The sequence below is a fragment of the Dactylosporangium sp. NPDC005555 genome (genome assembly GCF_040605635.1).
Taxonomy (GTDB): domain Bacteria; phylum Actinomycetota; class Actinomycetes; order Mycobacteriales; family Micromonosporaceae; genus Dactylosporangium.
The window spans coordinates 57,672-146,026 of record NZ_JBEXDG010000024.1 but is presented as its reverse complement, the minus strand read 5'-3'; the positions used below and the strand labels follow the sequence as shown (position 1 = coordinate 146,026).

Below are 88,355 nucleotides of genomic sequence, written 5' to 3'. Positions count from 1 at the left end.
AATTGTGTGCCGCGGTAGGTGATGGTGCGGCGGGGGATGGTTTCGAGGCCGGCGAGCATGGCTTCGGTGAAGGGCCGGTTGTGGGTTTCGACGAATCCGACGACGACGTCGGTGCCGCGTTGCAGGCGGCGGCGGGCCTCTTCGAGCATCTTGTAGGTCTTACCGACGCCGGGCGCAGCGCCGAGATACACCCGCAACTCTCCCCGCGCCATCGTTGCACCGTATTTCTGTAGGTGGGCGGCCCGCCGCCGGATGGGCGGCGGGCCGGAAGGGGTCAGCCGCGGACCGGGTGGGCGGCGTCGAGGGCGAGGTTCAGTTGCAGGACGTTGACGCCGGGTTCGCCGGCGAACCCGAGGACCCGCCCGGTGGTGTACTCGTCGATGAGCTTCCGCACGTCCGCGGGCGTCGCGCCGCGGGCGGCCGCGACCCGGTTCACCTGCAGCCGGGCGTAGGCGACACTGATGTGCGGGTCGAGTCCGCTGCCGCTGGCGGTGACCGCGTCGGCCGGGACGGCGGGCCGGTCCGGTGCGCCGCCGCGGACCGGGGTGATGACGCCCTTGCCGTAGTCCTCGCCGGGCGTGGCGGGCTCGACCTTGACGCCCTCGTAGGTGGCGAGGAACGGCGCGGTGCCGCCGGTCTCGTTGAGGCTCACCACGCGGGTCACCGGACCGGTCGCGCCGTCGCGGTGGAACACGGCGAGGACCGCGCCGACCCCGCCGGCGGTGCAGTAGGGCCGGCTGCCGTCGACGCCCTCGAGGTCGCCGACCGCCTTGCTGCGGGCGCAGACCTGCGTGAGCAGGCTCTGCTTGCCGTTCTCACCGAGGGTGTCGACGACGTTCTCCGGGCCGAGGTTGCTCGCCGACGTCGACGTCGGGTCGTAGCCGTGGCCCGCGGCCGACGGCCGGGACTGGAAGTACTGCTTGAGCGGGGTACCGCGGGCGTCGGTGAACGACTGCCCGATGAGGCGGCTGCCCACGGTCCTGCCGTCCCGGGCGACGAGAGAGCCGTCGGCCCGGACCGAGAGACCCGGCAGCCGGCCGACGCCGACCATGAGCAGCGGGTAGACGAGCCCGAGCAGGACGGTCAGGAGGAGCAGGGCGCGGAGCGCGGCGAGGTGCCGGCTGAGCCAGGCTGGGAGGCGCATCAGGAGATCCCGATTCTTCACAGGACGAACTGGATGACGAGGTCGATGGCTTTGATGCCGATGAACGGGACGACGACGCCGCCGGCACCGTAGACGAGCAGGTTGCGGCGCAGCATCGACGCGGCGGGGCCGGGCCGGTAGCGCACCCCGCGCAGCGCGAGGGGAATGAGGGCGACGATGACGACGGCGTTGAAGATGACCGCGGACAGGATCGCCGAGGTCGGCGAGTGCAGCCGCATGATGTTCAGCTGGTCCAGGCCGGGGTAGATCGCGGCGAACATGGCCGGGATGATGGCGAAGTACTTGGCGATGTCGTTGGCGATGGAGAACGTGGTCAGGGCGCCGCGGGTGATGAGGAGCTGTTTGCCGATCTCGACGATCTCGATGAGTTTCGTCGGGTCGGAGTCGAGGTCGACCATGTTGCCGGCCTCTTTGGCGGCGCTGGTGCCGGTGTTCATGGCGACGCCGACGTCGGCCTGGGCGAGCGCGGGTGCGTCGTTGGTGCCGTCGCCGGTCATCGCGACGAGCTTGCCGCCCTCCTGCTCCCGTTTGATGAGGGCCATCTTGTCCTCGGGGGTGGCCTCGGCGAGGAAGTCGTCGACGCCGGCCTCCTTGGCGATGGCGGCCGCGGTGAGCGGGTTGTCGCCGGTGATCATGACGGTGCGGATGCCCATGCGGCGCATCTCGTCGAAGCGTTCCCGCATGCCTTGTTTGACGACGTCCTTGAGGTGGATGACGCCGAGGGCGCGGGCCGGCTCCTCCCCGACGCGTTCGGCGACGACGAGCGGGGTGCCGCCCGCCCCGGAGATCGCGTCGACGATGTGCCCGACGTCGCCGGTGGGGTGCCCGCCGTTGTCGCGGACCCACTGCATGACGGCGGTGGCGGCGCCCTTGCGGATCTGCCGTCCCTCGACGTCGACCCCGGACATGCGGGTCTGCGCGGTGAACGGCACCCAGGTGGCGCCGGCCAGCTCACCGGGGCTGCGCTCCCGCAGGCCGTGCGCGGTCTTGGCGTGCACCACGACGCTGCGGCCCTCGGGGGTCTCGTCCGCCAGGCTCGACAGTTGCGCGGCGTCGGCCATCTCCGGGGCCGTCACGCCGGCGACGGTGAGGAACTCGCCGGCCTGCCGGTTGCCCAGGGTGATGGTGCCGGTCTTGTCCAGCAGCAGGGTGTTGACGTCGCCCGCCGCCTCGACGGCGCGGCCGGACATGGCCAGGACGTTGCGTTGCACGAGGCGGTCCATGCCGGCGATGCCGATCGCGGACAGCAGCGCCCCGATCGTCGTCGGGATGAGGCAGACCAGCAGCGACACGAGGACGATGCCGGTGACGCCGTCGCCGTTCAGGGCGAGGCTGTCGGGCGCGAACGCCTGCACGCCCTTGGAGTAGATGGCCAGGGGCTGCAAGGTCGCGACCGCGAGCAGGAAGATGATGGTCAGCGACGCGAGGAGGATGTTGAGGGCGATCTCGTTGGGGGTCTTCTGCCGGTTGGCGCCCTCGACGAGGGCGATCATCCGGTCGATGAAGCTCTCACCGGGCCGCTGGGTGATCCGCACGACGATCCGGTCGGAGAGCACCTTGGTGCCGCCGGTGACGGCGCTGCGGTCGCCGCCGGACTCGCGGATGACGGGTGCGGACTCGCCGGTGATGGCGGACTCGTCGACGGAGGCGATGCCCTCGATGACGTCACCGTCGCCGGGGATGACCTGACCGGCCTCGACCACGACGATGTCGCCGAGCTGCAGCGCCGCGGCCGGCACCGGCTCCTCGACCCGGTCCGCGCCCACGAGACGCCGTGCCATGGTGTCGGTCTTGGCCCGGCGGAGTGTCTCGGCCTGGGCCTTGCCGCGGCCTTCGGCGACGGCCTCGGCGAGGTTGGCGAACACGACGGTCAGCCACAGCCAGACGGTGATCAGCCAGGCGAACACGCTGGGGTGCGCGACGGCGAGGACGGTGGTGAAGACCGAGCCGATCTCGACGATGAACATGACCGGGTTGCGCCACAGCGTGGCCGGGTTGAGTTTGCGCAGCGCGTCCGGGGTGGACTTCCACAGCTGCCGGGGGTCCAGGAGCCCGCCGGCGATGCGGCGTGGGGCAGGGACGGTCATGTCGTTTCCTTGAGGGGCGGTCAGGGTGCTCATCGGACGCCTTCCGCGAGCGGGCCGAGGGCGAGCGCCGGGAGGTAGGTGAGGGCGACCACGATCACGGTGACCGCGACGACCATGCCGATGAAGAGGGGTTGGTACGTCCGGAGCGTTCCGGCCGACTGCGGCACGGGGGTCTGCCGGGCGAGTGACCCGGCGAGGCCGAGGACCAGGATGATCGGCAGGAACCGGCCGAGCAGCATGCACAGCCCGAGGGCCGTGTTGTAGAACGTGGTGTTGACCGAGATGCCGGCGAACGCGGAGCCGTTGTTGTTCGACGCCGACGTGAACGCGTACAGCACCTCCGACAGCCCGTGCGCGCCCGGGTTCGCCATCGAGGACCGCGCCGTCGCCGAGCCCATCGCGACCGCGGTGCCGACGAGCACGAGGGCCGGGGTCGTCAGCAGGTACAGCGACGCGAACTTGATCTCCCGGGCGCCGATCTTCTTGCCCAGGTACTCCGGGGTGCGCCCGACCATGAGCCCGGCGACGAACACGGTGATGACGGCGAGGATGAGCATGCCGTACAGGCCGGATCCGACGCCGCCGGGCGCGACCTCGCCGAGCATCATGTTGAGCATGGTGACCATGCCGCCGAGCGACGTGTAGGAGTCGTGGAACGAGTTGACCGCACCGGTCGACGTCAGGGTGGTGATCGCGGCGAACGTCGCGGACTGGGAGACGCCGAAGCGTGTCTCGGTGCCTTCCGTCGCGGCGCCGACGGCGGTGGGGACCGTCCCGCCGTGCGCGAGCTGCAGGGCGTTGATCGCGATGACGCTGCCGATCGCGAGGATCGCCATGATGCCCGCGATGGCGAGGCCCTGCCGTTTGTCGCCGACCATCCGGCCGAAGACGCGGGGCAGGCTGAACGGGATGAGCAGGATCAGGAACAGCTGCAGCCAGTTGGTCCAGCCGGTCGGGTTCTCGAACGGGTGGGCGCTGTTGGCGTTGTAGAACCCGCCGCCGTTGGTGCCGAGCTCCTTGATGACCTCCTGGCTGGCGACCGGCCCGCCGGTGATGGTCTGGCCGGCACCGGTCAGGGTGGTGACGTCGGTGCCGCCGCTGAGGTTCTGCACCACGCCGCCGGCGATCAGGAGGGTCGCCCCGATCACCGCCACCGGCAGCAGGATCCGCACGCAGATCCGCATGAGATCGACCCAGAAGTTGCCGAGCTGCTCGGTCTTCGAGCGGGCGAAACCTCGCACCAGCGCGACCGCGACGGCGATGCCGACGGCCGCTGAGGTGAAGTTCTGCACCGCGAGGCCGGCCATCTGGACCAGGTGACCCATCGTCGACTCGCCGGAGTACGACTGCCAGTTGGTGTTCGTGACGAAACTGACCGCCGTGTTCCACGCCTGGTCCGGCGCGACCGGGTCGAAGCCGAGGCTGAGCCACAGGTGCTGCTGCACCCGCTGGAACAGGTACAGCGCGAGGATCGAGATCGCGGAGAACGCCAGGACGCTGCGGGCGTACACGCCCCACGACTGCTCGCCGTCCGGGTTCACTCCGGCGGCCCGGTAGGCGAGGCGCTCGGCGCGGGTGTGCCGCGCCGACGTCACCGCCCGGTACATGTAGTCGCCGAAGGGTCTGTAGACCAGCACCAGGGCGAGGATCAGCGAGGCGACGAAGACCACGCCCGCCGCTGTGGGACTCATCAGAACTTCTCCGGGAAGAGCAGGGCCGTCACCAGAAATGCCGTGAGGGCGATGGCGAGGATGAGACCGACGAGGTTCTCGGCGTTCACAGCCGCTCCACCGCCCGCACCGCAAGGCCGAGGACCGCGAACGCCGCGATCGTCAGCAGCACGAACCACAGGTCAGCCACGAGGGGATCTCCTTGTCGTTTCCGGCGGCCGAGGTCCGGTCGCAAACGAAGTGAAGCCCCACGGGTCCGCCCTGCCCAGGTGCGTTGATGAAATCCATACGCCGGTCACCCGGCCCTTGACGGTTTCTTAACGCCGCGGGCCCGACCCGCGAGCGCGGGCACACCCGCCGACGGCGGCGGCCGATCGGCTCACCGGTCCGGGGTGAGCCGGACCCGCCGCAGGAGTTGCGCGTTGAGCGCGACGACGATCGTGGACGCGGACATCAGCACCGCCCCGACGGCCGGGCTGAGGGCGATCCCGGCCCAGGCGAGGACACCGGCGGCGAGCGGGATCGCGACGATGTTGTATCCGGCCGCCCAGGCGAGGTTCTGGATCATCTTGCGGTAGCTGGCCCTGGACAGCCGGATGACGCCGGTCACGCCGCGCGGGTCGGACGAGGCCAGCACGACACCGGCGGACTCGATCGCGACGTCGGTGCCGGCGCCGATGGCGATGCCGACGTCGGCGCGGGCCAGGGCCGGGGCGTCGTTGACACCGTCGCCGACCATCGCCACCCGCAGCCCGCGGTGCTGCAGGTCGGCGACGGTGCGGTCCTTGTCGGCCGGGAGGACCTCGGCGAACACCTCGTCGACGCCCGGCCGCAGCCCGAGGTCGGCGGCGACGGCGTCGGCGACCTGCCGGGCATCGCCGGTGATCATGACGATCTTGCCGACGCCCAGCCGCCGCAGCTGCGCGATCGCCTCCTTCGCCTCGGGCCGGACCTCGTCCTCGAGGGCGAGCGCGCCGACGGCGTGCGCGGCAGCGCGCGTCGCGTCCCCGTCGAGGCGGACGAGGTGCAGCACGGCGGCGCCGCGCCCGGTCCAGGCCGCGGCCGCGGCGGCGACGTCGTCGGGCGGCGTGACGTGCAGCTCCCGCAGCAGGGCCGGGCCGCCGACGGCGTAGCGGACCCCTCCGACGGTGGCCTGCACGCCGCGGCCGGTCAGCGACTGGAAACCCTCGGCGCGCAGGTCGGTCCCGCCGTCCCGCCGGGCGGCGGCGACGATGGCGCGGGCCAGGGGATGTTCGCTGTCGGCCTCCACGGCGGCCGCGGTGTGCAGCACCTGCTGCCCGGTGAGCCCGGCCGCGGCGGTGACGCCGGTGACGGTGTGGGCGCCCTTGGTCAGGGTGCCCGTCTTGTCGAACAGCACCGCGTCGACGGTCCGCATCCGCTCCAGCGCGAGGCGGTCCTTCACCAGGATCCCGGCGCGGGCGGCGACGGCGGTCGACAGCGAGATCACCAGCGGGATGGCCAGGCCGAGCGCGTGAGGGCAGGCGATGACCAGCACCGTCACGGTCCGCACCACGGACTCGTCCAGGTCGCCGAATGCCCACCAGACGGCGAAGGTGACCAGCCCGGCGCCGGCGGCGATGTAGAACAGCCAGGCGGCGAAGCGGTCGGCGAGGACCTGTGCCCGGCCGCGGGACCGCTGCGCCTGCCCGACGAGGCGCTGGATGCCGGCGAGGGCGGTGTCGTCGCCGACGGCGCCGACCTCGACGCGCAGCGCGGAGTCGGTGGCGACGGTGCCGGCCACGACCCGGTCGCCGGCGGTGCGGGGCACCGGCCGGGACTCGCCGGTCACCATCGACTCGTCGAGCTCGGCGCTGCCGTCGACGATGCGGCCGTCGGCGGGGACGCGGCCACCGGAGCGGACCAGGACCGTGTCACCGACGCGCAGGTCGCCGACCCGCACGGACTGCGGCCGGCCGTCGGCGTCGAGACGCTCGGCGTCGTCGGGCAGCAGCGCGGCGAGGGCGGCGAGGGCGCCGCTCGCCTGTCCGATGGCCTTCATCTCCTGCCAGTGCCCGAGCAGCATGATCGTGACCAGCGCGGCCAGCTCCCACCAGAACTCCAGGCCGAACCATCCTGCGCTGGTGGCCAGGGACGCCGTGTAGGCGACGGTGATCGCCATCGAGATGAGCAGCATCATGCCCGGGGCGCGGTCGCGGACCTCGGCCACGGCACCGGCGAGGAACGGCCGGCCGCCGTAGAGGAACACCGTCGTGCCCAGCACCGGCCCGACGAGACCCATGCCGGGGAAGTCGAGCCGGTAGCCCAGCCAGCCCATCACCATGTGGCTGGTCGCGACGATCGGGACGGTCAGCGCGAGGCTGAGCCAGAACCTGCGCCGGAACACCTCGGGGTCGTGCCCGGCGTGCTTGTCGTGCCCCGCGTCGCTGTCGTCGGCGTGACCGGAGGGGTGACCGAGGGGATGACCACGGGCCTGCTGATGGTCGTGCCCTGAGACGGCTGTGCGGTGCGGTTGCGACATGGTCAGCTCCTTCTCGTCCTCTCGAACATACCCCCGGGGGGTATACCTGGCAAGCGATGGTGGTGCGGGACGGGGTCTACGATGTCGCGTAGGAGGTGGTCCGGGCGTGGTGCTGATCCGCCGCATGCGGCCGTCCACCTGGTTGCTGACCGTGGTGCTGCTCGTGCTCGGTGTCGCGTGGATGCACACCGTCGCCGCCGCCCCGCTCCCACCGGTGGTGCACGCGGGCACGGCGACGGCCGTCGAGGCGGTGCCGCGGTGCGCCCCGGACGGGCACCACGATCCCTGCCCTGGCTCGCCGCACGGCGGCGGTCACGCCACGGCCATGTGCCAGTCCGCCCTGCCGCCCGCCATCGGCGCCCCGGCTCCCACCCTCACCGCGTCGCACGCGTCGCTGCCCGCCTCGGTGGTCCGGGTGTCGGCCGTCACCGTCGCGGCCGAAGCCGCCGGCGGCACCGGGTGCGGTCCGCCGCCGCGCAGCATGCTGTCGATCTGGCGGACGTAGGCCGGCTCCGGAGTCGAATGATGCCGCCCGCCCCCGGCCCGCAGTGTGTGCGGAGGGTGCCCGCGGCGACGTCCTGACGCGTCCGCGTCACCGTTTCGAATCTTCAGGAGCTCGATTCACCATGCGTACGAACAACCTTCGCCGGGCCGCCGTGGTCACCGGCGTGCTCAGCCTCGCCCTGCTCGCCGGCGGCTGCGGCGGCAGCGGGATGGACCACGGCACGATGGGCAACGGCAGCCCCACGTCCGCCGCGGCACCGAGATCGGGTGCGACCTTCAACGCCACCGACGTCAAGTTCGCCAACGACATGATCCCGCACCACCGTCAGGCCCTCGACATGGCCGGGACCGCCCGGTCGAAGGCCGCCACGCCCGAGGTCAAGGCCCTCGCCGACAGGATCGCCGAGGCGCAGGAGCCGGAGATCGCCACCATGTCCGGATGGCTGACCGCCTGGGGTGAGCCGGTCCCCAGCCCCGGCGGTATGCACCATGGCGACATGGGCGGCATGGGTGAGATGCCCGGCATGATGACCGACCAGGAGATGCGGGAGCTGTCCGAGGCCACCGGCAAGGCCTTCGACACGATGTTCCTGCGGATGATGATCAAGCATCATCAGGGCGCGGTCGAGATGGCCGGGATCGAACAGGCCCAGGGCCAGGACGCGGCGGTCAAGCAGCTCGCCGCCAGGATCGCCGCGGACCAGACCGCGGAGATCACCGAGATGCAGGGGTTGCTGGCCAAGCTGTAGGCGCCCGGCGTCATCCCAGCGGTGCGGCACCGGTACGCAACGGTGCCGCACCGCTGGCCCCTGCCGGTGCCGGTGCCCGTTGATCAGTACCTCCATCGGGTCGCCTCGACGATCTCCTGCGGGGTCGCGCCGGCGAACCGGTCGGCCTCGGCGAGCCGGACCGCGCAGTACGCCTCCAGCAGCGCCGGTCCGAGCAGACCGGCCAGCAGGTCGTCGGCCCGCAGCGCGGCGACGGCGGCGACGGCCGTCTCCGGCAGCCGTTCGGGGCGGCGGTCCTCGGGCAGCAGCGCCGGGTCGCCCGGCACCTCGGCCGGCAGCCGCAGGTCGTGCCCGCACGAGGCGGCGACGATCTCGGTCACGGCGGCGACGACGAGGTACGGGTTGGCGGCGCCGTCGCAGCACTTGACCTCGACGTTGGCGGCCCGGTCGCGTTCGCCGGGGCTGCCGGTGACCAGCCGCAGGGCGGCCTCGCGGTTCTCGTGGCCCCAGCAGCGGTACGGCGCGGCCCAGCGCTGCGGCTCCAGCCGGAGCCGGCTGGCGACGCCGGGGGAGGCGAGCGCGGCGAGCGCCGGCAGCCGCCGCAGGAGCCCGGCCATGGCGGCCTCGCCCGCCGGGCGCAGTCCGTGCGGCCGGTCGCCCCCGCTGAACAGCGCCTGCCCGTCGCGGCGGGCCGAGACGTGCAGGTGGTGGCCGTTGCCGACCTGGCCGGCGCTGACGACGGGGGCGAAGGACACCCGCAGGCCGTGCCGCTGGGACACGGCCCGGACGGTCTGGCGGACCAGCACGGTCCGGTCCGCGGCGAGCACCGGGTCGGCGGCGGCGACGGACACCTCGAACTGGCCTGGCGAGTACTCGGGGTGGATCTGCTCGACGGGCACGTCCTGCGCGGCGAGGGCCTGGAACAGGTCGTCGAGGTAGGCCGCCACCTCGACGACACGGGTCATCCCGTAGGCGGGGCCGGTCGCGGCCGGGCCGCCGTCGGCGGTGGCGAGGTACCACTCCACCTCGAACGCCATCCGCAGCTCGAGGCCGAGCGCGGCGGCGCGGGCGGCGGCGGTGCGGGCCAGCGTCCGCTGGCAGCACGGCCATGGCTCGCCGTCCTGGGTCCGCCGGTCGGCCGGCGCCCAGGCCCAGTGGGGCTGCGCGGCCAGGACGGTGACGCGGTCCAGGTCGGGGAACAGCCGCAGGTCCCCGGCCGGCCCGCCGACGTGTTCGCTGGTGGTGACCGAGTCGTCGACGAGGAACACGTCGAAGACCGGCGACATGCCGACACCCCAGCCGGCCGCGTGGGCGAGCCGGTGGACCGGCACCGTCTTCACCCGGGTGACGCCGGCGTTGTCGACCCAGGTGAGGGCGACCGCGTGGACGTCGCGGGAAGTCAGCTCGGCGGCGGCGATCCGGCCGGCCCGTGCGGCGTCGTCCATCGACGCGTCGTTTCCGGAAGCGGTCGCCACCAGGCGCACCTACCCGCGCGGGACCCGCTGAACCGGGGAGGCGCGGCCGGCACCCTCGCCGGCTACCGGGCCTGGCCCTGGGGCACCAGGTCGAGCGCGGCCTCGACGGCGACCTGCTCCATCCCGCGCAGGAACGCCTCCGCGTCGCCGGGCGAGACGAAGTGGGTGTCCATGAACACGGTGATCTGCAGCGTGTCCGGCACGTCGTCGATGTGGACGAACAACCGCTCGAAGGAGTCGTCCTGCTGGACCGTCCAGCGGAACGTGGTGTGGCCGCCGTGGAGCGCCTCGCGGATCTGGTCCGGCGTCGGTGCCGGGCCGGTGGAACCCGCCCGGGTGGTGATACGCCGGTCGTTGTAGAAGCAGCCGAGGTCGAGGTCCGGGTCCCGCTCCGCGGCCACCCTCGCGATCAGGTCCTGCAGCTGCACCGGATGGAAGTAGGCGTGCTTGTACGCCGTCATCGCCGCCCGCTGGGTCCGCGCCAGCGCCTCGGAGAACGGTACCCCCGCGACATCCAGCGCACAGAGACCGCTTTCGGCGACGGTGCACACCACCTCGGCGAGGGCGGGGCGGAACCGGTTGTTCACCGTGGGCCGGAACACCACCGGATTGATCCCGGTCATCCGGTGCAGCGCCACCCCGTACACGGCCATCAGCACCGGTGAGGCGTCCATGCCGGCCCGGGCGGCGATCGCCCGCGTCGCCAGGTGCAGCGCCTGAGATCTGAACTCGCCCCGCCAGTGGCGTGGCTGACGCGGGTCGTCGGACCCGGCGAACCGGCGGGCCGGGATGCTCCGCAGCAGCCGTTCCCAATACCGCAGCGCCGCCTCGTTCTGCCGGACACCGGCCGGCGAACGCTGCCAGCGGGCCTGCTCCAGCGGCTGCATCCCCTTGACCGGCGTGGCCACCCGCGCGCCGGACTCGGTGATCATCACCGCGGCGCCCGAACCGTCGGTGACCAGGTGACACATGATGGCGACCAGGTGCGTCGGCAGCCCGTCCCGGACCACCACACCCATCCGCAGCGGCCACTGCGTCACGAAGTCGTAGTCGGTCTCCTCGTATCGCCGCCGCAGCGCGTCGGCGAGCTCCGCCGGGTCGTCGTCGTCGCCCGCGTCGATGACGTCCAGCGCGATCTCACCCGAGCTGGAGACCACCTGGGACGGCCGGTCGCCGGCGTCGAAGCGCAGCCGGGTCCGCATCGGCTGATAGCGGCTCATCAGGTAGCGGAGGTTCTCCACGACGTCGGCGAGGCTGGTGCCGCCGGGCAACGGCGTCGCGCCGCCCATGGGCAGCCACGAATTCTGGCGCCGCATCGCCATCCACAGGTCCAGCTGGCCCCAGGACAGGTCGTCGACGCCGGAACCCTCACCCTCGAAGGCAACAATGATCTGCTCTGCCATGCCACCGGTCCTTCCGTGTCACCGCGGCGTCCATCGATAACCCGGCAGTATCGTACAGTTTCTTAACAGATAATCCTGGGCGTCACCGCGACGAGTTTTCCGGGCGGATCCGCGGGCCGGACCGCTGTCGCGGGACAGCCGGCGCGGCCCCGCCCGACCTGGCCGGAGAACGCTCCGGATGGCCGCTGAAGTGCGGCGATGCGCCGGGATGGTTTTGCGGGTGATCCGCCGGTCCGTACACTCGGCGGCACGTTGCCGGGCTCAGGGCGTCCTTCGGGTCCCTGTGTGGCTCCCGGTGGCGAGGGTGGCCGACCGCACGTGCCCGCAGTTCCCGGGGCGCACCGCCGCCCGCTTCCTTGCCCGCACCAACCCCGCCACGTGCGCGCCTGCCTCGTGGCGTGGAGTCGCCCGTACCGTTCCCGGTCGGCGACCGACGCCTAGGGAGATCATGAGAAAGCCAGCCATTATCGTGGGAGCGGTGTGCGCCGCACTCATCGCGTTCATGTTCGCCGCCGAGCACCCGTCCCGATCGTCGCAGCCGCTGCGGACCGGGACCGGCCTGCACGTCAGCGGCAGGAACATCGTCGAGGCCAACGGCAACAACTTCGTCATGCGCGGCGTCAGTCACCCGTACGCCTGGCACAAGGACCAGAAGCAGTCGTTCGCCGACATCAAGCGGCTGGGTGCCAACTCCCTGCGTGTCGTGCTGACGAACGACGTCGGCGCCGGCGAGGTGTCCGAGATCATCGCGAGGTGCAAAGAGCACCGGCTCATCTGTGTCCTGGAGTATCACGACACCACCGGGCACGGCGAGAAGGACGACGCCGTCGCCCTGGACGCGGCCGCCGCGTACTGGACCGGGCTGAAGAGCGTCCTGGCCGGCCAGGAGGACTTCGTCGTCGTCAACCTCGGCAACGAGCCGTACGGCAACACCGACACCGCGGGCTGGGCCGGCGCGACGAGCGGAGCGGTCAGGAAGCTGCGCGACGCCGGCCTGCGGCACCTGATCATGGTCGACGCGCCGAACTGGGGACAGGACTGGGAAGGCGTCATGCGCGGCAACGCCTCGTCGGTGCTCGACAGCGACCCGCGGCGCAACATCGTGTTCTCGGTCCACATGTACGGCGTGTACGGCACCGCCTCGAAGGTCGCCGAGTACTACGACGCCTTCCAGAGCGCCGGGCTGCCGCTGGTGGTCGGTGAGTTCGGGTGGAAGCACACCGACGGTGAGGTGGACGAGGACACCATCATGGCCGAGGCGCAGTCCCGCGGGATCGGCTACCTGGCCTGGTCGTGGAGCGGCAACAGCGGCGGCGTCGAGTACCTCGACCTGGCCACCGGCTTCGACCCCGGCCGGTTGACCTCGTGGGGCCGGCAGGTCTTCGACAGCGTCAACGGCATCCGGGCGACCTCGAAGGAGGCCACCGTCTTCGGCGACCGGCGAGCGGCCGGGTAGCGCGAGGGCCCGCTACGCCGGTACTACTCCGAAAGTAGGGCCGACTTCCGCACCGTCACCCAGGCCGACCCTGAGCCCTCCACGGGTAGTAGCGCATCGCCCAGCGACAACGAACACGCAGGGGGAGGCGAACGTGAGAGCGTCGAAGACCGCGCCTCCGGACCGGGACGCCTGGCTTCACCGGGACGCCCGGCTCGCGGCCCGGGAAGCGCCGGCCGTGGGGCAGTTCGGGGTGACGCAGACCTTGCCCGGCCCGCGCCAGGCCCAGGAACAGCACCGCGGCCTCGCCCGTTGGAGGCCGGGGTACTGGCCGCTGATCCTGTCCTATCTGCTCGTCGTGGGGAGTGACTTCTGGTTCGTCAACCCGTTCGCCACCGGTGTGCTCAGCTGGCCGCTGACCGTGCTGTGGACGTGGCCCATCATCACCACGATCACCGGCATCGTCGGCATACGACGGACTCGCCGGGCACTGCGCGAGTCGGAGGCCCGCTGGTCCGGCCGCGGGCCGACGAGAAGCGAGGGCTTCCTGATCGTTGTCGTTCCGACCATCGGGCGGAACGACACCTACCCCGCGCTCAAGCGCTCGGTCCTGTCCTACCTCACCTATCTCCCCACGTGCTTCCCGCGGCTCAGGATCGACATCGTCATCGACGAGGGCTGCGAGGCGGCCGACAGGATCGCCGGGCTGGCCGCGCGAAGCGAGCTGATACGGCTCGTCGTCGTTCCACGGCAGTACCGCACCGCCAACGGGACACGGTTCAAGGCGCGGGTCACCAACTACTCGCACGAGCTGCGGATCCACGAGCACGAGCACCGCGACGACGTGTGGGTGCTGCACATGGACGACGACACCGGTGTCGGCCCCGACACCGCCCTGACCATGGCCCGGTTCATCGAGGAGCAGTCCCGGGCCGGCCGCGACGCCAAGCACCTGGCCCAGGGCGTCCTGACATATCCACGCGAGTACGCGGTGAACACGCTCACCTGGCTCGCGGACTCGGTCCGGCCCGCCGAGGACGTGGGGCGATTCTCGGCCTGGACCGGCAGTGGCACCCCGCGCGCCGGCGTGCACGGTGAGCTCCTGCTGGTGCGGGCCTCGATCGAGGCGACGATAGGCTGGGACTTCGGCCCCCGCAGCATCGTCGAGGACGCCCAGTTCGCCCTGATCTTCTGTGCCCGCTACAAGGGCCGCAGCGCCTGGTTCGGCGGGCGGTGCTACGGCGCGTCGCCCGCCGGCCTCCGCGACTTCGTCCGCCAGCGCGAACGCTGGTCGTGGGGGCTGACGGCCCTGGTGTTCAACCGGTCGCTGCAACTGCGCAACCGGCTGCTGCTCGCCTACTCGGTGGTGTCGTGGGTCGTCGGCCCGATCACGAACGTCGCGGTGGTCATGTTCCTCAGCCTCCTTGTCGCCGAACGCAACACGTCACCGGTGGCGCTCTTCGTCATTCCGCTCTGGGCGCTGAACATGGCCTACACGATCTGGATGTACTGGGAGGGCCTGCGGCTCAACGCCGTGGTGTCCGGTGACGGCAGGCGCAAGTGGTGGGAGCCTCCGGTCGTCATCCTGCTCATCCCGGTCTTCGGGATGATGGAGAGCATCCCTGGACTGCGCGGATTCGTGAAGTTCGCCCGGGGCACCGAGAACCGGTTCGCGGTCATCCGGAAGCCCTCATGACCGCGGGATCATCGCCCGGGGGCTGCTCCTCGAAACGGTCGGACCGCCGCGCGGGAAGGGCACGCCGTGCGCGAGATGCCCGGTCTCGTGCCGGCCGGTGCCGAGGCCGAGCTCCACCCCTGCCGTCCGGCATGTCGTCGGCCCGGGCCGACGTCCTCACCACTGCAACGTCTGGACCTCGGTGTACTCCAGGACCCCTTCGGGGCCGAACTCGCGGCCGATGCCGGAACGGCCGAACCCGCCGAACGGCAGCCGGACGTCGGCGACGGCACCGTCGTTGACGCTGACCCGCCCCGCGCGGAGCCGTTCGGCGACCGCGACGGCCGCGACCCGGTCGGCGGACACGACCGCGCCGGCGAGGCCGTACGGGGAGTCGTTGGCGAGGGCGACCGCCTCGTCGTCGGAGCCGAACGGGATGACCACGGCGACCGGGCCGAAGATCTCGTGCCGGGCGACCGGGTCGTCGTTGCCGATGCCGGTCAGCACGACCGGCTCGTGGAAGAACCCTTTGCCGTCGACCGTGGCGGGGCCGCCGTCGACGGCCGCCTTCGCGCCCCGGCGTCGCGCGTCACGGACCAGGGCAGCCACCCGGTCCCGGTGGGCGGCCGAGATGAGCGGGCCCAGGGTCGTGCGCGCGTCGGCGGGGTCGCCGGGCACGGCGGCGGCCAGACGCTCCGTGAGCACCGCCACGTAGTCGGCGAACACGTCGCGGTGCACCAGGTGGCGGGTCAGCAGCGCACAGCCCTGCCCGGCGAGGGTGGTCGTGTTCGCGGCGCCGATCCGGCCGGCCAGGGCGAGGTCGGCGTCGGCGCGCACGACGAGCGCCGACTTGCCGCCGAGCTCCAGCACGACGCGGGTGACGTTGCCCGCCGCCTGCGCCATCACCTTCGCCCCGACGGTGTCGGAGCCGGTGAACGTGACCAGGCCGACCCTGGGGTCACCGACGAGTGCCGCGCCGACGTCGGCGCCGCCGGTGACGACGTTCAGGACCCCGGGCGGGATGCCCGCCTCGTCGGCGGCCTCGGCGAGGGCGAGGATCTCCAGCGGCGTGTACGGCGACGGTTTCACCACGACGGTGTTGCCCATCGCGAGGGCCGCCGCGACCTTCGGCAGGGTCAGCAGCAGCGGCGCGTTGAACGGTGTGACGGCCACGACGACCCCGGCCGGGACCCGCCGGACCAGGCTCGAACCGACCCTCGGTGGCGCGCCCGCGGCGCGGGGCGGCGCGGGGAGCATCCGGTCGTGGTCGGCGGTGGCGGCGCCGATCGCGTACTCCAGGTGCGCCAGCCCGGACGCGACGAACGCCGCCGACTGCCCGCGCGGCGCACCCGACTCCGCGATCGACAGGGCGACGTGGTCCTCCACCCGGTCGGACAGGGTGCGGTGCAGGCGGCGCAGGGCGGCGGCGCGTCCAGCCGGGGTGAGCCCGGACCAGCGCCCGTCGTGGAACGCCCGATGCGCCGCGCGGACCGCGCCGGTCGCGTCGGCGGCGGCACCGTCGGCGGCGCTGCCGATCACCGCCTCCGTCGCCGGGTTCACCACGTCGGCGGTCGCACCACCAAAGGCGGCCCGCCATTGCCCGTCCACGTACAGTCCGCGTTCCATCAGCCGACGATAGGTGTGGCGCGGCGGCCGCGGCGACGGTGCGGCGATTGGCTGTGCCTATCGACAGATGCACGGTTCGTCTTTGTGCACACCACCCCTGACCGGCTGGGATGGCGGTATGGAGCACACCGCGGTGATCGTCGACGCCGTCCGAACCCCGATCGGCAGGCGCAACGGCGCCCTCGCCGCCTGGCATCCGGTGGACCTGGCCGCCGAGGTGCTCAAGACCCTCGTCGCGCGGACCGGGATCGACCCGGCCGACGTCGACGACGTCATGTTCGGCTGCGTCAACCAGCTCGGCGACCAGTCCACCAACGTCGGCCGGATGGCGGCCCTCGCCGCCGGCTGGCCGGAGACGGTGCCGGGTGTGACGATCGACCGGGCCTGCGGGTCCAGCCAGCAGGCGCTGCACTTCGCGGTCGCGAGCGTCCTTTCCGGCATGGCCGGCACGGTCGTCGCCGGCGGGGTCGAGATGATGTCGCGGGTGCCGCTCGGCGCCGCCCGCGCGACCGGCATGCCGTACGGGCCGAAGGTCCGCGCCCGGTACGCCCGGGACGCGTTCAGCCAGGGTGAGGGTGCGGAGATCCTGGCCGAGCGGTACAGGCTGTCCAGGACGGCACTGGACGAGTTCTCGGTCCGCTCGCACACCCTCGCCGCCGCCGCGACCGACGCCGGGGCGTTCGCGGGTCAGCTCGTCACGCTGCCGGACACGCCGCTGACCGCCGACGAGGGCATCCGCCGGGCGTCCACAGTGCAGACCCTGGCGAATCTCAGACCGGCGTTCCGTGAGGACGGTGTCATCCACGCCGGCAACGCCTCGCAGATCTCCGACGGTGCCGCCGCGCTGCTCGTGACGACCGGGGACCGGGCCCGCGCGCTCGGCCTGACCCCCCTCGCCACGTTCCGTGCCGGCACGATCGTCGGCGACGACCCGGTCGTCATGCTCAGCGCCCCCTGGCCGGCGACGCACAAGGTCCTCGCCCGCGCCGGTCTCGGCATCGACGACATCGGCGCGTTCGAGATCAACGAGGCGTTCGCGTCCGTGCCGCTCGGCTGGCTCGCCGAGACCGGGGCGGATCCGGAACGGCTGAACCCGCTGGGCGGAGCGATCGCCGTCGGGCACCCCCTGGGAGCCTCCGGTGCGATCCTCATGACGCGGCTGCTGCACCACATGCGCGACAACGACATCAGGTTCGGGTTGCAGTCGATGTGCGAGGCGGGCGGCATGGCCAACGCCACGATCGTCGAGCTGGCCGGATGACCCTCCTGGACGGCCGCCGGATCCTGGTGACCGGCGGGTCGCGGGGGATCGGCCGGGCGATCGTCGAGGGCGCCGCGGCGGCCGGGGCCCGCTGCGCCGTCGTCTGCCGCGACCCGGCCGGCGCCGGCGGGCTGCTGCGGGCGTGCGCCGATGCCGGGCTGCCGGTCCCGTCCGTCCACGCCGGAGACATCACCGACGCCGCCGGCTGCGAACGGGCCGTCGTCGCCGCCGCGCAGACGCTCGGTGGGGTCGACGTCGTCGTCAACAACGCCGCCCGGGTGTCCGGCGGTGCCCCGGACGGGCTGTTCACGACGACGGACGCGTTGCTGCGGGCCGACTTCGACGAGAAGGTCGTCGGATATCTGCGGGTCGTGCGGGCCGCCGTGCCGTACCTGCGCGACAGCGCCCACGGCAGGGTGGTGAACATCGGCGGGGAGGCGGCGCGGATCGCCCGGCACAACGTCAGCTCCGGGGTGCGCAACGCCGCCCTAGTGCACCTGACCCATTCGATGGCCCGCGAGCTCGGCCCGGACGGGATCACCGCGAACGTCGTCCAGCCCGGGATCGTGCTCACCACGGACGTGCGGGCGATGCTCGTCGCCGGTGCGCCGGATCCGGACGCGCACCTGCGCAGGCTGGCCGCCAGGCAGTCGCTGCGGAGGTTCGTCGAGCCGGCCGAGGTCGCCGCCGTCGTGGTGTTCCTCGCGTCGGTGGCCTCGTCGGGGCTGACCGGACAGGTGCTGACGGTGTCCGGCGGTACGTCAGCGGCGGTGCACTACTGAGATCCGCTTCGCGGCGAACACCAGGCCGCCGTGCGCGGCGCGGACGACGTGGTCGTGGTAGCGGCCCCAGGTCTGCACGACATGCCCGTCGGCGCCCTGTGACACCGCGTGGAACAGCGCCCGGACCTCGATCGGGTCCCCGTCGCCGGTGACCTCCACATTGGACACCAGGTGCAGGCCGGGTGCGGCGGTGCCCGCCCAGTACCGTTCGAACAGCCCGACGAACTCGTCTGCTCCCTCACGACGCACGCCGTCGGCGCCGAGGGTCTCCACGTCGTCGGCGACGAGCGATCGCAGCAGGTCCGCGTCGCGGTCGTCGACGCCGCGGCAGTACGCCGCCTGCAGCGCCGACACCTCCAGGAGCAGGTCGGTCATCGTGCGGCCCTCCAGGGTCCGGGGACGGGGCAGCCGTCCCGGTCGGTGAACGTGCCCCGCGATGCGAGCGCGGGATGGTGCGGTGCCTCGCCGGGGGTGAGGACGGGGGTGACGCAGGCATCGACCTCCGCGAACACGAGCTCCCAGTCCGCGCGGGTCCGGGTGGCGAAGATCCGGGCCAGTTCGTCCCGCTGGCCGGGCCACCGGTCGCGGTCGTGCTGGGGCCAGCCCGCCGGGTCGATCCCCAGGGCGGCCAGGAGTGCCGAGTGGAACGCTGGTTCGATCGCGCCGACGGCCATGAAGCCGCCGTCGGCGGTGCGGTAGGTGCGGTAGAACGGGGCGCCGCCGTCGAAGATGTTCGACTCCCGTCCGTGCGTCCACAGCCCCGCGGCGCGCATGTCGTGCAGCAGCGTGGTCAGCGAGGCGACGGCGTCGGTCATCGCCACGTCAAGGACGGTGCCGCGGCCGGTGCGGGTGCGTTCCAGCAGTGCCGCCAGGACCCCCATGACGAGGTACGTGCCGCCGGCGCCGAAGTCGGCGAGGAGGTTCAGCGGCGGCAGCGGCGGCCGGTCCGCCGGTCCGGTCGGATACAGCGCCCCGGCGACGGCGAGGTAGTTGATGTCGTGCCCGGCGCGCTGCGCCCAGGCGCCGTCGTGACCCCAACCGGTCATGTGGACGTAGACGAGCGGCGGGTGCCCGGCGCACAGGACCGCCGGGCCGAGCCCGAGCCGTTCCACGACGCCCGGCCGGTACGGGTCGACGAACACGTCGGCGGTGGACGCCAGCTGGCGGACCGTGTCGCGGCCCTCGTCCGTCTTCAGGTCGGCGACGACGCTGCGCACGCCCCGGGACCGGGAGTCCAGGTGCGACGGCAGCCCGGACACCCCGGCGCCGCTGCCCGGCCGGTCGACCCGGACGATCTCGGCGCCCAGGTCGCGCAGCAGCATCCCGGCGAACGGGGCCGGGCCGGCCCCGGCGAGCAGGACGACACGGACCCCGGTCAGCGGGTTCACGGCAGGCGCAGCGCGAGCAGCGGCACGAACTGGGCCGCGCTGTCCAGGTCGGTGTCGTCGGGGCCGCCGGCGACGGTCCGGCGGGGCATCGTCACCTTGATGGCGTTCGCCGCCGGGTAGTCGATGATCTGCACGGTCGCCGGGTCGACGTGCAGCAGGGCGGCGACGGCCTCGGCGGTGATGACGCCGGAGTCGCGCCACCGCAGGTACGCCTCCTCGGTCGTGAACACCATGTCGGAGGAGACGAGGAACGCGCCCGCGTTGCGGGTCCGGAAGGTGCTGCACTCGGACCGGATGTCAGTCATGACCGAACCATCTCCTGCCGTACGGCGCCGCTGTCGGTGACTTCGAGGGTGAACGGCTCCATCGGGTGGTCGAGTGCGGCGGCGTGCCACACGCTCCAGTTGAAGACCGGCCCGACGTCGACGACGGACGGGGCGTAGGCGAGCGCGCCGTTGGCGGAGTTCGCCACGCCGGGGACGCGGACACCGTGCATGAAGAACGGCATCGCCCCGGAGACGATCTCGTGCGCGATCTCCTGGTCGGCGGCGACGGCCTCGGCGACGAGGCCGATCTCGTAGCAGCCGGCGTAGCCGTTCGCGGCGTTGGGTTCGGCGTCGCCGAGGACGGCGTCGTAGCCGTAGCGGCGGAACCCGAACGTGTATTCGGAGCGGTCCAGGCCGTAGCGGTCCTGGGCGGTGCGGTGCACAAGGTCGGTGATGGCGGCCGTGTAGTCGCCGACGTTGCGCACCACGGCGGGGTCGCGGACCCCGAACAGGCACATGCTGCGGTGGCCGAGCTGCTCGACCCCCTCGAGGCGGACGCTGTACGGCTCCGGGGTGAACGTCGCCCCGACCACGCGGACGGTCTGCTCGTCCACCTGGATGTACCGCGCCGCCGACGTGTCCAGGGTTCCGGGTGGTTCGCGCAGCAGGTACGGGGTGGCGTTCTCGTACAGCATCTGCGCGGCGACGGACCGTACCGTGCACCGGGAGCGGCCGCCGACGGGCCGGACGGTGAACCCCTCGTCGTCGATCTCCCCGACGATGCACTCGCCGGCGCCGATCGGCTCCTCGATCGCGTACCCGCACTCGACGGTCTTGCCCATGTGCCATGCCGGTCCGGGGGCGATGCCGCGCAGCAGCGGCACGGCGGCGTAGATCGCGGCGTCGGACGACCGGCCGGCGAGGACGATCTGGGCACCCGCGTCGAGGGCCTCGGCGTAGGGTTCCGGACCCATCATCGCGACGATCCGGGCGGCCCTGTCGACGTCGGCCTCGGTCAGGTCCGGGCGGCCGTCGAGGCCCCACGTCTGTCCACTGCGGACCTTGCCGAGGACCCAGTCCTTCGGCTGTTCGGTGCGGATCGTGGCGATGCGGGCGGTCCGGCCGTGCGTGGCGAGGATGTCCTCGACGACGCCCCGGAACCAGGTGAGCCCGGCGTCGCTGCCGGTGAACCCGGCCGAGCCGATCAGCAGCGGCACCCCGATGTCGAGGGCGCCGACGACCATGCGCTCCAGGTCGCGGCGGGTCTGCCGGTAGCCGGCCCACGTGGTCGCGGCGCCGAGGTAGTAGGGGCCCCAGTCGGTGCTGCCGGCGTCGCAGGCGATGAAGTCCGGCTTCGTCAGCAGCGCGGCCCGGAACGACTTCGTGGAGAAGCCGCCGCCCATGACCGCGGCTGGGGCGACGAACCGCACCCGGTTCTCAGTGCTCATCGTTCACCTCTCGTCGAGCAGCGCGAACAGTGCGCGCCGGTGCTGGTCCGGGGTCCCGGCGAGCGCCGCGGCGGCGTGCGCGCGGCGGAGCAGGACATGGGCCGGGTATTCCCAGGTGAAGCCGATCCCGCCGTGCAGCTGGACGGCTTCGGTCGTGATCGTCACGGCGGCCTCGGACGCCTTGACGGCAAGGGTGTGCGCGCTGCGTTCGTCGCCGCCGCACCGCACGACGTAGTCGGCGGCGGACCGGGCCACCTCCAGGGTCACGGTCAGGTCGGCGAGTTTGTGCTGCACCGCCTGGAACGCGCCGATCGGCCGGCCGAACTGGCGGCGGGTCTTCGCGTGCTCGACGGTCAGCTCGAGGGCGTGCCCGGCGACGCCGACGCATTCGGCGCCCAGCGCGATCCAGGTGGCGACCTCGGCCCGCCGGACCGCCCCGGCCGCCCGGTCGCCGCCGGCGAGGACCCGCGCGGGGGTGCCGTCGAACACGACCCGCCACGCGGGCCGGCTGAGATCGAGGGACGGCAGTTCGGTCAGCTCGGCGCCGCCCTCGACGAGGACGAGCACCGGGGTCCCCCCCAGGTCCGCGGCGACCAGCAGCGGCGCCGGCGGCGGGGCGGCGAGGACCGGCCCGACCGAACCGGTCAGCGTCACCGAGCCGTCCACTGTGGACTCCGCCGTCACCCGGCGGGCGGCGGCGAGGGGCATGTGCACGAACACGGGGGACCGCCTCCCGCCGGCGATGCGGGCCAGGAGCTCGCCGGCGCAATCACCGTCCAGGGTGGACAGTGCGGAGGCGGCCGCGACTGCACCCGGGACGAACGGGCCGCCGACGACCGCCCGGCCCAGTTCCGCGGCGACCGCGACCAGTTCCGCCGGGCCGAACCCGAGACCGCCGTGCGACTCGGGGACGAGCAGACCGGCCAGGCCGAGTTCGCCGCAGAGCCGCGACCAGACCTGCCCGCCGTCCCCGGCCGGGACGACCGGCTCGGCGTGGGCGCCGAGGAAGTCCCGCAGCGCGGATGCCAGCTCAGATGCCAGCTCAGTGGCCAGCTCTGAGGCCGGCTCTGAGGCCACCCCCGGCGGTGCGGTCACGACCCGGCTCCCTCGATGCCGCAGATCCTGCGGGCCAGATCCTTGGCGTGCGTCATGTCGTAGTGCTTCTCGACGATGAGCCGCTGGGCGTGCAGGCCGCCGCCGCCCTGCAGGATCGTCACGCTCTGCCAGCCGCCGAACGTGTCGGCGGTGAAGTCGCGGATGCCGTGGAACAGCCGCATCCGGTACTCGGCGTCGACCCCGTCCATCGTGCGCATGTACTTGGCGACGAGCTCACCGGTCTCCGGGTTGCGCAGGTCGTCGAGCATCGGCGCGGTCAGCACGCTGCCACCGGCGATGTCGTGCAGGTTGCGGACCATCTCGGCGTAGTTCGCCGCGGCGAAGTACTTGGCGGCGTTGGTCATCAGCTCGTCCGGCGACGCCCACCCCTCGGCGGTGAACCGGGCGTTGTTGACGGCGGCCTCGAGACCGGCCCGGATCATCGTCGCGTAGTTGATCAGCTCGGCGATCTTCTGCCGGATGTGCGGGATGCGCTGCAGCCCGTTGGCCTCGGCGATGAGCTGGGCCATCCCGACGATCGTGTCGGCCATCTCGACGTAGTGCGCGACGCTGCCGATCCGCTCCCACAGCCCGAGCGAGTGGGCGAACGTCGCGGAGTGCTCGACCTCGCCGTCGAGGAAGACCCGCTCGTTCGGCACGTACACGTCGTCGAAGATGACGAACCCCTCGGCCATGTTGCGCCGGCCGCTGTACGGGAAGTAGTCGCTCGGCAGGTCGGGCCGCGGTGCGTACGTCGTCGCGACGATCTTCACCCCGGGCGCGCCGACCGGCACCGCGCAGGCGATCGACCAGTCCTCCTCGCCGGGCTTCATCCGCTTCGTCGGCATCACGATGAGGTCGTGGTCGATCGGGGCGCCGGTGATGTGCAGCTTCGCGCCGCGGATCACGACCCCGCCGGAGTCGCGGCTGACCACCCGCACGTACAGGTCGGGGTCGTCCTGCTTCATCGGCGACAGCGCCCGGTTGCCCTTCGCGTCGGTGATGGTCTGCACGCAGCGCAGGTCGGCCCGTTTGGCGTGCTCGAAGTAGTCCATCACCCGGTCGGCGTACACCGGCAGCTGCGAGCGGATCCGGCTGGCGGCGGTCATCAGCATGAGCAGGCTCACCGACGTCGTACGGGTCGGGTTCGCCCACTTCAGCTGCTCCACCTCCTGATACTTCAGGTCCTCGACGCTGCGCGGGATGAAGAACAGCGGCCCGAACGTGTCGTCGCCGGGCCGGTAGAACTCGTCGTAGTTCGCCGCGGTCATCGCGATGCTCTGCCGCAGCAGCGGTTCCTCGGTGACGTCCTCGATCCGCCGCCCGGCGATGTAGACCTGGCGGCCGTCGCGGAGGCTCTGCCGGTACTGTTCCCCGGTCATCATGGGTGCTGCGGTCCTCTCATGTCAGGTGCGCCGGTCGCGGGGCAGGCCGAGCACCCGCTCGGCGACGATGCCGCGCTGGATCTGGTCGGTGCCCCCGGCGATGCGCTGCGCCGGGGAGCTGAGCAGGAAGTCCGACCAGAACGCGCCGGGGGTGCCCGCACCGGCGACGAGGTCCGGGCCGAGCAGGCGGGCGGCGGTGCGGCCGTAGAAGAGCAGGTCGTCGACGAGGGCGAGCTTGCCGACCGACGGCGACAGCCCGGCGGTGGCGACCCGGTCGGCGGTCACCCCGGCGAGCTGTTCCCGCATCCACGCCTCCGCGAGGAGCTGCTGGTCGGTGTCGCCGACGGCACCGGCGGCCAGCGCCCGCAGCCGCCGGTACGGGTGGCTGAGATACGCCTTGTCCCGGCCGCCCATCGCGGTGCGTTCACTGGTGAGCGTGGACATCGCGACCGTCCAGCCGTCGTCGACGGCACCGAGCCGGGCGCTGTCGGGGATCCGTACGTCGTCGAAGAACACCTCGTTGAAGTGGCTCTCGCCGTTGATCTGGCGGATCGGCCGGACCGTGATGCCGGGCAGGTGCATCTCGACGAGGAAGGCGGTGATGCCGCGGTGGCGATCGGCCGGGGCCCCGGTGCGGGCGAGGAGTTCGCCGACATCGCTGAGGTGGGCCCACGACGACCAGACCTTCTGCCCGTTGACGACCCACGCGTCGCCGTCGCGGACGGCGGTGCAGCGCAGGGCGGCGAGGTCGGAGCCGGCCTCCGGCTCGGAGAACAGCTGGCAGGCGAGGGCGTCGGCCCGCCACAGCATCCTGATCCAGCGGGCCTGCTGCTGCGGGGTGCCGTGCGCCAGGATCGTCGGGGCGACGATACGGCGGCTGACGGTGAAGTAGGTCTGGTCGGGCAGCACGTATTCCCGCAGCACGTCGCGCAGTGCGGCGGAGGTGGCCGGGTCGAGGCCGCGGCCGCCGTGCTCGACCGGCCCGTCGAACCAGGCGAGTCCGGCGTCGAACAGCCGGCGCTGGAACGCCACGGACCGGGCCAGCCCGCCGTCGCCGCCGCCCGGCTCGTCGGTGACGGCGTCCGGATCGCGGCGGGGGAGTCCTTCGGCGGCGGCGAACGCGTGGATGCTCGCCGCGAGGTCCTCGAAGCCGGTCATCGTCCCGCCCAGACGGGGACGCGCCGTTCGGCGAACGCGCGGGAGCCCTCGGCGGCGTCGGCGGAGGCGAACACCGGGTCGAACCACTCGTCCTGCCGGGTGAACGCCTCGTCGTCGGCCCAGTCGGCGCTGCGCCGCAGCACCTGGACGCTGGCGGCGACGGCGAGGGGAGCGTTCGCGGCGACGGCCTGTGCCAGCCGGACCGCGGCCTCCAGGGCCCCACCGGGTGGGGTGAGCCGGTTGACGAGGCCGCACCCGGCGGCCCGGGCCGCGTCGATGGGTTCGCCGGTGAGGACGAGCTCCGTCGCGAGGGCGTGCGGCAGGCGACGCGGCAACCGGAACGCGCCACCGCCCCTGGCGGCCAGCCCGCGGGTGACCTCCGGCAGCCCGAACCGGGCGTCGTCGGCGGCCACGACGAGGTCGCAGGCGAGGACCATCTCGAACCCGCCACCGAGGGCCCAGCCTTCGACGGCGGCGACGACCGGGACCCGCGGCGGGGCCTGCACGAAGCCGGCGAACCCGCGGCCGGGGACGCTCGGGCGGCCCTGCACGGGGAAGTCCCGCAGGTCCATGCCGGCGCTGAAGGTGCCGCCGGCGCCGGTGAGGACGATCGCCCGGACGCTCGGGTCGGCGTCGAGGACGGTGAACGTCTCGGCGAGTGCCTCCGCGGTGGTCCGGTTGATCGCGTTGCGCCGGTGCGGCCGGTTGACCGTGACGACCGCGACGTGACCGTGCCGTTCCAGCAGAACAGCGGGTGCGTGCTGGAGGCCGGCCATCAGCGTGGCGCCATCCGGATCGCCCCGTCGAGGCGGACCGTCTCGCCGTTGAGGTATCCGTTGGACAGCATGTGCACGGCCAGGGCGGCGTACTCGTCCGGCGTGCCGAGGCGTTTCGGGTTGGGCACGCTCGCGGCGAGCCCGGCGCGCAGGTCGTCGCGGAGCCGCCCGAGCATCGGGGTGTCGAACACTCCCGGCGCGATCGTGTTGACCCGGATCTGCCGGCTCGCCAGGTCCCGGGCGGTGACGAGGGTGATCGCGTGCACACCGGCCTTCGCGGCGGTGTAGGACGCCTGGCCGATCTGTCCCTCGAACGCGGCGACCGACGCGGTGAGCACACAGGCGCCCCGTTCGCCGTCGACCGGTGGCGCCTCGGCGATCGCGGCGGCGACGAGGCCCAGCACGTTGTAGGTCCCGACGAGGTTGACCCGCACGACCTCGGCGAACCCTTCGATCGGTGCGGGGGTGCCCTCCTTGTCGAGGATGCGCATGCGGTCGCTGCCCCGCCCGGCGCAGTGCACCAGCCCGCGGACCGTGCCCCGGTCCCGGGCGACGTCGACGGCCGCGGTCATCTCCTCGGTGGAGGTGATGTCGGCGGCGACGAACGTCGCGGCCGGGCCGAGCCCCTTCGCCTCGGCGGTGCCGGCTCCGGTCGCGGCGGGCAGGTCGACCATCACCACGGTCGCGCCCTCGGCGACGAGCCGGCGTGCGGTGGCCAGACCGAGGCCGGAAGCTCCGCCGGTCACCACGACGGTGGCCTTGTCCAGTTTCACGTTTCAGTTCTCCTGCCGCCATTGCGCCATCGACACCATCGACGATTGCGGCAATCGGTGGGAAAGTCCAATACACCTGTGCGCCGAATTGATAGGGGACGCCTATCGGATGGCGCCGCGCTTTCGTCTTGACACCGGTTGGGTGCTGACTACCGTCGGATTCAGAGATTCTTGTTTCCAGGAATGTGGCGGGAGTGTGGCAGTGAGTTTGTTGTCCTCGGTCGGACCGGGCGACTGGCCCACGATGGGTGCGCACGCCTACCCGGACATGCCCGCGCTGCGGACGCCGGACGGGGTCGCGCTGACCTATGCCGGCCTCGAAGAGCGCGCGTCGCGACTGGCGGTCGCGCTGCGTCGCGCAGGGGTCGCGAAGGGTGAGCGGATCGCGCTGCTCGGCACCGACAGCGTCGGCTACGCGGTGACGCTGTTCGCCTCGCTGAAGCTGGGCACGATCGCGGCGCCGCTGAACTTCCGGCTCGCCGGGCCGGAGCTCGCCGCGCTGACGTCCCTCGCCGACCCGGCGGTGCTGGTCCTGGAAGCGCGCTACGCCGATCTGCTGCCCCTGCTGCGGGCCGCGGCGCCGGGGCTGCGGCTGGTGCTGACCTTCGACGGCCCGCTGCCCGGGGCCGCCTCCGTCGAGGAGCTCACCGCCCGGGACGGCCCGGTCACCATGCCGGCGGAGGCCGGTGACGACGACGTGCTGCTGTGGATGCTGACCAGCGGGACGACCGGCACCCCGCGGGTCGTCGCGCAGACCCAGCGGATGCTCAAGGCCAACACCGCCAAGGGCGTCCTCGAGCAGGGCTTCCAGCCGGGGGAGTGCCTGTATGCGGGCACGCCGCTGTTCCACGTCTCCGGGATGGGCTGGCTCTACTACGCGATCTCCAGGGGCGCGGCGCTGATGCTGTTGCCGCAGTTCGACGCCGATGCCGTCCTGGGCTGCCTGCGCGGCGGCGCCGTCACGCGCTGCCTGCTGGTGCCGAGCATGATCGTCGCGTTGCTCGGCCGGCCCGGGGTCGGCCCGGTGCCGCAGCTGCGCAGCATCGCCTACGGTGGTGCGGCGATGCCGCCCGAGCTGGTCCATCGGCTGCATGCGACGTTCGGCTGCGACCTGTACAACACCTTCGGCGCCGGCACCGAGGGCGGCGGGCAGACGATCCTGCGCCCCGCCGACCACCGGGCCGCGTTCGACGGCCGCCCGCACCTGCTCGGCTCGATCGGGCGGCCGATGTTCGGCGTCGACCTGCGGTTGTGCGACGCCGACGGCACCGAGGTCGGCGTCGGCACGGTCGGGGAGATCCGCACCCGCAGCGACACGATCATGGACGGGTACGTCGGCCGCCCCGACCTCACCGCCACCAAGGTGACCGATGGCTGGTTCCGCAGCGGCGACATGGCGTGGCGGGACGCCGACGGCTACCTCTACCTGGCCGGGCGCGAGGACGACATGATCCTGCGCGGCGGTGAGAACATCTACCCCGCCGAGATCGAGAGCGTCCTGGTCGAGCACCCGACGGTCGACGAGGCGGCGGTGGTCGGGCTGCCGGACGAGCAGTGGGGGCAGATCGTCGTCGCGGCCGTCGTCGCCGTGCCGGGCACCGTCCCGGATCCGGACGTCCTGCGGGCGTTCTGCCGCTCCCGTCTGGCCGGGTACAAGACGCCGTCACGGGTTGTCGTCGTCGGTACCTTGCCGAAGAACGCCTCCGGGAAGACCCTGCGGGTCCAGCTCGCCGCGTCCCTGGCGGTGACGGCGTGAGTGGCCCGCAGCGCAGCGGAGGGGCCGCTCGTCATGGGCTCAGTCTTGGCTCAGGCCGACGCCGGAGCGTAGCGGAGGTGGCGGCATGAGTGGTCCGCAGCGCAGCGGAGGGGCCGCTCGTCATGGGCTCAGTCTTGGCTCAGGCCGACGCCGGAGCGTAGCGGAGGTGGCGGCATGAGCGCGGTGCTGGTGAGCCGCGACGGGCCGGTGCTCACGGTGACGATCGACCGGCCGGAACGGCGCAACGCGATGACGTACGGCGCATGGGACGAGCTCGGCGCCGCGTTCCAGGAGGCGGCGGCGAGCGACGCCCGGGTGGTGGTCGTGACCGGCACCGGCGGGGCGTTCTGCAGCGGCGGCGACCTCGACGGCGGGGACCGGGCCGCGCACCCGCACGCCCAGCTCGCCGCGGTCGCCCGGACCTGCCAGGCCCTCGTCGCGCTGCCGCAGCCGACGATCGCGCAGGTCGACGGCCTCGCCGCCGGCGCCGGGTTCGGGCTGGCCCTGGCGTGTGACTTCGTTGTCGCCAGCACCAGGTCCCGGTTCGGAACGATGTTCCTGGCCCGCGGGCTGTCACCGGACTTCGCGACGTCGTGGCTGCTGCCCCGGCTGGTCGGCCTGCGGATGGCGACCCGGCTGTGCCTGCTGCCGGAGATCTTCGACGCGGCGCGGGCCCGTGAGCTCGGGCTGCTGGAGGACGTCGTCGTGGCGGAGGAACTGCCCGGGTCGGTGGCGGCGCTCGCCGGGCTGCTGGCGGCGGGCCCGCCGATCGCGACCCGGCTGACGAAGCAGCTGCTGCGGGACTCGTTCGCGCGCGGGGTGGCCGAGTCCCTCGCGGCGGAGACGACGGCCCAGGCGGTCAACCGGCTGTCGGCGGACGCGCAGGAGGGCATCGCGGCGTTCCTGGAGCGCCGGCCTGCCCGGTTCGAGGGACGATGACGGACATGACGGGCACACCGGGGTGGACGGCGGGCGTTTTGGTGACCACGATGTCCGACGTGAAGGTGAAGGCCCCGGGGGTGAAGGTCGTGGCGCCGCGGGTGGTGGCGGCCCCGGCGCAGCCGCGCACGCCGGCCCAGCACGACCGGCGCAGCCGGGTGCTGAGCAGCGCATCGGCGATGCTGACCGCCGGTGGTGAGGACTCGCTGCAGATGAAGCGGGTCGCCGAGGACGCACGGGTGTCCCTCGCGACGGTGTACCGCTATTTTCCGTCGAAGGACCACCTGTTGCTGGAGATGGCGCGAGCCAGGTTCGAGCGGGCCCTCGCCCGGGTGCAGCAGTCCGACGTCGACCTGGTCGGCTCGACGCCGGGTGCCCGGGTCAGTGCCTACCTGCTGCGCGAGTTCGCCGCGCAGCAGCGCCAGCCGCACGTCACCTCGGCGCTGGCCCGGGTCCTGATCGGCACGAACCCGGACTACCGGGGGACCCACGACGAGGTCCAGCGGATGCACCTGCGACTGCTCTCGGTGATCGCGCACGGTCATGACAGCACCCCCGGCTACGAGGCGTGGATGGTGCTGCGGGTGGTCGCCGGGTGCTTCGGGTCGGCGACCCGTAACTGGATCGCGGGCCTGCTCTCGGCCGACGAGGCGCGGTTCGAGATAGCCCTCGCCTGCCGGCTGCTGGACCTGCCGGCGAGCCCCGCGGTGAACAGAACCGGTTCTGTCGCTCCGTAATCTCGATCGTCATCACTGCGTCTGACCTGGGACGACGGTCGACACATTGCCGTAACACAACCGTTGAAAACCAGACTCGATTCTGGAACACTCGCCCGCATCCATACCCGGCAACGACGCGGGAGAGCGGGATGAACAGCATCGAGGTCCGTCAGCTCGAATACTTCCTGGCCGTCCACGACCACGGCGGGGTCACCCGCGCGGCCAAGGCGCTGCACCTGTCCCAGCCGTCGCTGTCCCAGGCGATCCGCAGTCTCGAGCGGCAGCTGCGCACGGAGCTGTTCCTGCGGGTCGGCCGCGGCCTGGTGCTGTCACCGGCCGGGCAGGCCCTCGTCGGCCCCGCCCGCCAGGTCGTCCGCTCCGTCGAGCGAGCCCAGACGGCCGTGCTGCGGGTCCGCGAGCTGCACGCCGGGCAGATCTCCGTCGCCGCCGGTGCCGGGCTCGTCGCCGACCCCCTGGCACCCTGGCTGGCCTGCTTCCGCCGCAAATATCCCGACACCGTCGTGCGGGTCGAGGAGAGCGAGAGCGACGACGGTGTCGCCGAGCTCGTCCGCTCCGGCGACTGCGACCTCGGCCTCACCGCCGGCTCGATCATCTGCGACGAGCTGGAGCAGTTGCTGGTCAGTGAGCAGCACGTGGTGCTCGTGTCCCCGCCCGGCACGCCCCGCTCGGTCGGTCCGGTCCCGCTGGAACGCCTTGCCGGGGTGCCGATGATCGCCGGTGACCGCCGCGGTCAGGCGTGGACGGACGTCGAGCGGGCGATGGCCGCCCGCGGGGCCGGCGCCACGGTCGTCGTCGAGGTCGCGCGGACCTCGTCCACCATCCCGCTCGTCCTGGCCGGGGTCGGCTCGACGTTCCTGACGCTGCGCCTGGCGATCGAGGCCCAGGCCCGCGGCGCGGTCGTCCAGGAGATCACGCCCGCGCAGGTGCGCCGGCTGCGGCTGTTGCGCCGCCCGGGGGACCGGTCGATCGGCGTCTCCGCCTTCACCAACGTGATCCACGCCGATGCGAAGCGCTGGGTGACCGCCCTGCAGCAGCAGCAGGACCTCGGGCTCGGCCTGGTCGCCGCCGGCGCCGTCGTCGACGCCCGGATCCGCGACGCCCGGACCGCCGCCACGAGCCGCCAGGCCCGCCTCGCGAGCTGATCCGTCGCCCCGCGGAATGCGACCGATACTTCCGCGCTATGGGTGCAGTCGAACTAGGTATGCGGTATTCCGAAACGATCGTTGACCACCGTTCCCCGGCCAGTGACGATGATTACGAGCATATTTCTGCGGCCCCGTCATCTGCATTCCCGGAATGTTTTCAGGCCTTGGAGGAATTCGGTGGTTTCGACGATGAAAAGGCGCACGGTGCTGGCGGCCGTGGCCGCACTCGCGCTGCTGCCCGTCACTGCGTGCGGCGACGACAGCCCGGCCGCGCCCGGCCCCGGCGGCGAGATGACCCTGCGGCTCGGGTTCGCCGGTGCCGTGCTGTCACCCGGCGCCGCCATGTACACCTCGCTGCCGGACGTGCTCGGCTTCTGGGCCGAGGACAGGCTCAAGGTCGAGATCACCCGCATCGAGGGCACCGCCGTGGCGCTGTCGTCGATGGTCGGCAACCAGATCGACGTCGCGGTCGTCTCCGGCGAGGCGGTCGTCCCGCCGATCTCCGAGGGGCAGCCGTTCGTGATCCCGTACTCGCTGAGCCAGCGCGGCATCGTCACCACCGCCGTCCTGTCGACCAGCGCGATCAACGGCCTCGGCGACCTGAAGGGCAGGACCGTCGGTGTGCCGAACCTCGCCAGCGGTGCGGTCACCTTCACCAAGGCCGGCGCGGCCGAGGCGGGCGTCGACCCGAACAGCATCAAGTTCGTCGCGATCGGCACCGGTGCCCAGGCCGCCAACGCCATCAAGTCCGGCCAGGTCGACGCGGTCAGCGACACCGACACCTCGGTCGTGGGCTTCCAGCAGGCGGGGGTCCAGCTGAAGGTCCTCGAGAGCGCCATCAACGACAAGCTCGTCATCGGGGTCGTCGCCGCCACGACGAAGTCGAACATGACCGGCAAGAAGGCCGCGCTGGAGGCGTGGGCCCGGGGTGTCGCCAAGGCCACCGAGTGGATGCAGGCGAACCCGGAGGAGGCGGTCCGGCTGCACTACAAGAAGTTCCCGGACACCAAACCCGCCGGTGACGACGCGACGGTGACCGCCTCCGGTGTCGCGCAGGTCAAGGCCCGGCTGAACGCGATCAAGGCCGCCGACAACGGCGAGTACGGCTCGATCCGCACCGACCAGCTGGACTACATCGTCAAGTACCTCACCGACAACGGACAGCTGAAGAAGCCCGTCCAGGTGAGCGCGATCTACGACGGGTCGCTGATCGCCGGGGTCAACACGTTCGACAAGGCGGCCGTCCGGGCCGTGAAGGCGCCCAGCTGATGGAGGCCCGCGTGACGGCGCAAGTGACAGGTGGACCGGGCACCGGCGCGGTGCCCGGGGTCCTGCCGGGGGTGCAGGTCGCCGGGGTGTCGAAGACGTTCCGGACCAACGCCGGTGACGTCGAGGCACTCGCCGAGGTCGATCTGGAGGTGCCGCAGGGCGCGTTCGTGTCACTGGTCGGCCCGAGCGGCTGCGGCAAGTCGACCCTGCTGCGGATCGTGGCCGGCCTCGAGACCGGCTCCGGCGGTTCCGTCCTCGTCGCCGGAACCCCGGTCGACGGGCCGCGGAAGGACTTCGGCATGGTGTTCCAGCAGCCGGTCCTGCTGCCCTGGCTGACCATCTTCCGCAACGTCATGCTGCCGGCCCAGGTGGCCCGCGACCGGTCACCGCAGGCGCGGCAGCGGGCGACCGACCTGCTGGAGCTCGTCGGGCTCGACGGCTTCCAGCACCGCTACCCCCGCGAGCTGTCCGGCGGCATGCAGCAGCGCGCCGCGCTCGTCCGGGCGCTGATGAGCCGCCCCAGCCTGCTGCTGATGGACGAGCCGTTCGGCGCCCTCGACGCGCTCACCCGCGAGACCATGAACGCCGAACTGCTGCGGATCTGGTCGGAGACCGGCGCCACCACGCTGTTCGTGACCCACTCGATCAGCGAGGCGGTGTTCCTCAGCGACGTGGTCGTCGTCCTCTCTGGCCGGCCCGGCAGGATTCTCGACCAGGTCCAGGTCGACCTGCCCCGGCCACGCACGTTCGACGTCATGGAGTCGCCGGAGGCGGCCCGGCTGACCAGCCGCATCCGCGGACATCTGCACGCACGAGGAGCGGTGGGATGACGATGACCAGGAGCGAACCGGTCCTGAACGACGCGGTCCGCGCCACGCCGAAGCGGCCCTCCCAGTCGCTGCTGCGTCGGTACCCGACGCTGATCGTCAGCCCGCTGATCGCGTTGGTCGCACTCGGCGCCTGGGTCGCCGCGATCGAGGTGTTCGGGGTCGAACCGCTGATCCTGCCCGCGCCCCTGGACGTGTTCGACGAGCTGTGGCTGATGCTCACCGGACCCGAGCTGTACCGGAACCTGTTCGTGACGGTGTCGGAGTTCGGCATCGGGTTCGCGCTCGGCTCCGTCGCGGCCGTCGTCGTGGCGGCCGTGCTGGTCCGCCTGCCGGTGCTGGAGAAGGGGTTCTCGCCGTACATCATCGCGTTCCAGAACTTCCCGAAGATCGCGATCGCGCCGATGCTCGTGACGTGGTTCGGGTTCGGTCCCGCACCGAAGGTCGCCCTCGCCACCGTCCTGGCGTTCTTCCCGGTGTTCGTCAACGTGATCGTCGGGCTGAAGTCCTCGACCCGTGAGCAGCGCGACCTCATGCGGGTGCTGCAGGCCTCGGAATGGCAGACGTTCTGGATACTGCGGGTCAAGGTGGCGTTGCCGTACATCTTCGCCGGCCTGCGGGTCGCGGCCGTGTTCAGCCTCCTCGGCGCGATCACCGGCGAGTTCATCAGCTCCTCGGAAGGGCTGGGCTACATGCTGCTGCAACGCAACGCCCAGCTGCACGTCGACGGGGTGTTCGCCCTGCTGCTGGTGATGGCGACGATCGGCCTGGCCGTGCACTGGATCCTCGGCCTGCTCAACCGCAAGATCATCTTCTGGGAGGACCACGACCAGGCGAAGCGACCGGCCCAGGAAGAGAGCGTCTGACCCGATGCGGCGCAGACTCTACGAGCCGGAGCACGAGGAGTTCCGGCTCCTGGTCCGGAAGGTCATCGAACGTGAGGTGACACCGTTCTACGAGCGGTGGCGGGCCGACGGGATCGTCCCCCGCGACCTGTTCCGCACCCTCGGCGCCGTGGGCGTCATGGGGTTCGCCGTTCCGGAGGAGTTCGGCGGTGGCGGCACGGGCGACTACCGGTTCAACGTCGTCGTCCAGGAGGAGACGGCGCGGGCCGTGGTCACCCTCGGCGGTCTGCGCACCCACCTCGACATCGTCCTGCCGTACTTCCTCGCCTTCGCCGACGCCGCCCAGCGTGCCCGCTGGTTCCCCGGCCTGGCGACCGGCGACCTGTACACCGCGATAGCGATGAGCGAGCCGGGGGTCGGCTCCGACCTCGCCGGGATCAGCACCACCGCCCGCCGCGACGGCGAGCACTACGTCGTCGACGGGGCGAAGACGTTCATCACCGGAGGGGAGCTCGCCGACCTCGTGGTCGTCGTCGTCCGCACCGGCGGCGACCCCGCCGACCGCCGGGCCGGGCTGTCGCTGCTCGTCGTGGAGAAGGGCACCCCAGGGTTCACCGTCGGCCGCCGCCTGCACAAACTCGGGCTGGCCACGCAGGACACCGTGGAGCTGGCCTTCGACGACGTCCGGGTCCCGGCCGCCAACCTGCTCGGCGAGGAAGGCTCCGGGTTCACCGCCCTCACCCGCAACCTCGCCCAGGAACGCCTCGCCATCGCCGTCGGCTCGGTCGCGCAGGCCACGACCGCGCACGAGCAGACCGTCTGGTACGTCCGTGACCGCAACGTCTTCGGCCGCCCCCTCGGACAGTTCCAGAACACCAGGTTCGAGCTCGCGGCGATGGCGGCCGAGCTGGAAGCCGGGCAGGCCCTCCTCGACGCGGCCGTCCTGGCCCACCTCGACGGCGAGCTGACCCCGGCCGACGCGGCGAAGACGAAACTGTTCTGCACCGAGATGCAGGGCCGGGTCGTCGACCGGTGCCTGCAGCTGCACGGCGGATACGGCTACGTCACGGAATACCCGATCGCCCGGATGTACGCCGACGCCCGGGTCACCCGCATCTACGGCGGCACCAGCGAGGTCCTGAAAATGATCATCAGCAAGTCGCTGGGGCTGTGACCCGGTGCCCGTCTACGCACTCGGTGACCTGGTCCCCGACATCGACCCGACGGCCTACGTCCACCCCGACGCCGTCGTCATCGGCCGGGTGGTCATCGGCCCGGACGCGTCGATCTGGCCCGGCGTCGTCCTGCGCGGCGACGGCAACGACATCGTCGTCGGCGCCGGCACCAACATCCAGGACGGCACGGTCGTCCACGTCGGCGACCGGCTCCCCACCCGCATCGGTGCCGGCTGCACCGTCGGGCACCTCGCCCACCTCGAGAGCTGCGTCGTGCGGGACGGTGCGCTGGTCGGCTCGCACGCCGTCGTGCTCCCCGGCGCGGTCATCGGGGCCGGGGCGCTCGTCGGGGCCTCGGCGCTGGTGCCGCGCGACTTCGTCGTCCCGCCCCGCACGGTCGCCGTCGGCGTTCCCGTCCGGATCCGCGACATCCCACCCGACGCCGACTACCTGCGCGTCAACGCCGAACGCTATGTCGAGCAGGCTCGCCGGTACCGCACGAGCCTGCGCCGGATCGACTGAAGGGCGGCACACATGCGGCAGCAGAAGCCGGCGCTGGACGGGGGTCCGCGTCGTCGAACTCGGTCAGCCCGACCCCACAGTCGACCGGCCCGTGCCGTCGGAGCGGACTCAGGCGTGGCTCCTTGACCCACGAGAATCGGTCAGCAATCATTGAGGCAATGGATGCCGAGTTTTCTTCGTTGGGGGCGCGGGCCCGGGTGCACGCCGCGCTCGGCGACCCCGCGCGCCTCGCCATCGTCGACACGCTCGTGCTGGGCGACGCCTCCCCGGGCGAGGTCGGCCGGCAGCTGGGCCTGCCGACGAACCTTGTCGCGCACCATGTGAAGGTGCTGCAGGACGCCGGCCTCGTCACCCGGACCCGATCCGAGGGCGACCGCCGCCGCACCTATCTGCGCCTCGTCCCCGAGGTGCTGACCTCCCTGGCCCCGCCCGGCCTCGGCGCGGCCGACCGGGTGGTGTTCGTGTGCACGCACAACTCGGCGCGGTCGCAACTGGCTGCCGCGCTCTGGCGCGACCGGGCCGGTGGTGCCGTCGCCTCGGCCGGAACCCACCCGGCCCAGCGGGTGCATCCTCGGGCGGTGAAGGTGGCGCACCGGCACGGCCTGGCCATCGACGCGACCGGCACCGCGCACGTCGCGGACGTCGTGCGCGACGGGGACCTGGTCATCGCGGTCTGCGACAACGCCCACGAGGACCTCGCCGGCCCGGACGCGCCGGTCCGCCCGCGGCTGCACTGGTCGGTGCCGGACCCGGCCCGGGTCGACACCGACGCGGCGTTCGAGGCCGCCTACACCGACCTCGCCGACCGGATCACCCGCGTGGCGCCCGCGGTCGTCCCCGGCACACGCGGAGCCGGATAGCGCTGGAGCTCCCGTCGGCATCGACATCGCCGCCGACACCCCCACGGAAGCTGGACCACGCGACCGCCGAATCCTCCGACGTGCTCATCACCATGGGCTGCGGCGACGCCTGCCCCGTCTTCCCCGGCAAGCGCCATCTCGACTGGAACCTCGGCGACCCCGCCGGCCAGGGCATCGACGCCGTCCGCCCGATCCGCGACGACATCAAGCGCCGCGTCGAGCAGCTGATCACCGAACTGCCCGGCACCATCGGCTGACGACCCCGCCGCTGACCCCCGCCGCTGACCGCGCCGCCGATCCGGCAGGCCGGCCGCACCGGGGTCAGCGCCAGTCGAAGTGCTCGCGGTGGATGTCGCGGCCGCGGACGCCGGCGGCGTGCAGGCGGCGGACGAAGGTCCGCACCATGGGCGCGGGCCCGCAGAGGAACACCGAGACCTCGCGCGGGTCGGTGCCGGCCACGGCCCGCAGCACGGTGTCCGGCGCGAGGAAGCCGTGGGTGACGCTGTCGTGCAGGTGGAGGCGGAGCCGGCCGTGGGCGGCGGCGTGTTCGGTGATCTCGGCGGCGAAGGGCGCGGGTCCGTCGGTGGCGTAGAAGAAGTCCACGTCGGCGTCGAGGTGGTGCTGGTCGAGGGAGCGGAGCCAGCTGAGGAAGGGGGTGACGCCGATCCCGCCGGCGATCCACAGCTGGCGGTGGGTGCCGTGGGCGTGGGTGAAGCGGCCGTGCGGGCCGCCGATGACGGCGGGCATGCCGGGGCGCACGTCGGTCTGGATGGTGTGGGTGTCGTCGCCGAGGGCTTTGATCGTGAAGCGCAGGACCGGGTCGGCGGGCGCGGCGGCGATGGTGAACGGGTGGCGGCGCCAGCCGCGGCGGCTCTCCAGGTAGAGCATCGCGAACTGCCCCGGTGTGAACCGCATCGGCCGGCCGACCGGGGTGAGGGCCAGCTCGGTGAGCCCTGCGGCGACCGGGGTGACGGCGGCGACCTGGTAGTCGTGCAGGGCGATGAGGTGCCGGGCGACGAGTCCCCGGCTACGGGTTCACCGTCGCACACACGGTGGCCGGGCCGGGGCGGTTTCGGCAGGTGGCGGCGGCCCCACGGCGTGCCGCCGCCGTCGTTGCCGCCGGGGAACCGGCCGCCGCCCCTGGACGTGTTCCGCGACGAAAGGCGGCGGTGTCGCGCCCGGTGCTGCCGGGACGTGACACCGCCGCCGCGGTGCGGGTGTCAGAACCTTTCAGTGCTTCATGGGGTGAACTCGACCCAGTTGAGGTTGACGAGGCCGGTGGTGGGTCCGCCAGGGACGGCGGCGAAGACCAGGTACAGCCGGTGCGGCCCGGCCGGTCGGCTCACCGGGACCGCGGTGCTGGTCCATGCGTTGTTGCCGGTGGTGGCGTTGAGCGTGGCGGTGGCCACGACGGGGCCGGTCGGTGCGTCGAGCCGCAGCTCGACGGTGGCGCGGGCGGTGCCGGCGGTGGCCGCCGAGCCACCCGAGTGCCGCAGCGTGACGGTGCTGATGCCACCGAGGCTGATCGGGTCGAACCCGACGTGGTCGCCGGGGTCGATGCCGGTGAGGTGCTGGCCGCCGCCGGTGTCGCCGGTGACGGTCGCCTCGACGCCCTGTTTGAACTGGGCGTTCTCGGCCTGCTGGCGGGGGACCTGGATGATGGCCTGGCCGACGGTGGTCAGCGCCGGTTGGCCGCCCGCGCCGAGGTCGGTGTAGCTGGCGCTGATGCCGCCGTACAGGTAGCCGCCGGCGTGGTCGGCCCCGTCGGCCGGGGTGGGCAGGACGCCGGTGCAGCCGGTGGTCGAGGCGTCGCCGTGGCCGTGGCTGTCGTGGCCGAGGACGAAGCTGACCGTGACCCGGCCGCAGTCGATCGTGCCGTCCTCCGGGTCGGTGACGGTGACCGTGAAGGGCACCGTGTCGCCCCAGTTGAAGAACGAGCCCGCGACGGGCGTCACGACGGTCACCACCGGTGCGGTGTTGCCGACCGTGATGGTGCGGGTGAGCACCGCGGTCTTGCCGCTGGAGTCGGTGACGGTGAGCTTGGCCGTGTAGACGCCGTTGGTGGTGTACGTGTAGGACGGCGCCGGGTCTGCCGAGTCGACGGTGCCGTCGCTGGTGAAGTCCCAGGCGAAGGAGATGGACTCGCCCGGGTCCGGGTCCCGCGAGCCGCCGGCGTCGAACTGCACCGTGAGCGGTGCCGGTCCCGACGTCGGGGTCGCGGTGAGCGAGGCGATCGGCGATCGGGTGCCCTTGACGTACCGGATGACGGACAGTTGCGCGTCGGGGTTGGCGCGGAAGAACCCGTCGCCGTACTCGAGCATGTACAGGCTGCCGTCGGGGCCGAACTGCAGCTCCATCGGGTTGTCGGCGATGAGCCCGGGCAGGAACTGCTCGACGCCGACGAGGTTGCCGCGGCCGTCGGTGCGCATCATGAACAGCTTGTCGCGGGTGAACTCGCCGAAGACGACGGCATTGTCGTAGTACTCGGGGAACTTCGTCGGGGAGTTCAGGCGCTTGTCGTAGGTGTAGATCGGGCCGCCGTGCGGGCCGACCCCGCCGGTGCCGATGACGGGCCACTTGAAGTCGCACGTGGCCGGCGGCGTCTGCAGGTACGCGCCGCCGCACGGGGTACGTGCCTCGTACGTGTACCAGAAGTCGGGCTGCTCGACGCGTGGCAGGGTCGTGCGGCCGGTGTTGCGGGGCGAGTCGTTGACCGGCGCGGCGCAGTTGAACGCCTGCCCGGAGGTGCGGGTCACGAAGTCGAAGTCGATGTAGGGCAGGTCGGGGGAGAAGCAGTACGGCCAGCCGTAGTTGCCGGGCTTGTCGGTTGCGAACCAGCGGCCGGTGCCCTCGGGGCCGCGCGCCGGGTTGGAGACGCGTGAGTCGGGGGAGTAGTCGCCGATGTAGACGGTGCCGCGGGCGTCGACGTCGAACCGGAACGGGTTGCGCAGCCCCATGAGGAAGATCTCGGGGCGGGTCTTGCCGGCCTTGTCGTCGCGCTCGGGGAACAGGTTCCCGTTGGGGACGGTGTACGTGCCGTCGGCCTTGACCTTGATGCGCAGCAGCTTGCCGCGCAGGTCGTTGGTGTTGCCGGCGGAGCGCTGGGCGTCGTAGCCGGGTCCTTGGGCCGGGGACTCGTTGATGGGGGTGAAGTTGTCGGAGCCGCCGGCGTTGGTGTCGTCGCCGGTGACGAGGTACAGCAGGCCCTGGCCGTCGAACTTGACCTTGCCGGCGACGTGGCAGCAGATGCCGCGGTCGACGTCGACGCGCAGGATCTGCTGTTCGGTGGTCATGTCCAGACGCGGGGTGGGCCCGTCGACGAACTTGACCCGGGACAGCTGGTTGTGGCCCTTGAACGCGTTCCACACGGTCGGGTCGGTGCTGGTGACGGGCGCGTCGCCCTCGTTGACACCGGGCGTGGCGGGGTTGTCGACGGGGGTGTTCAGCGGCGGGGCGTAGTACAGGTAGACCCACCGGTTCGTGGCGAAGTCGCGGTCGATCGTGATCGTCTGCAGGCCGTCCTCGTCGTGCTGGTACACCGGAATCGTGGTGATGACGGGGCTGGCCCCGGACGCGGGGTCGTAGAGGCGGACCTCGCCGTTGCGGGTGTTGTGCAGGACCCTGCCGTCGGGCAGGACGGCGAGGGACATCGGCTCGCCCGGCTCGTCGTTGAGGGTGACCTTCTCGTAGTTGCCGATGACGGTCGCGCCGCAGTCGCCCTCGACCACGCCGGCGGCCCAGGCGATGCCGCCCAGCAGGTGCCGCTGGACGCTCTGGCTGCGGTAGGAGCCGCTGGAGTGCCCGAGCCCGGTGTACCAGGACCGGCCGCCCCGGTAGTCGCCGCACCAGGCGATCGGGTGGTCACTGCGATCGGCCTCGTCGAGCGTGGCGAGGACGTGGGAGCTGCCGCGGACGTTGGTGGTGAAGTCGTACCACTCCTCCGTCAGCGTCAGGTTGCGCGGCATCGTCTCGGTGGACGGGTGGGCGCGGTCGGCGACGCTGATCCGGCCGGAGCCGACCGGGGACGCGGCGGCGACCTTGGCGCCGACCAGGGTCTGGTAGAACGGCCAGTCCGGCTCGGTCTCGGCCGCGGCGTGCACGCCGACGTAGCCGCCGCCGGCGGTGATGTACCCCTCGAACGCGGTCTGCTGCGCCGGGTCGAGCACGTCCCCGGTGGTGTTGAGGAACACGACAGCGCGGTAGCGGGCCAGGTTCGCGGCCGTGAACGCGCGGGCGTCCTGGGTCACGGTGAGCTTGAAACCGTTGCCGCGGGCGAGTTGCTGGAGGGTGTTCACACCGTCCTGAATGGACGGACGGCGCACCCCGGCGGTCTTGGTGAAGACGAGCACGTTGTAGCTGGCGGGGCGGCGGACGTCGGAGCGCAGAGCGGCGGGGCCGTTCTCCTGCGCGCTGAACGTGTCGGCGGGTTCGATCGGGGGCCCGGCGACGGCGGGCGCCGGGCCGATGAGCGCGAGCGGTGCGACGAGGACGGCGGTGATGAGAGCGGCGGGCCAGCGTGATCGGGTGCGAATCATGAGATTCTCCTGTGCCGGGCAGGCGTGCGCCATCGACAGGTGACGCGTCGGAAGCGTTCGCCTGCGGGAAGGTCAGGGGTGGGCGGCCCGGCGCCGACACGGGCCGCCCGGATCGTGGCCGGCGCCGCCGCAGGGTGGTCAGCGGCGCCGGCGAGCGGTCAGGGGTGCAGCGGTGCGCAGGGCCGGCGGGGGCGCCGGTGGATGCTCAGCGCTGTTTGTAGATGGTCAGCTCGGAGAGGTTGGCGTAGCTCAGGTTCGCGAAGTCGAGGGACTGCGCGGGCAGCGCGGCGCCGCCGGGCGCGGTGTCCTGCTCCCAGTTGGCGTGGTGGAAGTCCTGCTCGCCGATGGTCTGGAAGAACTGCTGGAAGTTGATGTCGCCCTCGCCGAGGGGCGTCATCTCGTAGCCGTTGGGCAGCGCGGTGTTCTTGTTGCCGTCCTTGGCGTGGAAGAGCGGGAAGCGCTTCGTGCGCTCGGCCACGGTGAGGATCGGGTCGAAGAGGTCGGTCTGCTCCCGGCCGGCGCGGTCGACGTACTTCTGGTGCTTGTACCGGGCGACGTACGCCCAGTAGATGTCGAGCTCGAAGAAGACGTACCGCGGGTCGGTCTTGTCGAAGAAGTACTCGAGGCGCCGCCGCCCGGAGGAGCGGGTGGGTTTGCCGTTGGCGTCGAGAGGGCCGCTGTCGAGCAGGAAGCTGTAGGCGGCGTCGTGGTTGTGGGTGTACAGCCGCAGGCCGCGGGCCTGGGCCTGCCGGCCGAGGTCGTTCCACAGGTCGGCGGCGGCGTCCCAGTCCGAGGTGTAGGTGCTGTTGCTGGGGTCGCTGCCCGTGCCGATGTTCTTCATGCCGAGGGTCTGGGCGATGTCCAGCTGCTGCTGGAAGGTGGCCGCGTTGATCTGGGTATGGGTGCCGTTGGCGACCAGGCCGTTGTCGTCGAGGATCTTGCGGATCTCGGCCGGGGTGATCTGCCGCCCGAGGATCGCGGTGTTCTGGTTGTACCCGGCGAACTCGATCTCCTTGTAGCCGATCTCGGCCAGCCGGGCCAGGACCCGTTCGAAGCCGTACGGCACGCCGCTGTCGTCCGGTGCCGCGCTGATGCGGTCGCGGACGCTGTACAGGATGATGCCGCGGTTCTTCGCGGGCACCAGCGGCTCGACCTTGAGCCGGCCACCCTTCCCGCCCTTGTCGTCCTTGCCGCCCTTGTCGTCGTTGTGGGCGAGGGCGGGGGTGCCGGTGGCGAGGATCGGCACGCCCGCGGCGGTGAGTGCGGCGGCCGCCACGGCCGACCTGGTCAGCAGCCGGCGCCTGGTCAGGTTGACGGGTTCGACGTCGTGTTGATGCATCGGTGGTTCCACTTCCGGGCAGCACGCGACCGCCCACGTCTCGTCGGTGCGAGGATGCGAGTCAGGTAATGAGCTGTTCGAGGCGTCGCCGATACGCCCCGCTGTGACGCGCCGCGTCACCACGTTCTTCGGAGTCCTGCGGACCTTCGGTTACGAACGTGTTGCGTCCGTGCCGTCGAAGCTAGTTGCCTACTCAATCAAAAGATAGGTCTCTACGAACCGAACTTCGGTCGATCTCAGCAAAAGCTCCGACGTGAGGGCGGTTGCCCGGAGCGGACCTCAGTCCACTGTGGACCTCGGCGGCGCAGGTCAGGAACCGCTCGGTCAACGTATCGGCGCCATCGACGGGGTGAAAGTCCCGAGTGATCAGTAGGGACTTCCGGATCATCACGATTTGGTAAAGCGGCAGCCTGGAGACCTGTATGACAACGATGTACCCAAGTTTCCCGATCGGACGGTCGGGATTGGGACGGAACATTTACAGTGATCGCATGCCACGGTCCACTGCCCGCCCGTCGTCCTCCGCCAGGGGCGAGCGCACCCGCTCCGCGATCATCCGCGCGGCCGCGACGGTGTTCGCGCGGCACGGCTACCGCGGCGGACCCCTGGCCGCGGTCGCCACCGAGGCCGCCATGACCCAGCCGGGCGTGCTGCACCACTTCGCGTCCAAGGAGGACCTGCTCATGGCGGTCCTCGAGCAGCGCGACCGGGAGGGCACCCGCCGGCTCAACGAAAGCTCCTGGGCCGACGGTGGCGGCGCGGCGCTCGACGCGCTGCACGACCTGGTCGCGCACAACGGCACCACCCCGGAACTGGTGCAGATGTTCACGGTCCTCGTCGGGGAGAGCGTGGCCGCCGACCATCCCGCCCGCGCCTTCTTCACCGACCGTTACGAGACGCTGCGGTTCCGCACGACCCGGGCCGTCCAGCGCGGCCAGGACAGCGGCGAGTTCCGTGCCGACGCCGACGCCGCCACCCTCGCGGCGCTGGTGCTCGCGGTCATGGACGGCCTGCAGATCCAGTGGCTGCTCGACCCGGAACTTGACATGGCGACCCGGTTCGCCGTGTTCGTCGACATGATGAAGCGCTTCCTCGCACCACCCGCGTAGGACGGATGCGTGGCGAGTGCGGTGACGCTGACCGACGTGCGCGCCGTCATCCTCTGACGACGAACTCCAGCTCGGCCACGGGGTTGGCGAATTCGCTGACCCGCAGTGACACCTGCATCCGCCACGTCCCGGGCACCGGGAGCACGACCTGCGCCGTGTAGAAGCCCGGTGACACGTGTGTCAGCGGGACGGCGCCGAGCGTCGCCCCGTCGGAGTCGGAGGACAGGCGCACCACCGGCGGTGCGACACCCTCGGTGGGTTCACCGGCCGCGGAACTCAGCCGGAGGGTGACGGTGTTGGGACCGCGGGTGCGTGGTGCGAGGGAAGCCCGCACCGTGATGCCGCCCAGTGTTGTCGTGTGCGTGCCGGGATTCGCCTCGGCCGACGCGCTCGCGGGCAGGGAGCCGCCCTCGGGGCTCGTGTCGACGAGGAAACCGGTGACGAGTAGGGCGACAGTGAGGAACGCGCCCTCGATCGCGGTGGCGCGCACCACCGGTCGGGAGCGGACCTGCCGGCTGGTGGTGTTCGCTGCCCGCTTGAGCCGTGGCAGGAGCGACCACCGGTTCCACGCCGCGATGGTGAGCGTGGCCAGCACGATGGCGATCTTGGCCAGTACCAGCCGGCCGTAGGGGGTGTCGACGAGAGCGGTCCAGGACCCGAGGATCCGCCATACGAGCAGCGAGCCGGTGGCGACCAGGGCCGCGAGGACGCCGGCGGCGGCGGTGGAGAACCGGGCCAGCACCTCGGCCGCGGCGGCGCCACGACCGGAGAGGGCCGGCAATGTCAGCGCCAGGCCGGCGAGTCCGCCGAGCCAGACGCTGCCCGCGAGGAGGTGCAGCGCGTCCGCACCGATGGCGAGGAGCTGGGGGCTCGCCGCGCGGGTGTGCCCGACCAGCGCGGGGGCCGTGACCGCGACCGCGGCGGCCACGACCGCCGCCACGCGCCGCTGCCGCGCTGCCGGCCCGGGACCGAGCAGCGCCACGGCCAGCGCCAGTCCGCCGGCGACGGCCGCGGCGACGGCGTACTCGGTCGGCGGTAAGGACGACCACGTCGCGCCCTGGGTGAGCAGACCCGGCCCGCCGCCGAGCAGATAGACCGCGGTGATCGGCAGCACCGCGAGCCACGCCCCGGCTGCGACGACCGCGGCGGTGCGCGCGGAGGCGGCCAGACGGCGTCGCGGGCGGTCGAGCGAGGCGTCGGTGGGCAGGAACGTGGCGGCGAACGCGACGAGCCCGGTCGCGAGCAGGAGGCCGACATAGCCCACCCCACGGGCCAGGGTCAGCGTCCAGGGGACCTCCGGGATGCTGCTCGCATCACTCGAAGGCGGGGTGATGACGGAGGTTGGCGCGCCGACGGAGAAGGTGAGGGCGCCGCTGATGGGATGCCCGTCCTCGGAGACGACCCGCCAGGTGATCACGGTCGTGCCGTTGCCCAGCGGTTCGGCCGGCACGACTTCGAGCTCGGCGCCCTTGACGGTCGGCCTCGCTTCGACCAGTTCCCCCTGGGCGTCGAAGACCTGGACACCGCCCGGGACGCCGCGGACGGCCTCGTCGAACGTGAACCGGACCCGGTCGGGTGCGGTCTGCAGCACCGCACCCTCGGCCGGGTCGGTGCCGGCGAGGTGCGCGTGCGCGTACGCCGGCTGGGAGAGTCCGAGCAGCATCGCGGGTACGAAGACCAGGACCAGCAATGCCGTTGTCCGGAGCCGTCGCAATCGTCGGTTGGTCATGTCCGTCGGCGCTGTCGGACGAGCGCCGCACCGCCGAGGACCGAGCCGAGGACGCCGGCCGCCAGCGCGGCGAGCGTCAGGGTGTCGGCCCTGCCCGGCGCGGGCGTCGCAGTGGTCCCGGTGGTCACGTGGTGGTGCGTGCCCTCCGCGGGCCCGGAGATGGTGAAGCCCGGGGCGGGCAACTCGAGTTCTTCGACGTTCCGCCCGTCCTGCGGAACCTCTATCCAGGCGGATTCGCCCTGCTCGCAGGTCTGAACGGTCGGGAAGACGAGCTTGGTTCCGCTGGCTTCGGGCAGCTGGACCGCGAGCTCGAAAACCTCGCGGTAGCCGTCCGGGAGCGGGGTTTCCGTGCTGAACGTGACCGAGGCGACCCGTTGCACGACCGTGTTGCCGTGGGAGTCCACTGCGGGCGGGTCGACCGTTTCGGTCTGCTTCGCGACCTTCCACAGCGCTGTCCGGGTGGGCGTGACCGCGGTGATCTGCGCCGGGATCCGAATAGTGATCCTGGTGGTGGGCGAGTTCCCGCAGCCGTGCCCGACGCTGAACTGGAGGACGGCGTGGGCGCCGGCCGCGGTCGTGGACGGGGTGACGGTGACGTGCGCACCCGCCGGGGACGCGAAACCGGCCAGGCTGACGATCAGCGCCGCGGCGCCGGTCAGCATGACGCGCCAGGACCGCTGGCTCCGGGCGGATCCGATGTCATTGCGCCGCATGTCGCATCCTCGCGCCTCGGGGACGAGCCGTGTGTGGGGTCGCAGTGATTCGACCAACAGGCCGAACCGATGTCAAGTATGTGAACTCGTACAGGTCGCACATTGCGGTGCCCCAGGGGGCACGGTAGCGTTCGTTCACGCTAGTGAACTGAAGTCCATATGGTGGACTGGTAGGAGAGGGGCACCATGCCGAACATCACCGTCGAGCTGCTCGCGGGCCGGTCCATGGAGCAGCGCAGGGCTTTCGCGCGGGCCGTGGCCGACAATGCCGTCGAGATCCTCGGAGCCCGTCTGCAGGACGTCCGCATGGTGTTCACCGAGATCACCGCGGACGACGTGGCCAACGGAGGCGTGCTGGCCAGCGAGGACGCCTCCCGCGCCGGCGTGGTGGCGGCCCTCGAGAGGCGCTGAGGTCTACGCGGGTGTGGAAATGGGGCCGACCGGTGGTCGGCCCCATTTTTCGTCGGCACGAGGGATGTGGCGGGGCGCGTGGTGGGTCAGCGCAGCAGCCTGTTGTCGCGCATCGCCGACAGGCGGGCCTTCACGCTCAGCAGGGTCTCGATGATGAAGTCCTCCCGGCCCTGCTTGAGGCGGCTGATCGGGACCGCGATGCTCAGCGCGTCGACCGATCGGCGGGAGAAGGGCAGCGCGACGCCGAAGCAGCGCACGCCCAGGCAGGACTCCTCGCTCTCCTCCGCGTAGCCGAGCTGGGTGGCCTTGTCGATGATCGCCAGCAGCGCGTCCCGGTTCGTGATCGTCTGGGCGGTGATGGCCTTGATCTGGTGGGGGACGAGCGTGTCGCGGACGTCTTCCGGCATCTCCGCGAGCATCGCCCGGCCGAGGGCGGTGCTGTAAGCGGGAAGACGGCGGCCCACGGCTGAGTACATGCGCAACGGATGCTTGGACTCGCGCTTGGCGGTGTAGATGATCTCCGCGCCCTCCAGGCGGCCGAGGTGGATGGTCTCCTCGGTGGCGGCCGCGATCTCGTCCATCACGGCACTGGCGCGCGACAGCACCGGGTCGCCGTCGATGTAGGCGGAACTGACCGTCAGCGTGTGGACCCCGAGCCGGTAGACGCTGCCGGTCTGGTCGGTGTCCAGCCACCCGCGGGCGCACATGGTGCGCAGGAGCGCGTGCAGGCTGCTCTTCGGGATGCCGAGGCGCGTGGCCAGCTGCAACTGGGTGCCGGGGCCGTGGGCGGCGATGTCGTCCAGGACGTCGAGGACGCGGGCAGCAGACTTGACCTGCGAGGTGGCGGAGCTGCTGTTGACCGTTTTGTCCGTGTCCACCAAGGCCTCCTCATCGAATCATGGCGCCTATAACACTATCCCACAGTTCACATAGAGGGACCGACTTCAGCCCCTTGACCTGTGATCGGCAGCACAGGTATGGTCGCGCTCAGTTCACGTAGCGGAACGTGGTTCACAAACGAGGAGAAGTTTTGATCGAAGTGAGGTACTCCGCATCGCCGTCCAACGTCGAGACGGCAACGAATGCGGAGCTGCGAAAGAACTTCCTCGTGGAGCGCCTGTTCCGCACCGGTGAGGTGCACGGGGTCTACACCCACGACGACCGGCTGGTCGTCGGCGGGGCGGTTCCCGGTGCCGGTCAGCTCGAGCTGCCGGCCTGGGACGTGCTCGGCACCACGTCGCACCTGGCCCGCCGGGAGCTCGGCATCGTCAACGTCGGCCAGTCCGGCCACGTGCTCGTCAACAATGAGAAGTTCGAGCTCCGCCACCTCGACGGACTGTTCGTCGGCCGTGGCAGCGAGGTCGTCTTCACCGGCCCCGACGCCGCGTTCTACTTCGTCTCCGCTCCGGCACACGCGGCCTACCCGACCACCCTGCTGAGCCACTCGGCGATCGAGCCGGTCAAGCTGGGCACGCCGGAGGGCGCGAGCGAACGCAACCTCTACCGGTACGCCTGGGGCCAGGAACTGCAGACGTCGGTGCTCCAGTTCGGCGTGACCGTCATCGCCGACGGCTCCGTGTGGAACACGTTCCCGCCGCATCTGCACGACCGGCGCACCGAGGTCTACCTGTACGTCGATCTCGACGAGAAGGACCGGGTCTTCCACCTGATGGGCAAGCCCGGCGCCGCCCGCCACCTCGTCATGCGCGACCGCGAGGCCGTCATCTCGCCGCCGTGGTCGATCCACTCGGGCGTCGGCACCGGCTCGTACGCCTTCATCTGGGCGATGGGTGGGGAGAACAACGACTACACGGATCTGACACCGGTGCCGCTGGAGGACCTGTGACCGCCCGCTCGCCCTTCGACCTGCACGGCCGCTGCGCCGCCGTGACCGGCGCCGGCCGCGGTCTGGGACAGGCCATCGCTCGTGGGCTCGCCCAGGCAGGCGCCGACCTGGTCCTGCTGGGCCGGCCGGGGAGCCAGTCGGCCACGCGGGACCAGGTGGCCGACCTCGGCCGTGACGTGGAGGTCGTCGACCTCGACGTCAGCGACCACGACGCCGTCGAGCGGGTCGCCGCCGAGGTGAGCCGCAACCGTCAGGTGGACATCCTGATCAACAACGCCGGCATCATCGACCGCGAGGACTCGGTGGACGTGAGCCGGCAGTCGTGGAACCGCGTGGTGGACACCAACCTGGGCGGCCTGTTCTTCCTCTGCCAGGCATTCGGGCGCCCGATGACCGGGCGCGGGCAAGGCAAGATCGTCAACGTCGCCAGCCTGCTCTCCTTCCAGGGCGGCATCCGCGTGGCGTCCTACGCCGCCAGCAAGCACGGCGTCGCCGGCGTCACCAAGGCGCTGGCGAACGAGTGGGGCCCGTTCGGCGTGCAGGTCAACGCCATCGCGCCCGGCTACATGACCACCGACAACACGACCGCGCTGCGTGCGGACCCGGACCGTTCCCGGTCCATCCTCGAACGCATCCCCGCCGGTCGCTGGGGAGACGCCGCCGACATCGCCGGGGCGGCCGTCTTCCTGAGCTCCGCCGCCGCCGACTACGTCAACGGCCACACCCTGGTCGTCGACGGAGGGTGGATGGCCCGCTGACCCGGCCTCCACCGCATCGAACCACCGCACCGAACCACTGCACCGAACCGCACGATACGACGACGCTGCCGCCGTCAGACTATGTGGCGGCAGGTTTCTCTCTCTGTTTGTGCCACCCCGCCGGATCCTCCGGCACTGAAGAGATTGAGGATCAACCTTGAAGATCAACACTCGTCCCGCCGTAGCCTTATTGAGCCTGTCACTGGCCGCCGCCGCCCTGGCCGGCTGCAGCGAGGAGGCAGCCGGCGGCAACGACACCGCCAGCGGCGGCGTCTGCAAGCCGTCCGACGTCAAACTGGTGGGCCAGGTCCGTAACGAGTCCAACCCCTACGAGGCCTCGTGGCTGGCCGGCGGCGACACCTTCGCCAAGTCGGTCGGCCTCACCCAGGAGCGCCTCACCTACGGCGGCGACTCCACCAAGCAGCAGGAACAGATCAGCCAGATCCTCGCCCGCGACACCAAGTGCCTGGTCATGAACGTGCTCCCCAACGGCGACTCGGACACCGCGCCGATCGTCAAGGGCGCCGACAAGGCCGGCGCCTACCTCGTCACCCAGTGGAACAAGCCCGCCGACCTGAAGCCGGCCGACTACAAGACGTGGGTCAGCCACATCACGTACAACGGTGTCGAGTCGGGCCAGCAGATCGGCGACGCGCTCGCCACGGCGATCGGGGGCACCGGCGGCATCATCGCGCTGCAGGGCGTCCTGGACACCGCGGCGGCCAAGGACCGGTTCGCCGGCCTCCAGGCGTCGCTCAAGAAGAACCCCGGCGTCACGCTGCTCGACCAGCAGGCCGCCAACTTCTCCCGCGCCGAGGCGCTGACGGTGACCAAGACGCTGCTGACCAAGCACGGCGACAAGGTCAAGGCCATCTGGGCCGCCAACGACGACATGGCGCTCGGTGCGCTGGAAGCACTCCAGCAGGCGGGACTTTCGGGCAAGGTGGCGGTCGCCGGTATCGACGCCGTGCCGGACGCCGTCAAGGCGGTCCAGGACGGCACCATGACCGCGACCGTCTCCAGCGACGGCACCTGGCAGGGTGGGATCGGTCTGGCGATCGGCTTCTGCGTCGCCACCGGCAAGCTGGCGGTCAAGGACATCGCCGCCGCCAACCGGGCGTTCTTCGCCAAGCAGTTCCTCATCACCAAGGCCAACGCCGCTGACTTCTCGCAGCCGAAGACCACCCCGTCCGACTTCGAGTGCGGCAACGTCTTCAACCGTGTGGCCGGGCCCCTGACGTGACCGTGACATCCGAGGTCGTCACAGCGCCTCGCCGTAGCTCTCGGCGAGGCGCGTCGTTCCGGGACGCTGGTCCACCGGTCGCGCTGGTCGTCATCTACCTGGTGTTCGCGGCCCTGAGCCCGCAGTTCCGCAGCATCGGGAACGCCCAGAACATCATGGATGCCGCCGCGGTGCTCGCGGTCGTCACCTGCGGCATCACGTTCGTGCTGATGATGGGGTCCATCGACCTCTCGTCCGCCGGCGTGATGGGCGCCTCGGCCCTGACCGTGTCGCTCCTGGTGGCCAACAATCGCAACGACAACGACCTCGGACTGCTCGGGATCGCGGTCGCGGTCATGCTGGGCTGTGCGTTCGGCTGCCTGAGCGGGCTTGCGCTGGTGCTGCTGAAGGTGCCTTCCTTCATGGCCACGCTGGGGGTGTCGGCCGTCGGGCTCGGCGTCGCGACGCTCATGTTCGCCGGCGTCCAGCCCAACATCACCGACGCCATGCTCAAGGGCTGGGCGATCGACCGCTTCCTGGGGCTGTCCTATCTCACCTGGATCGCCGTCGCGTGCATCCTGGCGGGATGGCTCATCCAGCGCTACACCCGGCTCGGCCGGTACGCCTTCGCGATCGGCGGCGCCGAGGAGGTGCTCATGCTCTCGGGGGTCAGGGTGAAGCCGTACAAGGTCGCGGTCTTCACCCTCGCCGGCGCCTTCTACGGGCTGGGTGGGGTCATGGTGACCAGCCAGCTCGGTGCCGGTCTGGTTCAGGCCGGCAACGGCTATGACTTCTCCGCCATCACCGCCGCCGTCGTCGGTGGCACCCTGCTCACCGGTGGGCGCGGTGGCGTGCTGCACTCCGCCGTGGGTGTCCTGCTCGTCATGGTGCTGACCAACGGTCTCGTGCAGGTCGGGGTCAGCCCGTACTGGCAGGGCGGCGTCGAAGGCCTCATCGTCGTGGCCGCGGTCGCCGCCGCGGTCATTCCCCAGCGTCGCAGAAACCAGGTGACCAAGTGACCGCCTCAACTGCGCCGGTGCCGGCGTTGGAGGTCCGCGGCCTCGTCAAGCACTACCCCGGGGTCAAGGCGCTGGACGGTGTCGACCTGGTGGTCCGTCAGCACGAGGTCCTCGGCCTGGCCGGCGAGAACGGCGCGGGCAAGTCCACGCTGCTCAAGGCGCTGGTCGGCCTGGTCGCCCCCGACGCCGGTGAGATCTACGTCCGCGGTGCGGCCGTCAAGCTGCGCAGCGTCGTCGAGGCCGCCAACCACGGCATCGGGATGGTCTTCCAGGAGCAGTCCCTGGTGCCCAACCTGACCGCCGCGGAGAACATCCTGCTCGGCAGCGAAGGGATCGCGGTCCGCCGGGGCGTCTACCGCTGGGACGCCATGCGCCGCCTGGCCCAGGAGCAGCTCGACAAGATCGGCTCGCACATCGACCCGCTCGCCCGCACCGACACGCTCTCGTTCGCCGACCGGCAGATGGTCGAGATCGCGAAGGTGCTGCGCATCGAGGAGCGCAGCCAGCACCCGCCGGTCATCATCCTCGACGAGCCGACCTCGGTGCTGGAGTCGAAGGAGATCGACACCCTGTTCGCGCAGATCCGCCGGCTGCGCGAGTTCGCCTCGGTCGTCTTCGTCTCCCACCGTCTCGACGAGGTGCTGGACGTGTGCGACCGCGTGACGGTGCTGCGCGGCGGCCAGTCGGTCGGCGAGGTCGCCACGGCAGGTGCCGTCCCGCGCGAACTGCACCGGATGATGATCGGGTCCACCGGGTCCGACGATCACTACCACGAGAACGCCGCCGCGCCTGTCGTGTCCGAGCAGCCCCGGCTGTCCGTACGCGGGCTGTCGGGCGGGTCGTTCCACGACGTCGACCTGGACGTCGCGGTCGGTGAGATCGTGGCGATCGTCGGCGTCCACGGATCCGGTCGCGAGGATGTCTGCCGCGCGCTGTTCGGCGCCGAGCCGACGACCGCCGGCGAGATCCGGCTGGACGGCAAGAAGATCGACCTGCCCAGCACCCGCGCCGCGTGCGCCGCCGGCATCGGCTACGTGCCGGCCGAACGCAAGGTCGAAGGCATGGTCGGCCCGATGTCGGTGGCCGAGAACATGACCCTGAGCAAGCAGAAGGCCCGCTGCGCGGGCCCGTTCGTGGCACCCAGGAAACAGGCCGGCCTGGTGGACCGCTGGATCGAGCGGCTGTCCATCCGGACGCCGGGCCGCGACACCGCCATCCAGCGGCTGTCCGGCGGCAACCAGCAGAAGGTGGTCCTGGCCCGCTGGCTGGTCGGCGGCGACATCGGGCTGCTCCTGCTGGACCACCCGACGCGCGGGCTGGACATCGGGGCCCGCTCGGAGGTGTACCGGCTGATGCGTGAGCTCGCCGCGAGCGGGGTCGCGACCGTGCTGCTGGCCGACAGCCTCGAGGAGGCCATCGGCATGGCCGACCGGATCCTCGTCATGAGCGACGGACGGGTCGTGACCGAGGTCGCCTGCCCGACCGGCGGCAAGCCGACCCCTCTGGACCTCGTGAAGGAAATGGTATGAGTACACCCGTGGCCACGCCGGTCGCCGAATCCGCGGTCGGCAAAGGCGGACCCCGCGCGGGCCGGCGGATCACCGGGTTCATGCCGCTCATCGCCCTGGTCGCGTTGGTGGCCGCCCTGACCATCGCCGACCCGCACTTCCTGACCACCCGGAGCCTGACCGCCGCGTTGCGGACCGCCGCGCCGCTCATCGTGCTCGCCGCGGGGGCGACGCTCGTCGTCCTCTGCGGCGGCATCGACCTGTCCATCGCGGCGCTGGCCTCGCTGTCGACGGTCCTGCTGGCCCTGTGGCTGCCGGACCTCGGTGGCCTGGCCACGCCGGTCGTCATCCTCGTCGCGGCGGCGATCGGCGCGGCGCAGGGCGTGGCGCACGTGCTGCTGCGGATTCCGTCGTTCATCGTCACCCTGGGCGGGATGAGCATCCTGTCCGCGGTCGCCCTCGTCGTCTCCGGCGCCGGCACCGTGCGGGTGGTGGACGACTCGACGGTCAAGTGGCTGGAGCTGTACGTCGCCGGCTACGTGCCGATGTCGGCCGCCGTGGCGATCCTCGTCGTCGCGTTGATCGCCCTGATCCTCAAGGTGACCCCGCTGCACAGCTGGATCTCGGCCACCGGCTACTCCGAGTCGGCCGCGCGCCTCGCCGGTACACCCGTGGACTGGGTCAAGGTCGGTGCGTTCTGCGTCTCCGGTGCCTGCGCCGGGCTCGCCGCGGTCATGCTGGTCTCCCGGCAGTTCAGTGGCGGACCGACCATGGCCGACAACCTCCTGCTGCCGGCGGTCGCGGCGATCGTCGTCGGCGGCACCGCGATCACCGGCGGTCACGGCAGCGTGTGGCGGAGCCTCGCCGGCGCGCTCGTCGTGACGCTGCTGCGGGTCGGCCTGCCGATCGTCGGTGTGCCGTCCGCCTACGAGCAGATCCTGTACGGCGTCATCATCGTCGTCGCCGTCGCGCTCACCCTCGACTATTCAAAAGTGTCGATCATCAAATAGCCGATCCCGGCACCTACGGAAGGCCATCATGCCCCACGAGAACTCCGCGCTCCTGCCCGCCGTCCGGTCGTTCCTGTCCTCGCCCAGGCAGCTGCTCATCGGCGGCGAGTGGGTGGACGCGAAGGACGGCAGAACGTTCGAGACCGTCAACCCGTCGACCGAGGAGGTGCTTGTCCAGGTCGCGTACGGGTCCGCGGTCGACGTGGACCGTGCGGTCGTGGCGGCTCGCACGGCGTTCGAGCACCGCTCCGCGTGGTCGAGGATGACGCCGCGTGACCGCTCCCACCTGCTGTGGCGCATCGGCGACCTCATCGATGCCCATGCCGACGAGTTCGCCCAGCTGGAGGCCCTCGACAACGGCAAGCGCGTCGAAGCGGCCCGGGACGGTGACGTGGCGATCGCCGCCGAGCTCTTCCGCTACTTCGCGGGCTGGGCGACCAAGATGGAGGGCACGTCCATCCCGATGTCCGTGCCGGGCCGCGAGTTTCACGCCTACACCCGCCGCGAGCCGGTCGGCGTCGTCGCGGGCATCGTGCCGTGGAACTTCCCCCTGCTGATGGCCTGCTTCAAGATCGTCCCGGCCATCACCGCGGGCAACACCGTCATCCTCAAGCCGGCCGAGCAGACCCCGCTGACCGCACTGCGCCTCGGTGAGCTCCTGCTCGAGGCCGGCGTGCCCGCCGGCGTCGTGAACGTCGTGCCCGGCTTCGGTGACACCGGAGCCGCGCTGGTCGACCATCACGGCGTCGACAAGGTCGCCTTCACCGGGAGCACCGAGGTCGGCAAGAAGATCGCCGCCGCGGCCTCGGGCAACCTCAAGAAGGTCTCCCTCGAGCTCGGCGGCAAGGCGCCCAACATCGTCTTCAACGACGCCGACATCGAGGCCGCCATCGCCGGTGCGGTGCTGGGCGGCTACTTCAACGAGGGGCAGTGCTGCGTCAACGGCTCGCGCCTCTACGTCCAGCGCGGCGTCTTCGACCAGGTCGTCGAGGGCGTGGCCGCGGCCGCGCGCGCGATCAAGGTGGGCGACGGCTTCGACCCGGCGTCGCAGATGGGTCCGCTCGTCTCGCAGGAGCAGCACGAGAAGGTGCTGGGCTACATCCGTGGAGCGGTGCAGGACGGTGCCGTGCTGAACGCGGGAAGTGCCGACGCGGTCGGCGACCGCGGCTATTTCGTGGCGCCGGCGCTCATCACTTCCGTGAACGAGCAGATGGCCGTGCAGACCGACGAGATCTTCGGTCCGGTCGTGACCGCGATTCCCTTCGACACCGAGGACGAGGTGGTCGCGGCCGCGAACAACACGGTGTACGGGCTCGCCGCGGGTGTCTGGTCGCAGAACATCGGCACGGCCCACCGGGTCGGTGCCCGTCTGCGGGCCGGCACGGTGTGGCTCAACACGTGGCACGCCGATGACGTCACCCTGCCGCGCGGTGGCTTCAAGCAGTCGGGCTGGGGCCGCGAGCTCGGGTCGTTCGGCCTGGACGACTACACCGAGCTCAAGACCGTCATCGCCGAGCTGCGCTGAGCGGTATCGACGAGGTAGCCCCCGGGAATGCTTTCGGGGGCCCACCTCGCCGTCCGGACATGATTCGCATATGAGAACGGTGTTATTTTTCGGTTCACGTACATAGACACAGTTCTTGACTACACATTCATGAGTGCCCTACGTTCAGGCTCTCCGTGGCGGCGCCGCCTCGCCGCCACGTCCGCCGAACCTCAAGGGATCTCTTATGAAAGTGCCCCTCAGGTCATCCCGCTTCCGCCGCCTCACCCATTTCGCAGCGTCCGTCGCGCTGGCAGTGGCTGCCGGCACGACGACCGCCGTCATGACCCCCACCGCGGCCCACGCAGCCCCCGACAATGACGGCCGGCTCAGCGTGCTGCTGTTCTACAAGGCCAATTTCCACGCCTCCAACGTGCAGGCCCGGCAGGCCGTGCGTGACCTGGCCACCCAGCTCGGCACGCAGTACGGCCAGCCGGTGGACATCCAGGAGACCGACGACCCGGCGGCCTTCACCACCGCGAACCTCGCCATCCGTGACACGGTGGTCTTCGCGCAGACCGGTGGCGTCCTGTTCAACACGGCACAGCGCGCCGCGCTCGAGTCCTACATCCGCGGCGGCGGCGGCTACATGGGCATGCACTACACCGGGTGGTCGGCCGGTGAGAGCGAGCACGACGTCAACCCGTTCTACCTCCGCCTCGTCGGTGCCGCCTCCGAAGGACACCCGGAGAACCCCGGTGTGCGGCCGGGCCGGGTGTTCGTGACGGACCCGACGCACCCGCTCACCCAGGGCGTGACGAACAGCATCACCCGCAGCGACGAATGGTACGACTGGGTCGTCAACCCGGCGCCGTGGGTGCGCACCCTGATCGAGGCCGACGAGACCTCGTACGGCATGGGCCGGCAGGGCTCCAAGCATCCGCTCACCTGGTGCCAGACGATCGACTCCGGCCGGTCCTGGTACACCTCCATGGGCCACGAGGGCACGGCGTACTCCGAGCCGTACATGCGCGCCCAGATGAAGAACGGCCTCGCCTACGCGGCCAAGCTGCAGACCGCGGACTGCTCACCGCCGAAGAAGGACCAGGCCGGTGCCTGGAGCGGCGTCACGCCGTGGCCGCTGGTCCCGATCAACATGGCGCTGACCTCCGACGGCCGGGTGCAGTCCTTCGGCAGCGTCGGCGGCTGGGGCGACGACACCTCGCCCTACGACTGGACCGGCAACGACTCGGTCACCCAGGGCGGCCAGATGGAGGTCGACGTCTGGAACCCCGCCACGCCACGCACCCTGGCGAACGTCCGCAGCGGCATCCTGCCGAACACCACCTACACCGACCTGTTCTGCGCCATGCAGGTGCAGATGCCGCACGACCACTCCATCATGACGATCGGCGGCGACGACGGCCTGGGCGGCAACGCCCCCAACGACGCCGCGATCGGCGTCACCAGCTACTCCACCAACAACGGGCTGCAGAACGAGGCGCCCATGAACTACCCGCGGTGGTACCCGACGGGCACCACCATGCCCAACGGTGACGTCGTCGTGCAGGGTGGCAGCCTCCGCGGCGGCCCCGGCGGCCCCGGCGTCCTCACCCCGGAGATCTACCGGCCGGACCAGGGTTCGGGCTGGAAGACGCTCGACGGTGCCAGGAGCCCGGTCGCGTACGGCGACGGCGGTGCCGACCACCCCGGCCAGGACGAGAACCGCTGGTGGTACCCCCGCGCGTTCGTCGCACCGACCACCGGGACGCTGTTCAACATCAGCGGCACGCAGATGTTCGAGCTCAACCCCGCCGGCAACAGCGGCACCGGCCAGCTGACGCTGCGCGGCACCCTGCCCACCGCCATCGCCAACCAGGGCGCCAACGGCAACCCGGTCGGCGCCACGTCCACCGCCACCATGTACCGCCCCGGCAAGATCCTCCAGGTCGGCGGCGGCTGGTGGGCCAACGGTGGCGGCCCGGACGGCGCCCGCGCCGGCTTCACCGTCGACATCACCGGCGGCACCGCCAACCCGGTCATCACGGCGACCAAGCCGATGAAGTACCAGCGGCACTGGCCGACCTCGACGCTCCTGCCCGACGGCAGGGTGCTGGTCACCGGCGGCGCCCGGGTGAACAACGGCAACGACGGCTACGTCACCAACCCCGAGATCTGGGACCCGAACACCGGTAACTGGACCGAGGTCGTCCTGCCGCACGAGCACGCCCGGCTGTACCACTCGACGGCCCTGCTCCTGCCCGACGGCCGGGTCATGGTCGGCGGCGGCGGCGCTCCCGGCCCGCGCAACTACACGGACGTGGAGTACTACTCGCCGGACTACCTGTTCAACGGCGACGCGAACGCACCCCGTCCGGTGATCACCACCGCGCCGCAGAAGATCGGCTACAACGGCACCTTCCAGCTCGCCACGTCCAGCTCGGTCGCCCGGGTCACGCTGGTCCGCAACGGTTCCGTGACGCACGGGTTCAACAACGACCAGAACTTCCAGGACCTGGCGTTCAGCCAGTCCGGCGGCACGGTCAACGTCACGTCGCCGCTCAACGGCAACTACGCACCGCCCGGGTCCTACATGGTGTACATCTGGGACGCCAGCGGCACCCCGTCGGTCGCGAAGATCGTGCAGATCGACCCGCTGGTGAAGATGACGCAGCTGAACCCGCGGGTCGTCGACCAGTTCGAATACCCGCGCCTGCCCGCCGAGTGGCGCACCGGCAACCCGCCCGCGACCATCGACGTCGCCGCCGGCAACAGCCGGATGGTGCCGTGGGTGGTCGAGAGCCAGGTCCAGCTGGTGCGTGGCACCGTCACCGGTCAGGGCGGCCTCGGTCTCACCGGCTACCAGCTCGCCCTGGGCAACACGGGCAGCATCAAACGCACCATCAACGATCTCACCCCCGGCACCACGTACCGGGTCTCGCTGCGCTACGCACGCGACGCCCGCTCGGCCGCAACCGGGGCGGCGACAGCGACATTGACGGTCGGCAACCTGAACGCGACCATCACCGCCTCGACAGCCCAGCCCTCGACCGCCGCCTACGCCACGTATGTCGGCACCTTCACGGCCGCGACCGCCTCGCAGACGCTCACCCTGAAGGCACCCGGCAGCGGCGCCGGCCTGATGATCGACGACCTGGTGGTCGTCGGCGACAACGCGCCGCCGCCGGCCACCGGAATCCCGGTCCGGTACGAGTTCGAGGAGGGCACGGGCACCACGGCGGCGAACACCGGCTCCGTCAGCGGTGTCGGGGCGGCCGTCCTGACCGGGACGACCGGCTGGTCGACCAACGGTGTGCTCGGCAAGGCGGTCAACCTGCCCGGTGGCAGCACCGCCAACGCGGTGGACCTGCCGGACAACCTGCTGCAGGGCGCGGCGAACTTCTCCACCGGGTTCTGGGTGCGCCCCGACACGAAGAGCAACTGGACCGGCCTGTTCCACATCGGTGACGGGCTCGGCTCCGCCGGGAGCTACTACCAGATCCAGATGCAGACCCAGGCGAACGGGAGCACCGGGCTCGCCGTCACGTTCAAGGCGAAGACCGGCCCCGAGGAGCGGGTCTACGCCAGTCCGGCGCAGGACGTGGTCGCCGGCCAGTGGAACCACGTGGCCTTCACCCGGCAGGGTTCGATCGGCACGCTGTACCTCAACGGCCAGGTGATCGCGACCCGGACCGATCTCACCATCGGCATGACCGAGATCGGTCCGACGGCCAACAACTGGCTGGGCCGCAACGGATACGGCGACGCCGCGTTCGACGGTCTGATCGACGACGTCCGGGTGCACACGTCCGCGCTGACCGCGTCGGACATCGCCGCGATGTACAACGAAGGTGTCTCGGTCCGGTTCACCTTCGACGAGAACACCGGCACGTCCGCCGCGAACACGGGAGCCAAGGCGTCGATCGGCGCGGCATCCCTGGCCGGCACGACGTCGTGGAACGCCGCCGGCCGGTACGGTGCCGCGGTGAACCTGCCGGGCGGTGCCGGGGACTCGGGCAACCAGGTCCGGCTGCCCGACAACATCGAGGCCGGGCTGACCAACCAGTTCACGGTGTCCTTCTGGGCACGTCCGGACACGCTGCCGAACTGGGTGCCGCTGGTGCAGATCGGCAGCAGCACGGACACGTTCTTCCTGATCCAGTCGGCCACCAACGGCGGCACCACCGGGTTCGGAGCCACGCTCAAGGCGCCGGGGGTCGCCAACCAGGAACGGCTCCTGCTCGGCGCGGGCAACGACCTGCCGCTCAATGCGTGGACACACGTGACGTTCACGATGAACGGCTCCACCGGGAAGATCTACTTCAACGGTGTCCTGCAGGCGACCCGCACCGACTTCACCATCAACATCGGTGACGTCGGCGTGGGCGGCAACACCGCGGCCAACTACATCGGTGGGACGAGCTGGGGGGATCCGAGGTTCGACGGCCTGATCGACGACTTCCGCCTGTACAGCTACGAGCTCACCGCCGACCAGGTGACGCAGTTGCATGCGGGCCGCCGATGACCGCGCCGTCCTCGTAGGGGCATCCAGCTCAGGCTCGATCTGACATGACGACGTGGGCCCCGGGAATCCTCCCGGGGCCCACGTCCTGTGCCGCACCTCTTCGCCCTCGTCTACAGCAAGATGGGCGAGCACGCCGTCGCCGCCGAGCACTTCCGCGCCGTCGGCGACCACGGCTCGGGCTTCTACTGGGACTACTTCGGCGACGACGAGGCGGCGGCGTTCGAGACCGAACGGGCCAAGGCCCGGAAGGCGGCGGGGCAGTGAGCATGCGGCAGATCGACGTCGACGGCGTCCCCACCCTGTACGCACCCTACGAAGGCCCGTCCGTCGCCGGGCTCGTCTTCAGGGTCGGGCAGGCCGACGAGACGCTGCCGTACCGCGGCATCACCACCTGCTGGAGCACCTCGTCCTGCACGATCCCGGCGCACAGCAGGACGATCTGCATCGGATCGCCGGACTGGCGTACGAACGCCCGCCACGACGGTTCCTTGCGTTCGTCCGGGGCAAGGTAGCGCCCAGCCACCCGTCGCTCAGGAGTGCGGGCACAGCAAGGATGACGTGGCGTGCGCGGTGGCCGGCCGCAGTACACTCGACATGAAGATCATCTGGATAGGTCGCATCTCATGGGCGTGAGAAGCAGGCGACGGCTGTACAAGGATCTGCCTGGCCTTGTACCGGCCTCCTACCTGCCCGGCGGCGACCTCGCCGACGCTCTTCGCGCCGCGGCGGGGTGGTCGGCCAAGACGAAGGTCTGCCTGTCGTTCCTTGCGCGAGTGCGGCTCGCCCCGCTGTACGTGCTGATCGTCATCGTTATCGATGTCATCCTCAGTTACGCCGTCAGTGCGGAAACCCGGAGCCGGATCGTCCTCGCCAACTCCACCAACGTGGTCAACCTGCAACACCACCGGATCTGGACGTTGGTCACCAGCACCTTCGTGCTCGATGAGCGGGCCGGCGTGGTTGCGATGATCCCGTTGCTGCTGCTCCTGTCGGTGGCCGAGGTGCTGTGGGGGTGGCGGCGACTGCTCGTGGTGTTCTTCCTGTCCAACGCTGTGGCGAGCTGCCTCGTGTACGGGCTGTTGCTGGCGGGCGTCCGCGGCAGCTGGTTGGGCGGCGCGATCACGATGGCCAGTGACGTCGGCACGAGCTACGGCTCGCACGCCGTCGGCGGCGCGCTCGCGCTCACCCTGCCCGTGCGTGCATGGCGCTTCCTGGTGCCGTTGGCAATGCTGGTCGTGGTCGTGCCGTTGTTGGACGGAGGCACGTTCACCGACGTCGGGCACCTGCTGGCCGTCCTGCTGGGCTTTCTCGCCGGTTGGCAGATGCGGCGGCGCCCGCTGGCCGGGCGCCTGCGCCATCCGGCCCGGCTGCGCGCGGACCAGACCGTGGTCTGCTCGTTCGACGGCGTGACGCAGGCCCGGGCAGCACTGAACACGGTGCTGCATCTGCACGAGCACCGTCGGGTGCGCCTCGACGACGCCGTGGTCGCCTGGTCCGACCAGGCGGACCGGATACACGTGCGGGAGACCCGGGACATGAGCGCGATCGACGGCGCCCTCGTCGGTGGCGCCTGGGGGGTGGTGCTGGGCACCTTCGTCGGCCTCCCGATGATCGGACTGGTCATCGGCGCGGTCGCCATGGCGGTGGCGGCGCGCTGGCACGACGCCGGCCTCAGCGACACCACGGTGGAGCAGACGATGCGGGCCCTACCAACCGGGCGGGGCGTACTCCTGCTGCTGGCCGACCTGACCGGCGAGCCGGCACTGACCCGCGCGCTCGACCGAGCCAGTGGCACCCTGGTGCCCGAGGTCGCCCGGAAGAGCGTCGTCAGGCGGCCGTGAACACGAGTGCGGCGTTGTGCCCACCGAAGCCGAGCGACGTGCTCACGGCGACCTCAACGGGTGCCTTGCGCTCCGCGGCACGCACCACGTCAAGCTCGACCGCCGGGTCGACGGTCATGAGGTTCGCCGTGGGCGGGACCACACCGTGCTCGATGGCGAGGACCGTGTACGCCGCCTCGAGCGCACCGGCCGCGGCCAACGCGTGTCCGGTCACGCCCTTGGTCGAGGTCACCAGCGACCGGCCGCCGAGGACCCGGCGCAGCACGCGCGCCTCGATGACATCGTTCTGCAGGGTCGAGGTGCCGTGCGCGTTCACGTGGTCCACGTCGGAGCCGGTCAGCTGCGCATCCTTGAGCGCGGCGCGCAACGCGAGCTCGATTCCCCGGCCGTTCGGCTCCGGCGCGGCGACGTGGTATGCGTCGGTGGCCGCCCCGTAGCCGCGCACCACCGCACGGACGTGGGCGTTGCGGGCCCGTGCGTCCGCGAGCCGTTCCAGGACCAGGACTCCGGCGCCTTCAGCGGCGACGAGGCCGTCGCGGTCGACGTCGAACGGGCGGCATGCCGTCGCCGGTTCGTCGCACCGGCGGGACAGCACTCCCATGCGGCGGAACGCGGCGAGCACGAGTGGCGTGAGCGCCGACTCCGTGCCCCCGGCCACGACGATGTCACAGGCCCGGGAGCGCAGGAGCTCCCGGGCCGTTCCGACCGCGGTGGTCCCGGATGCGCAGGCGGTCGCGGTGACCTGGCTCGGGCCTCTCGCGTCGAGGTCGATGGCGACGTACCCCGAGACCATGTTCACCATGAACATGGGCAGCAGCAGCGGTGACACGGCCCGTGGATCACCGCCGAGAAGGTTGGCGTGCTGCCGCTCCACCGACTGCATCCCGCCGAGGGAGTTGCCGAGGACGATACCGACGCGTGCACCGTCCCAGGCGCCGGTGTCCCAACCGGCGTCGGCCACGGCCTGCCGGGCGGCCACCACGGCGAGCTGGACGAAACGCTCCGTCTGCCGGGCAGCGAAGGGGCCCAGGGCGGCGTCGGCGTCGAAGCCGCGCACCCGGCAGGTGACCGTCGGATCCGGCAGCGTCTCGTCGAGGCTCGCGCAGGAACGTCCCGACCTGACCCGGTCCCAGTTCTCCGCCACGTCCGCGCCCGCGGGCGTCACCAGCCCGAGCCCGGTGACCGCGACCTCAAACGGTGGCACCGGGTCCTCCGCTCTTGTCCTCGATCAGGTGTGCGACATCGCCGACGGTCATCTCCTTGGTGAGCTCGCCGTCGGGGATCGGGACGGCGAACTCCTTCTCGAGGATCAGCGCGAGCTCGACGACGACCAGCGAGTCGATGTCGAGCGAGTCCAACGTGACGTCGGTGTCGATGGCGGCCCGGTCGACCTTCAGCTGGTCCGTGAGGATCTCGGCGAGGCGCTGGTCAATGGCGTTCATTCGATGCTCCCTGGATGATCGACAGACGTGCCGGCAGGCCCGGCTCCGGATTGCGGCGCACCGACCGTCAGCCGCGGCCACGACAGCGCGAACGACCCCCAGGTGAGACCACCGCCGAAACTGGTCAGGACCACACGCTGCCCTGGTCGGAGCCGTCCGGTCAGCACACCGTCGGCGAGGGCGAGCGGGATGGAGGCGGCCGCGGTGTTGCCGACCCGGTCGATGTTCGACAAGAACCGTTCCTGCGGCAGCCTCAGCTGCCTCGCGACGGCTGTGATGATCCGCGCGTTGGCCTGGTGCAGCACGAACCAGTCGACGTCGTCGAGTGACCATCCGCACCGTGCCGCCGCCTGCGCCGCGGACGCGGACATCCGCTGCACCGCCTGCGCGAAAACGGCCTGGCCCTGCATGACGAGAAACTGGTCCTCTTCCTTGGCGGGCAGTCCGGTGGACCGCTGACGTGACCCGCCCCCACGCACCTCGATGAGGTCGCCGCGGCTTCCGTCGCTGCCCAGATCCAGTGCGAGGACCGCGCCGCGCTCGCCCGCCGCTCCGGCGCGCAGCACGGCCGCTCCGGCGCCGTCGCCGAAGATCGCGCTGGTGGCCCGGTCGGCCGGGTCGACGATGGTGGAGAACGTGTCCGCGCCGATCACCAGGACCGTGTCCGCCGCGCCCATCGCGATCAACCCCGAGCCGGTCGCCAACGCATAGATGAAACCGGAGCAGACCGCCGCCACGTCGAACGCCGCAACCGTGCCGAGGCCGAGGATGTCGGCGACGCGCGGCGCGGTCGCAGGACACAGCCGATCGGGTGTGCTCGTCGCCAGCACGACGGCATCGACGGTGTCGGTGCCGGCCGATGCCAGCGCCCGCCGGCCTGCGCTCACCGCCAGGTCGCCGGTGCTCTCACCCGGCGCGACCACGTACCGTCGGCGGATGCCGGTGCGCGTCTCGATCCAGTCAGGTTCGATGCCCAGTCGCACCGCGATCTCGGAGTTGGTCACCGGCGTGCTCGGCAGGCCGGCACCGAGGCCGGCAAGAACCGCCACCCTGTCCACGGCGTCACCCACCCTCGGTGGTCAGGTCGGATCCGGCCGCGACGGCCATGACGACGCAGACCCGGGCGATGTCGTGGCCGCCTTGCCGGTACACCACGTCGACCTGGCGCGGTGCGGCCGGATCGAGCGCGCCGGTGCGCGATCCCGCGAGCGTGGCACTGACCGCGATCGGCTGGTCAAGCTCGGCGTAGGCCGAGAACGTGGCGTCCATCGAGAGCATCGTGGTTTCGTGTGGTGCCGGTCCGCCCCGTTCGTGCGTGGCGAGGGCGGCGAGCTGGCGTGCGCCTTCCACGAGCACGGTCCCCGGAACATGATCGTGGACATGGTCGAAGAGACTCGGGTGCTCGGTGGCCACCCGCAGCCTCGCGGACACGCGGTCGCCGTCGTCGGCCACAGCGCACAGCAGCGCGTCGGCCGCGTTGATCCGGCCCACCCGCTGTGGCGTGACGGGTTCGCCGGCGTCCACCGGCGAACCTCGATCCGAGGTCCTCGGAGCGCCTTGCCGTCCGCGGCATCGCACGAGCGTGTAGGTAGCCGGCGCCACGTATCCGACCTGCATGTCGACGGTCCCCAGGCGCGTGCCGTCCAGCCACAACGTGAACTGGTAGCCGAGACTGCGCAGTTCGCCGCCGATTCTTCGCGCGCCGTGCGTCTGGCAGTGCAGGTACAGTTCGGGCGGTTCGTGCGTGGGACCGGATTGTGCGGTGCGCACCGGGTGCGGGTCCAGCCGCAGCGACCAGGACCGCAGCACGAAGCCGGTGCCGGGCGGCACCGCGAACAGCTCGTGCGCGGCGAAGGTCTCGGCCTGCCGGCAACATTCGACCAGGAGCATGGGATCGCGGATCCGGTTGGCTGACCCCGTGTGGCTGGTGTAGTGCGCGTGCGCGACCGGCAGCAGTGCCGCCGCCGCGAACGTGTCCTCGTCGACACGGCGCACGTCGGTCAGGAACACCTCGGTGAGGTTCCGGCGGTGGATCGTCCTGCGGTCGACGGTCCGGTCGAAGCTCAGGTCCGGATCTGCAAAGGGGGGCATGGTTCTCATCTCCGTACGCTGAGCGGGTCGCGCATGATTGCGGTGCCCAGGACGATGCCGGCAAGGCCCCTCACGGGCACGTCGGCGCCCTGGCCGAGGATTGCGGTTGCCACCTGGTTCGGATCGGCGTAGCCGCGCCGTGCCACCGCGCGTTCGAGGAAGACGCCGGCCGCGGCGACCGTCGCCGGATCCCACCCGTCACCGCCGTCAGCGAGCAGGCGGGTCGCACGCCTCGACCACCGCCGTGCGTGTTCGGTGGAGAATGACTGCTTCGCTGTCCGGCCGAGGCTGCCGACCAGGTACAGGCGAAGGCCGAGCCGGAAGGCGGCGAGCCCGAACTCGGCCACGAGCGCGCCGGCGTAGCTGCCGAGTGTGTAGCCCCGCCAGCCGCCGTGGCGGGCCGAGCGGGTCGACCCGTCGGTCGGCACCCGTGGGACCTCGAATCGGGTCACGGCGGCGCCGAGGCTGACCAGGACATGCTGCACGATCTGGTAGTCGGTGCGCAGTTCGGTGTCGTGTGCGAGCACCACCAGGTCGTAGTCGTCCAACAGCGGGATGAGCTCGCGGAGCAGGTACAGCAGATAGTTGCGCTGACCGTCGGCGCCGATGATGGCGCGCAGCGGGTAGCCGGCGGCCGTGCCGTCGAGAAACACGGGTGCGCCACACGACCGGCCGTCGATGCACAGGTGCCGTTCGACGAGCAGCCTCAGGACGTCGGCCTCGTCGGCGAGCTCAGGGCCGTGACGGCCGAGGAAGGGGTCGACCAGACCCAACAGGCGGTAGTGATCCTCCCAGATGTCGAGCAGGCGCGCGGTCGCCGGATGCACCCACCCGGACGCGGCCTTGTCGAGCGTGGTCGCGATGAGCGCGTGCGGCGGCTTGTCCTCGGCGCGGTGGTACGCGATGTAGAGCTCGCCGATGTCCTCCTCGGCCATCGCCGAGTACACGGCGTCCGGATGGTGCCGCTCGAGATGGTCCCAGAACCCGGCGACCTGTGGGCTGGCGGCATAGTTGGCGTGCCGATAGGCGACGGTGACGGCGGCGGATCCGGATGTCGCGCGCTGCAGCATGTCCAACGACAGCAGGTACTTCACGTGGGTCGGCGTCAAGGGCTTCGTCGGGCTTACCGTCACAGGCGCCAGCAGGATCCTACGCATCGGCGACCCGCTCGGCGCCCGGGTCGCCGGGCAGGCGCAACGCCCGTCGAATCCGGTCGATGGCGCGCTCCGCCTCCGCCGGTGTGCACGAGCCAGGGTCCCCGACGTGTGTCCGGTTCTCCGGCATCCCCGCCACACGTGGCAGCATCCACAGGTGGAAGTGTTCCGTGCCCTCCATGCTCGCGAACAGGTGGATGCGTGGAGCTCCGGTCGCCTCCTTGAGCGGTCCGGTGAGACGCTGGATGAGCGGGCCGAGCGTGGTCGCTTCGGCCGGTGCGAAGCCGGCGTAGTCGTCGAAGTGTCGCCGGGACTCGATGAGCAGCGTTCCAGCCGGCCAGTACGGCGTCGGTCCGTGGCCGACGCGCCAGGTGCCGTCGTCGATGAGGTGCCCGCCGGGCGGCACCGGCAGGCCGGCCCATGCCGGCACAGGCGCACCGGCGTACTTCGCGCACACAAGACACTGGCGGCCGTCCGGGGTGCGCCCGTCCAGCAGCCGCGTGAACGGGTCGCGCACACGTGCGAGCGGCTCCACCTGCCCGTGCCGCACATACCAGGCGTCGAGCGCGGAGGCCGCCGCAGCGGGATCGGCGACGGGCGGACCGGTGGCGTCCTGCCAGCGTTCGCGTGCCTCGTGCGCCTCGACCCCGGTGAGCGCCGCGACATCCTCCCACGAGCATCCGCGGCTGCGCGCATAGCTGACGACGGTGTCGTGCAGCGCGGTCACGTCCTGCGTGAGCAGCGTCCAGATGCTGGCGGCGAGACCCGTGTCCCCACCGGGGCTGCCGCCGGTGTCGGGCGCCGCGACCGCCTGCCGGAACGTTTCCGCGAGCCGTTGCAGGTGCGTTGAGAGCGCTATACGGGCGAGGTCGGCTTCGGAGTAGTCGGGAAGGTCCACGTTCCCTCCAGTGGGTGGTGTCCGCCGGCGCGGTGCCGGAAGCAAGGTGTAGAGACGCAGGCTCGGTGGGCCCGCGAAACCGAAGTGCACGCGCGCGTAGGCGTCGTCCTTGCCGACCGCCAGACCATCGAGGTCCATCTTGTGCACGAGTTGCAGTGGCTCGCCCGGCTTGAGCCGGCCGCGCAGCACTGCCTCGGCGACCGTGTGATGGAGATGGACGAGGTAGTCCGCGAGCGACAGCCCCCGCACCGCCACGTGCAGTTGCCGAGGCGGTCCCGGCGAAGCGCGCCAGGCCGGCGTGTCAGCCACGTCATGGATCGCCGGCAGGTCCGGGAGGACACCGGTGACGGGTCTGAGCATCCGGCTGATCCCCGGCAGCCGCCCGGCTGGGAACGGGCCGAGCCACGCCATCCGGCCTGACCGGGCGACGAACCGCAGCGGTGTCCGCTGCCCCACATTCGCCGGATCCCCGAACAGGAAACGCGTCCGGGTCCACGAGCGGCGCCACGCGTCGGCCTCGGCGTCGTCGAGACCGGCGGCGAAGGACCGGGCCCCGTTCACCAGGTCGGTGAGGTCGACGTCACGCAGCACCACCAGGACCGTGATGCCGTCCGGGCCATCCGCCGGAGATGACGGCGCAGTGTGCCCGACCCACCGCGCTCGTTCGGTGAACAGGCGGGCCAGTCGTTCCGGCCGGATCTGATCGATGGCCATGCTCACAGGACCGCCGGCGCGCCGACGGCATCCAGCAGTGCGGCCACGACCGTGTCGGGAGGAGCGCAGCCGTCGACGATGCGCAGCGGGACGTCGCCCACCTCGGTGAGCAGTTCGGTGCGGAGGTCCGCCTGCAGGAGAGAGAAGCTCTCCCGGTCCGCGACCCGTCCGTGGTGTTCGAACCGGTTGATCAGTGCGCCGCACCCGCTGCGCTTCCAGGCCACGGAGGGCGGTACGTCGACGTAGACCACGGCTGCCGGGCGCGGGAAACTGCGCCAGTAGTTGAACGTGGGTGCGTGTTCGATGCCGAGCAGCCGGCATTTGGCCAGGAGCTTGTAGTAGTACGAGTCGACGACCACAGGGCGCCGGCCGGTGGCGCGGTCGAGCTGGTCACGCAGGTGCAGAACGATCGGATGCAGCACCGACAGCACCAGCTCGTGCGAGTAGCGGTCGCCGGCCCAGGCGAACGCCTCTCCCACCCAGGTCTCGCGCAACACGCGGATGAGCGGATGGCCGGCGATGTAGCGGTCGTCGTAGGAGACGACGTGCCAGCCGTGATCATCGTGCAGCCGCTGCAGCACCGTCGACTTGCCGGCGAAGTCCGAGCCGAGCACGGTGTAGAAGTCGGTCAAAGGACACCCCTCCCGAACGTTCAGACAGGCGCTTGAACGGTCAGCCAGCTGATCGCGATGAAGCTGAGATACATGGCCGGGACGTAGCCCAAGGTCGGCGCGACCGGCCACCGACGTGCGCCGGCCGCGAAGCGGGCGAACGCGACCGATGGCAAGGCCAAGGGCAGCACGGCCAGCCAACCCCACCCGTACGCGTCCGCCGCCGGGTGCCACGGCCGCAGTACGGCCAGCACGGCACTCACACCGACGACGGCGCACGTCAGCGCGACCCCCGAGGTGCCCGCCGTGCCGAGCTGCGTCACATACGTTCGTTCACCGGGTCGGGGCTGCCGCGTGACCTTGCGGCCGAACTCGAGGCACATGGCGCCGAGCGTCACCGCCAGTACTGCCGACAGCCCCTGGACGCTCACGTGCTGGTGCGTGTTCTGCAGGAAGCCGGCGTACACGTAGAGGCTCAGCAGCGGTTGGATCGGCATGTTCACGGCCATGTGCAGCAGGAGCCGGTCGTGCGGCGGGAAGCCCCAGAGGCGGTCCACGGCCGTGACGACGGCGGTGTATCCGAGCTGCACGGCAAGCATGACCAGCGCGGCGCCACGGCCTGCGTTCAGCACCAGCACCGTCGCGGCGAGGACCGCCACCAGCCACTGCAGGTCCCGTTCCCGCACGAGGCCGCTCGGCAGTGGCCGACCCGGGTTGTGGACACGGTCGTAGCCGTGGTCACCGAGATCGTCCAGCGCCCGCAGCAGGAGCATGTCGAGGACGAGCGTGAGGGCGGTGATGACGACGCCGCGGTCCGGGCGCCACTGGTGCACCGCACCGGTCACGATCGTGAAGAGCGCGGTCAGGCCGATCGCCCACAACAGCATGAACGGCACGTAGAAGGCCGGCCGGTAGGCGACGCGGAGGTAGCTGACCAGCCTGCGTGTCACGGCCGGCCGTCCAGGATTCGCACGGTGCCCGCCGCGCCGTCGACCTCGACCAGACTGCCGTCCGCGATCAGCGTGGTCGCCCGCTCGACCGCCACGACCGTCGGGATGCCGAGCAACCGTCCGGTGATGGCCGTGTGGGAGAGCAGCGTTCCGCGCTCCACGATCAGCGCCTTGGCGGACATCATCAGGTAGAGCCAACCCGGGTCGGTCTCGCGGGCGACCAGGATCTTGTCCCGGCACCGCTCTGCCGGAGCCGAGACGTCGAGGACGACGGCGGCCACTCCCCGCACCGTGCCGGAGCTCGAGGGCAGGCCCCTCAACGTCGTCGCACGGGCACCGGCCGGCGAGGGCTCGGCAGCCCCCTTCGTCGCGGCGGTGGCCAGCGTACACACGACCGGCAGATCAGCGGCGGTCCGCAGCCGCGCGGGCAGCGCGGCGGCCTGCTCCCACCCGGCGCGTTCCGCGGCCCGCACCGCTGCGAGCCCGCGCAGGTCGGCACCGGCGAGCGTGCCGTCGAAGGCGCCCACCACCTCGTCGACCGTCAGGTCGAGGATGTCGCGTTGATGGTCCAGCCGGTCCTGCGTGGCCAGTTCCGCACCCAGTCGCATGAGCAGCGCCCGGCAGTCGCCGAACAGCTGACTGCGGCAGAAGCGCGTGTCCTCGCGATTGCGGATGAGGACCCGCATGGCGTTGAACAGCACGTGCAGCGTGAGACGCTTGGCCGGATTGCGGCACTGCTCGCGCAGCTGCCGGGCGGCCTGCCGGCGTTGGTCGGCTCCGGTCCTGTCGTTGGCCGGGACGTCGAGACGCTGCCGCAGATATGACCGCACGGTGTCCAGCACCATCCACGGCTCGTCACGGGGGGTCCGCGCCTCAAGTTTGAGGTCGTGTGGGGCCCGGTCGCCGTAGGAGCGCAGATGCTGGCGCATCGCCGCCGCGAACTCGTGGGCGTCGTCGGCCATCACCTGCTCCCAGAGCAGCCGCGCGTCCTGCGCGGAGGTCTCCGCCGCGGTCAGCTTGGCGGAGACCTCCGCCGAGGATGCGGCGACCGACGCCAGATGCACCGCCGATCGCACGGCCGCCGCTGAGCGGTTCCCGTCTCCGCCGCAGAGCATCCCGTTGAACACGCCGCTGTCCGCGTCGGGGATCCACCGGCGTGCCAGCCCTTTCGTCGCCCACGTCGCGGCGAACAGCAGGAGGCCGTTGACCAGGGTCACACCCCAGCGGCGGGCCACCTCGGTCCACAGCAACTGGAATTCGGTCACGGCCTCGTGCGGGCGCATGCTCGAGGTGTCGGACAGGCGCAGGTGATACCCGTCCCACCATCGGACGAAGCCGCGCACGCGCCGGGGGTGGGCCATCATGCGTGCCGCGATCTCCGCGGTGCACGCGATGTTGGTGAACCAGGTCCGGATGCGGGTCCGGGGCCGCTGGTCGGCGGCAGCCGTGATGCCCATGGACTGCTCCCAGGTGGACCAGAGCGGTCGGAAGCATCTGATCTGCCCGTGCAGCCGGTACCAGGAGTCGAGCTGGTAGTAGACGCGGCCGTTGAGGTGCCCGATCATCCGTCGCAGGAGATGCTGATTGCGGCGCGCGGTTCGTGCCGGTACACCCATCCGCCGGTAGAGATCGGCGAATCCGACCTCGTACAGGTTGCGGGCCACGGTGAAGGTGAGCGCGCTGCTGACCCCCGGGAAACTCTCCGTGACGTTGTTGTTGTCCCACGTGATCTGTGCGGTCGCGGCGTCGTCCACGTCGGTCCGGGGTGCCGGGCCGTGCGCGATCGGCCTGGCCTGCACGAGGTGCACGAGCCCGTCCGGGGTGATCGTCCCCTCGATGTCCTGTGGCTGGCCGAACCGTCGCGCCACCCGGAGTGCGAGGTCGGTGACCGCGGCCACCTCGGCGTCCGTCAGCACCCTTGCCGTGGCGTCGCGCGGGTCGACCGGGACGGCGACCGGTCCGTCCTGCGGTCGTTGCGGGTCCCGGCCGACGGCTCTCGTCTTCACGGGAACGTGCGCCTCCAGCACCGCCTTTGATGCTGGATCGACGATGTAATGGTCCACATCCGCCTTTTCCTGCACGACGCCTTCGCCGATCCCGTGCGCCGCGGCGATGATGCACCGCCGAGACCCGTCGCGGGGATCGCGCGTGAACGCGACGAACGAACGGGCGCCCATCGCCATGCGCTGGATGCCGACGGCGACCCGGGCAGCGAACGGGTCCAGTCCGCGCCGCGCGCGGTAGAGCACGGCCTCGGTGTTGAACGCCGAGGCCCAGCAGTCGACGAGCCGTTGCGGGAGCTGTGCCCGTTGCACGTACAGAAAGCTGTCGCTCATGCCGGCGAACGGATCCTCGGCCGAGTCCTCGCCGGCGCCGTCGTTCCCGGCCGGCGGCACCACGCAGGCACGAACGGCGACACATCCGGACCCGCCCGCGATCCCGTCGAAGCTGCCGTCCAGGATCTGGAGCAGCTCGACCGGCAGCGCAACGTCACGAACCAGCTTGCGTGCCTGCTCGGCGGCCGCTGTCAGCGTCGCGTCGGAGTGCGGCAACACGCCTGCGGACGCTGCGGTGAAGTCGGAACCGCCGAGCAACAGGTCGAACACGGTCGCCGGTACGCACACCAGCGGAGGAACGGGGAAGCCGTCCTGGGCGAGGAGCACCTGCCGGGCGAACTTGTGTCCGACCAGTGTGGGGTCGGTGAGGCCCGGTCCGTCGTCGATCAGCCACATTTGTGAACACCTTTCGAGGTGCCGTGAAGATCGGCGGGCGGCGGGCGGCGGGCGGCGGGCGGTTCAGGTGCGCGGTTGATCCCGATCATGTCGCTGCCCAATGTGGACGGTTGGGAGTGACGTCGCTCGATGAACGACGGTACCAACTCCATGACCATCTTGCTACAGTGTCGATAGTTGCGGACGCCGCCGCGGCGGGCGTCGACACCGCCGCCGATGAACCTCAACCGCATTGACGCTCGTCATTGCCGCCCTGCATGGTCGCCGCTCGGCCAGTGGGGCAAGCGTGTGCCCGTCGGACCTGGGCCGGCGAATCGCAGTGCCCGGTCGTTGTCCGCTGTCGTTTTCCGCGCACCGCCCGACATTTCGTGTGCTTCGTGCAGCTGGGGTGCGTGATGGCCGCCACCACGCACCTGACTTTCAAGGGAGGTCTGATGAGATTTCGGATCGTTGCGGCGGGCGCGGCATGCCTATCGGTTTTCGTGGGGATGATCCCGGCGGCTGCTGCCCCGCAAAGAGAGCACGAAAGGAGAACACTCCAGCAAGCCCGCACGTGAGTGTTCGAGCGGAACTGAGCGCGGCTTCGATCCGACCGATTGAACCGGTGGGTCCGGGCACAGCGACCGCGCGGCCCCGGGCTCACCTCCAACCCCGATGATTGGCAGACATGAAGCTCGGCATCGCACTTCCAACGTCGGGCCCGCTGGCGGCCCCGGCGAACATCGCGCGGGTCGCGCAAGAGGCGGAGCGGCTCGGGTACGACTCGGTGTGGACCTACGAGCGGCTGATGCGGCCCCTCGCGCCCGTCGCAATCCGTGGTGGTGAGCCGCAGCCGGTGCCGGAGGCCTACCGTCTTGCGTACGAACCCCTCGAGACGTTGAGTTACGTCGCGGCGCTCACCGACCACATCAGTCTCGGCACCAGCATCGTCGACGCGCTGCTGCATCCGGCGATCGTGCTGGCCAAGCGGTTCGCCACCCTGGACCAGCTCAGTGGCGGCCGCCTCGTCGCCGGGCTGGGGCAGGGCTGGATGCCGCAGGAGTTCGCCGCGGCCGGCGTGCCGATGGGCCGGATCGGACGCGGGATGGACGAGGTCGTCGAGGCCATGCGGGCGTGCTGGGGGCCTGACCCGGTCTCCTACGAGGGCCAGTTCACGCACATCGCCGGGTCCGAGATCAACCCGAAGCCGGTCCAGCCGCACGTGCCGATTCTGCTGGGTGCCGTGTCGCCGGGTGGCGTCCGACGGGCGGCGCGCATCGCCGACGGGCTCATCCCGTTGGTGGTCACCCGCGACCAGCTGCTGGACGCGACGGCCGCATTCCGCGCCGCGGTCGTGGAGTTCGGCCGTGACCCGGCGTCGGTGGCCGTGGTCGCCCGCGCGAGCGTGCCGCTCACCGCGGCGGACCTGGGTGCCGACCGACCCTACCTCGGCGGGTCGCCGCGGCAGATCGCCGAGGACCTGTCCCGGCTCGATGGCAGCGGCGTCGGGCATGTGCAGTTCTCCACCACGGGGCGCGCCTGGCGCGCCGACGCGAGCGCTGCCACGATCGACGACGAGTTGGCGCTGTACGCCGAGCTGATCGAACTGGCCCGCAAGTAATGGATCGGGCGAGGTCGAGGGACACCTACCCGGGCGCCGGCCCGGCACCGGAATCCGTGGCCGGCGCCGTCCGGCTCGGACACGGGCGAATGTCGTGACCAGGACCCGGCTCGTCGCCTTCGACCTCGACGGCACGCTCACCCGAGGCCAGACCTGCCTGCAGACCCTCGCAACCGCGTTCGGCTTCGCTGATCGAATGCCGATCTGGGGACAGGCGCGCACCGACGAGGAGATCAGGGCGGCCCACGCCGGTGTCTGGGAGCACCTGAGACACCGCACCCGCAGGGAGATCGCCGCAGCCCTGTCCGGCATTCCGCTCGCCCCAGGTGCCTGCGAGGGCATAGCGGCGCTGCACCGGGCCGGCATCAGGACGGTCGTCGTGTCCCTGGCCCTTGCCTCCAGCGTCGCGTATTTCGCCGGACGAGTCGGCATCGAGAAGATCATCGCGGCGGAGCTCGACGACAACGGACGGTTCGACTGCGTCTTCCCGGCCACCAAGCCGACGCTGCTCGCCGGCCATGCCCGCGCGCTTCGCGTCACACCCGACCAGATCGCCGCCGTCGGCGACAGCGTCGGCGACGTGCACATGCTGCGCTCCGCGCAGACCTCGATCTACGTCGGCGCCACCCTGCCTGACGACTGCAGCCCGACATGGCACCTCCCGGCGGCGCCGATCGACGACATCGCACGCCTCATCCTGGAACGTCACTGAGACCGGGTCGAGGCCTGCCCAGGTCTGCCACGCCTCCATCGCGGTCCGTCTCCGGCCGGGCCACCGTACTGACCGGATGTCGATCCCCCTCCGCATGCCGATCGGAATCGAATTCGAGCCGCACGCCCTGAGCAAGGGATCGCGACCGGATGGCTGCCCGGCCGCCTGTCGACACGCGGCCGGGACAACGCGGGCCGCGGGGTGGAACCGTTGTGTCGACCCACGGCTTCCATGCCGGACGCCGGTTCGGCATGGGAGCCTCGGTGCCGCCGGGGTTCGCGCTGTCAGCCCGCGCTGAGGTTGGTGCGGCGCACGATCAGCCAGACGGCGGCGAGGGCCACCGCGGCCAGGCCCAGGTAGCCGGCGGCGAGGATCAGGTGGAAGTCGGGGATCCTGCTGCCCGGCTGATACTCCAGGTACTGCTGGAGATGGTTGTCGGCGTAGCAGGACCACACTGTGCCGGCACCGTCGTCGGGCGGGCAGAGGCGTTCCAGTTCCGCGCCGGTGAGCTGGTGCCCGGAGGCGTCGTACAGGCCAGACGGCTGGTCGCGGCCGTAGTCGATGAAGCCGCCCGTGAGGATCAGGTCGTTCTTGTCCCGCAGCACGGCGTTGTCCGGCGCGCCGATCTGCAGGTGGGCGGACAGCGGCTTCATGAGCGTGGGGTAGCGCCACCGGACGAGCAGCGTCAGGCCGATGAAGCCCGCGGCGACGCCGAACACGGCGGGGAGTGTGCGTTTGATGGCGGCGCCGAGTGCGGCGCCGATCGCGAACCAGCAGATGCTGATCGCGAGTGGGAGCATCCCGGTGTTCAGGAGACTCCGGTACTGGAACATGCCTACGCGGGAGACGTTGGACACCACGTGCTCCAAGTGGTCGCTGGCGCCGGCCACGACCGCGGTCACGGCCGCCACGAACAGGCCGAGCAGGCTCAGCTTGGCCCAGAGCCAGCGCGCCGGGGAGACGTCCTGGCTCCAGGCCAGCAGCAGGGTCCGCTGCTCGTGCTCCCTGGACAGCAGGGGGACGCCGATGAACACGCCGATCAGCATCGGCATGTACTGCACCAGCAGCAACAGCGAGGCGAGGGTCAGGGTCAGGTTGGAGGTCCCGGCGAGTCTGGCGGCCTGGGGGGAGTGTTCCGGGCACCTCATGTCGTGGCACTGGTGATACAGGTCGGTCACCTCGGCGGACAGGTAGGTCATCCAGCCCACGAGCACGGCGGCCAGGACGAGCGTGCCGAGGATGGTCCAGCGGTGCTGGCGCCAGGCCAGCCAGATCAGACCGGAGAAGCCCCCGCCCGGCGTGGCGGTGGACTCGGTGCTGTCCTCGTGGTGCGCGGCGAGCCGTGGCCGGGTGATCGGGGTCATGCTGCTGCCTCCAGGTCCCGGTGTGTCTTGGCCGACGCCTTGAGGTAGGTCAGGATCAGCTCGTCCAGGGTGACGGGTTGGGCGGTCCAGCCGGGCGCGACGATCGCCGGCGCGGCCGGTCCGGCGGGCTGCCGGACGACGAACGTGGACTGCCGGTCGGTGTGCTGCGCCTGGACGATCGTGCCTGGGCTCGGTGGCAGGTCCGCGCGGGGTCCGGTGAGCCGCAGGTGGCCGTCGAGCAGCTCCTCGACGTCGCCGGTGAGCACGGGGCGGCCCGCGTCGAGCAGCAGCAGATGGTCGCCGACGCCGCTGAGCTCGGCGATGATGTGGGTCGACAGCATCACGGTCATGTCGCTGTCGGCGGCCTCGGCCATCAGCTCGCCGGTCACCTCGGTGCGGGCCACCGGGTCGAGGTTCGCGAGGGGCTCGTCCAGCAGCAGCACGGCGGGGCGGGAGCCCAGGGCGACCGCGAGCGCGACCTGTGCCCGCTGCCCGCCGGACAGTTTGCCGCAACGGCGGTCGAGCGGTATGTCGAAGCGCTCCAGCCAGGACAGTGCCCGTCGTTGGTCCCACATGCGGTTGGTGGCTCGTCCGAAGCGGAGCATGTCGGCCACGCTGAAGTCCCGGTACAGCGGCTTGTCCTGGGCCAGGATCGCGACCCGGCTCCCGACGCCGGCAGGTCCGCCCCCACCCGCGGCCCCGCCCTTCACCACGGGGCGGCCGTTGACCAGCAGCGAGCCGGAGGTGGCCGGCAGCATGCCGCTGATGATGCTCATCAGGGTCGACTTGCCCGCGCCGTTGGCGCCGACGAGCGCGATGATGCGGTGGGCGGGCAACTGGAAACCACACTCCCGCAGCGCCCACACGTTGCGGTAGCGCTTGCTCACGTCGCGGGCTTCCACGGCGATGGGCTGCTCGCTCATGCGGCGCCTTTCTTCTGCTGGATCGCAGCGCCCGGCGCCGGTTCGCTCTGCGGCTGGTCGCTGCCGGCCTGCGTCCTGCGCAGCGAGTCCTCGACGATCACCGAGGCGATCAGCGCCTGAACGTCCTCGTCCTCCAGACCTGCGTCGCGGGCCTGGCCGAGCCACCGGGCCAGGCCTGTGCGCAAGCGGGCCATGACATGGGGATCCGCGTGGCCGAGCGTCCCGCTGACGAAGGTGCCCGCCCCCTGCCGCGCCTCCACCAGGCCGGACAGCTCCAGCTCGCGGTAGGCCTTCAGCACCGTGGTCGGGTTGATCGTGCACGACGTCACCACGCTGCGCACGGTGGGGAGCTGGTCCCCGGGCTGCAGCGTTCCGATCCGCAGCCCCTCGCGCACCTGCCGCACCAACTGGGCGTACGCGGGGACGCTGCTGGACCGGTCGATATGGAAGTTGATCACCTCACGGGTCCTCTCCATCCGTCCCTTGGACAAGGACAAATTGTTATGGTCGAGTAGAACACTCGTTAACCATTACCACAAGCGGCAGGCCGGGGGCGGGATGGCGCATGCTGGATGCTCCTGGGCCGGCTGCTGGCCGTTGTGGGACTGCACGCGACGAACGCGCAGCGGGTCACCTACCCGTCGTGACCGTCACAGCCCTTTGTGAACGTCCCAGCCCTTTGTGAACGTCACAGCCCGGCGGCGGGCAGTCCCGCCAGGGTGAAGCGTTCCTGGAGCCAGGGCAGCAGGTCCTGGTAGGCGGTGATGGTGTTCGGCTGGCCGTTGTCGTGGGACAGCACGATCGAGCCCGGGCGCGTGTGGCCTTTCACGTGGCTCACCACGCGGGAGATGTGCGCCGACGCGCCGCTGTCGTGGGTGTGCTCCCAGTCGCGCGGGTCCACGTCCCAGGAGATCGAGTCCATGCCCAGCGAGCGCGCCTTCGCCACGAGGGCGGGCGTGAAGTTGCCGCCGGGCGCGCGGAAGTACCGGACCGGCACGTCCGTGCCGACCGCCGCGCGGATCATGTCGTTGGTGTGCCTGAGGTCCCAGTCGATGTAGGCGTCGTCGCGCTGGGCGAGGTTCAGCAGGTGCTGCCACGAGTGGTTGCACAGGGTGTGCCCGTCGGCGTGGATGGCCCGGACGAGGTCGGGCCGGTCGCGGACCCGGAACCCGACCATGCAGAACGTGGCGTGGATGTGCCGCTCCCGCAGCATGGCCAGCAGCTTGGGGGTGTTGATCGGGTCCGGCCCGTCGTCGAAGGTCAGCGCGACCGCCGGGCTTCCCGTCGTGATGAAGGCGCCGAAGCGCCCGTCGCCGTCATGGAAGGTCGGGCTGGGTGACGGGGACGCCGACGGGGTGGGGCTGGGCAGGGGCGCGGCGGCGACCGGGACGGCGGACACGGCCGGCGCCGGCTGCGCGGGCCGTGCCGCGGTGATGCTGTCGCCGGTCAGCGTGACCAGCAGCAGCACCACCACGGCGGCCGGCAGGCCGAGGATCGCAAAACGCACACCTGTCAGACGGGCGGACACCGCGACAGGGTTGCACGCCGCACCGGCCGGCGGGCCGGCGACCCGGTCAGTGGCTGAAGGTCACGGCGGGTTCGTCACCGATCCACTGCCACATCTGCACGGTGCCGCCGGATTCCTCGGCCGGCGCCGTGGGCAGCTCACCCCGCCCGGTGACCGCGTCGTGCAGGCCGGTCAGGTGGCATCCCGCTGGTCCAGCCACTTCAGCATCGCCTGGTTTGTTTCTTCCGGCCGTTCCTGCTGGATCCAGTGACCGCAGTCCAGGCTGACCACTTCCACGTTGGGCACGAACTCTGCCAGTCGTTCGGACCTCGCGACCGCGTCACGGTCGCCGTAGATCATGAGTGTGGGCTGCTGGATGATGGGGTCCACGTCCGCCAGCAACCGCCAGTTGCGGTCGAGGTTCCGGTACCAGTTGATGCCGCCCGTGAACCCTGTCGACTCGAAGGCGGAGACGAAGACGGCCAGTTCGCTGTCGCTCATGACGGGCTCACCGAGTGGCGTCTCCGCTCTGGCGAGCTCGATCAACGCCATGCCCGGCTGCGGCTCCTTGGGCGGCTCGTTCTTCCGGTACATGTTGCGAAGGAACTGGAAGGTGTTCTCGTCGAACACGGCGTCGGCGACGCCCGGCTGCCGGTTGAAGTGGACGAAGTAGAAGTCGCCGCCGAGCACGGCTTCCATGACCTCGATCCAGGGTTTGTCGCCGCGCTCGAGGTACGGCAAGCTCAGGTTGATCACCCCGTTGACCCGGTTCGGATGCAACAAGGTCAGGCCCCAGACGACGGCGGCACCCCAGTCATGACCGACAAAGGTGGCGTCGTCGTACCCGTAGTGGTCGAGCAGCGCGACGAGATCACCCGACAGGTGCTCGATGTCGTAGTCCGTCACCTCGGCCGGACGGGACGAGTTGCCGTACCCCCGCTGGTTCGGGACGATGACGTGGTAGCCCGCTGCGGCGAGGGCGGGCATCTGATGGCGCCAGGAAAATGCGTGCTCCGGCCAGCCGTGACAGAGCACGATGGGCCTTCCCGCGTTCTGCCGCCCTACTTCGAAGACTTCGAGCTGCACACCGTTGACCGGAATCAGGGTGGGCTCGGGAAAATCGGTTGGTGAGGTCATGTCGCCATCGTGCCGACCGAAACCGGTCACCCTATGACCGGTATTCTGTGGAATGTTGTCGGGGTGCGAGCCGACCGGTTGATGGCAGTCCTCCTTCTGCTGCAACAGCGCGAGCAGGTGACAGCGGCAGAGGTCGCCCGGGAGCTGGAGGTCTCCGAGCGCACCGCCCGCCGCGACCTCGACGCCCTGGCCATGGCCGGGGTGCCCGTGTATTCCATGCAGGGCCGAGGCGGCGGCTGGCGCCTCGTGGGCGGCGCCCGCACCGACCTGTCCGGGTTGACCGCGGGTGAGGCCCGGGCCCTGTTCCTGGTTGCCGGCCCGGCCTCGGCCGCTACGCCGGCCGTGAAAGCGGCGCTGCGCAAGCTCGTCCATGCCCTGCCGGAGCCCTTCCGGGTGCAGGCCGAGGCGGCCGCGTCGTCGCTGGTCACGGACCCCCGACGATGGGGGTCGAGTCGGGTGGAGCATCGACCGCCTCGCTTCCTCGACGAACTCCAGGACGCGGTGATCCGTGGCGTCCAGGTGCGGCTCGGCTACATCGACCGCACAGGCGCCGAAACCGAGCGAACCGTCCACCCGCTGGGCATCGTCGCCAAAGGCCCGTCGTGGTACCTCGTCTGCAACACCGAGGCGGGCCGGCGGACCTTCCGGATCGACCGCGTGTCGTCCGCCGACCCGACCGACGATCCCGTGCATCGACCCGAGGACTTCGACCTCGCCGGGAGCTGGCGCGAGATCGCCGACGAGGTCGACCGCAAGCGAATGCCCCTCGAGATCCAGGCGGTCTGCGTGCCCCACGGGACAGGCATGCTCCGGATCGGGTTCGGCGATCGGCTCGAGGTGGGAGGTCCCACGACCGACGGCCGCATCGAGGTCGTGATCCGCGGCAACGACGAGTACGTGCTCGCCGGTGAGCTTGCCGGGCTGGTCGAATGGCTCGAGGTGACCGGCCCACCGGGTGTGCGGGACCACCTGGCCTCGATCGGCAAGGCGCTCGTCGAGCGATACGGCTGAGCCGTGATCGGTGCTGAGCCACGGACAACCCGCACGTCACAGCCACCGAACCGAATTACGACCGCACAGGCTCGCTCAAACCGGCACGAACCGTCGGCTCGGACATCGTTGCCGTCGAGTTCCCGTTCTGGTGGGTCTACGTCGTCGGCCCGGTGCTCGGTGCGGTCGCCGGCGCCGTCCTGTGGGAGCGGCTGCTCGTGCATGGCAGCAAGGAGGCATAGTTCACTTGGCCGGCCCGGCGCCTACGGGACGACGCGGTCGCGGATGTTGTCGAGCACCGCCTCCGCTGCCCATGCTGCTGCGTCGGCGATGTCACGCCGGTCCATGCCGAACTCGCGGCGAAACGTCACCCAGGTCGCGGCGGAGTCGAGGTGGGACAGCGCCACGATGACCGCTCTGCGCTGCGACGCGTCGAGGGATGGCACCTCGGCGTCCAGCAGCCGCTCGAGGTGCGCCCGGCCCAGCGCCGGCGCCGCGCCGCTCACGCCGCGCATTGCCGTCTCGGCGACGACGTGCGCGAGCTCCGGTCGCGCGTCGTACCGCTGCATCGCGTCGCGGATCGCGAGGGGGATGTCGAAGATCGAGTGCGACTCCTCGCGGACGAACACCGTCGCCTCGATCCACGCTGCGGTCGCCAGCAGCAGATCGACCCGCGTAGGATAGTTGCGGAACACCGTGCGCTCGGCGATGCCGGCCCGGCGGGCGACGAGCCGGTAGGACACGTCGTCGCTGCCGACTTCCTCGATCAGCTCTGCGTAGGCGGCGAGGATCGCCGCTTGCGTGCCGCTCAGCGCCGGGACGGCCATCGACCTGCTCACGGCTCCGCCCACGTCGCGTCGGGCAGCCTCGCGAGCATGGTGCCCACGGCGCGATCGAACGCGTCGCAGATCTCACCGGCATCCAGGTCGAAGCCCGTGCGCAGTCGCGCCCAGAACATCGCTGACGAGAAGTACCGCAGGGATGCCGCGACCCGCCGCCGATCCCGCCGGTTGAGCGTCGAAGCCGACACGTCGAGCATCGCCTGGATCGCACGCGTGATGTAGGCGGGCTCGGCGTCGAGCGTCAGCGAGATCGTAGACGCCCGTGCGCTGACGAATGCGTACGCGGGTGACGCGTCGAAGGCGCGGAAGCGCTCGTGCACGGCAGCGCGGAAATCGGCCACGGTCACGAACGGCGGCAGCGGGAAATGGGTCTGCTCAATCCAGTTCGACAGTGCGGCGAGCAGGTGCGCACGCGTGGGGTACTGGCGGTAAACCGTGCGCTCCGAGATGCCGACCTCGTCGGCGAGGGCGCGATAGGAGATGTCGTCAAACGTGTGCTCACGCAGCAGAACCGCCGCGCTCGCCAGAATCGCGGTCGCGGTGTCGACCGGCTCCTCCATCACGTTCCCCTGCCTCGATCGGTCGCCCAGTGCGGGGGGCTTGTGACTTCCGGCGGAAGTACGTAGCGATCGGAATCGTCGAGCGTGAGCGCCAGCGACGAGACGTACTGCACCTGGCCGTGCGCCCCTCGCTGGGCCGAGGCCAGCATATCCGGTCGCTCGAACATATATCCGGTGACATGGCAGCGGAGCCGCTCGCCCGAGGGGTTGCCGTGCTCGTCGAACAGGGGAGAGTCGATGCCGTCGGAGCGGCGGCGGAGGTAGTAGCGCCCCCGCGTGGCGAGGGCCGTGACCGGCGTGGCGACGAACGCGACGCCGATCGCGATGAGCACCGAGAACGGCTTGACGGCGGTGCCGAGCAGCCCGGCGAACGCGAGCAGCGAAAGCACCGAGGCGAGTCCCACCGACACGAGCCCCACCGGGTTCCAGTCGTGCAGCATGCCGCGGCGGAATTCTGGGAAGCGCGGCGAGATGCGCAGCACCCATTTGTTGATCGCGATATCGGTGGCGATCGTCACGAGCCACGCCATGACGACGTTCGCGTAGAGGCTCAGCACGAAGGAGATGAGGGTGAAGACGTCCAGCATCATGAGCGCGTACGCGATCACAAGGTTGAGCAGCACGAAGATCGTGCGACCCGGGTAGTGCTTCGCCACCCGGGTGAAGACGTTCGACCAGGCGAGCGAGCCCGAGTACGCGTTCGTCACGTTGATCTTCACCTGCGCGACCACGATGAGCACGAGGGCGAGGACGATTGCGAGCCAGTCGGGGAGCAGGGTCTGGTACATGCCGACGAACTGCTTGACCGGTTCGGTCGCGTTGTGCCCGAGGGTGGGATCCACCTTCACGAGGACGTAGACGGCGAGGAACACCCCGATCATCTGCTTGGTACCGCTGAAGATGACCCAGCCGGGGCCGGCCAACGCGAACGACGTCCACCACGAGCGGGCGTTCGCCGGCGTGCGCGGCGGCATGGCGCGGATGTAGTCGATCTGCTCCGCCAGCTGCGGGGTGAGGGCGAAGCACACGGCCGCGCTTGAGACAACGGCGCCGAAACTGATCGAGCCGTCGGATTTGCCGCTGAACGACGTGAAGGCGCGCACCGACTCGGGGTCGGAGACGATGATCCACAGCAGCGGCAGCAGGGCGAGGGCGAGCCACAGGGGCGTGGTCCAGAAATGCAGACGCTCCAGCGCGCGCATGCCGTAGATGACGATCGGGATCACGACCACGGTCGAGATGAGATAGCCGAGCCACAGCGGCGTCCCCGTCGCCACCTGCAGCCCCTGCGCCATGATGGCGCCCTCCAGGGCGAAGAAGATGCAGGTGAAACCCGCGAAGACCACCGTTGTGATGATCGAGCCGTAGTAGCCGAATCCCGAGCCGCGGGCGATGAGGTCGAGGTCGAGGTTGTAGCGGGCGGCGTAGTAGGCGACGGGCACGCCCACGATGACGATGATGACCGACGCGAACAGGATGCCGAGCACGGCGTTGGCGGTGCCGTGGTCGATGCCGACGCTCGCGCCGATCGAGAAATCGGCGAGGAACGCGATGGACCCGAGGGCGGTTGCGCCGACGGAGGCCGCGCTCCAGCGCCGGAAGGTGCGCGGCACATATCGGAAGGCATAGTCCTCGAGGCTGTCCTCCGCGGCCGCGCGCGCGTTGCCTGTTCTGCTCACAATGGCATCCCCTCACGCGCTAGGCGTGGGGCATCTTCCGGGCCCGTTGTTACGACAGCATTGCAGGCCCGGAAAACGGCAGTGTCGGCTCAGATCGCCATGGCGGCTCGCACGGTGGAGACGGCTGCCGAGCCCCCTTCATCGGTCTGGGTGACGAAGCCCGAGGCGAGCACGACGTAATGCTCAGCGGCCTCGAGGGCGAAGCCGATGTGCTGCTCGACGAGCAGCACGTTGATGCCCTCACTGGCCAGCTGCACGATGGTGTGCTCGATCTCGGCGACGATCGTGGGCTGGATGCCCTCGGTCGGCTCGTCGAGGATGAGCAGCTTCGGCTCGGTGATCAGGGCGCGGGCGATCGCCAGCTGCTGGCGCTGCCCGCCCGAGAGCAGGCCAGCCTTGCGGGCTGCGAACTGCTCCAGTGCGGGGAAGCGAGCCAGCTGCGCGTCGATGAGGGCCTTGCCGCCCCGGCGCCCGTCGGCGACGAGCTGCAGATTCTCGAGCGTGGTGAGCTGGCCGAACGCCTGCTGACCCTGCGGCACGTACGCCATGCCGCGAGCGACGCGCTTGTTGGGGGGCAGCGACGCGATGTCTTCGCCGTCGAAGAACACGCGGCCCTTCGTCGGCTTGATGAGCCCGATCGCGACCCGCAGCAGCGTCGTCTTGCCGGCGCCGTTGTGGCCGAGCACGGCCACGACCTTCCCGGCCGGCACCGTCACCCCGTGCAGCACCTGGGTGCGCCCGTAGCCGGCCTCGATGTCGGTGAGCTCAAGCATGTGAGTCCTCCTCCTGCTGCGAGCTTGCGAGCCCGACGGTTGCCGCTTCGGGCACGACCGCCATGGCTGCCGTGGTCGCGGCGCCCGCGGTGCCGAGGTAGACCTCCTGCACCTTGGGGTCGGCCTGCACCTCGGCCACCGTGCCCTGCGAGAGCACCTTGCCCTGGTGCAGCACCGTCACGCGGGTGGCAAAGCGGCGCATGAAGTCCATGTCGTGCTCGACCACCAGCACAATGCGCTTCGCCGCGATGCGCTGCAGGAGCTCGCCGGTCGCGGTGCGTTCGTCCTGGCTCATACCGGCGACGGGTTCGTCGAGCAGCAGCACCCTCGCGTCCTGTACGAGCAGCATCGCAATCTCCAGCCACTGCTTCTGGCCGTGCGACAGGATGCCGGCCGGCGTGGTGAGCTCGTCGGCGAGTCCTGTCTCCTCAAGCGCCTGCGCGATCGACGGGTCGACGCCACGCCGGGTCCGTAGCAACGAGGACCAGTGGCGATGGCGTCCGGCGGCGATGTCGAGATTCTGTAGCACCGAGAGCTCGTTGAAGACGCTCGCGGTCTGGAACGTGCGGCCGACCCCGAGTCGGACGATCTTGTGTACCGGCCTGCCGAGCAGCTCCTGCTCGCCGAGCCTCGCCGACCCGGTGGCCTGCGAGAGCCCCGTGATGGCGTCGATGCAGGTCGTCTTGCCGGCACCGTTCGGGCCGATGAGGAACCGGACCTCGCCGGGGTGCGCGTCGAAGGAGACGCCGCCGACCGCGACGAAGCCCGAGAACTCGACGTGGAGGTCGGTGACGACGAGCGAGTCGCCTGAGGAAGTGGGCCCGGTCACGACTTCGCCTCCTCGAGCTGCAGGGTGGCGGTCGGCGCTGCGGGCTGTTCGCCCGGGCCCCGTCGCGCTGCCGTGAACCTGGCCAGCACCGACGACAGGCCGTTCGGCAGGAAGAGGATGACGACGACGAACAGCAGGCCGATGATGTACGTCCAGCCGTCGGGCCAGGTGGAGCCGAGGCTCGACTGCCCCCAGCCGACCGCCATCGCGCCGAGCGCGGGGCCGAAGAGCGAGGCGCGGCCGCCGAAGGCAACGCCCGCGATCATGAGGATCGAGGCGGCAGCACCGATCTCGGCCGGGGTGATGATGCCGACGATGGGCACGAACATCGCTCCGCCGATGCTTGCCATCAGCGCTGCGGCGACGAAGGCGACAAGCTTGACGTTGGCCGGGTCGTAGCCGAGGAAGCGCACGCGCTCCTCGGCGTCCCGGGTGGCGACGAGGAGCTCACCGAAGCGGCTGCGGTAGAGCTGCCACACCACGAGCAGGCACACGACGAGCAGCCCGGCCGTGATGAGGTACACCATGGTCCTGTTCGCCGGGTCCTTCAGCACGAAACCGAAGAAGTACTTGAAGTCGCTGAGTCCGGTGTCGCCGCCGGTCTCGCGGATCGTGGAGCTGATCAGGGTGGCGAGCGCGACGGCGAGCGCCTGCGTCAGGATCGCGAAGTACGCGCCCTTCACGCGGCGCTTGAACAGCGCGTAGCCGAGGATGCCGGCCGCGACCACCGGGAGCAGCACGATCGCCAGCAGGGTGAACGCCGTGCCGCGGAACGGCTCCCAGAACGCCGGGAGCGGCGCGAGCGGATCATAGAGGACCATGAACCCCGGCACCCCGTCACCGGCGGTCTCCAGCGTGAGGTGCATGGCCATCGAGTAGGCACCGAGGGCGAAGAACACCCCCTGGCCCATGACGAGCATCCCGCCTCGGCCCCACGCCAGGCCGATGCCGACGGCGGCGATCGCCCAGCAGCAGTACTTGCCGAGGTTGCCGAGCCAGTGATCGGTGAGCACGAGGGGAGCGACCGCGAGGAGCAGGACGGCGAACACCCCGATGCCGCCGAGGGAAAGGTGTGGCTTCAGTTTGGTCATACCAGACTCCTGGTTCGCACCGTGAACAGGCCCTGCGGGCGCACCTGCAGGAAGACGATCACGAGGATGAGGGCAAGCACCTGCGCGAGGCTGCCGGTCGTCCAGTAGGCGAAGCACGAGAGGACGACGCCCACCGCCCACGCGGCGATGATGGTGCCCTTGAGCTGGCCGATGCCACCGGCGGCGACGACGAGGAAGGCCGGGATGATGTACTGCGCGCCCATCTGGGAGTTCGTGCCGCCGATGAGCGACGCGGCCACTCCGGCGACCCCGGCCAGCCCCGACCCGACGAAGAAGGTCAGGCGGTCGACGGTGCGGGTGGAGATCCCCGCGGTCTCGGCGAGGTCCCGGTTCTGCACGGTCGCACGGATGCGGCGGCCGAACGAGGTGTACTTGAGCCAGGCCGCCAGCGCGGCGACGCAGACGCTCGCGAGCACGATGGTGAACACCTGCCGCAGCGGCCAGTCGTAGCCAAGGATGGTCAACTGCCCGTCGAGCCAGCCTGGCTTCTCCACCGGGACGCCCTGGGATGGGAAGATCTGCAGCGCCGCCTGTTGCAGGATCAGGCTGACACCGACCGTGACGAGCAGGGTGTCCAGCGGCCTGCGATACATCCATTGGATGATGCTGACCTCCAGTAGGAGGCCGAACAGTCCGGCGACGACGAACGCGACCGGCAGCGCGACCGGGATCGACAGATCGCTGGAGTCGATGACCTGCTGGACGAGGTAGGCGGTGAAGGCGCCGATCATGAGGAACTCGCCGTGGGCCATGTTGATCACGCCCATCTGACCGAACGTGAGCGAGAGGCCGAGCGCGGCGAGCAGGAGCAGCGCACCCTGTGCGCTGCCGTTCAGCAGCGGTGGGATCAATGCGTCCACGTGCTCTCGCTCTCTGTGCGGGGGTGATGTGCGGGGGAGCCGGGGTACGCGGGGTTGCCTGACGCAACCCCGCGTCCGGGTGGAACGATTAGCCGGCGGCCTTTACGAGTTGGTCGCGGACGTTCGCCGGGAACCAGTCGTAGCCCTTGAGGAACGGGTCGGGCTTGATGAACTTCTCGGAGGACCAGACGATGTCGAACTGCTTGTCGGCGTTGATCCGGCCGATGTGGCCCGGCTTGGAGATGTGGTGGTTCTCGCCGTCGAGCGTGACGGTGCCCTCCGGTGCGGCGAAGGTGATGGTGTTCTTCTTCGCCGCGGCGTTCACCGCGTCGACGTCGAACGAGCCGGCCGCCTCGACGAGGGCCTTGTACAGGTACAGCGAGATGTAGGCGGCCTCCATCGGGTCGGAGGTGACGCCGCTGCTCTTGGGGTAGGCCTTCCAACTGTCGATGAACTTCGGGTTGGTGTCGGTCTTGAGCGACTGGAAGTAGTTCCAGGACGCGTAGTGGCCGGTGACCTCGTGGCCCATGGCCGGCGCCTCCTCCTCGGCGATCGACACCGAGATGATCGGCGTCGTCGCCGCGGTGAGGCCGGCGTCGTAGTAGGCCTTGATGAAGCCGACGTTCGACGAGCCGTTGATGGTGTTGAAGATGAAGTCGGGCTTGGCCGCCTTGATCTTCGCCACCTGGGTGGTCCAGTCGTCCTTGTCGAGGGGTACGTACTCCTCACCGACGATCTCGATGCCGAGCTTGGCCGCGTAGAGCTTGATGATCGCGTTCGCGGTGCGCGGGAAGACGTAGTCGCTGCCGGCGAGGAACAGCCTCTTCACCCCCTTGGAGGCAAGGAAGTCCATCGCCGGGATGATCTGCTGGTTCGTGGTCGCACCGGTGTAGTAGATGTTCGGCGACGCCTCAAGGCCCTCGTACTGCACCGGGTAGAAGAAGAGGCCGTTGTTCTTCTCGACGACCGGCTTGACGGCCTTGCGGGAGGACGAGGTCCAGCCGCCGAAGATCGCGCCGACGCAGTCCTGAGTGAGCAGCTTCTCGGTCTTCTCCGCGAAGGTGGGCCAGTCGGTGGCGCCGTCTTCCTGGACGTACTGGATCTTCTTTCCGAGGATGCCGCCGCCGGCGTTGATCTCGTCGGCGGCCA

80 protein-coding genes and 4 pseudogenes (1 of these 84 only partly in view) are annotated in these 88,355 nt (G+C 70.9%); 34 read left to right on the top strand and 50 right to left on the bottom strand.

The window, feature by feature from the left end; translation table 11 throughout:
- The 7 genes and pseudogenes from ABZS58_RS26590 to ABZS58_RS26560 form a co-directional block, all read right to left on the bottom strand.
- Window positions 1-212, bottom strand: a pseudogene (locus ABZS58_RS26590) (sensor histidine kinase KdpD); the annotation flags it as partial.
- A 62-nt stretch (window positions 213-274) separates the two neighbouring features.
- Entirely contained in the window at window positions 275-1,144 is an 870-nt protein-coding gene (locus ABZS58_RS26585; protein WP_354785900.1) for a potassium-transporting ATPase subunit C, read from the bottom strand.
- Window positions 1,145-1,161: 17 nt separating this feature from the next.
- Window positions 1,162-3,252, bottom strand: a complete 2,091-nt coding sequence (gene kdpB / locus ABZS58_RS26580; RefSeq protein ID WP_354785898.1) for a potassium-transporting ATPase subunit KdpB — start codon at window positions 3,250-3,252, stop codon at window positions 1,162-1,164.
- Window positions 3,253-3,281: 29 nt separating this feature from the next.
- Window positions 3,282-4,943, bottom strand: coding sequence for a potassium-transporting ATPase subunit KdpA (gene kdpA / locus ABZS58_RS26575; protein WP_354785896.1), 1,662 nt, complete (start codon window positions 4,941-4,943; stop codon window positions 3,282-3,284).
- The gene (gene kdpF / locus ABZS58_RS26570) at window positions 4,943-5,032 is read right to left on the bottom strand and encodes a K(+)-transporting ATPase subunit F (RefSeq protein WP_203854220.1); all 90 of its coding nucleotides are present in this window, start codon (window positions 5,030-5,032) and stop codon (window positions 4,943-4,945) included. The genes kdpA and kdpF overlap by 1 nt, the downstream gene beginning before the upstream one ends.
- Window positions 5,029-5,157, bottom strand: coding sequence for a hypothetical protein (locus ABZS58_RS26565; RefSeq protein ID WP_354785894.1), 129 nt, complete (start codon window positions 5,155-5,157; stop codon window positions 5,029-5,031). Before ABZS58_RS26565 ends, kdpF begins: the two co-directional genes overlap by 4 nt.
- A gap of 144 nt (window positions 5,158-5,301) precedes the next feature.
- A complete protein-coding gene (locus ABZS58_RS26560) occupies window positions 5,302-7,422 on the bottom strand; it encodes a heavy metal translocating P-type ATPase (RefSeq protein WP_354785892.1) in 2,121 nt (706 codons plus the stop codon).
- Between the two features lie 106 nt (window positions 7,423-7,528).
- Between ABZS58_RS26560 and ABZS58_RS26555 the strand changes: the two genes are divergently transcribed.
- Together ABZS58_RS26555 and ABZS58_RS26550 are read left to right on the top strand one after the other, a co-directional pair.
- Window positions 7,529-7,927 carry a hypothetical protein gene (locus ABZS58_RS26555; RefSeq protein WP_354785890.1) on the top strand — a complete coding sequence of 133 codons (399 nt, stop codon included), beginning with the start codon at window positions 7,529-7,531 and terminating at the stop codon, window positions 7,925-7,927.
- Between the two features lie 121 nt (window positions 7,928-8,048).
- Entirely contained in the window at window positions 8,049-8,675 is a 627-nt protein-coding gene (locus ABZS58_RS26550) for a DUF305 domain-containing protein (RefSeq protein WP_354785888.1), read from the top strand.
- 83 nt (window positions 8,676-8,758) lie between these two features.
- Here the strand turns inward: ABZS58_RS26550 and ABZS58_RS26545 are convergent, their stop codons facing one another.
- Together ABZS58_RS26545 and ABZS58_RS26540 are read right to left on the bottom strand one after the other, a co-directional pair.
- Window positions 8,759-10,129, bottom strand: coding sequence for a glutamine synthetase family protein (locus ABZS58_RS26545; protein ID WP_354785887.1), 1,371 nt, complete (start codon window positions 10,127-10,129; stop codon window positions 8,759-8,761).
- Between the two features lie 62 nt (window positions 10,130-10,191).
- Window positions 10,192-11,532 carry a condensation domain-containing protein gene (locus ABZS58_RS26540; RefSeq protein WP_354785885.1) on the bottom strand — a complete coding sequence of 447 codons (1,341 nt, stop codon included), beginning with the start codon at window positions 11,530-11,532 and terminating at the stop codon, window positions 10,192-10,194.
- A 478-nt stretch (window positions 11,533-12,010) separates the two neighbouring features.
- Here ABZS58_RS26540 and ABZS58_RS26535 point away from each other — a divergent pair, with 478 nt between their 5' ends.
- Window positions 12,011-12,988, top strand: coding sequence for a cellulase family glycosylhydrolase (locus ABZS58_RS26535; RefSeq protein ID WP_354785884.1), 978 nt, complete (start codon window positions 12,011-12,013; stop codon window positions 12,986-12,988).
- 133 nt (window positions 12,989-13,121) lie between these two features.
- Window positions 13,122-14,663: a glycosyltransferase family 2 protein gene (locus ABZS58_RS26530; protein WP_354785882.1), complete on the top strand. Its 1,542-nt coding sequence runs from the start codon at window positions 13,122-13,124 to the stop codon at window positions 14,661-14,663.
- A gap of 156 nt (window positions 14,664-14,819) precedes the next feature.
- On the opposite strand, the gene ABZS58_RS26525 is transcribed toward ABZS58_RS26530, so the two are convergent.
- A complete protein-coding gene (locus tag ABZS58_RS26525) occupies window positions 14,820-16,268 on the bottom strand; it encodes an aldehyde dehydrogenase family protein (RefSeq protein WP_354785880.1) in 1,449 nt (482 codons plus the stop codon).
- A 118-nt stretch (window positions 16,269-16,386) separates the two neighbouring features.
- Here ABZS58_RS26525 and ABZS58_RS26520 point away from each other — a divergent pair, with 118 nt between their 5' ends.
- Window positions 16,387-17,529, top strand: a complete 1,143-nt coding sequence (locus ABZS58_RS26520) for a thiolase family protein (RefSeq protein WP_354785878.1) — start codon at window positions 16,387-16,389, stop codon at window positions 17,527-17,529.
- On the top strand, window positions 17,526-18,311 hold the full coding sequence (locus tag ABZS58_RS26515) for an SDR family oxidoreductase (RefSeq protein ID WP_354785876.1): 786 nt from the start codon (window positions 17,526-17,528) through the stop codon (window positions 18,309-18,311). The genes ABZS58_RS26520 and ABZS58_RS26515 overlap by 4 nt, the downstream gene beginning before the upstream one ends.
- Here ABZS58_RS26515 and ABZS58_RS26510 read toward each other — a convergent pair.
- Genes ABZS58_RS26510 through ABZS58_RS26470 form a run of 9 tightly spaced genes read right to left on the bottom strand, consistent with a single transcriptional unit; the run spans window position 18,291 to window position 26,600 of the window.
- Window positions 18,291-18,686, bottom strand: a complete 396-nt coding sequence (locus tag ABZS58_RS26510) for a nuclear transport factor 2 family protein (RefSeq protein WP_354785874.1) — start codon at window positions 18,684-18,686, stop codon at window positions 18,291-18,293. The genes ABZS58_RS26515 and ABZS58_RS26510 overlap by 21 nt on opposite strands.
- On the bottom strand, window positions 18,683-19,699 hold the full coding sequence (locus tag ABZS58_RS26505; protein WP_354785872.1) for a CaiB/BaiF CoA-transferase family protein: 1,017 nt from the start codon (window positions 19,697-19,699) through the stop codon (window positions 18,683-18,685). Before ABZS58_RS26505 ends, ABZS58_RS26510 begins: the two co-directional genes overlap by 4 nt.
- Window positions 19,696-20,004, bottom strand: coding sequence for a DUF4387 family protein (locus ABZS58_RS26500; RefSeq protein WP_354785870.1), 309 nt, complete (start codon window positions 20,002-20,004; stop codon window positions 19,696-19,698). Before ABZS58_RS26500 ends, ABZS58_RS26505 begins: the two co-directional genes overlap by 4 nt.
- A complete protein-coding gene (locus ABZS58_RS26495; RefSeq protein ID WP_354785868.1) occupies window positions 20,001-21,413 on the bottom strand; it encodes an acyclic terpene utilization AtuA family protein in 1,413 nt (470 codons plus the stop codon). The genes ABZS58_RS26500 and ABZS58_RS26495 overlap by 4 nt, the downstream gene beginning before the upstream one ends.
- A gap of 3 nt (window positions 21,414-21,416) precedes the next feature.
- Window positions 21,417-22,508, bottom strand: coding sequence for an acyl-CoA dehydrogenase family protein (locus ABZS58_RS26490; protein ID WP_354785866.1), 1,092 nt, complete (start codon window positions 22,506-22,508; stop codon window positions 21,417-21,419).
- A complete protein-coding gene (locus tag ABZS58_RS26485) occupies window positions 22,505-23,893 on the bottom strand; it encodes a 4-hydroxyphenylacetate 3-hydroxylase N-terminal domain-containing protein (RefSeq protein WP_354785864.1) in 1,389 nt (462 codons plus the stop codon). The genes ABZS58_RS26490 and ABZS58_RS26485 overlap by 4 nt, the downstream gene beginning before the upstream one ends.
- Before the next feature lie 21 nt (window positions 23,894-23,914).
- The gene (locus tag ABZS58_RS26480) at window positions 23,915-25,051 is read right to left on the bottom strand and encodes an acyl-CoA dehydrogenase family protein (protein ID WP_354785863.1); all 1,137 of its coding nucleotides are present in this window, start codon (window positions 25,049-25,051) and stop codon (window positions 23,915-23,917) included.
- On the bottom strand, window positions 25,048-25,827 hold the full coding sequence (locus tag ABZS58_RS26475; RefSeq protein WP_354785861.1) for a crotonase/enoyl-CoA hydratase family protein: 780 nt from the start codon (window positions 25,825-25,827) through the stop codon (window positions 25,048-25,050). The genes ABZS58_RS26480 and ABZS58_RS26475 overlap by 4 nt, the downstream gene beginning before the upstream one ends.
- Window positions 25,827-26,600, bottom strand: a complete 774-nt coding sequence (locus ABZS58_RS26470; protein ID WP_354785859.1) for an SDR family NAD(P)-dependent oxidoreductase — start codon at window positions 26,598-26,600, stop codon at window positions 25,827-25,829. The genes ABZS58_RS26475 and ABZS58_RS26470 overlap by 1 nt, the downstream gene beginning before the upstream one ends.
- Window positions 26,601-26,802: 202 nt before the next feature.
- Here ABZS58_RS26470 and ABZS58_RS26465 point away from each other — a divergent pair, with 202 nt between their 5' ends.
- The 11 genes from ABZS58_RS26465 to ABZS58_RS26415 all read left to right on the top strand — a co-directional run bounded on the left by ABZS58_RS26465 (window position 26,803) and on the right by ABZS58_RS26415 (window position 36,935).
- A complete protein-coding gene (locus ABZS58_RS26465) occupies window positions 26,803-28,356 on the top strand; it encodes an AMP-binding protein (RefSeq protein ID WP_354785857.1) in 1,554 nt (517 codons plus the stop codon).
- A 174-nt stretch (window positions 28,357-28,530) separates the two neighbouring features.
- Window positions 28,531-29,295 carry an enoyl-CoA hydratase-related protein gene (locus ABZS58_RS26460; protein WP_354785855.1) on the top strand — a complete coding sequence of 255 codons (765 nt, stop codon included), beginning with the start codon at window positions 28,531-28,533 and terminating at the stop codon, window positions 29,293-29,295.
- A gap of 5 nt (window positions 29,296-29,300) precedes the next feature.
- Window positions 29,301-30,032: a TetR/AcrR family transcriptional regulator gene (locus ABZS58_RS26455; protein ID WP_354785853.1), complete on the top strand. Its 732-nt coding sequence runs from the start codon at window positions 29,301-29,303 to the stop codon at window positions 30,030-30,032.
- A 131-nt stretch (window positions 30,033-30,163) separates the two neighbouring features.
- A complete protein-coding gene (locus ABZS58_RS26450; protein ID WP_354785851.1) occupies window positions 30,164-31,177 on the top strand; it encodes a LysR family transcriptional regulator in 1,014 nt (337 codons plus the stop codon).
- Window positions 31,178-31,369: 192 nt separating this feature from the next.
- The gene (locus ABZS58_RS26445) at window positions 31,370-32,449 is read left to right on the top strand and encodes an ABC transporter substrate-binding protein (RefSeq protein ID WP_354785849.1); all 1,080 of its coding nucleotides are present in this window, start codon (window positions 31,370-31,372) and stop codon (window positions 32,447-32,449) included.
- A gap of 11 nt (window positions 32,450-32,460) precedes the next feature.
- Window positions 32,461-33,279, top strand: a complete 819-nt coding sequence (locus ABZS58_RS26440; protein WP_354785848.1) for an ABC transporter ATP-binding protein — start codon at window positions 32,461-32,463, stop codon at window positions 33,277-33,279.
- Entirely contained in the window at window positions 33,276-34,142 is an 867-nt protein-coding gene (locus ABZS58_RS26435) for an ABC transporter permease (RefSeq protein WP_354785846.1), read from the top strand. The genes ABZS58_RS26440 and ABZS58_RS26435 overlap by 4 nt, the downstream gene beginning before the upstream one ends.
- 4 nt (window positions 34,143-34,146) lie before the next feature.
- Window positions 34,147-35,295, top strand: a complete 1,149-nt coding sequence (locus tag ABZS58_RS26430; protein WP_354785844.1) for an acyl-CoA dehydrogenase family protein — start codon at window positions 34,147-34,149, stop codon at window positions 35,293-35,295.
- A 4-nt stretch (window positions 35,296-35,299) separates the two neighbouring features.
- The gene (locus ABZS58_RS26425; RefSeq protein ID WP_354785842.1) at window positions 35,300-35,818 is read left to right on the top strand and encodes a gamma carbonic anhydrase family protein; all 519 of its coding nucleotides are present in this window, start codon (window positions 35,300-35,302) and stop codon (window positions 35,816-35,818) included.
- 158 nt (window positions 35,819-35,976) lie between these two features.
- Complete coding sequence (locus ABZS58_RS26420; RefSeq protein WP_354785840.1) at window positions 35,977-36,678, top strand: helix-turn-helix domain-containing protein; 702 nt, start codon at window positions 35,977-35,979, stop codon at window positions 36,676-36,678.
- A gap of 80 nt (window positions 36,679-36,758) precedes the next feature.
- Window positions 36,759-36,935 carry a hypothetical protein gene (locus ABZS58_RS26415; RefSeq protein ID WP_354785838.1) on the top strand — a complete coding sequence of 59 codons (177 nt, stop codon included), beginning with the start codon at window positions 36,759-36,761 and terminating at the stop codon, window positions 36,933-36,935.
- A gap of 64 nt (window positions 36,936-36,999) precedes the next feature.
- On the opposite strand, the gene ABZS58_RS26410 is transcribed toward ABZS58_RS26415, so the two are convergent.
- From ABZS58_RS26410 to ABZS58_RS26400, 3 genes are all read right to left on the bottom strand, one after another.
- Window positions 37,000-37,620: a hypothetical protein gene (locus ABZS58_RS26410; RefSeq protein ID WP_354785910.1), complete on the bottom strand. Its 621-nt coding sequence runs from the start codon at window positions 37,618-37,620 to the stop codon at window positions 37,000-37,002.
- Between the two features lie 296 nt (window positions 37,621-37,916).
- Window positions 37,917-41,213, bottom strand: coding sequence for a ThuA domain-containing protein (locus tag ABZS58_RS26405; protein ID WP_354785836.1), 3,297 nt, complete (start codon window positions 41,211-41,213; stop codon window positions 37,917-37,919).
- Between the two features lie 205 nt (window positions 41,214-41,418).
- Window positions 41,419-42,552, bottom strand: coding sequence for a sugar phosphate isomerase/epimerase (locus ABZS58_RS26400; protein WP_354785834.1), 1,134 nt, complete (start codon window positions 42,550-42,552; stop codon window positions 41,419-41,421).
- A gap of 491 nt (window positions 42,553-43,043) precedes the next feature.
- Here ABZS58_RS26400 and ABZS58_RS26395 point away from each other — a divergent pair, with 491 nt between their 5' ends.
- Window positions 43,044-43,661: a helix-turn-helix domain-containing protein gene (locus ABZS58_RS26395; RefSeq protein ID WP_354785832.1), complete on the top strand. Its 618-nt coding sequence runs from the start codon at window positions 43,044-43,046 to the stop codon at window positions 43,659-43,661.
- A gap of 46 nt (window positions 43,662-43,707) precedes the next feature.
- On the opposite strand, the gene ABZS58_RS26390 is transcribed toward ABZS58_RS26395, so the two are convergent.
- Both ABZS58_RS26390 and ABZS58_RS26385 read right to left on the bottom strand, forming a co-directional pair.
- On the bottom strand, window positions 43,708-45,324 hold the full coding sequence (locus tag ABZS58_RS26390) for a copper resistance protein CopC (protein WP_354785830.1): 1,617 nt from the start codon (window positions 45,322-45,324) through the stop codon (window positions 43,708-43,710).
- 62 nt (window positions 45,325-45,386) lie between these two features.
- Window positions 45,387-46,103 carry a YcnI family protein gene (locus ABZS58_RS26385; protein WP_354785828.1) on the bottom strand — a complete coding sequence of 239 codons (717 nt, stop codon included), beginning with the start codon at window positions 46,101-46,103 and terminating at the stop codon, window positions 45,387-45,389.
- Between the two features lie 186 nt (window positions 46,104-46,289).
- Between ABZS58_RS26385 and ABZS58_RS26380 the strand changes: the two genes are divergently transcribed.
- Complete coding sequence (locus tag ABZS58_RS26380) at window positions 46,290-46,514, top strand: tautomerase family protein (protein WP_354785826.1); 225 nt, start codon at window positions 46,290-46,292, stop codon at window positions 46,512-46,514.
- 86 nt (window positions 46,515-46,600) lie between these two features.
- Here the strand turns inward: ABZS58_RS26380 and ABZS58_RS26375 are convergent, their stop codons facing one another.
- A complete protein-coding gene (locus ABZS58_RS26375; protein ID WP_354785824.1) occupies window positions 46,601-47,392 on the bottom strand; it encodes an IclR family transcriptional regulator in 792 nt (263 codons plus the stop codon).
- A gap of 161 nt (window positions 47,393-47,553) precedes the next feature.
- Here ABZS58_RS26375 and kduI point away from each other — a divergent pair, with 161 nt between their 5' ends.
- The 10 genes and pseudogenes from kduI to ABZS58_RS26325 form a co-directional block, all read left to right on the top strand.
- Window positions 47,554-48,360, top strand: coding sequence for a 5-dehydro-4-deoxy-D-glucuronate isomerase (gene kduI, locus ABZS58_RS26370; RefSeq protein ID WP_354785908.1), 807 nt, complete (start codon window positions 47,554-47,556; stop codon window positions 48,358-48,360).
- Complete coding sequence (gene kduD, locus ABZS58_RS26365; protein WP_354785822.1) at window positions 48,357-49,118, top strand: 2-dehydro-3-deoxy-D-gluconate 5-dehydrogenase KduD; 762 nt, start codon at window positions 48,357-48,359, stop codon at window positions 49,116-49,118. The genes kduI and kduD overlap by 4 nt, the downstream gene beginning before the upstream one ends.
- Before the next feature lie 190 nt (window positions 49,119-49,308).
- Window positions 49,309-50,361 (top strand): sugar ABC transporter substrate-binding protein, encoded by a 1,053-nt coding sequence (locus ABZS58_RS26360; protein WP_354785820.1) that lies wholly within the window; start codon window positions 49,309-49,311, stop codon window positions 50,359-50,361.
- 101 nt (window positions 50,362-50,462) lie between these two features.
- Window positions 50,463-51,359 (top strand): ABC transporter permease, encoded by an 897-nt coding sequence (locus ABZS58_RS26355; RefSeq protein WP_354785818.1) that lies wholly within the window; start codon window positions 50,463-50,465, stop codon window positions 51,357-51,359.
- The gene (locus ABZS58_RS26350) at window positions 51,356-52,888 is read left to right on the top strand and encodes a sugar ABC transporter ATP-binding protein (protein WP_354785816.1); all 1,533 of its coding nucleotides are present in this window, start codon (window positions 51,356-51,358) and stop codon (window positions 52,886-52,888) included. The genes ABZS58_RS26355 and ABZS58_RS26350 overlap by 4 nt, the downstream gene beginning before the upstream one ends.
- Window positions 52,885-53,877, top strand: a complete 993-nt coding sequence (locus ABZS58_RS26345) for an ABC transporter permease (RefSeq protein ID WP_354785814.1) — start codon at window positions 52,885-52,887, stop codon at window positions 53,875-53,877. The genes ABZS58_RS26350 and ABZS58_RS26345 overlap by 4 nt, the downstream gene beginning before the upstream one ends.
- Window positions 53,878-53,905: 28 nt before the next feature.
- Window positions 53,906-55,402 (top strand): aldehyde dehydrogenase family protein, encoded by a 1,497-nt coding sequence (locus tag ABZS58_RS26340; RefSeq protein WP_354785812.1) that lies wholly within the window; start codon window positions 53,906-53,908, stop codon window positions 55,400-55,402.
- 301 nt (window positions 55,403-55,703) lie between these two features.
- Window positions 55,704-59,885 (top strand): LamG-like jellyroll fold domain-containing protein, encoded by a 4,182-nt coding sequence (locus ABZS58_RS26335; protein WP_354785810.1) that lies wholly within the window; start codon window positions 55,704-55,706, stop codon window positions 59,883-59,885.
- Window positions 59,886-59,972: 87 nt separating this feature from the next.
- A complete protein-coding gene (locus ABZS58_RS26330; protein ID WP_354785808.1) occupies window positions 59,973-60,149 on the top strand; it encodes a hypothetical protein in 177 nt (58 codons plus the stop codon).
- A gap of 2 nt (window positions 60,150-60,151) precedes the next feature.
- Window positions 60,152-60,300: pseudogene (locus ABZS58_RS26325) on the top strand (insulinase family protein); the annotation flags it as partial.
- Between the two features lie 39 nt (window positions 60,301-60,339).
- Here the strand turns inward: ABZS58_RS26325 and ABZS58_RS26320 are convergent.
- A pseudogene (locus tag ABZS58_RS26320) lies at window positions 60,340-60,408 on the bottom strand (hypothetical protein); the annotation flags it as partial.
- 40 nt (window positions 60,409-60,448) lie between these two features.
- On the opposite strand from ABZS58_RS26320, the gene ABZS58_RS26315 reads away from it, so the two are divergent.
- Window positions 60,449-61,726 (top strand): rhomboid-like protein, encoded by a 1,278-nt coding sequence (locus ABZS58_RS26315; protein ID WP_354785806.1) that lies wholly within the window; start codon window positions 60,449-60,451, stop codon window positions 61,724-61,726.
- Here ABZS58_RS26315 and ABZS58_RS26310 read toward each other — a convergent pair.
- The 10 genes from ABZS58_RS26310 to ABZS58_RS26265 are packed head-to-tail and all read right to left on the bottom strand — an operon-like array spanning window position 61,713 to window position 72,551.
- Window positions 61,713-62,930, bottom strand: coding sequence for a beta-ketoacyl-[acyl-carrier-protein] synthase family protein (locus tag ABZS58_RS26310; RefSeq protein ID WP_354785804.1), 1,218 nt, complete (start codon window positions 62,928-62,930; stop codon window positions 61,713-61,715). The two genes, ABZS58_RS26315 and ABZS58_RS26310, sit on opposite strands and share 14 nt — an antisense overlap.
- Window positions 62,917-63,168: an acyl carrier protein gene (locus tag ABZS58_RS26305; RefSeq protein WP_354785802.1), complete on the bottom strand. Its 252-nt coding sequence runs from the start codon at window positions 63,166-63,168 to the stop codon at window positions 62,917-62,919. Before ABZS58_RS26305 ends, ABZS58_RS26310 begins: the two co-directional genes overlap by 14 nt.
- Entirely contained in the window at window positions 63,165-64,226 is a 1,062-nt protein-coding gene (locus ABZS58_RS26300; protein ID WP_354785800.1) for a beta-ketoacyl-ACP synthase III, read from the bottom strand. Before ABZS58_RS26300 ends, ABZS58_RS26305 begins: the two co-directional genes overlap by 4 nt.
- A 4-nt stretch (window positions 64,227-64,230) precedes the next feature.
- Window positions 64,231-65,268 carry a ScbA/BarX family gamma-butyrolactone biosynthesis protein gene (locus ABZS58_RS26295; RefSeq protein WP_354785798.1) on the bottom strand — a complete coding sequence of 346 codons (1,038 nt, stop codon included), beginning with the start codon at window positions 65,266-65,268 and terminating at the stop codon, window positions 64,231-64,233.
- A complete protein-coding gene (locus tag ABZS58_RS26290) occupies window positions 65,265-66,392 on the bottom strand; it encodes a hypothetical protein (RefSeq protein WP_354785796.1) in 1,128 nt (375 codons plus the stop codon). Before ABZS58_RS26290 ends, ABZS58_RS26295 begins: the two co-directional genes overlap by 4 nt.
- Window positions 66,393-66,408: 16 nt before the next feature.
- Window positions 66,409-68,025: a DUF6182 family protein gene (locus ABZS58_RS26285; RefSeq protein ID WP_354785794.1), complete on the bottom strand. Its 1,617-nt coding sequence runs from the start codon at window positions 68,023-68,025 to the stop codon at window positions 66,409-66,411.
- Window positions 68,026-68,027: 2 nt separating this feature from the next.
- Complete coding sequence (locus tag ABZS58_RS26280) at window positions 68,028-68,657, bottom strand: hypothetical protein (RefSeq protein WP_354785792.1); 630 nt, start codon at window positions 68,655-68,657, stop codon at window positions 68,028-68,030.
- Between the two features lie 20 nt (window positions 68,658-68,677).
- On the bottom strand, window positions 68,678-69,586 hold the full coding sequence (locus ABZS58_RS26275) for a hypothetical protein (protein WP_354785790.1): 909 nt from the start codon (window positions 69,584-69,586) through the stop codon (window positions 68,678-68,680).
- Window positions 69,583-72,318: a PEP/pyruvate-binding domain-containing protein gene (locus tag ABZS58_RS26270; RefSeq protein WP_354785788.1), complete on the bottom strand. Its 2,736-nt coding sequence runs from the start codon at window positions 72,316-72,318 to the stop codon at window positions 69,583-69,585. The genes ABZS58_RS26275 and ABZS58_RS26270 overlap by 4 nt, the downstream gene beginning before the upstream one ends.
- Complete coding sequence (locus ABZS58_RS26265) at window positions 72,309-72,551, bottom strand: hypothetical protein (RefSeq protein ID WP_354785786.1); 243 nt, start codon at window positions 72,549-72,551, stop codon at window positions 72,309-72,311. Before ABZS58_RS26265 ends, ABZS58_RS26270 begins: the two co-directional genes overlap by 10 nt.
- A gap of 434 nt (window positions 72,552-72,985) precedes the next feature.
- Here ABZS58_RS26265 and ABZS58_RS26260 point away from each other — a divergent pair, with 434 nt between their 5' ends.
- Window positions 72,986-73,918 carry a TIGR03619 family F420-dependent LLM class oxidoreductase gene (locus ABZS58_RS26260; protein WP_354785784.1) on the top strand — a complete coding sequence of 311 codons (933 nt, stop codon included), beginning with the start codon at window positions 72,986-72,988 and terminating at the stop codon, window positions 73,916-73,918.
- Window positions 73,919-74,012: 94 nt separating this feature from the next.
- Window positions 74,013-74,630, top strand: a complete 618-nt coding sequence (locus tag ABZS58_RS26255; protein WP_354785782.1) for an HAD-IB family phosphatase — start codon at window positions 74,013-74,015, stop codon at window positions 74,628-74,630.
- Window positions 74,631-74,914: 284 nt separating this feature from the next.
- On the opposite strand, the gene ABZS58_RS26250 is transcribed toward ABZS58_RS26255, so the two are convergent.
- From ABZS58_RS26250 to ABZS58_RS26225, 6 genes are all read right to left on the bottom strand, one after another.
- A complete protein-coding gene (locus ABZS58_RS26250) occupies window positions 74,915-75,994 on the bottom strand; it encodes an ABC transporter permease (RefSeq protein ID WP_354785780.1) in 1,080 nt (359 codons plus the stop codon).
- Entirely contained in the window at window positions 75,991-76,917 is a 927-nt protein-coding gene (locus ABZS58_RS26245; protein WP_354785778.1) for an ABC transporter ATP-binding protein, read from the bottom strand. Before ABZS58_RS26245 ends, ABZS58_RS26250 begins: the two co-directional genes overlap by 4 nt.
- Window positions 76,914-77,375, bottom strand: a complete 462-nt coding sequence (locus tag ABZS58_RS26240; protein ID WP_354785776.1) for a GntR family transcriptional regulator — start codon at window positions 77,373-77,375, stop codon at window positions 76,914-76,916. Before ABZS58_RS26240 ends, ABZS58_RS26245 begins: the two co-directional genes overlap by 4 nt.
- Before the next feature lie 230 nt (window positions 77,376-77,605).
- Entirely contained in the window at window positions 77,606-78,445 is an 840-nt protein-coding gene (locus tag ABZS58_RS26235; RefSeq protein WP_354785774.1) for a polysaccharide deacetylase family protein, read from the bottom strand.
- A gap of 46 nt (window positions 78,446-78,491) precedes the next feature.
- Window positions 78,492-78,644 (bottom strand): hypothetical protein, encoded by a 153-nt coding sequence (locus ABZS58_RS26230; RefSeq protein ID WP_354785772.1) that lies wholly within the window; start codon window positions 78,642-78,644, stop codon window positions 78,492-78,494.
- Window positions 78,617-79,561 (bottom strand): alpha/beta hydrolase, encoded by a 945-nt coding sequence (locus tag ABZS58_RS26225; protein WP_354785770.1) that lies wholly within the window; start codon window positions 79,559-79,561, stop codon window positions 78,617-78,619. The genes ABZS58_RS26230 and ABZS58_RS26225 overlap by 28 nt, the downstream gene beginning before the upstream one ends.
- Window positions 79,562-79,570: 9 nt before the next feature.
- Between ABZS58_RS26225 and ABZS58_RS26220 the strand changes: the two genes are divergently transcribed.
- A complete protein-coding gene (locus tag ABZS58_RS26220; RefSeq protein ID WP_354785768.1) occupies window positions 79,571-80,572 on the top strand; it encodes a WYL domain-containing protein in 1,002 nt (333 codons plus the stop codon).
- 83 nt (window positions 80,573-80,655) lie between these two features.
- Window positions 80,656-80,793 (top strand): annotated as a pseudogene (locus ABZS58_RS26215) (aquaporin); the annotation flags it as partial.
- Between the two features lie 21 nt (window positions 80,794-80,814).
- Here the strand turns inward: ABZS58_RS26215 and ABZS58_RS26210 are convergent.
- The 8 genes from ABZS58_RS26210 to urtA form a co-directional block, all read right to left on the bottom strand.
- Window positions 80,815-81,390, bottom strand: coding sequence for a helix-turn-helix domain-containing protein (locus ABZS58_RS26210; RefSeq protein ID WP_354785766.1), 576 nt, complete (start codon window positions 81,388-81,390; stop codon window positions 80,815-80,817).
- On the bottom strand, window positions 81,387-81,953 hold the full coding sequence (locus ABZS58_RS26205; protein ID WP_354785906.1) for a helix-turn-helix domain-containing protein: 567 nt from the start codon (window positions 81,951-81,953) through the stop codon (window positions 81,387-81,389). The genes ABZS58_RS26210 and ABZS58_RS26205 overlap by 4 nt, the downstream gene beginning before the upstream one ends.
- Window positions 81,953-83,632, bottom strand: a complete 1,680-nt coding sequence (locus ABZS58_RS26200; protein WP_354785764.1) for a cytosine permease — start codon at window positions 83,630-83,632, stop codon at window positions 81,953-81,955. The genes ABZS58_RS26205 and ABZS58_RS26200 overlap by 1 nt, the downstream gene beginning before the upstream one ends.
- An 89-nt stretch (window positions 83,633-83,721) precedes the next feature.
- A complete protein-coding gene (locus ABZS58_RS26195; RefSeq protein ID WP_354785762.1) occupies window positions 83,722-84,405 on the bottom strand; it encodes an ATP-binding cassette domain-containing protein in 684 nt (227 codons plus the stop codon).
- Window positions 84,398-85,234, bottom strand: coding sequence for an urea ABC transporter ATP-binding protein UrtD (gene urtD / locus ABZS58_RS26190; RefSeq protein WP_354785760.1), 837 nt, complete (start codon window positions 85,232-85,234; stop codon window positions 84,398-84,400). Before urtD ends, ABZS58_RS26195 begins: the two co-directional genes overlap by 8 nt.
- Entirely contained in the window at window positions 85,231-86,325 is a 1,095-nt protein-coding gene (urtC, locus tag ABZS58_RS26185) for an urea ABC transporter permease subunit UrtC (RefSeq protein WP_354785758.1), read from the bottom strand. The genes urtD and urtC overlap by 4 nt, the downstream gene beginning before the upstream one ends.
- The gene (gene urtB, locus ABZS58_RS26180; protein WP_354785756.1) at window positions 86,322-87,206 is read right to left on the bottom strand and encodes an urea ABC transporter permease subunit UrtB; all 885 of its coding nucleotides are present in this window, start codon (window positions 87,204-87,206) and stop codon (window positions 86,322-86,324) included. The genes urtC and urtB overlap by 4 nt, the downstream gene beginning before the upstream one ends.
- 88 nt (window positions 87,207-87,294) lie before the next feature.
- A protein-coding gene (urtA, locus tag ABZS58_RS26175) for an urea ABC transporter substrate-binding protein (RefSeq protein ID WP_354785754.1) crosses the window boundary here: on the bottom strand, window positions 87,295-88,355 show its 3' portion. It continues 235 nt past the right edge of the window; 1,061 of the gene's 1,296 nt are visible here — the last part of the coding sequence; the start codon falls outside the window, past its right edge — the gene reads right to left on this strand; it ends in the stop codon at window positions 87,295-87,297.

Coding starts and splice junctions, on each gene's coding strand:
- ABZS58_RS26585 (WP_354785900.1), bottom strand. CDS start 1,144: ATGCGCCTCCCAGCCTGGCTCAGCCGGCACCTCGCCGCGCTCCGCGCC.
- kdpB (WP_354785898.1), bottom strand. CDS start 3,252: ATGACCGTCCCTGCCCCACGCCGCATCGCCGGCGGGCTCCTGGACCCC.
- kdpA (WP_354785896.1), bottom strand. CDS start 4,943: ATGAGTCCCACAGCGGCGGGCGTGGTCTTCGTCGCCTCGCTGATCCTC.
- ABZS58_RS26560 (WP_354785892.1), bottom strand. CDS start 7,422: ATGTCGCAACCGCACCGCACAGCCGTCTCAGGGCACGACCATCAGCAG.
- ABZS58_RS26550 (WP_354785888.1), top strand. CDS start 8,049: ATGCGTACGAACAACCTTCGCCGGGCCGCCGTGGTCACCGGCGTGCTC.
- ABZS58_RS26540 (WP_354785885.1), bottom strand. CDS start 11,532: ATGGCAGAGCAGATCATTGTTGCCTTCGAGGGTGAGGGTTCCGGCGTC.
- ABZS58_RS26525 (WP_354785880.1), bottom strand. CDS start 16,268: ATGGAACGCGGACTGTACGTGGACGGGCAATGGCGGGCCGCCTTTGGT.
- ABZS58_RS26520 (WP_354785878.1), top strand. CDS start 16,387: ATGGAGCACACCGCGGTGATCGTCGACGCCGTCCGAACCCCGATCGGC.
- ABZS58_RS26515 (WP_354785876.1), top strand. CDS start 17,526: ATGACCCTCCTGGACGGCCGCCGGATCCTGGTGACCGGCGGGTCGCGG.
- ABZS58_RS26510 (WP_354785874.1), bottom strand. CDS start 18,686: ATGACCGACCTGCTCCTGGAGGTGTCGGCGCTGCAGGCGGCGTACTGC.
- ABZS58_RS26500 (WP_354785870.1), bottom strand. CDS start 20,004: ATGACTGACATCCGGTCCGAGTGCAGCACCTTCCGGACCCGCAACGCG.
- ABZS58_RS26495 (WP_354785868.1), bottom strand. CDS start 21,413: ATGAGCACTGAGAACCGGGTGCGGTTCGTCGCCCCAGCCGCGGTCATG.
- ABZS58_RS26485 (WP_354785864.1), bottom strand. CDS start 23,893: ATGATGACCGGGGAACAGTACCGGCAGAGCCTCCGCGACGGCCGCCAG.
- ABZS58_RS26480 (WP_354785863.1), bottom strand. CDS start 25,051: ATGACCGGCTTCGAGGACCTCGCGGCGAGCATCCACGCGTTCGCCGCC.
- ABZS58_RS26475 (WP_354785861.1), bottom strand. CDS start 25,827: ATGGCCGGCCTCCAGCACGCACCCGCTGTTCTGCTGGAACGGCACGGT.
- ABZS58_RS26460 (WP_354785855.1), top strand. CDS start 28,531: ATGAGCGCGGTGCTGGTGAGCCGCGACGGGCCGGTGCTCACGGTGACG.
- ABZS58_RS26455 (WP_354785853.1), top strand. CDS start 29,301: ATGACGGGCACACCGGGGTGGACGGCGGGCGTTTTGGTGACCACGATG.
- ABZS58_RS26450 (WP_354785851.1), top strand. CDS start 30,164: ATGAACAGCATCGAGGTCCGTCAGCTCGAATACTTCCTGGCCGTCCAC.
- ABZS58_RS26445 (WP_354785849.1), top strand. CDS start 31,370: ATGAAAAGGCGCACGGTGCTGGCGGCCGTGGCCGCACTCGCGCTGCTG.
- ABZS58_RS26435 (WP_354785846.1), top strand. CDS start 33,276: ATGACGATGACCAGGAGCGAACCGGTCCTGAACGACGCGGTCCGCGCC.
- ABZS58_RS26430 (WP_354785844.1), top strand. CDS start 34,147: ATGCGGCGCAGACTCTACGAGCCGGAGCACGAGGAGTTCCGGCTCCTG.
- ABZS58_RS26420 (WP_354785840.1), top strand. CDS start 35,977: ATGGATGCCGAGTTTTCTTCGTTGGGGGCGCGGGCCCGGGTGCACGCC.
- ABZS58_RS26405 (WP_354785836.1), bottom strand. CDS start 41,213: ATGATTCGCACCCGATCACGCTGGCCCGCCGCTCTCATCACCGCCGTC.
- ABZS58_RS26400 (WP_354785834.1), bottom strand. CDS start 42,552: ATGCATCAACACGACGTCGAACCCGTCAACCTGACCAGGCGCCGGCTG.
- ABZS58_RS26395 (WP_354785832.1), top strand. CDS start 43,044: ATGCCACGGTCCACTGCCCGCCCGTCGTCCTCCGCCAGGGGCGAGCGC.
- ABZS58_RS26390 (WP_354785830.1), bottom strand. CDS start 45,324: ATGCTGCTCGGACTCTCCCAGCCGGCGTACGCGCACGCGCACCTCGCC.
- ABZS58_RS26385 (WP_354785828.1), bottom strand. CDS start 46,103: ATGCGGCGCAATGACATCGGATCCGCCCGGAGCCAGCGGTCCTGGCGC.
- ABZS58_RS26380 (WP_354785826.1), top strand. CDS start 46,290: ATGCCGAACATCACCGTCGAGCTGCTCGCGGGCCGGTCCATGGAGCAG.
- ABZS58_RS26345 (WP_354785814.1), top strand. CDS start 52,885: ATGAGTACACCCGTGGCCACGCCGGTCGCCGAATCCGCGGTCGGCAAA.
- ABZS58_RS26340 (WP_354785812.1), top strand. CDS start 53,906: ATGCCCCACGAGAACTCCGCGCTCCTGCCCGCCGTCCGGTCGTTCCTG.
- ABZS58_RS26335 (WP_354785810.1), top strand. CDS start 55,704: ATGACCCCCACCGCGGCCCACGCAGCCCCCGACAATGACGGCCGGCTC.
- ABZS58_RS26305 (WP_354785802.1), bottom strand. CDS start 63,168: ATGAACGCCATTGACCAGCGCCTCGCCGAGATCCTCACGGACCAGCTG.
- ABZS58_RS26295 (WP_354785798.1), bottom strand. CDS start 65,268: ATGAGAACCATGCCCCCCTTTGCAGATCCGGACCTGAGCTTCGACCGG.
- ABZS58_RS26285 (WP_354785794.1), bottom strand. CDS start 68,025: ATGGCCATCGATCAGATCCGGCCGGAACGACTGGCCCGCCTGTTCACC.
- ABZS58_RS26270 (WP_354785788.1), bottom strand. CDS start 72,318: ATGTGGCTGATCGACGACGGACCGGGCCTCACCGACCCCACACTGGTC.
- ABZS58_RS26265 (WP_354785786.1), bottom strand. CDS start 72,551: ATGCGGTTGAGGTTCATCGGCGGCGGTGTCGACGCCCGCCGCGGCGGC.
- ABZS58_RS26260 (WP_354785784.1), top strand. CDS start 72,986: ATGAAGCTCGGCATCGCACTTCCAACGTCGGGCCCGCTGGCGGCCCCG.
- ABZS58_RS26250 (WP_354785780.1), bottom strand. CDS start 75,994: ATGACCCCGATCACCCGGCCACGGCTCGCCGCGCACCACGAGGACAGC.
- ABZS58_RS26245 (WP_354785778.1), bottom strand. CDS start 76,917: ATGAGCGAGCAGCCCATCGCCGTGGAAGCCCGCGACGTGAGCAAGCGC.
- ABZS58_RS26225 (WP_354785770.1), bottom strand. CDS start 79,561: ATGACCTCACCAACCGATTTTCCCGAGCCCACCCTGATTCCGGTCAAC.
- ABZS58_RS26205 (WP_354785906.1), bottom strand. CDS start 81,953: ATGGAGGAGCCGGTCGACACCGCGACCGCGATTCTGGCGAGCGCGGCG.
- ABZS58_RS26195 (WP_354785762.1), bottom strand. CDS start 84,405: ATGCTTGAGCTCACCGACATCGAGGCCGGCTACGGGCGCACCCAGGTG.
- urtC (WP_354785758.1), bottom strand. CDS start 86,325: ATGACCAAACTGAAGCCACACCTTTCCCTCGGCGGCATCGGGGTGTTC.